This is a genomic window from Marinibacterium profundimaris (assembly GCF_002210095.1).
Taxonomy (GTDB): Bacteria; Pseudomonadota; Alphaproteobacteria; order Rhodobacterales; family Rhodobacteraceae; genus Marinibacterium; species Marinibacterium profundimaris.
In genome coordinates this window covers 344,097-459,439 of the sequence record NZ_AQQR01000003.1, presented here as the reverse complement: position 1 = coordinate 459,439, position 115,343 = coordinate 344,097, and the positions used below count along the sequence as shown (strand labels likewise).

Here is a 115,343-nt window from a genome sequence, read left to right as displayed (position 1 = left end):
GCTGGACGAGGTGGCAGAGGTCGAAGGTGTCGGCGGCGTGATGCTGACCTTCGACGAATTCATTGAGGGAACAGAGACCTTCGGGGCGAAGATCCAGCCGCTCATGACATCGCGCAAGAACATCCAACTGGAGGAAACCGCATGACCACGGCCATTGCCGAACCAGAGCATTTCGATTTCGATCCGTCCGAGACGGCGCTTGTCGTCGTCGACATGCAGAATGCCTATGCCTCTAAGGGCGGGTATATCGATCTGGCAGGCTTCGATCTGACCGGGGCCGAGGGCTGTATCGAAAACGTCAGGACCGCCATCGACGCCTGCCGCCGGGCCGGCGTGCTGGTGACCTTTCTGCAGAACGGATGGGACGGCGATTACGTTGAGGCGGGCGGGCCGATGTCGCCCAACCTTGCCAAGTCCAACGCCATGAAGACCATGCGCCGCAGGCCCGAGCTGATGGGCACGCTGCTGGCCAAGGGCGGCTGGGACTACGACATCATCGACGCGCTGCAACCGCAGGCGGGCGACGTGGTGATCCCCAAGCCGCGCTACTCGGGCTTTTTCAACTCGATGCTCGACAGCGCGCTGCGCTCGCGCGGGATCCGCAAGCTGGTCTTCGTCGGCATCGCCACCAATGTCTGCGTGGAAAGCACCCTGCGCGACGCCTTCCACCTGGAATACCACTGCCTGATGCTGGACGACGCCACGCATCACGCCGGGCCGCAATTCGTGCGCGATGCGGCCGTTTACAACGTTGCCACCTTCTTCGGATGGGTCGGCAGCACGGCGGATTTCTGTTCCGCCCTGACGTCTGACGCAAAGGACAGCATAGATGCCTAAGACACCCGTGATCCCCGAAGGCTCCGGCAAGCCGCTCGCGCCCTACCTGCCCGGCGTGCTGGCCGACGGGGTGGTCTATGTCTCGGGCACGCTGCCCTTCGACAAGGAAAACAACGTCGTCCACGTGGGCGACGCGGCGGCCCAGACGCGGCATGTGCTGGAGACGATCAAGTCGGTGGTCGAGACCGCCGGCGGCACGATGGACGACGTGGTGATGAACCACATCTTCGTCACCGACTGGGCCAATTACGGCGCGGTGAACGAGGTCTATGCCACCTACTTCCCGGGCGACAAGCCGGCCCGCTACTGTATCCAGTGCGGGTTGGTGAAGCCCGACGCCCTGGTCGAGATCGCGACGGTCGCGGTCATCAAGTGATGCAGTTTGAGCATCGACGCTGCGGGCGCGAGGGCGCCCGCACGCTTGTTCTGTGCTCCGGTCTCGGCGGGGCCGCCGGTTACTGGACACCGCATCTGGAGAGCTGGACGCGGGAGTATGACCTGATCCTCTACGACCAGCGCGGCACGGGGCGGAACGCAGAGGCGCTTGGCCCCACCACCATCGCCGACATGGCCGATGACGTGCTGGAGATCTGCGACGCGGCCGGTGTGGAGCGGTTCGACATGATCGGCCATGCGCTGGGCGGGCTGGTGGGCTTCGATCTGGCCTGCCGGGACGGCGCGCGGCTTGACCGGCTTGTCGCCATCAATGCCTGGCCCGAGATCGACCGCCACACATCGCGCTGTTTTGACATCCGGCTTGCCACGCTGTCGGGGCAGGGGCTGGAGGCCTTCGTCGCGCTCCAGCAAAACTTCCTCTACCCGCCGTTCTGGATCGCAGCCCATCCCGAGGCGATCGCCGCCGAAGAGGCCCATGCCGCCGCCCATTTCCAGGGTGCGGACAATCTCTCGGCCCGGATCGGCGCCCTGCGCAGCTTCCGCCTTGGCGACTGGCCCGAGGGCGGGACGCAGGTGCTGCTGATGGCGGCGACGGATGACGCGCTGGTCGACGTGGCGCAGTCGCATCGCCTGAGGGAGCGGATCCCCGGTGCAGAGCTGGTGGAGTACGCGCAGGGCGGCCACGCGATGAACATCACCCAACGCGCGCGGTTCGAGACCGACGTGGCCCGGTTCCTCTCCGCCGACTGACCCGAGGCTGGCCCTCGGGCGCCACCGGGCAGCGGATAGACCGCGCGGATCTCGGTCTACGCGACCGGCAGACAGGAGAAGGGCCCCGAGGTGCATCCCCGGGGCCCTTCCTGAAATATCACAGCTCCAGCGTGACCTTGCCGCGCGGGTTCGAGCAGCAGGCGAGGATGTAGCCCTCCTCGATCTCGTCGTCGGTGATCCCGCCGTTGTGGACCATGTGCACGTTGCCCGAGGTCTTCTTGACCTTGCAGGTGCCGCACACGCCAAAGGTACAGCCCGAGGGGATCGCCACGCCGGCCGTGCGCGCGGCGGCCAGAACGGTCTCTGTCTCCGGCACGGCCTGGGTCACGCCCGACATCTCGAAGGAGATTTCGGCCATCACGTCCTCTTCCGGCAGATCGTCTTCGGGCTCCGGCGCCTCGATCAGCCCCGCGACCGGCATCTGCGGCGCGTGGAAGCTTTCCTGGTGGTAATGGTCCATGTCATAACCCAGACCCGCCAGCGCCTCGCGCACGGCGGTCATGAAGGGCTCGGGGCCGCAGCAGAACACCTCGCGCTCCAGATAGTCGGGCGCCATAAGGCCCAGCATCAGCTGGTTGAAACGGCCCATGTAGCCGGTCCAGGGCTGGTAGGGGTCGGGTTCCTCGACCACCCATTTCAGGTCCAGCCCTTCGACGCGGGTGGCCATGTGCTCCAGCCGGCGCCGGAAGATGATCTCGGACGGGCGGCGGGCACAGTTGACGAAGACCACGTCGCTGGGCCGGCCAAGGTCGTAGATCTCTGTGGTCATGGACATCATCGGCGTGATGCCCGACCCGGCCGAAATGAAGAGATACTTCTTCGCCGGATGCACCGTCGAGGTGAACCGCCCGGCCGGGCCGGTCGCCTTGATCATCCCGCCGGGGCGCAGGTTGTCCATGATCCAGCGCGAGCCGATCGACTCCGCCTGCGCCTTGATCGTGATCGTCAGCGACTTCGGCCGCGAGGGCGAGGACGAGATCGTGTAGGTCCGGTAAAGCGGCCCGCCGGGCACCGGCAGTTCAAGCGTGATGAACTGCCCCGCCTGGAATTCGAACGGCCGGCCCGAGGGGGCCTGGAAGCACACGGTCATGACGTCCGGGGATTCCGGAAGGATCGACACGCATTCCAGTTCTTCGTCGTCGGTCCAGGCCGCGGTGGCCTTGTGTCGTGCCATACCGGTTTACTCCGCGGCCAGGGTTTGCGGGGATTGCGCGGCGCGCATGCGGGTCAGGTACCAGTCGACGAACTGCAGGACGCCGTCTTCGTGCATCTTCGAATAGGGGCCCGGTTCGTAGACGGGCGAATTGATGCCCTGCTGGTTGTCCTCGACCACGCGGCGGTCTTCGTCATTGGTGTGACGCCAGACGCGGGTCAGATCCTCGAGATCGTAATCCTCGCCTTCGAGGGCATCCTTGTTGACCAGCCATGTGGTCTGCACCTCGGTCTCCTGCGGGCCGATCGGGGTCACGCGGAAGGTGATCGAATGATCGGTCAGGAAGTGGTTCCAGGTGGTGGGATAATGGAACAGCAGCAGCGTGCCGGCATCCAGGAACGGCACCTGGCCCAGCCGTTTCTGCACGGCGATCTTGCCGCTGACGGTATAGCTTTGTGCCCCGTCCAGCAGCGGCATCCGCGCCACGCGGAACTGACCGCCTTCGTCCATCCGGAACCGCGACGGCGCACCGGCGCCTTCCAGGCGGCTGAAATGGGCCTCCACCTTCTCGGGGAAGGTGCCATCGGCGCTCACACCGGTGATCGTGGGATCCTCGGGGTAGGTGCGGCAGAGGTCGGGATGGTTGCCCGCGCAGTGATAGCACTCGCGGTTGTTCTCCCAGACCAGCTTCCAGTTGCCCTTTTCGATGATGGTCGACTGATGCGCGACCTTGGCATTCGACAGGTCATGCACGCCCAGGTAGGGGGTCACGGTCTCGGCGAAGCTGTCGAAATCCGGCGCCTCGGCGGCCAGGCAGATGTAGACGAGCCCGGCCGCGACACGGCAGTGCACCGGCTTCAGCCCGTGCTGCGCGGGGTCGAAATCCGCGCCCATGTCGCGCGCCCAGAGCAGGCGCCCGTCCAGGTCGTAGGTCCACTGGTGATAGGGGCAGGTCAGCTTGGCGACACGGCCCTGCGCGGCCGAGCAGATGATCGATCCGCGGTGACGGCAGCTATTGTGAAAGGCCCGGATCTCGCCCTTGCTGTCGCGCAGGACGACCACGTCGTAGGCGCCGATCTTCAGGCGCTGGTAGCTGCCGGACTTCTCCAGCATGCAGGCGGGAAAGGCAAAGAGCCAGTCGCGGTAGAAGATCGCCTCGAGATCGGCATCGAAGATCTCGGGGGACGTGTAGAAGGGCTGCCGAAGCGCATAGCCGGGGCGATGCTGGGCCAGGAGGTCGTTGAGCGGGGCGTGCTGGCTTCCCATGGGGCTATCCTGTGTCGGGAGGGCGGACTGGCGCGCACGAAGTCAGCTTGCCGCGGTTTTCGCAATTGGCAAAAAACTCATCTCGGATTAGCCTGGCTAAACTCATTGTCGCAATGGTCCACTTGCGACATCCAAGGCCCGGATGCGACCTGAACCATGCCCAGACCCTATGATCTGCCCTCCCTTGGGGACCTGTCCTGCTTTGAGGCGGCTGCGAGAAATTTAAGCTTCAAGGCCGCGTCGAGCGAGCTTAACGTCACACCGGCCGCGGTGAGCCACCGAATCAAGGCGCTTGAGCAGGAGCTTGGCCAGTCGCTGTTCAACCGCCATTACCGGGGCGTCGAGCTGACCGAAGCGGGGGCGCTTCTGTTCGTGTCGCTGCAGCGCGGGTTCGAGACGATCTCGGACACCGTGGCCCGGATCCGCAACCGCCAGGACCGGGTCGGGGTGTCGATCGCGGCCACCACGGCGATGAGCGGCCTGTGGCTGACCCCGCGGCTGGCCGCCTTCTGGAAGGCGCATCCCGGCGTGGCGATTTCCCAGATCGTGCAGGACAGCGGCACGGCGCAGGGGGTGGACCTGTCGATCCATTACGGTGACCCGGCCCGCGAGGGAGACGAGACGCGCCTGCTGTTCCGGGACCGTATCCTGGCGCTGGGAACGGAGCAATTCGCCGAAAGCCATCGCATCGCGACGCTGGACGACATGGTCGAGGTGCCGCTGATCCATACCCAGTCGGGACTGAACGCCTGGACGGAATGGCCCGACTGGTTCCAGGCTCTGGGCCGGCCGCCGCCGACGGGGCCGGGGTTCTTCCTGAACAACTACCTGATCTCCCTGCAGGCGGCCGAGGATCACATCGGCGCCGTGCTGGGATGGGAGGGCCTGCTGGGCGGCTACCTGGGCAGCGGGCGGTTGATCCAGCTGGTGCCCGACGCGATGCCCTCGCCGCATGCCTTCTACCTGCGCATTCACGGCGGCGCCTCGGCCAATGCACGGCTTTTCGCGGATTGGCTGGCCGAACTGGGCTGACGCACAGAGCCGCTCGCCGGACCCCCGAAACGGAAAAACCCCCGGCAGGAACACCGCACCGGGGGCAGGCGCACCGGCGGGGCGAACCCCGCCGGCCTGTCCGCATCTCAGCTGCGCGGCTTCAGGTTCTCGGGATCGTACAGCGGCGCATAGCCGATGCCGGCCACTTCGACCGGATAGACCTCGTCGAAATAGGTGACATGCAGCACGCGGCCCTGCTCGCAATACTCCTGCGGCAGGTAGGCCAGCGCGATGTTCTTTCCGATGCTGGGCCCGAACGCGATGGACGAGGTGAACGAACGCCGCCCCAGCGCGTCGATCAGCGTCTTGCCGGTGTCGGGATCCATCACCGGCAGGCTGCCGACCGGGAACCGCGCGACACCCTTGGCATCTTTGTTCTCGGTCATCACCAGCGTGCACAGCATGGCCGGCTGCTTGTCCCGGGCGCGGTACTCCAGGTGCTTCTCCTTGCCCCGGAAATCGGCTTCCTTGACCTTGGGCCGTGCCAGGTCCGCCTCGTAGAGGTTGTACTGCGTGTTCAGGTCGGCGTTCTGCAGGCGCAGGGATTTCTCCAGCCGGCGCGAGTTCGCATAGGTCTCGACCCCCACGGCCATCACGCCGGTCTCGCGCAGCGCGTCCCAGACGGCAAGCCCGTCCTCGTAGGGCATGTGCAGTTCCCAGCCCTGTTCGCCGACGTAGGAGATCCGGAAGGCGGTCACGGTCTTGCTGGCGATCTCGATCGGCTTGATCGCGGCGAAGGCAAAGTTCTCCACGTCCAGCCCGTCGGGGTCGGCCACCACCTTCTTCAGCGTCTCGCGGGCGTTGGGGCCCCAGATGCCGATGGTGGTGTATTTCTCGGTCGTGTCCTCGATGGTCACGTCCCAGCCCTTGTCCTGCGCAACCCGCTGCATGTAGGTCAGGTCGCGCGGTCCGGCATCGGCGCCGTTCACAAGGCGACACTTGTCCGCCATGCGGAAGACGGTGAAATCCGCGCGCACCATGCCCTCGTCATCGAGCATATGGGTGTAGATGCCCTTGCCGATCATGTTGTCGCCGCCGATCTTCGCGGCACAAAGCCATTCCATCAGCGCCACGTGATCCGGGCCCGAGATGTCGGTCATGTGGAAATGCGACAGGTTGATGATGCCGCAATCGGCGCTCATCTCCAGCTGCTCGGCGTTGGAGACGCGCCAGAAATGTCTGCTGTCCCATTCGTTCTCACGGACCGGCACCTGGTCAGCGTATTTCTCCAGCAGGTGTTCGTTGGCCGCATAGCCATGCGCCCGTTCCCAGCCGCCGAGTTCCATGAAATAGCCGCCCAGCTCGACCTCGCGCGCGTAGAAGGGCGAGCGGCGGATGCCCCGGCCGTTGCGGAAGGGCTCGCGCGGGTGGACCGGCGGATTGTAGATCTTGGCGGCGGTTTCCTCGCAGCGGCCCCAGATGAACTCTTCGGTCAGCTGGAAATCCTGGAAGCGGGAATAATCGATCTGGTGGTGGTCGATATGGGTGCGCCCGTCGGTCATCCAGTCGGCGATCAGCTTGCCCATGCCCGGCCCGTCCTTGACCCAGATCGCCACGGCATACCACAGGCCGCGCAGCTTGCGGCTTTCGCCCATGGAGGGGCCGCCATCGGTGGTGGTCTGCAGCAACCCGTTGAAGGAATGGCTTTCGTTGAATCCCAGCTCGGCCAGGATCGGCGTCAGCTCCATCGCGCGCTCGAGCGGCTCGATCACGTCTTCCAGCTCAAGATCCCGCTGCGAGGGCGACAGCCGCGCCTCGTGCTTTTCGAGCAGCTCGCGCGGATGCACCATCCGCACGTCCTTCTCGTAATAGTAACCCCATTCGATCTGCCCGCCTTCCGAGGTCTTCGGATCGCCGGTGTCGCGCAGGTAGGCCGAATTGCCCTGGTCGCGCAGCAGCGGACGGCCGATTTCCAGGCCGGTGCCTTCGAATTCATTGTAAGGCCCGAAGAAGGTCAGCGGGTGGTCCACCGGCATGACCGGCAGGTCCTCGCCCGCCATCTCGGCGATCAGCCGGCCCCAGAGGCCCGCGCAGACGACGACATGATCGGCCATGATCGTGCCGCGCGTCGTTTTCACGCCCGTCACGCGGCCATTTTCCGTCAGCAGTTCCAGCGCCGGGGTGTTGGCAAAGGCGCGCAGCTTGCCGGCCTTTTCCGCCTGATCCACCAGCTTGCCCGCCACGGTCTGCGACCGCGGGATGACAAGGCCCGCATCCGGGTCCCACATGGCGCCCTGGATCTGGTCCTCTTCGAGCAGCGGGAACTTCTCCTTCGCCTCCGCGGCGGAGATGATCGAGACATTGGTGCCAAAGGCGCGGCCCGAATCCACCCGGCGCTTCAACTCGTCCATGCGGGCGTCATCGCCCACGCGCGCCACTTCCAGCCCGCCGACCCGGGCGTAATGGCCCATCTTCTCGTAGAAATCGACCGAGTACATGGTGGCCCAGGTCGAGAGCAGGTCGTGGCTGGTGCAGTAGCAGAAGTCGGAGGCATGCGCCGTGGAGCCGACATCGGTGGGGATGCCCGACTTGTCGATGCCGACGATGTCGTCCCAGCCGCGCTCGACCAGGTGATGGGCGACCGAGGCGCCGACGATACCGCCCAGACCGACGATCACGACCTTGGCGCGTTCAGGGAAGGAGGACATGGCACATTCCATTCAATGCGTGGTGTTGCGTAAGGGCAGGGGGCCGACGCCCCGTTGCCCGCGTCTGTTCCGGCGGGTGCCGGTTCCGGCCGCCCCGTTGCCGGGAGGGCCGGATCGTCTCTGCCCCGTGCCGGTGGCACGGGGCGGGTGATCGAACGATACCAGATTCGGCATCGTCGCAAATCATCGTGGAGGATCGGTTTCCCCGGCCGGTGCCGGTCCCGAGTTCCGTCCTGTCTGTCTCGTCTGCCGGGGCGGATCCGGCCTGTTCGGTCTTGTCCCCCCGGCGTGCGGGTCTGTTACGCCGGGTAGAACGGACGCGACGTGCCAAATGCGGCCTCTCGCGTGTCGTTTGCGATCCCCGGGCGGGTCTGAGCCCCCTGCGGCACATCACCCGGTCTGGCCGGCCTGCGCGAAAGGGGCGAGTCGTGGCCGGCAGTCTTGGCTCAGGATGGCGGCAAAAAACAGGACGATTGCGTCAAGGCGGGATTAAGGCTACGACACGCGGCCAGAAATGTCCCGCGCGGGACGGCCGCGCATCCCCGAGCTCAATCGGTGGAAGGATCGACCCGATGGCACCCGGACCCCAGGCTGGCCCTGCGACACACCCCGAGACCCGGCCCGCGCTGCGCCCCGGCGCGTCCCATGCGGTGCGCAAACGCCCGCCCGGCGCGCGACTGTCTGTCGGGTTCATCCTGGCCCGGCGTTTCACGCTTTGTGCCTTCGCCAATTTCGTCGACGTGCTGCGGCTGGCGGCGGACGAGGGCGACCGGAGCCGCCCGATCCTGTGCAACTGGGCGGTGCTGTCGGACACGATGGATGCGGTGGCGTCCAGCTGCGGTGTCACGGTGCAGCCGAAGGAGCGGCTGGGCGATCCCGCGCGGTTCGATTACATCGTGGTGATCGGCGGGCTGATGGACGAGGCGCCGACGCTCGGCCCCGCCTATACCGGCTTTCTCAAGCGCGCGGCAGAGGCCGGCGTGCCGCTGGTGGGCGTCTGCACCGGGGCGTTCCTTCTGCACCAGGCCGGGCTGCTGGACGGATATCGATGCTGCGTCAGCTGGTTTCACCATGCCGATTTCCTGGAGCAGTTCGAGGGGCTGAACCCGGTGGCGGACCAGATCTTCGTGGTGGACCGGGACCGGCTGACCTGTTCGGGCGGCGTCAGCTCGGCGCACCTGGCGGCCTACCTGGTGGACAAGCACGTGGGCCGGGCGCAGGCCAACAAGAGCCTGCACATCATGATCATCGACGACGCGCTGCAGGCCGAGAAGCCGCAGCCGGGGATCACGCTGGATTTCCGCACGCGCGACCCGATCGTGCTGCGCGCGCTCTTGCTGATGCAGCAGAACATCGACACGCCGATCCCGGTGGCCGAGGTGGCGAAACGCATCGGCCATTCTAAGCGCCAGCTGGAGCGGCATTTCCGCATGGCGCTGGATATCTCGCCGCAGGCGGCCTTTCTGCAGATCCGCCTGTCGCTGGCGCATCACCTGATCGAGACCAGCGAGAAATCCATCGCCCAGATTGCGGTGGATTGCGGCTTTTGCGACAGCTCGCACCTCAGCCGCATGTTCCGCCGGCAGTTCGGATCGACGCCGCTTGCGCTGCGGCAACAGGCCGGGCTGGCCGGGTAGGGGCGGCACCCTCGCCGGGCCCTTGCAGGCCCGTCTCGGTATCAGACGTCGCAATATTCCGGTCCGTGCTTTTCGAATCATGGCGCGGCTAGGGCCTCTCGTCGGCTCCGCCGCAAAAGGCTGACGGAGCCTTGGCGGCAAAGCGCCGTCCGGATCTGCCCGGCGGGGCACCGCATGCGAGGTGCGCGCCCGAGCCAATCGCGGACTTGCGACCGCCATGGCGCAAATATCCTACACTCCTGTCGCAATACTCCACGATCCCGGGCGGTCCCCCCGGTTACAGCCCGGTGATTGTCTTCCCAGCCGGGGGTTCCGCCGATGACGCGCTTCAACGCCTTCACCCTTCTCAAGAATGCCGTGACGGGCCACAAGAACTGGACCGAGCAATGGCCCGACAGCCAGCCGAAGTCCGAGTACGACGTGATCATCGTCGGCGCGGGCGGCCACGGGCTGGGCGCGGCCTATTACCTGGCCAGCCAGCATGGCATCACCAATGTCGCCGTGATCGACAAGGGCTGGCTGGGCGGTGGCAACACCGGCCGGAACACGACGATCATCCGCTCGAACTATCTGTACGACGAAAGCGCGCGGCTGTTCGATCACGCGGTCGACCTGTGGGAAGGGCTGAGCCAGGAGCTGAATTACAACGTCATGTATTCGCGCCGGGGCTGCCTGATGCTGGCGCATAACGTGCATGACGTCCAAAGCTTCAAGCGGCACATCCATGCCAACCGGCTGAACGGCGTCGACAACCGCTGGCTGACGACCGAGGAATGCAAGGACTATTGCCCGCCGCTGAACGTGTCGCCGAACGCGCGCTACCCGGTCATGGGTGGCGCGCTGCAGGAACGGGCCGGCACTGCGCGCCATGATGCGGTGGCCTGGGGCTATGCCCGAGGGGCCGCGATGCGCGGCGTGGACATCATCCAGAACTGCGCCGTGACCGCGATCCGCCGGAACCCGGATGGCTCGGTCGCCGGGGTGGAGACGGAGAAGGGCTTCATCAAGGCCAAGAAGGTCGCCGTTTCGGCTGCCGGGCATACCTCGGTCGTGATGCAGACGGCCGGGGTGCGGCTGCCGCTGGAGAGCTATCCGCTGCAGGCGCTGGTCAGCGAGCCGGTGAAGCCGATCTTCCCCTGCGTGGTGATGTCGAACGCGGTGCATGCCTATATCAGCCAGTCCGACAAGGGCGAGCTGGTCATCGGCTCGGGCACCGACCAGTACACCAGCTATTCCCAGCGCGGCGGCCTGCCGCTGATCGAACATACCGTGGCCGCGATCACCGAGGTCTTCCCGATCTTCAACCGCATGCGGATGCTGCGGAAATGGGGCGGGATCGTCGACGTGACGCCCGACCGGTCGGCCATTTTGGGCAAGACCCCGGTCGAGGGACTCTACGTCAATTGCGGCTGGGGCACCGGCGGGTTCAAGGCCACGCCCGGCGCGGCGCATGTCTTTGCCTGGACCATCGCCAAGAACGAGCCGCACCCGATCAATGCGCCCTTCACGCTGGACCGCTTCCGCACCGGCCGCCTGATCGACGAGGCCGCCGCCGCGGCCGTCGCACACTGATCTGCACGCCCTGATCCGCGCGCATGATCGTCACGCCCTGATTACCACCTTCGGTGCGGTGGGTTGAAAACCCACCCTACGCCAGAGACCGAGGACACCGAGATGCTTCTGATCCACTGCCCCTATTGCGATGAGACCCTGCCCGAAGCCGAGTTCACCTATGCCGGCCAGGCCCATGTCGTGCGCGCCCAGGACCCGTCGTCGCAGGATGACGGCCAGTGGGAGGATTTCCTCTTCATGCGCGAGAACGCGCGTGGCCCGCATTACGAACGCTGGCGCCATTTCCACGGCTGCGGCCGCTTCTTCAACGCCGTCCGCGACACCGTCTCGGACAAGTTCCTCACCACCTACAAGGCCGGCGACGCGCGTCCCGACCTTTCGAGCCTCCTGGAGGGACAGGAATGAGCCAGTATCGCGTATCGGGCCGGGGCCGCGTCGACACCGGCAAGCCCGTCTCCTTCACCTTCGACGGCAAGCGCTACACCGGCGCCGCCGGTGACACCGTGGCCTCGGCGCTGCTGGCCCATGGCGTGCACCTGATGGGCCGGTCGTTCAAGTACCACCGCCCACGCGGTCCGGTCGCCGCCGGATCGGAAGAGCCCAACGCGCTGATCGGCACCCGCCGGGGCCCGGGCCGGTTCGAGCCCAACACCCGCGCCACCGTGCAGGAGCTGCGCGAGGGGCTGGAGGCCACCTCGCAGAACAAGTACCCGAGCCTGAAATGGGACATCGGCGCGGTCAACGACGCCGCCTACATGCTGTTCTCGGCCGGGTTCTACTACAAGACCTTCATGTGGCCGAAGAACTTCTGGCACAAGGTCTACGAGCCCTTCATCCGCGCCGCCGCCGGGCTGGGTGTCGCTCCGTGCGAGGAGGATCCGGACCACTACGCCTCGCGCTACCTGCATTGCGACGTGCTGATCGTCGGCGCCGGTCCCTCGGGGCTGGCCGCCGCGCGGGCCGCTGCGGTGGACGGGCTGAAGGTCGTCCTGGTGGACGAGAACGCCGAGGCCGGGGGAACCTTGCTGTCGGAACCGCAGGCGACCATCGACGGGCAGCCGGCATGGGACTGGCTGGCGTCCGAGCTGGAGGCGCTGAAGGCCGCCGGCGTGAAGATCATGACCCGCACCACCGCGATCGGCTATTACCACCAGAACATGATCGGCCTCTGCGAGCGGCTGACCGATCACCTGACCGACGTGCCCGCCGATACGCCGCGCGAACGCATGTGGCGGGTCCGTGCGGGGCAGGTCGTCCTGGCGCAGGGCGCGCTGGAAAAGCCGCTGGTCTTTCACGGCAACGACCGTCCCGGCGTCATGCTGGCGGGCTCGGCCCAGACCTTCCTGAACCGCTATGGCGTGCTGGTGGGCAAGCGTCCCGTCGTGCTGACCAGCCATGACAGCGCCTGGTATGCCGCCTTCGACCTGGCCGATGCCGGGGCCAAAGTTCAGGCCATCGTGGACCTGCGCGACCATGTCCACGTGGACCTGCTGACCGAGGCGCAGCGGCGCGGGATTACCGCAAAGCTGGGCTATACCGCCTCCGCCACTTCGGGCCGGCTGCGCGTCTCGTCGATCCGGGTGAACCCGGTGAAGGGCGGCGACGTGGGCACGGCCGAGCGGATCGAGTGCGATGCGGTGCTGATGTCGGGCGGCTGGACGCCGTCGCTGCATCTGTTCTCGCACACCAAGGGGACGCTGGCCTGGGACGACGATCTGACCACCTTCCTTCCGGGCAAGACGCCCGAGGATTGCGTGATCGCGGGCGCCAGCCGGGGGCCTTGGGGCATCGCGGCCGCGCTGAACGACGGGGCCGAGAAGGGCGCCGCCGTGGCGGCTGCCCTGGGCAAATCCGCATCGGGGAAGACCTTCGCCGTGGAGGCCGACCGCACCGGTTCCGGCATCACCGTGAAGGAACTGCCGACCGACCGCAGCCCCGGCAAGGCCAAGGCCTTCGTCGATTACCAGAACGACGTCACCGCCAAGGACCTGCGGCTGGCCGTGCGCGAGGGCATGCGTTCGATCGAGCATGTGAAACGCTACACCACGAACGGCATGGCCACCGACCAGGGCAAGATGTCGAACATCAACGGGCTCAACATTGCCTCCGACGCGCTTGGCAAGGCGCAGCCGAAGGTGGGCCTGACCACGTTCCGGCCGCCCTATACGCCGACCTCCTTCGGGGCCTTCGCAGGCTATCATCGGGGCGAGCATTTCGAGGTGACGCGCAAGACCCAGATCGACAGCTGGGCCGAGGAGAACGGCGCGGTGTTCGAACCCGTGGGCCAGTGGCGCCGGGCCTGGTACTTCCCGCAGGCGGGCGAGGACATGGACGCCGCCGTGGGGCGCGAATGCCGCGCGGTGCGCGAGACCCTCGGCATGTTCGACGCCTCGACCCTGGGCAAGATCGAGGTCGTGGGGCCGGACGCGGTGGAATTCATGAACCGCATGTACACCAACCCCTGGACCAAGCTGGCGCTGGGCCGGTGCCGCTATGGCCTGCTGTGCGGCGATGACGGTTACATCCGCGACGATGGCGTGATCGGGCGGCTGGGGCAGGACCTGTTCCATGTCACCACCACCACCGGCGGGGCCGCGCGGGTCATGAACATGATGGAGGATTACCTTCAGACCGAATGGCCCGACCTCAACGTCTGGTTGACCTCCACGACCGAGCAATGGTCGACCATCGCGCTGAACGGCCCCAATGCCGCGAAGCTGCTGGCGCCCCTGGTCGAGGGGATCGAGCTGACCGACGAGGCCTTCCCGCACATGTCCTGCCTGGAATGCACCGTGGCGGGGATGCCCGCGCGGCTCTTCCGCGTCAGCTTTACCGGCGAGATCGGCTTCGAGGTCAACGTGCCCGCACCCATGGGCCGCAAGCTGTGGGAGAAACTGTGGGAGGCCGGTCAGCAATACGGCATCACCGCCTACGGCACCGAGACGATGCACGTCCTGCGGGCCGAGAAGGGCTATATCATCGTGGGTCAGGACACCGACGGCACGGTCACGCCCTATGACGCCGGCATGGGCTGGGCCGTGGGCAAGTCCAAGCCCGACTTCGTCGGCAAGCGCGGCATGGCGCGGCCCGACCTGGTGGCCGAGGGCCGCAAGCAGCTGGTCGGCCTTCTGACCGAGGATCGCAGCAAGCTGGAAGAGGGCGCGCAGATCGTCTTCGATGCCGATCAGCCGGTGCCGATGAAGATGGTGGGTCACGTGACCTCGGCCTATCACTCCGACGCCGTGGGCCAGCCGATCGCGCTGGCGCTGGTCGAAGGCGGGCAGGGCCGCATGGGCGAGACCGTCCATATCCCGATGCCCGACCGGACGATCGCGGCGACGATCACCTCCACGGTGTTTGTCGATCCCGAAAACACCCGACTGAAAATCTGAGGAGGCGACGATGAACGCTCCTGTCCCCGCATTCTCCACCGATGCCAGCGCCGGAACCTCCGTCGTGCGCGTCACCACCGCCGCGCCCTGCGCCCGGCTTTCGCTGCGCGCCCGGGGCGAGCTGGGCCCGCTTGAGGCCGCGCTTGGCCTCGACCTGCCGCGCCGGATCGGCGCGCGGGCCGAGGTGGGCGAGACCGAGGTTCTGTGCCTGGGCCCCGACGAATGGATGCTGCGCGGCCCCGAAGCCGTGGCACCGACGATCCGCGCGGCCTGCGACGAGGTCTACAAGACCCATCCGATGAGCCTGGTGGATGTATCTGGGCGCGAGGTCACCTTTGTCATCGAAGGCACCAGCGCGGCCGAGCTGCTGACTCTGGGCTGCCCGCGCGATATCGACCGGCTTGCCGTGGGCGAGGGCCGGCGCACCGTCTTCGACGGCGCCACGGTCGTTCTGTGGCGCGACGCGACAGACCGGTTCCGCATGGATGTCTGGCACAGCTTCGCGCCGCATGTCTTCGACCTGCTCGCCACCGGGTGCCGCGAACTGGCGGCCGAGGCGGCGTGACCCCGGGACGGGCAGCCTGACGCATCGGATCCGGAGGGCAGAGCGGGGCGGGGGCTGCCGCTCTGCCCGGTGTGGTCGGGCCCGCGAGAACAGCAGGACGGCCGGGCGCAGCTGCGCCCGGCTTTTTGATGTCCCACGCGTGGGACATTTTTCGGCTGAATGAATTCAATGGCTTGCAGCGGCGTCTTAACCGATCGTTAGGGATTGGGGGGATGTCTGCTCGGGTGTCGGGCCTGCTGCGGCGCCGGAAACCAGCGCGACGGGAGACGCATCGGCGGCCTTGGGCATGGGGATCGGGCGGGGATCCGGATGTGCCTTCCGGTGCAATCCACATCTGCGCGGCGGTGTCTACCCGGCGTCACCAGAGCGACCGACCGTCGGGCAGGCCTCTGGTGGGTCCGTGCCGCGGTCGCGGGGAACCGGACCGGGTGACGGGCGAGAGCCGGACACATATGGGAGAAGCCCCGGACGACAAGCGTGACCCTCGCGCTCCGGCTGAGGCATGAAAAGGCCGGGGCACCTGGCGATGCCCCGGCCCTTGATGTTGCCGAAAGACCGCCTCACGCCAGCTGGTCGCGGATCGGCAGGGCGCGGATCCGTTTGCCCGTCGCGGCATGGATCGCATTCAGAAGCGCCGGGGCGACGGGCGGCACGCCCGGTTCGCCGACGCCGCCCAGCGGGGTGCCGTAGTCGGAGGCCATCAGGTGGGTGTGGATCTCGCCCGGGGCCGCGTCGATCCGGGTCACCTGGTAGGTGTCGAAGTTCGACTGCTGCACCCGGCCGTCGCTGAACGTGATCTCGCCGATGGTGGCGAGGCTGACGCCCTGGATCACCGCGCCTTCGAGCTGGGCGCGCACCCGGTCGGGGGTGACCACCGCGCCGCAATCGCAGGCGATGTCGACCCGGGGGATGGTCAGGCTGCCGTCCTCGTCCACCGCGACCTCGACCACCGCGGCGGTGTAGGTCACGAAGGAGCGGTGCGCGGCGATGCCCAGCCCGTGGCCCGCCGGCAGATCCCGGCCCCAGCCGGCTTCGGCCGCGACCTTTTCCGTCACCGCGCGCAACCGCCCGGTGTCATTGGGATAAAGCGCCGGATCCTCGCCATAGTTCCAGATATTGGGCCAGGTGTCCTGCATCGCCATGCGGTCGGGACCGATGCAGTCGAGCAGGAAATCCTTGGGATCCTTGCCCGCCGCTTCGGCCAGTTCGGCCACGAAGCACTGGATGGCGAAGGCATGGGGGATGTTGGACACCGACCGGAACCAGCCAAGGCGGGTATGGGCGGGGGCCTCGGGGTTTTCCATCCGGATGTTGGGGATGTCGAAGGGCATGTCCACGAGGCCCATGCCCAGCTCGAACGGGGCTTCGTGCTTTGGGTCGGGTGCGAAGATCGACACGATCGTCGGCGCCACGGTCCGGTGCAGCCAGGCCACCGGCCTGCCCTGATCGTCCAGCCCGCCTTCGACCCGTTCCACCGAGACGGTGTGCAGGAACCCGGCGTGCAGGTCGTCTTCGCGGGTGAAGACCAGCTTGACCGGGGTGCCGTCCATCTCGTGCGACAGGATGGCGGCCTCGCTGGCGAAATCGGGCTTGGACTTGCGCCCGAAGCCGCCGCCCAGCAGCAGCGTGTTCACTGTGACGTTTTCAAGCGGGATGTCGAAGCGTTTGGCGAGGTCGGCGCGGATCGCCTCGGGGGCCTGCACGCTGGTCCAGACCTCGGCCTTGCCGTCGGCGACCCGGGCGAGTGCGGCCGGCGGCTCCATCGGGGCCTGGGCGAGATGCGGGATGTAATAGGTGGCGTCGATCCGCGTCGCGGCGCTGTCGAGCGCGGCATAAGCGTCGCCCTGTTCGCGCACCACCTTGCCCTGCTGCTGCGACGCCGCTTCCAGCTCGGCCCGGTAGGTCGCGCTGTCATAGGCGGCGTTGGGGCCGTTGTCCCATTCGATCTGCAGAAGGCCGCGGGCCTTGATCGCGGCAAAGGTGTTTTCGGCCACCACCGCCACGCCGCCCAGCGGCTGGAAGGCGGTGGGAAAGTCGGGTGTGGGGATCTCGACGATCTTCAGCACGCCGGGCACGGCTTCGGCCTCGGTCGAGTCCACGCTGGCCACGCGGCCGCCGTAGACGGGCGGGCGGGCGATGACGGCAAAGACCATGCCGTCGATCTGCGCGTCCTGGCCATAGGTGGCCTGACCGGTGGTGATGTCGTGATTGTCGATCAGCGCGATGTCGTCCGAGCCGATGTAGCGGAACGCGGCCGGATCGGTGAGGCTCAGTGCCTCGGCCGCCGGCACCGCGCGTTCGGCGGCGGCGGTTGCGACCGCGCCGAAGCCGATGCTTTGTCCGCTGGCCTGGTGGAGCAGCATGTGATTTTCGGCCGTCACCTCGGCGGGATCGACGTCCCATTGCGCGGCGGCTTCCTCGATCAGCATCTGGCGCGCGGCGGCGCCCATGTGGCGCAGGGCGGCGAAATGGTGGCGCATGGAGCGCGAGCCGTCGGTGTTCTGGTTGCCGTAGAGCGTTTCGTTGCCCGGGGCCTGAAGCACGGTCATGCGATCCAGGTCGGCCTTGAGCTCCTCGGCGACGACGACGGCCCATCCGGTGCGCACGCCCTGGCCCATTTCGGCCCGGTTGCACAGCAGGGTGACCTGGCCGTCCTCGGCGATGGAGATGAAGATGGTGGGGTCGTCCTTCACCCCGCCGGGCATGGCCGCTCCGGCATAGGGGACATCCTCGGCGCGCAGGGCGGAGGGGCGCAGGCCGAGCACCAGGCTGCCGGCGGCAAGGCCCATCAGGACGGACCGGCGGCTGACGTTGATCACGCCGGTGGGGCGGGTCGGTGTGTCATGCAGGGTCATCAGTTGGATCCTCCGGCGGCGAGCTTGATGGCGGCCCGGATGCGCGGGTAGGTGCCGCAGCGGCAGATGTTGCCGGCCATCGCGGCGTCGATATCGGCGTCGGTGGGGTTGGGCGTGTCCGACAGCAGCGCGGCGGCCTGCATGATCTGGCCGGGCTGGCAATAGCCGCATTGCGCGACGTTGAGGGTGCGCCAGGCCTCCTGCACGGGGTGGGAGCCGTCTTCGGACAGGCCCTCGATCGTGGTGACTTCGGTCCCTTCGAGGTCTTCGACATAGGTCTGGCAGGCGCGGACGGCCTGGCCGTCGACATGGACGGTGCAGGCGCCGCAGAGGGCGAGGCCGCAGCCGAATTTCGTGCCCGTCATGCCCGCGATGTCACGCAGGTACCACAGCAGGACCATGTCGGGATCCCCGTCGAACGTGTGGGGCGATCCGTTTATCGTGAAAGCAGCCATGAACTCTCCTCCTGTTGCCATGGTCGTCCTGGACCCCGGGCGGCACTGGATGCTCTGGGACTGCGGTTCGAAAGCGCGTCACCGGTGGCACGTGGGCTACCCTGCGAGATCGAAGTCAGGGCCGGCAGGGTTGCCGGACCCGGTGGTGTCATGGGCCGCGCGGCGCGCCTGTGGCGGGGCGTCGGGGCGCGGCCAGGTGTCATCTGATGGTGCGAACAGGGGGCGGGCTGACCCGGCCGATTGTAACCCTGATCGTATTTCCTCCGATCTCAGGCTAGTGCCGGGGAAATCGACTTGTCAACTAAACTGCGCTGAAAGAAGGGGTGGTACACGCATTGGGTGTGTGGCCCGACGGGGTGGCGCGGGTGTGGTCCGGGTGTGGACAAGGGTGGTGGATGCGCCGAAGGGCGGGGCGCGTGGATCCCGGGGCGGACCGAAAAAGGGCGGCGCGCCCCGGGATAAGGGGGTGCAGCGGGGCGGTCAGCCGCCCTTGAGGCGCTGCATCAGCACGACTTCGGCGCCCTCGGGGATCTCGACATGGCGGCCGGTGGCGATCTCGCCGTCGATGACGACCGAGACCCCGGCATCGAGGATCGGCTCCAGCCCCGGGTAGTCCGATTTCAGACCGTCGAGCACGCCGCCGACGGTCTGGGCGTCGATGTCGACCTCACGCGCACCATCGGTGAAGCGCGTGAGGCTGGACCAGAGATGGACTGCGACCAAGCCGTCAGCCCATCGCCTTGATGGCCGCCAGCACCTTGGGCGGCGACATCGGCAGGTCGTGCAGGCGCGCGCCGGTCGCGGCCTGGATGGCGTTGGCGATGGCCGGGAGCGGCGGGGTGATGCCCGTTTCGCCCACGCCACGGACGCCGTAGGGGTGGCCCGGGTTCGGGACCTCCACGATCACCGTGTCGATCATCGGCAGGTCCGAGGCCACCGGAACCCGGTAGTCGAGGAAGACCGAGTTCTGCAGCTTTCCGTTCTCGTCGTAGATATAGGCCTCGTTCAGGGCCCAGCCGATGCCCTGCGCCGCGCCGCCCTGGTATTGGCCTTCCACGTAGGACGGGTGGATCGCCCGGCCGGCATCCTGCACCACGAGATAGCGCAGGATCTTCACGTGGCCGGTTTCGGGGTCGACCTCGACATCCACGACGTGGCAGCCGAAGGAGGCGCCGACGCCCTCGGGCACCGATTCATGGTGACCCGAGATCGGGCCGCCCGTGGACCCCATCTTGCCGGCGATCTCGGCGATGGTCATGGGGGGAAACTTGCCCGCATTGGGGCCGGCGGGCTGTGCCGCGCCATCGGCCCATTCCACGGCCTCGGGGTCGATGCCCCATTCGTTGGCCGCGCGCTTGCACATCTCCTTGATGGCCTGCCCGGCGGCGATGACGGCGGCCTTGCCGGAGGCAAAGGTCGCGCGGCTGCCGTGGGTCGGTTCGTTGACGCCGAGCGCGCCGGTTTCCACCACGTTGACGCGCACGTCCTCGTAGGGGATGCCCAGCGTTTCCGCCGTCATCAGCGCGATCGACGCGCGCGAGCCGCCGATGTCGGGCGTGCCGATCGAGACCTGCGCGGTGCCGTCCTCGGAAATCGCGAGGCTGACCGAAGTTTCGCCGTTGTGGTTGAACCAGTAGCCGCTGGCCATGCCGCGTCCCTGGTTCGGGCCCAGTTCGGCCTTCAGGTTCGGGTGGGCCTTGGTGGCTTCCAGCGTCTCGACCAGACCGATGGAGCCGTATTTCGGCCCATAGCTGGCGGTGTCGCCTTCCACGACGGCGTTCTTCAGGCGCATCTCCATCGGATCGACGCCCAGTTCGCGGCACATCTCGTCCAGCAGGCTTTCCACGGCGAAGGCGCCCATGGGCGAGCCCGGCGCGCGGTAGGCGGCGCATTTCGGGCGGTTGGCCAGCACGTCGTAGCCGATATGCTGCACGTTCTCGAGCTTGTAGGGCGCGAAGCAGCAGTAAAGCGCCATGTCCACCGGCGAGCCGGGGAAGGCGCCGCCCTGCATGCGGAATTCGGCCCGGGCGGCGGTGATGGTGCCGTCCTTCTTCATGCCGATCTTGACGTCCATCGAGGCCGAGGCGGTCGGACCCGTGGCGCGCAGCACCTCGGAGCGCGACATCACCAGCTTCACGGGCTTGCCGCCGGCCTTGCGCGACAGGGCGAGCGAGAGCGGTTCCATGAAGATGGTGGTCTTGCCGCCGAAGCCGCCGCCGATTTCCGAAGGCGTCACTCGCAGCTGCGCGGTGTCGAGGCCCAGCACGTCGGAGCACATCTTGCGGATGAACCACTGGCCCTGCGTGCAGACCCACATCTCGCCCTTGCCGTCTTCGCCCAGCTGGCCAAGGCAGGCGTGGGGTTCGATATAGCCTTGGTGCGTGGCCTCGGTCTTGTAGGTCTTTTCCGAAACCAGATCGGCCTCGGCAAAGCCTGCCTCGATGTCGCCGCGGCCGAAGTCCAGGTACTGGACCACGTTGGGCGGCATGCCCTCGGGGACGGAGGCATTGGCGGCGCCCTCGCGGATCACCGGGGCGTCCGGCTTGATCGCGTCGTCGACGTCGATCACGTGCGGCAGGACTTCGTATTCGACCTCGATCAGCCGCGCGGCTTCCTCGGCCAGCAGCTTCGAGGTCGCGGCGACGGCGGCGACGGCATGGCCGTCATAAAGCGCCTTCTCGCCGGCCATGGTGTTTTCCTGCAGGTTCCATTCCTCGCCGGTCAGACCGGTGGGGAAGTCGGCGCGGGTCACCACGGCCTTGACGCCATCCAGCGCCTCGGCCTTGCTGGCGTCGATCTTCAGGATCTTCGCATGGGCATGGGGGCTGCGCACCACGGCGGCCCAGAGCATGCCCGGCGCCGACATGTCTGCCCCGTAGCGGGCGCGCCCGGTGACCTTGTCCAGCCCGTCGGGACGGTCGGGACGGGTGCCGACCAGCCGGTATTCCTTGAACTCGTCCTTCGCCATCACGCGGCCTCCTGTCTCAGTTCCGCGGCCGCGTCCATCACGGCCCGGATGATCTTGTCATAGCCGGTGCAGCGGCAGAGGTTGCCTGCCAGCCAGTACCGGACTTCTTCCTCGGTGGGGTTGGAGTTCTCTTCCAGCAGCGCCTTGGCGGCGATGAGGATGCCGGGGGTGCAGAAGCCGCATTGCAGCGCGGCATGTTCGATGAACTTGCGCTGCAGCGGGTGCAGGGCCCCGTCCTCGGACATGCCCTCGATTGTGTCGATGCGCTTGCCGTCGGCCTCGACGCCCAGCACCAGGCAGGAACAGACCAGCGTGCCGTCGAGCCGGACCGAACAGGCCCCGCAATCGCCGGTGCCGCAGCCTTCCTTGGTCCCGGTCAGGCCGAGCTGGTCGCGCAAGGAATCGAGCAGGGTCTCGCGCGGGTCGGCGAGGAACTCGACCGTGTCACCGTTGACGGTGGTCGTGACGTGCATCTTGCTCATGGCTCAGGCTCCTTTCGCGCGGGCATAGGCGATCTTGGCCGCGCGCTTGGCCAGCACGCCGGCCACTTCGGTGCGGAATTCGACCGTGCCGCGTTTGTCGTCGATCGGTTTGCAGGCGGCCGAGGCGGCCCTGGCCAGCGCGTCGAGCGCGGCGTCATCCAGCGTGGTGCCGACGATCGCCTTGGCCGCGTCGGGCGCCAGCGCGATGACAGGCGCCACGGCGCCCAGGGCGACGCGGGCGTCGCTGATTGTGTCGCCGTCCAGCGTCAGGCTGACGGCGCAGCCGACCACGGCGATGTCCATCTCGGTGCGCGGGATGAAGCGCAGGTAGGCATCGCCGCCGTTGGGCCCGCGCGGCGGCAGCAGGATGGCCGAGATCACCTCGCCCTGCGCGAGGCTGGTCTTGAAGGGGCCGGTGGGCACGTCTTCGACCTTCGCGGTGCGCGTGCCGTCGGGGCCGGTGATCTCGACCGTGGCGCCGGCGGCGACAAGGCCGGGCACGCCATCGGCGGCCGGAGAGCCGTTGCAGAGGTTGCCAGCCAGGGTGGCACGGCCCTGGATCTGGGTGGAGCCGACAAGCTCCATCCCCTCGACGACGCCGGGCCAGTCGGCCCTGAGCGCGGCATCGGCGCCCAGCTTGTGGCCGGGGACGGCCACGCCGATGCGCCAGCCGCCGTCGTCGGTCTTCGTGATATCGCTGACACCGGGGATCTTCTTGATGTCGATCAGGTCGTCGGGCAGGACCGAGCCCGCGCGCATCTGCACCAGAACGTCGGTGCCGCCTGCCAGGAAGCGGGTCAGGCCCTGCGCCCCCGCGGCAAGCTGGGCCGCGTCCTCGAATGTTGACGGTGTATGGTATCGCATGTTGCGCCTCCCGTTGTCCGTTTCTGGATGTCTTTGTAGCAGGTGTCGCGGCGCTTTCCAGAGAAGTCGCGCGCGCCTTGGGCCCGCCGTCGCGTCGCGTGGCCGTGGCGCCGGCGCTTTGGGCCGGAGCCGGACGCGATGGCCTTGTTTTCAGGCGGTTTCCGTCGCCGGGCCGCGTGGCGCGCGCGGCGGGTGAGGATCGGCCGGTGCGACCCGGGCCGAGGGCCGGGCGTTCCCGCTTCAGGCCAGGCGCCGGAGCAGGCGCAGCAGGGTGCGCCGATCGGCGGGTTTGAGCGGGGCGAGGGTTGCCTGGCTGACCTCGCGCACGCGGTCTATCGACTGGTCGAGGATGGTCAGCCCGTCCGGGGTGAGCGAGACGATGTGCCGGCGCCGGTCCGAGGGATCGCGTTCGGTGACCAGCAGACCGCGACCGACCAGCCGGTCCACCACGCCCTTGGTCGTTGCGCCGTCCATCGCGACGGAGCGGCCCAGCGAATTCTGTGACATCGGACCCTGTTCGGCCAGACGGAACAGGATCGAGAACTGCGTCGGTGTCAGATCTGAGGGCACCAGATCGGAAAAGAACAGGGAACTGCGCTGGTGGGCCTTGCGCAGCAAGAAGCCGACCTGATCTTCAAGGGAAAATCCGCGCAGGTCGTCAGCGGTTGCCTTTGCGTCTGATTCTGCTCCGGATTTTTCGCCCACGCTGTCTCCCTTTCGTGCGGCCAGTGTCGTGCTGGCTGAGCTGCGCAGGGGGACGTAGACCGCGAAATTGATTTGTGCAACTGAAATTGCGATCAATTCATTCCTGATTTCAATCTATTTTCCACCGGTATTTCCGAGAATGGCTAATCTTTCCGTTTTCGGAGTTTTATTTACTTTTCGGGCGCTAACAGGATGCGCGGAATCCGGTGTTTCGCTGGCTTCCGGAAAGCCTTTCGGGAAGTCAGTGTTCCCGGGGCGGGGGCGCTCAGGGCTGGCGGGCGCGGCCGATGGCCTCGGTGATGCCGTCCCAGGCCGGTTTGTCGGGGGCGAGCGTCTGGCGCAGGAAGCGGGCAAGGGCGGCGATATGGTCGTCGGTCAGCGCGGATCCGAAGCCGGGCATGGCGCGCGGGTCGGGGCGGCCCACGGCGGGAAGCCCGTCGATCACCGCGCGAATGACGCTGTCGGGGCGGTCGGCATGCACGGCGCTCGACAGGGCCAGCGGCACCCGTGCGGCGGTGGCCGAAGGCACCGGCCCGGTGATGTGGCAGGCTCCGCAGCTTGCCCGGAAGAGGCGCGCGGCAGGGCCGGTGGCCATCTCCAGCGGCTGGTCGAGCGCGAGGGCGTCGAGAGGCGCTGCGGCGTCGGATCTGTCCTTGCCTGTGTCGTTCAGCGAGGCGAGGTAATGCGCCATCGCCCGCAGGTCGGTCTCGGGGAGCGCGGCAAGCTCGGCCACCACCGGGGCCATCGGGCCGCCGGCGGCGCCATGACGGGGCGAGACGCCGTCGCGGAGATAGGCGAGGAAATCGGCCTCGGTCCAGTCCAGCGGCGCGGGGCCGGTGCCGTTCAGCGCCGGGGCCAGCCAGCCGTCGACCATGCCGCCCGACAGATGCGCGGCCCCGCCGCGTTCGGCGCCAAGCGCGTTGCGCGGGCTGTGGCAGGCGGCGCAATGGCCGACGCCCTCGACAAGGTAGGCGCCCCGGTTCCAGAGCTCGGATTGCGCGCGGTCCGGGGTGAAGGGCGTGGCATCGTGGTAAAGCGCGTTCCAGGCCGCCATGGAAGGGCGCAGGTTGACGGGGGCGATCATGCTGGCCGGCGGGGTGTCGGCCTGCACCGGGTCCAGCGACTGGATGTAGGCATAAAGCGCCTGCAGGTCGCTGTCGGTCATCTTCGCGAAGGCGGTATAGGGAAAGGCCGGGTAGAGGTGGCTGCCGTCGCGCGACACGCCTTCGCGCATGGCACGGGCGAAGGCCGGGTAGGACCAGGCGCCGAGGCCGGTGTCGGGATCGGGCGTGAGGTTGGTGCTGTAGACCGTGCCGAAGGGGGTTTCCATCGGGCGGCCGCCGACCAGCGGAACGCCCCCCTCGGCGGTATGGCAGACGGCGCAAGCTCCGGCGGCGAAAAGCTGGCGGCCGCGCTCCACCGTCTCGGCGGACCAGATGTTGTCGGGGCGGGGCACGCGCGGGATTTCGGCCCGGATGGCAAGGCCCACGGCGCTGGCCATCAGCCCGCCGGCAAGCGCCGCGCCGACCCCGGTGGCCAGTCGGCGCCAGCGCGGCGGTGCCGTGTCGGCGGGCGCGGGCAGGCCACGGGGCAGCGGCTGGCCGTCCAGCGCGGCCTTGACCCGTTCGGGGGTGAAAGGCAGCTCTCGCATCCGCACGCCGGTGGCGTCGAAGATCGCGTTGGCGATGGCGGCGGCCGAGGGGACAGAGGCGCTTTCGCCGACACCCAAAGGCGGCTCCTCCGGGCGCTCCATGAGGATCGCGCGGATCTCGGGCAGATCCTCGAACCGGGCAATCGGATAGCTGCCCCATTCCGCGTCGCGGGCGCCGGTGCGGTCAAAGCGGGTGTCTTCGCCCATGGCGCGGCTGATCGACTGGACGACATTGCCGTGGATCTGGTGGCGCACCCCTTCGGGGTTGATCGCCAGCCCGTGATCCTGGGCAACGGTGATGCGGTCGAGGATGACCTCTCCGGTGTCGCGGTTGACGGTGACCTCGGCCATCCAGGCGGCCTGGGCGGCGGCGACCCCGGGAAAGGCGCCGTGGACATAGGTGGCATGGGCAAAGCCCTGGCCGGTGGCGATCTGGCCCTGCCGGGTCAGGCGCGGGGCGCGTCCGGGCTGCCAGCCGCCGTCCTCGGCGGTGCGCCGGATCAGGTCGGCGGTGCGGGGATCGTCGACGTGGCGCAGGCGGTAGGCGACGGGGTCCTCGCCGGCCTCGGCGGCAAGCTCGTCGATGAAGCATTCATGCGCGAAGGTGTTCGGCATGGCCGAGACGCCCCGGAACCAGCTGGCGCGGACGATGGGCGCCATGTCATGCACGGCGGCGCGCAGGTTGGGGATGCGGTAGGGCGGGATCGCGGTGCGGTCGCCCATGTCGCAGGGCTGCGGCGCGGGATCGATGGCGCCGGTCAGCAGCAGCGCGAGGTTGGGACCGCGGTTCGACGGATAGCGGGTTTCGAAATCGTAGACGTCGAAATTGCCGTTCGCATCCAGCCCGCCGGTCACGTCCATCAGCTGCGCGGCGCCCTTGGGTTCCCACAGATGCTCCTGCTCGCGCGTCAGCTGCACGCGGACGGGGCGGCCTGTGGCGCGCGACAGCAGCGCCGCGTCGCCGCAGACGTCATCGGCGCAATTGCGGCCGAAGCAGCCGGCGGCCTCGTGGCGGACGATGTCGACGGCGGTTTCGGGCAGGTCCATCAGCCGGGCGATATCGGCGCGCAGCATGTGCGGGTTCTGGGTGCCGGACCAGATCGTCACTCGCCCCTCACGCCAGTCGGCCACCGCGCAGGAGGGGCCGATGGACCCGTGCAGGTTCCAGGGCCAGGCATAGCTGCGGGTGAGTGTCGTGGCGGCGCGCTCCAGCGCCCCGTCCACGTCGCCGCGATCTGCCAGCATGCGTTTCTCGGACGGCAGGTCGCGCAGGGTGCCGGGGATGTCCGACAGGTCCGGCAGGTCGGGCGGCGTGGCCCAGCGGACGGGCAGGGCCTCGGCGATGGCGCGGGCCTGGCCTTCTCGCTCGGCCACGACGCCCAGGAAATCGCCCTTGCGGACCAGCGCCACGAACCCCGCCATGCCGGAAACGGCGTCCTCGTCGACCTCGATCAGGGACCGGCCGATGAAGGGGCCGCTGTCGCGCCCGGCGTAAGGTGGCCGGATCACGTGGCCATGGAGCATCCCCGGAACCGCCACGTCATGCACGTAGGTCCAGGCGCCGGTGGCCTTGCCGGCCAGGTCCACCCGGGGCAGGTGCCGGCCGACGAGATGGTAGTCGGAGGCGGGTTTGACGGCTGTGTCCGGGTCGAGTTGGAGGCTGACGGGCGGGCCCGTGAGCAGATCGGCAATGGGAAGGCGGGCCGCGTCGGTGCCGATCATGCCGTCGCGGAGATCGAGGTCGTCGATCCCGGCGTTCAGGCGGGCAGAGGCCAGCCCCGCGATCACCGCGCGGGCCTGGGCTGCGGCCTGGCGCAGGGGCACGGCGGCGATCTGGATGGATTCCGAGGCGATGGTCGGCCCCTGATCCGGCGTGCTCGCCGTGTCGCCCATGACCATGGAGACCTGTCCGGGGGCGATGTCGAGCTCTTCGGCGACGATCTGGGCCATGGCGGTGCGCAGGCCGGTGCCCAGGTCGACATGGCCGGTGTATCCGGTGACCCGGCCGTCGGCGGCGATGTCCAGCAGGGGCTCGGGCGTGCCGGCCTGTCCGTGGCGCCAGATGGTGATGGCGGGGCGGGTCACGATGTCTGCTCCGCCATGTAGCGGGCGGCGAGGCGCACGGCCTTCAGGATCTCGATATGGGTGCCGCAGCGGCAGAGGTTGTGACGCAGGGCGCGGCGGATCGTGGCCTCGTCCGGGTCTGGCACCGCCTGCAGCAGGGCGACGGTCTGCAGGATCATGCCGTTGAGGCAATAGCCGCATTGCGCGGCCTCCGCCTCGATGAAGGCCCGCTGGACGGGGTGCGGGCTGTCGGCCCGGCCCAGCCCTTCGAGCGTTGTCACCGCGCGTCCGCTGGCGGCGCTGGCGGGCATCACGCAGGCGCGGGCCACCTGACCGTCGACGAGGACCGAGCAGGCACCGCACTGGCCATAGCCGCAGCCGTATTTCGGACCGTGCAGGCCAAGGTCGGCGCGCAGCGCTTCCAGCAGCGTCGTGCCCTGAGGCAGATCGAGCGTGACGGCGGCGTCGTTGACGGTAAGGGACAGCGGTGCGGGGGCCTCAGGCATCAAGGGCCCCGTTCACTGTCCGCCGCATGCTGCACCGCATCCCGATTGCTCCCTGTTGCCGGTCCCCCTGCCTGCCGGGTGCAGCATGTGCCGCGGATCGGCCCTGTGGCAAGGACAGGATGATGGGAGCGCAAAGTATGGGTGCATACAAATGAAAACTGGGATGGATGAGAGATTTGGTCCTGCACGCGTGCGGACGGGGTTTGGCGGAGGACTTCTCTCATGGCCTTGATTTTGGACTTTATTCCAGAGTCTTACGGTGGGTCCGGGGCCCGCGACCCTGCGGCTTTCCGCGTCGAGGTCCGTCACGGCGGGCACGACGGCGTGCTGGAACATCGGACGCCCGCTTAGGAATTGGGCGTGCGCGCCGTGGTCTTGATCTTGTTCGTCTTCGGTGCGGTGGCCCGGCGCGTTGGCAGGATGGCGTGGCGGCGTCTGTCCTGTCCGTGGCGACTGCCCCGTCCGGGGCCACAAGGCTGTCCCGCGCGCGCATGGCTTGCCGCGCCTCGGACCCAGGTCGTGGCCCTGCAAACGACCCTGCCGGGGCCGTGCCCCTGGCGGACGCCCGGAGAACAGGCGAAAGGCCGGTGCGTCAGGGCTTTGACCCACATGCCCGGTTGACCGGGCCTCGATCTTCATGCTTCGACGGAAACGATCCCAGCCGGAGTTGCCATGTCTCCCTCTCCCTCTGACAGCTATCGTCTCGACGAGCAGGTCGGCTTCCTGCTGCGCCGGGCCTACCAGCGGCACATGGCGATCTGTTCGGAACGGATGCAGGGAAAACTGACCGCGGTGCAGTTCTCCACCCTGTTCCGTCTGGTCGAAGAGGAAGGCCCGGTGTCGCAGAACGCGCTGGGGCGGATGGTCATGATGGACGCGCCGACGATCAAGGGCGTGGTGTCGCGGCTGAAGGAACGCGGGCTGATCGAAAGCCGGGCGGATCCGGATGACAAGCGCCGCTATCTTCTGTCCTCGACCGAGGCGGGGCGCGCCCTGCTGGACGAGATGCTGCCGATCATGCAGGGCGTGACCGCCGAGACGCTGGATCCGCTGGAGCCGCATGAGCGGGCGATGATGGTGGCACTTCTGCGCAAGATGTCCTGACCGGGTTTCGGCAGGCCGGCCGGTTGCAATCCCGATACCGCGTTTTGTTCAGCTTACGCGGTGGCGCGATCCCGTGTCCACGGCCGGTAGTGAAGGCGGCGAGGGACGCGGCCGCATGCTGCGGCGCCGATGGAAGGGCCGTTACCTGAGCCCGTCCTTGCCCTCGGCCGTGTCGTGGGTCAGCCCGCCGACGCGGGGCAGGGGGCGACCGCCCGTGGTCAGGGCTACGGCGACGACGATCTCGTCGGGGCGCGGCGCGTCGGACACCCGCAGGCGCATCCCGTCGAAATGGCTGCGGACATAGGCGGCATCCTTGTGGCCCAGCGGCACGTCGATCACGTCGCCAGGCCCGCCCATCGCCTTGGACGACGGCACCAGCGCCGCACCGCCGCCGATGGCCGCGCGCAGAGGCGCGCCGAGGGACGGGTGGAGCAGGGCGGCCGCATGTTCCAGCTCGCCGCTCTCGCCGACCAGCGCGGCCTTGCCGTAGCCCTGGATCGCCTCCGGCCCGACCCGCAGCAGCGCCATCGCCTCGCGCGCCAGCAGGTCGCCCAGCCTGGCGCCGGTCTCGATCAGCTCGGAGAGATCCTGCACATAGCGACCGGCGCAGGGGTTGGCGATCACCGCCGCCGCGACGGCCTTGCGCGCGGGCGGCGTGATCGCGTGGCCCATCTCGCGCTCGGTGGTCTCGGCCAGGGTGACGATCTTGCGGATCCGCGTGGGCATCAGCGCAGACCGTCCTCGCCCTTCACGTCGTCATGGGCCAGCCCGCCGACACGGGCATGCACCCGCGGTCCGGTGGTCATGACCAGAACCAGCGCGATCTCGGCGGCCTTCGGCCCGTCGCTCAGCCCGACCTCCATCGCGTCGAAATGCGAGCGCACGTAGGAGGCGTTGGCATGGGTGATCGGCACGTCCAGCCGGGTGCCCGGCCCGCCGATCTTCTTGGTCGAGGGCACGATGGCCATGCTCTCGGGGATCAGCTCGCGCATGGAATAGCCGCCCGGCACGTGCCAGAGCGCGCCGTGTTCCAGCTCTCCGGCGGTGCCGACGATGGCGCCCTTGCCGTAGCCCTGGATGGCGGCGGGATCCCCGCCGAGCGCATCGATCAGCTCTTGCGCCATGCGCAGGCCGAGCGGCTTGAGATCATCCATGAAACCGGCGATCTCGGCATGGTAGCTGCCCGCGAAGGGGTTGCGGATCACGGCGATGGCGGCGCCTTTCTTCAGCGGCGTCTCGGCCACCGGGCCGCCCTCGTGCCAGATCGTTTCCAGCTGGAGGGCGGTCTTGCGGATCTCGGGCTCAGGCATGCAGGATTTCCTTCTCGACGGCGACGGCGCGGGTCTCTTCCAGCGACAGGTATGCGGCACGGATCAGACCGTGTGCGATGTACTCCTGGGCCAGGGCATAGCCACGCTCGATCGCCTGTGCCCGGTCGGTGACGGACAGGGGCGCGACATCGGTGGTGACAAGGCGCGCGCCCAGGTCGCTGTCGGGCGACAATTCGTTCGCGGGCTGGCGCAGGATGCCGGGGTGGTCGGGCAGGTCGACGGCATTGGCGATCAGCGTGGCTGCGACATCCGCGGTGGCGGCCCGGTCGGCCAACACGGTCACCGCGTCGGCGATGCCCATCGAGAAGGAGCGCCCGCGCCAGCCCGAGGTGGCCACGCCGCCGATGCCCGAGCGCGCCGAGATCGAGATTTTGCCCCCCGAACGGCCCGAGATGGGATCGTCGCAGATCGCCGCCGTCACCGCGCCCCTGGCGAGCCAGAGCGAGATGTCGCCGCCGTTGTTCGCGATCAGCTGCGTCAGCCCGTGACCCTGGACCAGCACCGCCTCGCGGATGTGGTCGGCGATGCTGCCCGCGACGGCAGCCATCGGCGTGACGAAGCGCGGCGCAAAAAGCGCGGCGGCGCGGGTCATGCGCCCGGCGACGCTGCCCGTCGGCGCGGGGCCGGTGGGGGCGCGCAGGCGGGGAAGTTCCTGCGCGAGCTCATCCAGCACGGGCAGGAAGGCCAGCCGCGCCCGGTCGAAGGCGGCCTGGCGGGCCGGGGCCGGGCCCTCGGCGGTGAGGATCATGTCGATGGGACCGTGGGCCAGGCGCATGCGCCGCCCATCGGTGCTGACGCTGGTGGTCTGGGTTTCGGTGAAATCGCTCATTTCTGTTGTCCGGTCAGGGGTTGGACGGGCCAGGGGGTATCGCCCCTGCGCCCGACATCGCGGCGGCCGGCAAGGACATGGTCGCTTTGCCGTCCGGGGACACCCGACAGGGCGTCGGACAGGGGCACGACGTAATCCATGTGACCGCCCAGGGCCGCATAATCGCTGCGGCGAAGGGTGAATTCGATCGGCGCGACAAGCGCCGGTGTGGGGACGTAGCCAAAGGCGTTCTCGGGCATCTGCGTGACGTCGGCCATCAGGGTGATGCCGCCGCCGGGCCATATATACGCCGGCGCGCCGCCGACGGTCACCCGTGTCAGCGCCTTTTGAACCGAGCGGGTCAGCCCCACGGGGTTCTGCGTGACCCCGGCGCGCAGGCTGCCGCCCGCGCCGCCCATGAACAGGACGGAGCAGAGCGCGGGTTCGCAATTCTCTTCGATCCGGCGGGTCGAGGGCAGGAGCCTCTCGGGGATCTCCAGCTGCACGGGGCGCAGATCCTCGTCCAGCTCGTAATAGGCGGCGTGCTCGCCGGTGGTCGAGACCATCAGCAGCGACAGGCCGGGCCGCGCGTGTTTGGGGTTCCAGGGCCCGAGGATCGTCAGCGGGTCGGTCATGTTCGTGCCGCCCCAGCCGGTGCCGGGCTCGGCCACCTGGAAATAGCGGCCGGGGGTGGAGCGGCGGCCGAGGATCCTGATCCCGGTGGGCTGCCAGCCGATGACCTTGCCGGCCTGGTGTTCGCTCATCACGCCGGTGATGTGATCGTCGACGACGACGACCTCGTCCACCAACCCCTGCCATTGCGCGGCGAAGATCCCCACCGTGGCCGAGCCGCAGCCGACGCGCATCCGTTCCTCGACCTGGCCGTTGACCACCGGCGCCTTGCCCGCGCCCACGGTCACCTCGGCGCCGCCGTCGATGACAAGATCCACGCTTTGACTGTTGCAGAGCGCAAGGAGGGTGGCGCAGGTCACGCGGCCTTCCTTCTTCGATCCGCCGGTCAGGTGTTCGACCCCGCCGAGCGAGAGCATCTGGCTGCCGTATTCCGAGGTGGTGACATGGCCCACGATCTCTCCGTCCGCGCGCACGGGGGCGCGTTCGGGGCCAAGGTGGCGGTCGGTGTCGATCTTCACCTTGGCGCCGCAATAGGAAAAGATCCCCTCGGTCACCACGGTGACCATGTCGACGCCCTCGTAATCGGAGGCGACGATGAAGGGGGCGGGCTTGTAATCGGGGTAGGTGGTGCCCGCGCCGATGGCGGTGACGAACTGGCGGTTGCCGCCGACGATGGCGCCGTCCCATTCGGTCTCGAGGAAGGGCACCAGCCGGGGCGTGTCGTCTTCGGGCTGCCGGGCTGCCGCGCGGTTTTCCAGGATCGTCAGGGGGTCGAGCCGGATCAGCTGGCCTGCGTCATTGGCATAGCGGTCGCAGGCGCCCGAGCGGCCCTCGGCGATGTAGCACATGACGGGGCAGGCGTCGCAGCGGATCTTCTCCGGCGCCGGGCGCGGCGTGTCGGCGTCCGTTTTGGAGGGCGAGTGCGTGCCGGCCTGGGTGGACGCCTTGTCGGACTCGCTCATGGATCTGCCCTTTCGAAGATCGCGATGCCGGGGGAAATTGTATGCTTGCAAGCGATCATGTCCGAGGGGGCGAGTCAATGAACATTGCCGGTTTTGGCCCCCGAAACGGCCCGGATCACGAGAAATTGGCCGTTTCGGCGCAGGCGGGCGTTTTTCGGCGGCAGGCCGGGACGCGATCCCTGCCTCGCGGGGGCCCATCCGCATTGACCGAAGCGCGCCGTTTTTCCGGGCAGCTCGGGCGGCCTTTGGGTTTTGCACATCATATGCACACTAACATGGTGACGTGACCCTTTCCCGGTCAGCGGGGCATTGACAGACGCCGGTTCCGGGGCCTTGCTGCCAGCAGGCCGCCGGGGCGCATCGGCGCGGGAACCAGACAAGAGGGATCCATGACCAGCAAGTCCGCAAGCTCCGGTATCGTGGCCGGCATTGACGTCGGCGGGACCTTCACCGACCTGGTCCTGTTCGAAAGCCGCGCGTCGACGGTGCGGCTGGCCAAGGTGCCGACCACGCTTGAGGATCAGTCGGTCGGGGTGGTGGGCGCGCTGGACGCGGCCGGGGCGGATGTCGCGGCGCTGGATCTGATCGTGCATGGCACGACCACCACGACCAACGCGGTGCTGGAACGGCGGCTGTGCAAGACCGGGCTGATCACCACGATGGGCTTCCGCGACGTGCTGGAGCTGGGCCGGCGCACGCGGCCCAATGCCTACGGGATGAAGGGCGACTTCCGCCCGCTGATCCCGCGCGATCTGCGCATGGAGGTGCGCGAGCGGATGGATGCCTCGGGCGCCGAGCTGGTGGCGCTGGACGAGGAGGCCCTGCGCGCGGCGGTGCAGGCGCTGGTCGACACCGGCTGCGAGGCGCTGGTGATCCATTTCCTGCATGCCTATGCCAACCCCGCGCACGAATTGCGCGCCGCCGAGATCGCGGCCGAGATCTGGCCCAACGGGAACATCACCATGGGCCATGCGCTTTTGTCGGAAAGCCGCGAATACGAGCGCGGCGTGACGGCGGCGGTCAATGCCTCGGTCCAGCCGCTGCTGCGCCGTTATGTCGAACGGCTGGCCGACAAGCTGGCGCAGAGGGGCTATGCGCACGATCTGCTGGTTATGAACGGCAACGGCGGCATGGTCTCGGCCCGGATCGTGGCGCGCGAGGCGGCCAAGACGGTGATGTCGGGCCCGGCCTCGGGCGTGATGGCGGCGGCCTATACGGGGCGGCGGGCAGGAATTTTGGACCTGCTGACCTATGACATGGGCGGCACCAGCACCGATGTGGCAATGATCCGGGGCGCGGAACCGGCGGTCAGCCACGAGATCGAGATCGAATATGCCATGCCGATCCATGTGCCGATGGTCGATGTGCGCACAGTGGGGGCCGGCGGCGGCTCCATCGCGAAGGTCAACGCGGCGGGGCTGTTGCAGGTCGGGCCGGACAGCGCCGGGTCGACCCCCGGGCCGATCTGCTACGGGCGCGGCGGGACGCAGCCCACGATTTCGGATGCCAACTTGCTGCTGGGCCGGATGGATCCGGCGAAATTCACCACCGCCGAGGCGCCGGTCACGCTGGAGGAGATCCGGGGGATCTTTGCCAAAGAGCTGGGCGCGCCGCTGGGGCTGGATGCGGAAGCGGCGGCCGAGGCGGTGCTGCGGATCGCCACGGCGAAGATGGCGGATGCGGTGCGCATGGTGTCGGTTTCGCTGGGCGAGGATCCACGGGATTTCGCGCTCTTTGCCTTCGGGGGCGCCGGGCCGCTTCATGCCAGCGCCATCGCGCGCGAGCTGGGCGTGCCGCATGTGCTGGTGCCCGCGCGGCCCGGCATCACCAATGCGCTGGGATGCGTGGTGGCCGACCTGCGCCATGATTTCGTGAACACGGTGAACCGGCCGCTGGATGCGGTGGAGATCGAGACGGTCCATGCCCTGCTGGCCGATCAGATCGCCGCCGGGTGCGCCGCCATCGCCGCCGAGGCGGTGGAGGTCAGCGACATTCGCATCCTGCCCAGCGTCGACATGCAGTTCATCGGACAGACCCACCTGCTGCGCGTGCCCCTGGAGAGCGAGACGCCCTCGATCGAGGACCTGCGCGCCCTGTTCGCGGCGGCCTATTACCGGCGCTTCCAGGTGGATCTGCCCGAGATCCGGCCGGCGCTGGTCAACGTCAACTGCTCGGTCATCGGGCGGCGGCCCGAGATCGACCTTGGCCTGCTGATCGACGCCGCCGCGCGCAGGGAAACGCTGGACGCGGCCCTGACCGGGCACCGCCGCGTCTGGTTCGACGGCTGGCACGACACACCCGTCTACTGGCGCGATCACCTGCCCATGAACGCCACGCTGACCGGTCCCGCGATCATCGAACAGATGGACACGACCATCGTTCTGGAACCCGGCGCCCGGGCCGGGCAGGACAAGGACGGCAACATCCTCATCACCCTGGGAGCCACGGCATGAGCACGCTTGATCCGATCACGCTGTCGGTCATCCAGTCGGGCCTGCAGCAGGTCTGCGACGAGATGGACCTGAGCTTTTCCCGCGCCGCCTTCTCGCCGGTGATCGCCGAGGCGAATGACCGCTCCGACGGGATCTATTCGGCCGAGGACGGGTCGCTGATCGCGCAGGGGTCGCAAGGCCTGCCGGTCTTTGTCGGCACGATGCAGTATTCCACGCGGACGCTGATCGAATGGATCGCGGATGGCCGCGCGGTGGCACCGAAACCCGGCGACATCTACATCGTCAACGACCCCTACCTGGGCGGGACGCACCTGATGGACGTGCGCTTTGCCATGCCGTTCTACCGCGATGGCCGGATCTTCTGCTGGCTGTCGAACACCGGCCACTGGCCCGATACCGGGGGCGCGGTGCCGGGCGGGTTTTCCGCCTCGGCGACGGCGGTGGAACAGGAGGGGCTGCGCCTGCCGCCCGTGCGGCTGTTCAAGGAAGGCGTGCTGGATCCCGAGATCTACGGCATCATCTGTTCCAACATCCGCGTGTCCGACCAGCGGATCGGGGACGTGAAGGCGCAGGCGGCGGCTCTTTATGTGGGACAGTCGCGTCTGACCCGGCTGCTGGACCGCTACGGCGACGACACGGTGCGGGAGGCGATCGCCGAGCTTCGGGTGCGCGCCGCCGAGCAGATGCGCGCCTCGATCCGCGAGATACCCCCGGGGACCTATACCTCGGTGGCGTATGTCGACAGCGACGGGGTGGTGAACGAACCGCTGGAAATCCGGCTGAGCATTCAGGCATTGGGCGACAGGCTGATCTTCGACTTCGCCGGATCGTCGCCGCCCTGCGCGGGGCCGATGAACTCGGTTCTGGCGACGACCATGTCGTCGGTCTACCTCGCCACGCGGCATATCTTTCCCGATGTCCCGATCTCGGCCGGTGCGTTCGAGCCGCTGGAGGTGATCCGGCCCGAGGGCACCTTCCTCGATGCGCAATATCCGCGGCCCGTGTCGGGCTGCGCGGCCGAGGTAAGCCAGCGCATCGCCGAGGCGGTTTTCGTCGCGCTGGCCGAGGCGCTGCCGGATCGGGTCACGGCGGCTCCGGCAGGCTCTTCGGGCAACTTCGCGCTGGGCGGATCGGTGCCGGAGGAGGGGCGGAGTTTCGTGATGTACCAGATTTCCGGCGGCGGTTACGGCGGCTGGGCCGGGGGCGACGGGATCTCGAACGGGTGCTCCACCATCGGCATCTCGAAGGCGCCGCCGGTCGAGATCATGGAGCAGCAGTTCCCCGTCCTCTACCACCGCTATGCCTTGCACGAGGGCTCCGGCGGGGCGGGACGGCAGCGTGGCGGCTTCGGTCTGGACTACGAGGTCGAGCTGCGCAAGGGCACGGCACGGGCGAGCTTTGTCATGGATCACGGGCGCTTCGGGCCGCAGGGCGTGCTGGGCGGCGCGGATGGGCAGGTGAACCGGGTCGTGGTGACGCAGGGCGGGGTCGAGACCGTGCCCGAGCATCTGTCGAAGGCGCAGGACATCCCGCTGGCCGCGGGCGACCGGGTGCGCGTGGCGACGCCGGGCGGAGGCGGCTATGGCGATCCGATGACCCGCGAGGCGGCTCTGGTGGCCGAGGACGTGCGGCTTGGCCGGTATACGCCGGAGCAGGCGCGGGCGCTGTTCGGCGTCGTCGTGTCAGCAGACGGGGTTGTCGACGCCGCAGCAACCGAAGCGGCGCGCAACATCGGGTAAGGCCCGGCCTTCGGGGGACGGGCGGGGATCGGGCGGGGCGGCCATGGCGGGCGCTGCCCGGATCCGAGGCAAAGGGCGCAGGCCGCAGGGGCGCGCAGAAGAAAGCGGCGGGGCGACGCCGGGTCAACTGTTGGCAGTCACCGATGCTACGCGTATCGGACGAGTGTTGAAACGGTCCGGGCCGCGCCGAACCGCAACGGGAATACGAATGATCGACAAGCAGATTTTCTTCGACGGACATAACGACACGGTGCTGCGGGTGATGCGCGGACAGGTGACGCCCGGGCAACTGGCCGACGGCTTGCCCGACGGCCATATCGACCGGCCCAGGGCGCAAAGCGGCGGGCTGGGGGGCGGTTTCTTCGCCGTCTTCACGCCCAACCCTGATGGCGGGTCGGACCGTGACGCGCAGATGAAACTGGCCGCCTATGACGTGCCCAAGCCCGAGCCGCTGGACCAGGGCTTTGCGCTGGACTGGACGCGGCGCGGCTTTGACGCGCTGGAGGCGATGGAGCAGGCCGGGGCCATCACGCTGTGCCGCACCGCGGCCGAGGTCGCCGCGGCCCTGCCGGGCGAGCCGCTGGCCGCCGTCCTGCATGCCGAGGGCGCCGAGGCGATCGACCCGGACTTTGCCGTGCTGCACGAATTGCACGCGCGGGGCCTGCGATCGCTTGGCCCGGTCTGGAGCCGGGACACGATTTTCGGCCATGGCGTGCCGTTCCGCTATCCGGCGGATCCCGACATCGGGCCGGGGCTGACCGATCTGGGGCGCGCGCTGGTGCGTGAGTGCAACCGGCTCAGGATCATGATCGACCTGTCGCATCTGAACGCCGCGGGTGTCGACGACGTGGCCGCGATCACCGATGCGCCGCTGGTGGCCACCCATTCCAACGCCTGGGCCGTCTGCAATCACGCGCGCAACCTGACCGACCGCCAGCTGGACATGATCCGCGAAAGCGACGGGATGGTCGGTATCAACCTGGCAAGCGCCTTCCTCCGGCCCGACGGACGCAAGGATGACGATTTCGAGCTTGACATATTGCTCCGGCATTTTGACCACTTGGTCGAAAGACTGGGCGAGGACCGGATCGGTCTGGGATCGGATTTCGACGGCTCTCTGGTGCCGCGCCCGATCCGGGATTGCGCCGGTCTGCCCAATCTTGTGGCGGCCCTTCAGGCCCATGGCGTGGACGACACGCTGCTGGCGAAGGTCACGCATGGTAACTGGTTGCGCGTCCTGAAACGGACGTGGGGAGAATGACAAAAGTCATGAAAAAGAGAACCAACAGGGAGTTCCGACAGATGAAACAACGCAATCGCTTTGTAGCGGCCGCCGTGGTCGCGATGCTGGCCGGCGGGATCGCCGCGCCGGTCATGGCCGAGACGCCGCCGAACATGCTGGTGATCGCCAACCGGATCGACGACATCAAGACCTTCGACCCGGCCGAAAGCTTTGAATTCGCCGGCGCCGACGTGTCGCGCAACGTCTATGAAAAGCTGGTGAATTTCGATCCGCTCGACCTGGATGCCGGTTTCGGCCCGCAGCTCGCCGAAAGCTGGGAAATCTCGGAAGACGGGACCGAGATCACCTTTACCATGGCCGACGGCCATGTCTTCGCCTCGGGCAACCCGGTGACGGCGAAGGACGCGGAATTCTCGCTGCGCCGCGCGGTGCTGCTGAACAAGACGCCGTCCTTCATCCTGACGCAGTTCGGCTTCACTGCCGACAATGTCGAAGAGACGATCGTCGCCACCGATGACAATACGCTCGTGCTCAAGCTGGACAAGCCCTATGCCCAGTCCTTCGTTCTGAACTGCCTGACCGCCACCATCGGTGGCATCGTCGACAGTGAAACCGTCATGGCCAACGAGGTCGACGGTGACATGGGCAACGAATGGCTGCGCACCAACACCGCGGGTTCCGGCCCCTACAAGGTGGCGGACTGGAAGCCGAACGAAAGCGTGCTGATGGACCTGAACCCCAACTACGGCGGCGACGCGCCGGCGATGGAACGGGTGATCGTCCAGCACATCCAGGAAAGCGCGACCCAGCGCCTGATGCTGGAACGCGGCGACATCGACGTGGCGCGCAACCTCTCGCCCGAGGACGTGGCCGGTCTGGTCGACACCGACGGCGTGAAGATCGTCGACGAGCTGCGCGGCCGTCTGATGTATTTCTCGGCCAACCAGAAGAACGAGATGCTGGCCGATCCCAAGGTGGTCGAGGCGCTGAAATGGGCCACCGACTACCAAGGCATGGCCGACAGCTTCCTCAACGGCCAGTACACCGTGCACCAGGCCTTCCTGCCGCTGACCTTCCTCGGCGCGCTGGAGGACAAGCCCTTTACCTACGACATGGACAAGGCCAAGGCGGCGCTGGCGGAATCGGGCTTTGCCGATTGCGGCCCGATCAAGATCTCGGTCCGCGAGGCGCAGGAGCGTCTAGACATCGCGCAAAGCCTGCAGAACACCTGGGGCCAGCTGGGCTGCGACGTGGAGCTGATCGTCGGCACCGGCGCGCAGACGCTCGACCGGTATCGTGCGCGCGAGCATGACATCTACCTCGGCGCATGGGGCCCGGATTACCCGGACCCGAACACCAACGCCGGCACCTTCGCCTACAACCCCGACAATTCGGACGAGGCGGGCGCCACCGGTCTGCTGGCCTGGCGGAACGCCTGGGGCATCCCGGAAATGTCCGAGCAGACGCTGGAAGCGGTCGTCGAGAACGATACCGGTGCGCGCCGCGACATGTACCTGGCGCTGCAGAAAGAGCACCAGCAGGTCAGCCCCTTCGGCGTGATGTTCCAGCAGATCGAACAGAACGGCATGGGCGAAAGCGTCGAGAACTTCGTCGCGGGTGGCGCCACCACGGCGGTCTCCTACTGGGTCATCACGAAGTAAGCGCGTGACATCCCTCGCTGATCCCAAGGGGGGGCGCCCCGCGCCCCTCCACACCACATTCCTGGGCAAGTCCATCCGGCTGCTCGCCACCGTGGCGATCACGCTTCTGGGCCTGCTGTTCGTGACATTCATGATCGGACGGGTGATGCCGATCGACCCGGTTCTCGCCGTCATCGGCGAGCGGGCCACCCAACAGCAATACGACGAGACATTCATCGCGCTTGGCCTCGACAAGCCGCTGATCGTTCAGTTCGGCATCTACGTGCGCGACGTGCTGCATGGCGATTTCGGCACCTCGATCCGGACGGGACAAAGCGTGGCCGAGGACATCCGCCGCGTCTTCCCCGCAACGCTGGAACTGGCCACGCTGGGCACGCTGATCGGCGTGGTCCTGGGCGTGCCGCTGGGCGTGGTCGCCGCGGTGCGCAAGGGCACCTGGATCGACCAGCTGGCCCGTCTTGTCGGCCTGATCGGCTATTCGATCCCGGTCTTCTGGCTGGGCCTTGTCGGGCTTCTGGTCTTTTACGGTATCCTCGGATGGGTGGCCGGACCCGGGCGGCTGGGCATCTTCTACCAGGGCCTGGTGGAGCCGATCACCGGCCTGTTGCTGGTCGACAGCCTGCTGCGCGGCAACATCACCGTCTTCAAGGACGCGTTCAGCCATATCATCCTGCCTGCGTCCATTCTTGCCTATTATTCAATGGCCTACATCAGCCGTATGACGCGAAGCTTCATGCTGGAGCAGCTGAGTTCGGAATATGTGACCACCGCCCGCGTCAAGGGCCTGTCGGAATGGAAGGTGGTCTGGCACCACGCCTTCCGCAACATCCGCGTGCAGCTGATCACCGTGATCGCGCTGGCCTATGCCAACCTGCTGGAGGGGTCCGTCCTGACCGAGATCATCTTCGCCTGGCCCGGCATCGGCAGCTACATCACCACGTCGCTGCTGGCCAATGACATGAACTCCGTGCTGGGGGGCACCATCGTGATCGGGGCGATCTTCGTCGGTCTGAACATCTTCTCGGACCTGCTCTACCGCTTCCTGGATCCGAGGTCGAAATGAGCGCCGAGACATCTTTGAAAGAGTGGCTGCTGGCCGAGGAGCCGCAATCCCGCCGGCAGGCGCGGTGGGGCGCGTGGTACCAAAGCTGGCTGACCTTCCGGTCGAACACGCTGGCCATGGCCGGGCTGATCATCCTGGTGCTGATCATCCTTGCCGCGATCTTCGCGCCGCTTCTGGCGACCGACGATCCCTTTGCCCAGGACCTGGGCCAGCGGCTGCTGGCGCCGGGGGTGGACGGGCATCTGCTGGGCACCGACAGTCTCGGGCGGGACATCTACTCGCGGCTGCTCTACGGCGCGCGGATCTCGATCTACATCGTGCTGCTGGTGGCCATGGTGGCGCCGCTGCTCGGCCTCGTGATCGGGACGATCGCGGGCTACATGGGCGGCTGGACCGACGAGGTGCTGATGCGCCTCACCGACATTTTCCTCGCCTTCCCGCGGCTGATCCTCGCGCTGGCCTTCGTGGCCGCCTTGGGGGCGGGGATCGAGAACGCGGTGCTGGCGATCTCACTGACCGCGTGGCCGCCCTATGCGCGGATCGCCCGGGCCGAGACGCTGACCATCCGCTCCGCCGATTTCATCCACGCGATCCGGCTGCAGGGCGCCGGGCCGATCCGCATCATCACGCGGCATATCTGGCCGCTGTGCATCTCGTCGCTGATGATCCGGGTGACGCTGGACATGGCGGGGATCATCCTGACCGCCGCCGGTCTGGGCTTTCTCGGCCTTGGCGCGCAGCCGCCCAGCCCGGAATGGGGCGCGATGATCTCGGAAGGGCGCAAGTACATCCTGGATTACTGGTGGGTCGCGACGATCCCGGGGCTGGCGATCTTTGCCATCTCGCTGGCGTTCAACCTGCTGGGCGATGGTCTGCGCGATGTGCTGGATCCGAAGGAGGGCGGGGCATGACCCATCTGATCGACGTGGAAAACCTGCGCGTCACCTTTCCGACCCGCTCGGGCACCTTCGAGGCGGTGCGCGGCATCTCCTTCACGCTGGGCAAGGAACGCCTGGGCATCGTGGGGGAATCCGGGTCCGGCAAATCCATGACCGGCCGGGCGCTGTTGCGCCTGATCCGGCCGCCGGGACAGATCACCGCCGACCGGATGGAGATGCACGGGCAGGACCTGCTCAACGCATCGGAAAAACGCATGCGGCAGGTCCGCGGCCGGCAGATGTCGATGATCATGCAGGATCCGAAATTCTCGCTGAACCCGGTGATGACGGTCGGTCAGCAGATGATCGAGGCCCTGCGCACCCACGAGAAGGTGTCGAAATCCCGCGCCGGGGAACGCGCGCTGGAGATGCTGGACGAGGTGGCGATCCGCAATCCCGAACGCGTGCTGACCCTTTATCCGCACGAGGTCTCGGGCGGCATGGGCCAGCGCATCATGATCGCCATGATGCTGCTGCCGAAGCCCGAGATCCTGATCGCGGACGAGCCGACCTCGGCGCTGGATGTGTCGGTCCAGCTGCAGGTGCTGGATATCATGGACAAGCTGGTGAAAGAGCGCGGCATGGGGCTGATTTTCATCAGCCATGACCTGAACCTTGTCGCCAAGTTCTGCGACCGCATCGCCGTGATGTATGCCGGCCGCATCGTCGAGACCTGCAAGGCCTCGGAGCTGGGCCGCGCGAAACACCCGTACACGCTGGGCCTGCTGAACGCGGTCCCTGACCTGGAACACCCGCGCGCGCGGCTGGATGTGCTGAAGCGCGACCCGGCCTGGCGCGAGGCCCCGTCGGTGAGTGCACGCCAATGAACGCGATCGAGGCAAGAGGCGTAGATGTCTATTTCGGCAGCGGTGCCGAGCTGACCCGCGCGGTCAATGACGTGAGCTTCGAGGTGGCGCAGGGCGAAAGCTTTGGCCTTGTCGGCGAAAGCGGCTCGGGCAAGTCGACGATCCTGCGGGTGATCGCGGGGCTGGTGCCGGGCTGGACCGGGGAGATTACGGTCGCGGGCGAAAGCCTGCAGGACGAGAAACGCAGCCGGGCGTTCCACAAGAAGGTGCAGATGGTGTTTCAGGACCCCTATGCCTCGCTACATCCGCGCCAGACGGTGGACCGGGTGCTGTCCGAGGCGATGGAACTGCAGGGCATCACCGATATTAACCGGCGCATCACCAGGCTGCTGAACGACGTGGGCCTGGGGGCCGGGTTCCGCTTCCGCTATCCACACCAGCTCTCGGGCGGGCAGCGGCAGCGCGTGGCGATCGCAAGGGCTCTGGCACCGGAGCCGGAGATCCTGCTGCTGGATGAGCCGACTTCGGCGCTGGACGTGTCGGTCCAGGCCGAGATCCTGAACCTGCTGGCCGATCTGCGGTCGGAGCTGGGTCTGACCTACGTGATGGTCTCGCATGACCTGGGCGTGGTGGGGCACCTGTGCGGGCGCGCGGCGGTGATGAAGGACGGCGAGTTCGTCGAGGTGCTGGGCATCGACGCGATGCGCCGGCTGGACGTGACGCAGCCCTATACGAGGCACCTTCTGGAAAGCTCGATCCGGTCGATCCGCTGAGATCCCTGGCCCGGCGGTCTGCTCGCCCGGCCCTTGCAGGCCAGTCTCGCCGCAGTGGCGCGCCATTGCCCGCGAGACCGGCCAGCAAAGGGCCGGGCAAGCCGCCCCGCCGGGAAAAAATCGACAATTCCGCCCCCTTTGCCCGAGAATCCGCTGGACTCACCGGGGCATTTCTTGGTTTGACGTTCACCGGGCCGTGAACAGGCCCCGTCCAGCGCGCCAGGGCAACCTCAGCCAGCTTTCAAGAGAAACAGAGACTTGTCTGCCACCCTGAGGGGGGAAGGAATACCCGTGCGCGCTCATATCCGCCTGTCATCCATCGTTCTTCTGGCCGGAACCCCGGCCCTGTCACAAACCGCCGACCCTGACTTCCTGGGCACCATCGTGCTTGATTACAGCGGCGTGAACGAGGTGGGGGTCGACAGCGACGATCTTGACACGATCGAGCCCGACAACCTCCAGGATGTCTTCAAGAACGAGCCCACCGTGCAGGTCGGCAGCTCGCTGCCCATTTCCCAGAAGATCTACGTGAACGGGATCGAGGAGAACAACCTCGCCGTCACGATCGACGGCTCGCGCCAGAACAACAAGATCTTCCACCACAACGCCACGACATACATCGACCCGGTCATGCTCAAGCAGGTGCGGATCGACCCCGGCGTGGCCCCGGCCGATGGGGGGCCGGGCGCACTCGCCGGCTCCATCGCCTTCGAGACCAAGGATGTCGATGACCTGCTGGCACCGGGCCTCAGCTACGGCGGCATCTTTTCGACCGAGTACCAGACCAACGGCGACGTCTTCGTCAACTCGCTGGCGCTGATGACCCGCCAGGGTCCGTTCGAGGCGCTGGCCTACGGCAAGTACGCCACCGGCGACAGCCAGACCGACGGTGACGGCAACGACATTCTCGGATCCGGCACCAACGTGATCAGCGGGCTGGCCAAGGTCGCCTATTCGGCCGAGAACGGCGGCCGGTTCGAGCTGACCTACGAGAATGTCACCGACGACGACATGCGCCCGTTCCGCGCCGACATGGGCTCGGCCGATGGCAGCCTGCGCACCCGGGTCTACGACCTGAACCGCGAGAACATCGTCTTCAGCTACACCACCGACGCGCCCACCGACATGTGGGACCCCAAGGTGCTGGTCGCCTACAGCGTCACCAACCTGGAGGTGCCGACGGATTACGATGCCAGCCAGGGCAAGACCGACAGCTTCAACGGCGTCATCCAGAACCGCTTCTCGCTGCCCATCGGCACGGTGACGGCGGGCGTCGATTTCTATTCCGACGACGCCTATATCGACTACCTCGACCGTGCCGACCCCGCCGCCGTCTTCCGCCCCGGCGAAAGCGCCGAGAACGTGGGCCTCTTCGCCCAGGCGCGGCTGACACCCACCGACCGGATGCGGATCTCGGCCGGTGCGCGCGGCGACCTGCAAAGCTTCACCGGCACCGACGGCAGCAGCTTTGACAACTCCGGCCTCTCGGCCAACGCCGCCGTCGAGTATGACGTGACCGACGCGATCACGCTCAGCGCCGGGGCCAGCCACATCTGGGGCGGCATCACCCTGGCCGAGAACTTCATCATGAACCCGGACTGGACCTATCCCGCCGACGGGATCGAGCCGGTCACATCCGAGAACTACTTCATCGCCGCCGCCTACAACTGGGGCGCCTGGAGCCTGAGCGGCAAGGTCTTCAAGACCGACATCGACAACGCCCGCACGCCCAGCTACTCGGGCGGGCCGGCTCTGACTTCGGACGTGAACTCGGATGGGTATGAGCTGAAGGCCGGGTATGCCTGGCAGACGGGCCGGGTACGGATCGGTTTCGCGGATATCCAGAGCGACGTGAACGGCGCCCCGGCGGACAGCTATGTCGGGCGGTACCTGACCACGCCGATCGGGCAGCAAGTGACTTTGGAAGTGCTGCAGGCGCTGCCGGATTACGGGCTGGTTCTTGGCGCCGATGCGCAGATCGCCTTTGACGAGGACGGTTTCTATGACGGTGCGCCGGCCGACACGCTCCCGGGCTACCAGGTGGTCAACGCCTTTGTCGAATACGTTCCGCCGCGGTTCGAGAACCTGCGCCTGCGACTGCAGGTCAACAACCTTTTCGACGAGCTCTATGCCGACCGTGGCACCTATGGCCAAGAATTCGTCAGCGATGGTCTTATCCCGCTCTACGAGCCGGGGCGCTCGGTGTCAGTCCGCGCGACGCTGACCTTCTGAGGGCGTTGCCCAGCTGCTGAAAGCGGGGTCATTCGACAAGATACAAAGCGGCGCGCCGGGGATCAGGGGCGCCGTTTCACGTTGTGCAGACACGACCGGCATGTGCCTTCGGGCCGAGACCTGTCAAAGAGGCGCGGCAGCTGAACCTGTCGGGCGCCCCGCCCGCATATGTCCCATGACATGCCGGATAAAGGTGTTCCGCACTGCTCAAGCCCCTGTTGCATCGAAGGTCCACTTCGCACCGGCATTAGCGGTGGAAGGGGCGGCCGCGGTTCTCAACACCGTGACAGCGGCCTATGCTCTACTGCCATGGGATTTCCGGGTGCGTCCGCGCCGGGGTCGAGGCAGCGGAAAGAGGAAACCTCGGGGTGTTCTGGCATTTGGCACATGACAGTCCGGATCGGACCGCCCTGATGCTGGAAGGTGGCGCCGGGCTGACCTATCGAGAGCTGGAAGCCCTGGCCTGCGGCTGGTGCGACAGGATCCGCGCCGCGGGCGGGGGTGGGGGTGCCATCGCCGCGCTGGAGATCGACATCACGCCCGAGGCCATTGCCGCCTATCTCGGCTGTCTTCGCGCGGGCTGCCCGGTGTTGCTGGCCGAGCCCGGCACGCTGACGGAGCAGAGCGCGATCCTGCGCACCTGGCAGCCCGAGATCCATATCCGCCGCAGTGGGGACGGGACCCTGGAGATCGCCCCACCGACGGCGCCCGCAGGGGAGGCACCGCCGCCGCATCCCGACCTGGCCCTGCTGCTCTCGACCTCCGGCAGCACCGGAGACCCGAAGCTGGTGCGGCTCTCAGCCGGGAACATCGCCTCCAACGCGGCCGCCATTGCCGCGTATCTCGACATCCGGCCCGGGGACGTGGCCGCGACGACCCTGCCGCTGTTCTATTCCTACGGCCTGTCGGTCCTGAATTCCTATCTCCAGGCCGGCGCCACGCTTTGGCTGACATCGCGCTCGGTGACCGAGCCCGAGTTCTGGGAGGGCGCGCGGGCCGCCGGGGTCACCAGCCTCGCCCTCGTGCCGCATCAATGCGAAACCATCGCGACGCGGGACCGGGCGATGCCCGACCTGCCGGGATTGCGCTATGTGACCCAGGCGGGCGGCAAGCTGGCGCCACACCGGGTGCGCGCGCTGGCCGCGCAGGGGCGGCGGCAGGGCTGGGGGTTCTACATCATGTATGGCCAGACCGAGGCCGCGCCCCGCATGTCCTACGTTCCGCCCGAGGCGCTGCCCGCGGCCGCCGACACGATCGGAAGGCCCATTCCCGGCGGGCGCATCTGGCTGTCGGACGAGGCCGGCGCGCCGGTCGACGGCACGGGCGTGGCCGGAGAGCTGGTCTATGAAGGTCCGAATGTCATGCTGGGCTACGCCGGGACGCGGGCCGACCTGGCGAAGGGGCGCGAGATCGACGTGCTGCGGACCGGGGACATCGCGGAGCGGACGGAGGATGGTTTCTTTCGCATCGTGGGGCGCAGCAAACGCTTCGTGAAGCTTTTTGGGCTGCGCCTGAACCTCGACCAGGTCGAGGCGCTGCTGGAGCAGGCCGGCCATCCCGCCATGGCCGAGGCTGTCGAGGACCGGCTGGTGGTCCTCTACGTCATGCCGCAGGAGGGGGACGACCCGGGGCCCGAGATCGCAGGGCTTCTGGCCGACGCCTGCCATCTGCCGCCTTCCGAGGTGCTGACCGCGCCGCTGGACCGGATACCGTATCTGCCCAATGGCAAGACCGACCGCCGCGCGCTTCAGGACAAGGCCCGCGCGGCCCTTGAGCAGGCACAGCGAACGGACCAGGGCGAGGGCCAGGGCATCCGCGAGATCATCCGCGAGGCGACGCGGTCGCGGCGGGTCTCGCCCGATGACACCTATAACGCGCTCGGCGGGGATTCCCTAAGCTACCTGCGCGTGCAGATGCGGCTGGAAAGCCTGATCGGCGCGGTGCCCAAAGGCTGGGAGAAGCAGCCGATCCGCGCGCTGGAGGCGCTGGCTGCAGGCGCCGCGCCGCCGGGCCGTGCCGCGCGGACGCGGGTCGGCGCGGATGTGGTGCTGCGGGTCTGCGCGATATCGCTGGTCGTCGTGCAGCACGCCACGGATTATCCGCTGGAGGGCGGCACCTGGATCCTGGTCCTGCTGATGGGCATGACCGCCGCGCAATTCCAGATGAAAAGCGTAATTCATGGCCGCCCCTGGCGGATCCTGGGCAAGATGCTGTTCCCGATCGTGCCGCTCTACTATGCCGTCATCATCTCGTTCGAGCTGCTGCGGCGACCGATCTCGATCTCGTATTTCACGCTGACGCGGAACTACGACCCGCTGACCGAGACGACGATCATGGGCGTCTACTGGTTCGTGGCGCTTTACGTGCAACTGGTGCTGGCGCTGGCCGTGATGGCTTGCCTGCCGCCGCTGCGGCGACGGATGCGCGCGGCGCCGTGGCGGACCTCGGTCGTGCTGTTTTGCGGGTCGATCCTGCTGTCGGCTATGCTTTTCATGGCGTCCCCCGTGATGCTGGTGGAGATGTATGGCGAGACGCGGGTGCTCTCGGTCTTTCCGGCGTTGCACATACAAGAGCAGGGGTTCTTCGAGTGCCTGCCAATCTTCCTGTCGGGCTGGGTGCTGGCGGTGGCGGACGGCCGGATCCAGCGGGCGGCGGCGCTGGCGCTTTGTGCGCTGGCGCTGGGGGTCTTCTCTCTGGTGGCGGCCTACAGCTCGTCGGCGCTGTTTCTGGCGGTGGCGCTGGTCTTTGCCTGGTCGCGGTGGGAGATCCCGGTGCCGCTGTGGATGGGGCAGGGCCTGCGCAGGCTGGCCAGCGTCAGCCTCTTTGTCTACCTGACGCATATGGTCGTGGTCTACGTGCTGCTGAACCTGATCGGGGCGCATGCGTGGATCGGCCAGCCGGCGACGGCGGCGCTGGCGCTGGCGGCGGCCTTCGCCGTGGCGCTGCTGCTGGACCGGTGGTTCGTGCAGGCGGAACACCTTGCCCGGCAGATCCGCCGGGCATGACACGCGGCGAGCAGGGCCCGTAACCGGCGTCGCGCGGACACGCGCCCGGATGGACGCGTGTGCGTTGGGCCGCGCCTCAACGGTGGCGGATCGCCAGGCCCTTGTCGTCGAAGAAATGCAGCCGGTCCTCGCGGAACTTTAGGCCGATGACCTTGCCGGGGGCGAGGTCCTCGTCGCCATGACTGCGGATGGTTATCTGGCCGAGCGATCCGCCGTCGATGATCACGAAGCTGTCGGCGCCTAGGTATTCGACCACGTCCACCGTCCCGTCCATCGCGCCTTCGCCGGGGGCGCCGATCTCGATATGCTCGGGCCGGATGCCAAGGTGCTGCGCCCCGCGATCGCCTGCATATGCACCGCCACGCCCACCGTCGAGACTGTAGCTTCCCGCAGTGGTGGAGCAGGGCAGGATGTTCATCGCGGGGCTGCCGATGAACTGTGCCACGAAGAGGTTGGCGGGGTTCTCGTAAAGCTCGCGCGGGCGGCCGACCTGGGCGATGGTGCCGTATTCCAGCACCACGATGCGGTCGGCCAGCGTCATCGCCTCGACCTGGTCGTGCGTCACGTAGATCATCGTTGACTTGAGCGACTGGTGCAGCTTGGCGATCTCGTAGCGCATCTCGACCCGCAGCGCGGCGTCGAGGTTCGACAGCGGCTCGTCGAAGAGAAACGCGGTGGGATCGCGGACGATGGAACGTCCGATGGCCACGCGCTGGCGCTGTCCGCCCGAAAGCGCCTTGGGCCGGCGGTCGAGGAACGGCTCCAGCTTCAGGATCCGCGCGGCCTCGCCGACCTTGGCGTCGATTTCGGCCTTGGGCGCGCCAGAGGTTTTCAGCGAGAAGCCCATGTTGTCGGCCACCGACATATGCGGGTAGAGCGCGTAGCTTTGAAACACCATGGTCAGGCCGCGTTCATGCGGCGGCTTGTCGGTGACGTCCGTCCCGTCCAGCACGATGGCCCCGCGAGAGGTCTCCTCCAGCCCGCCGATCATGCGCAGCAGCGTGGATTTCCCGCAGCCCGAAGGACCGACGAAGACGACGAATTCGCCGTCCTCGATCTGCAGGTCCACGCCCTTGATGACCTGCAGGTCTCCGAACCACTTTTCGACCTTGTTCAGCTCGATCTTGCCCATGGCGTGCCTCCTGTCGTCGGGGATGCCCAGGCGAGCCACACGGCCGCCGTCCAGGTGAAGTTGCGCCCGCCGGCGGGGGCACCGTCGCGCGGGTCGAAATATTCGGCAAAGCCGTTCTCGGCGATCATGCGGCCCGTGGCCTCGGTCAGGTTGCGGGCACGCTCGGAATGGCCGGCCTCGGCCAGTCCGGCGGCGATCAGCACGTTCAGCATCGCCCAGACCGGGCCGCGCCAGTAGCGCTTGGGCTCATAGGCGGGGTGCGCGGGATCGGTGGAGGGGACGAAATAAGTCGTGGCCTCTGCGATCCGGTCGAACTGCGCCAGCATGCGGTCGTCGTTGATCCCGGCGAACCAGCACAGGAAGGAGGCGTTGGACACGACCCCGGTATGCTTGCCCGAGCGGATGTCGACGCAATCGTAGGTCTGCGCCTCTTCGTTCCAGAGCCTTTGCGCGCCGCGCTCCATGTCGCCGATCCACTGGTCCAGCTCGGCGGTGGGCTCGCCCAGCCGGATGGCCAGGGCCCGCAGGTCGCGGGTGGCGCGCAGGAGGGTGAACGTCATCGTGGGATCCGCCACGCGGAAGGGCGTGACCTCGCGCAGATAAGGTTCGGACCAGCCGCTGTCGGCGCCCAATTTCACCAGGTAGAGGTAGCGGTCGTAATCCCAGCGGCGGGGGCGCTCGTCCTCGACCACGTGGGTCGTGTCGCGGCGGTAATATTCATCGACGCCCTCGGGTTCGATGGCGGCAAAGGTGTCGTCCCAGTCGGGGCAATTGTCGCGCCCGGTCTCCCATGGGTGGGTGACGACGATGGCGCCGTCCTCGTTGCGCCAGGTCATGAACCAGCGGTGCGAGGCCATGAGCGCCGGGAAGAGCGTTCGGGCACGTGGCTCGTATGTCGGATCGAGATCGAGCAGCCAGCGCACGAAGGTCGCGGCGATGGGCGGCTGCGAGATGCCCGAGGACGGGATAGGCCCGGTGCCGCGCCAGATGTCGGGGCCGGGGAAGTAGCTGGGATCGACCTGATGGAAGATGATGTGCGGCACCATGCCGTTCTCCCACTGGCCCGAGAACAGCGTCTCGATCTCGGTCCAGGCGCGGTCCATGTCGTGCTCGGCAAAGCCGATCGCGGCAAAGACGCTGTCCCAGTTCCACTGGTAGGGATAAAGGCCATGGGTCGGCACGGTATAGCCGCCCCGGTCGTTCTGCGCGAGGATCGCGCGGGCCTCGGTATCGCGGGCCTCGGTCATGTGGGTCTGTGCTCCGCGGCTGGAGTGGCGGGTGAGGTGTGTCGTTCAAGTAATTGTATTTGCGTCATTTATCAGCCCTTGACCGCGCCGGCTGTCAGGCCCTTGGTCATGAAGCGTTCAAGCCCGAGGAACAGCGCCATGATCGGCACCGTGGCGATCACGGCGCCCGCCATCAGGTGCTGGCGCGGGATCTCGGAGGAGTTCAGCATCGCCACGCCGCGTGTCAGGGTGAACTTCGACGGATCGTCCAGCAGCATGAAGGCCAGCAGGAATTCGTTCCAGGCGATCATGAAGACATAAAGCGAGACCGACGCCAGCGCGGGCAGCGAGAGCGGCAGGGTGATCTTCCAGATCACGCGCAGGCGGGTCAGGCCATCCATCAGTCCGGCTTCCTCGACCTCGGCCGGCAGGCCTCGGAAATAACCCTGCAGCATGTAAAGCGCCACGGGGATGGTGGTGACCGGGTAGATCATGACGATGCCGGTGATCGTGTTGCGCAGGCCGGTCATCGAGAAGGCGATGTAGATCGGAAGCGCCAGCACGATCATCGGCACCATGTAGATCAGCAGGATCGAGCGCGAGAACAGCGTCCGCCCGGTGAAGCGCAGGCGTGCGACGGCATAGGCGCCGGGGACCGAGAAGAGCAGCGTTATGAAGACGGTCAGAACCGAGACGTAGAAGGACGTCCAGAGGTAGCTGCCGAAGTTGAACTGGCCGAAAAGCTCGATGTAGCTGGAAAACAGATCCAGGCCACGGCTGAGGTCGATGGAAAAATCCAGTGGATTCTGAACCAGTTGCTGCTGGTTCTTCAGGCTGGTCATCACCATCACGTAGAACGGGATCGCCACCAGCGCGGTGAAGATCACATAGCCCGCGCCGGTCAGGAACCGGATGACCGCGTCCTCGAAGGCATGGCGCGTGGTGGTGCCCAGGGGCAGGCCTTTTAGCATGATGCGCAGCGGCCAGACGGCGCTGACCGCCAGGACGATGCCGCCGATCACCGCACCGATGGTCCCGACCTCAGGGCCGATCACGATGGGGCCCAGACCCAGCAGTGTCGCCGCCAGCAGGACGAGCCCGGCGAGGATTGGCCCGACGCGGCCGGCCGCTGGAATGGTCGACAGCCAGGTCAGCGCACCCCAGACCAGGCAGGCCCAGCCCACGGGGCGAAAGGCCTCTCCGGTCGAGAAGGACATGACCACGGCCACGGTGAACCCCGCGACCAGCATCCAGAGCGCACCGATGATCGGGCCGGTGACATAGCCATGACGCAGGAAACTCATAGCCCTTCCTCCTGGCTCACGTATTTCAGGAAGAAGACCGAGAACACCAGCAGCACGCAGAAGACCACCACGGCCACGGCGGCGCCTGCGCCGATATTCGACACGGCGAAGGCCTGTTCATAGACATTCACCGTCAGCGTCCGCGTCCCGGCATTGCCGCCGGTCAGCAGGAAGATGTCGTCGAACTTGTTGAAGGTCCAGATGAAGCGCAGCAGGAACAGGACAGACAGGATCCCCAGCAGCTGCGGGACGGAAAGATACCAGAATTGCTGGAAGGGCGTCGCACCGTCCATGTCGGCGGCCTCGTACATGTCGGTGTCGATGCTTTGCATCCGGGCAAGGATGAAAAGGAAGGACAGCGGGAAGTAGCGCCAGATCTCGAACACGGTCACCATGATCAGCGCCAGCGGACGATCCCCGAAGAAGTTGATCGGCGCATCCACCAGGCCCATCTGGATCAGCAGCGCATTGGCCGAGCCCGAAAACGGATCGAGCAGGATGACCCAGGTGAAGGCCACCGCGATCACCGGCGCGACATAGGGGAACAGGTAGAGCCCGCGCAGGACACCCTGACCCTTGAACGACTTGTTGAGCAGGAGCGCGGCAAAAAGGCCCACGACCAGTGCACCCACCGTGCCGACGACGGTATAGAAGACAGTGGCCCAGAGTACGGTCAGGAACTCGTCGTCATCAAAGATGCGGGCGAAGTTCTCCAGCGTGAACTCGGTATTGGTCAGGATGTTGTCGGCGCGGCCTGTGGCCAGCGCCTCGGTCTCGTCCTCGATGGCGTCTTCCAACGCCTCGGCGTCGAACCCTGTGTCAAACGTGACGGGCAATTCCAGCGTCAGGCGCGACGACGGCTCCAGCAGGTCGACCTCGCAGCGCAGGGCGGCGCCATCGAGGGTGCATTCCTGGGGCAGGGTGCCTGGGGTGAGCCCCTCTGGCAAAACGTCTGTCAGGACGACATCGGTGATCGGCGTGTCCTGGCTGCGGTTCTGCAGCCGGTAACGCACATATTGGGTCGGCTCGCCCGCGTCTCGCAGATCCTCGCGGACCACGGGCGCGGTCGGGCGCAGGTCAGCCAGGCCGATGGGTTTGAACGAGATCCAGAAGATCGAAAGCAGCGGCAGCACCACCACAAGCGACACGCTGAGGATCGTGGGCAGCAGCAGGCCCCAGGCCAGCCGCGCTTCGCGCCGGGCTAGGGGGCCGTGGCCCCGGGGTGGTGTGAGTTCCGTCATAGTCATATGGCCCGCGCCATGGTGGCGCGGGCCGATCCCTTATTGGATGGAAGACAGCTCGTCGTTCATGGTCGCCACCGCGGTGGCGGCGTCGATTTCTCCGTCGATATACTGGCGCACGACCCGGTTGATCGCGCCCGAGTTGATGATCTTCGACGCAAGCGCCAGCTGGCCGTCCTCGACCCCCCAGCGCTGTGCCACGTCCAGGCCGCCGACGATCTCGTCGATCATCTCGGCAGCATAAAGATCCCCCATCGGCGCCTTGCGGTCGACGCCCATCGGCAGGGTCGCCCATGCGTCGATGAATTCGGTCGGATTGTCGGCCGTACCGTTGCGCACCGGGAACTTGCCCTCGGGCGCGATCGACAGCGTCGCGGTATAGCCGTCGCCCATGGAATACTTGATGAATTCCATCGCCTCGTCGGTATCCGCGTCCGCCGTGATGCCGAAGTAGCGGATGTCGCCCCATGCGGCGCCGTCGGGGTTCGAGGGGCCGGCGAAATTGGTGACGATCCCGGTCTTCGAGGCGAGTTCGGACGAGGTCGGGTCATCGTTGATGGTCGGCGGGGCGCTGTCGCGGAGGCCGGCGAGTTCGTCGAGGATGAAGGGCGACCAGATGATCATCGCCGCCTGGCCCGCGAAGTAGAGCGTGCGCGACTGGTCCCAGTAAAGTTCGCCCGGGGGCGAGGCCTCGGCGATGGCCTTGTAGAATTCCAGAACCTCGGTTGTCGCGGCCTCATCGAAGCCGGTGAACCCGTCGGGGCCGACCGGGGTCGCGCCGTTGGCGAGGAAGACATGCTCCAGCACCTGGGACATGAAGTTCTCATCCACCTTGGTGGCGGCGACAAAGCCGAACATCTCGGGCGGGTTGTGCAGCGCCTCGATGGCAGTCAGCACGTTTTCATAGGTGGTCGGCGGTTCCAGCCCGGCCTCTTCGAAAAGATCCTTGCGGTAGACGATCATCTGCGTCCAGCCGTCCACCGGGACCGAGGCCCAGCCATCCTCGGTCGCGGCCATGGCCAGCGCGCCCGGGGCATAGGTGTCTTCGCCCAGCTCCTCGATCACCTCGGTTGCGGCGTCGCCGTCCAGGATCCCGGCTTCGTACCACGGAAGGGCATATTGCAGCGTGTGATAGATCACGTCGGGCAGGTCGCCGGCCGCGTAGGCCGCGGTTGTGCGCGTGCCCAGATCCGTCTCGGAGACGGGAATCACTTCCACCGCGATGCCGCTGGCCTCTTCGAAAGCCTCGGCCATCTCCTGTTGCTTGGCCAGGCGATCGGGCTGTTCCTCGGTCGTCCAGAAGCGGATGTCCGCAAGGCCTGCCGACGCCGTCAGAGCCAGCGCGGTGGCGCCCGTGGTCAGCAGACCAGCTGCTTTGGAAAGGCGGATATGCATGTTATGGATCTCCCTGGGTTCTCGGTTTGACTTTGTTTTTCAACCAGTTGGCGCCGGCACGGCGGCTTTCGGGAAGCCGCATGTAATGCGCTTTGACGATGGGTCAAGCCGGTGGTTCCGGCGGTATGAGAACGGGTCGGAGAGGCGGGGGCAAGCACAAGTTATGCTGCGGGTGCAAAGGGATGCGCCGGTTTCGTGGGCGATTTCCGGCCCGATCCACCTTGCGCGCTTGGCGTTACGCGGCCCTTGCTGCATTGCAGCATTGGCGTCCGGGCGCCGGTACGTGCCGTTGTGAGCGAAGATTGGCAAATGCCGGAAAAATGAGCATTTCTCGGCCATGCCCCCGTTTCAAAGCAAGCGGGCCGGCGTGGTGCCGACCCGATCAAACCGTCATGTTCTGATGTGCGCGAAACGAAGGAGGCTCAGTACCCGCTGCCCTTCAGGAACTCGTTCTTCACGGTCTTGAGCACGATGTTCATGTCCATCCAGATCGAGCGATTGCGGATATATTCCAGATCGTATTCCAGCCGCCGACGTGCCGCATGTTCGGTATTGGTCTCTCCGCGATAGCCGTTCACCTGGGCCAGCCCGGTTATGCCGGGCGCCACGGCGCAGCGGTCCATGTAGCGCTCGTCGAAATCCTCGTAGCGCATGCCGCAGGCAATCATGTCGGGCACATGCGGACGGGGCCCCACGATCGACATGGTGCCGAAGAGGACATTGAAGAGCTGAGGCAGCTCGTCGATGCTGGTCTTGCGCAGGACGGAGCCGACGCGCGTGATGCGCGGATCGTTCCGGACGGTCTGCTTCACACCGGTCACATCGCCCGTGGCGATCTTCATCGTGCGGAACTTGTAGACCGTGATGAGGTCTCCGCCCTTGCCATAGCGCTTCTGACAGAACAGCACCGGACCCGGGCTGGACAGCTTTACGGCGATGGCGGCCCCGATCAGAAGCGGTGCCAGCAGGACGATCCCGGTAACGCTGCCAAAGAGGTCGAAGGCCCGTTTGGCTGCACTCGATGCCTTGCTGGGGGCGAAGTTCTGCTGCTTGCGCAGCGGGGCCGCCCGCTGAACCTGGCGTCGCAGCATCGCAAGCGCTTTGGCTGTTGCAGCAAACTCGGTGTTGGCATTGCCCATGGTATGACCTGCTCCCGATCCTGCGCTCCGCGCGGTCCTGGACGTACGCTTGACCGCTCGTCCCTTCGTGTCTGCGTTTCGCGATATTACGGTCGTTGTCGTATCAGCAGCCATAAGTTACCCATCGCCCCATCTTGGATACGAGGCCTTCCATTCATTTATGCTACAACGGAAATCTGCCGTTCCGGCGCCATTCATCAACTTCCACGGAAGTATGCGTTTGAAAAAACCTGACACGGTCTCCGGTCGAAATCAATGCTGCGGTGCAACAAAAGTCCTGCCATGGGTCCAGAGGAGATCTTTCCGGGCATACTGCGAGTTCGATTGCTTGGTACCTGAGCGATCAGAAGCAGGAAAGGGGGGGCATGTAAGTTTTTGTTCCTGTTACAGTATCAAGTTGCCATTGCAAGTTGCGCAAATGCTCACTTCATGAGCGATCGAAGAGAAGGGCAGGGCCTGCAGGCGGTTGGTTTTTTGAGACTTGGGTGCATTTCCAGCAATTAACCATAATTCTGGGGGAACTTTGTGCGATTTGTTTTGCGCATCTGTCGGAGTGCAGTTTTGGGGTGCCACAGAGAAACCTCAATTTAACGGCGATTTCAGCGGAACACCCTTGGTATTTACAATCTTGTTGCAATGGGGAAGGGCCGCTCAATGCCCGGAACCCCTTTGTGGCAAGGGTGTGGCTTGGGTGGCGCTGCGCGCGGGACGGTCTTTGCACGCAGCTTCTTTCGTGCCTGAAATTCGGCGAGTGGCGCCCGCAGCCTGTCAGACCTGGCTAAAGAATTCTGCGGTGCGTCATCATTTCTTCGTGGATCGTGCTGCAATGCAGAACCGGAGTGGCGGGTGAAATTTGCCTATGTCTCGCGTCGGCGCTGTGAACGCCGCTTGGCCGGCGAAAACCTGCCGGCGCCCATCGGCTGGCCCGGTCTGATCGCACTGGAGGAGATTCGTGCTGCATCTCGTAAGAACTGGCTGCCGGCCTGGGATGGGCGAAAACAGGGCGCTGGCGCATCTTCCCGATGTGCCGCTGGTGCTTCGAGACCAACGTGGGCCGCCTCGAATCGAACAATCCTGGGGCTCCTGGCCGGAACTGGAGAGCAGCGCGCACTGAATTCACACAACCACTCGGTGAACGGAACGGATCCGTCCAAGAGACCTCGCATGCTTCTTGTCGCCAGTGTTCCGGGCAACACTATGCCGGAACAAGCACTTGGGAGGGCGAGCGATCAACCTCGGACTTGCCTTTGGCGTGTTGTCAGGGCAGGTCGGACCTGAACGCGAAGCTGGTTCGCCGGGCCCTGAGCCGCACCTCTGATCCGGTGCGACCTGGGGGCAAATGCCGTTGTCCCGTTGTGGGTCATCTCCCGGTCCGGCACGTCAAATCCATTCGTTCCGCCGTGGCGGCGGGGCGGATCACTCCTCGAAGGCAAGGCAGGGTGCACATGCGTATTGCAATGATCGGGACGGGCTATGTCGGCCTTGTCTCTGGTGTTTGTTTCTCGGATTTCGGACATGACGTGACCTGCGTCGATCTCAACCCGGACAAGATTGCCATGCTGGAACGTGGCGAGGTTCCGATCTACGAGCCGGGGCTGGATCTGCTCATGGCGAAGAATGTGGAGGCCGGGCGCCTGACCTTCACCACCGAACTGGCAAAAGCTGTCGATGGCGTGGATGCCGTCTTTATTGCCGTGGGCACGCCGACGCGGCGCGGGGACGGCCATGCCGACCTGACCTACGTGATGGCCGCCGCCGAAGAGATCGCCAAGGCGCTGACCGGCTACGCCGTGATCGTGACGAAGTCGACCGTGCCAGTGGGGACCAACCGCAAGGTGCTGGAGACCATGAAGGCGGCCAACCCGGATGCCGATTTCGATGTGGCGTCCAACCCCGAGTTCCTGCGCGAGGGCGCGGCGATCGACGATTTCATGCGGCCCGACCGTGTTGTCGTCGGTGTCGAGACCGAGCGCGCCGCCGACGTCATGTCCGAGATCTACCGCCCGCTCTTCCTGCGCGAGTTCCCGATCGTCACCACCGACCTCGAGTCGGCCGAGATGATCAAGTACGCCGCCAACGCCTTTCTTGCCACCAAGATCACCTTCATCAACGAGATCGCGCGCCTCTGCGAAAAGGTCGGCGCCGACGTGAAGGAAGTGTCGAAGGGCATCGGCCTCGACGGGCGGATCGGCAACAAGTTCCTGCATGCCGGGCCGGGATATGGCGGATCGTGCTTTCCGAAGGACACCATGGCGCTTGCGCGAACGGGGCAGGAATTCGCCGCCCCGATCCAGATCGTCGAGACGGTCATCAAGGTCAACGACGAGATCAAGCGCCGTATGGTGGACAAGCTGATCGACGTTTGCGGCGGCAGCTTCAACGGCAAGACGATCGCCGTCTTCGGCGTGACCTTCAAGCCCAACACCGATGACATGCGCGACGCGCCGGCGCTGACCATCGTGCCGGCAATGGTCGGCGGTGGCGCCAAGGTGCGCGTGGTCGACCCCCAGGGCCGGCGCGAGGGCGAGCAGCTTTTGCCCGGCGTGGATTGGCGCGAAGACCCCTACGACGCCGTCGAGGGGGCCGATGCGCTGGTGATCCTGACGGAGTGGAACGAGTTCCGCGCTCTCGATCTCAAGCGGATCGCCGGATCCATGGCGACGCCGCGCCTGGCTGACCTGCGGAACATCTACAGCGGCCCCGATGCCGAGCGCGCCGGGTTCGAAGTGTATGAAACGATCGGGCGGCAGGGGTTCTGAGCTACGCGATCTGACGCACTTCCGATGCCCCGACAGTGACGTTGGACGCCCCCGGACTTTCGAGTTCGGGGGCGTTTCCTTTTCTCAGGACGGTCTGGAAATCGAATCTCACTGATTCGCGGGGAGCCCGTCCGTGCGGATTGTTCATCGAGATCGGTCGCCCGTGAGCGGTCTGCGTCAACTCGTCCCTCATCCCGTGTCGTGATCGGGTTCATCGGTGACTGTCTATTTTATATGCGCCCGGCGTCGTGAGGGCGGGCTCCAGTTGGTGTCAATGACCGCATCTTCGGCCGGTCATTGACACCCGTTCCCTGGTGTCGAGGGCCGGCGTGACGCGCGTCTTGGCCGGACACGACGGGCGTTGCCGCGACCTGCCGAGCGCGTGCGCCGCGTGATCATACAGTTCCTTCCGAGGCGGCTGTCCGAAAGGTAAATAGGCCAATCCAATGACCGCATCTGCCCGGCTGGCTTGCGAATTTTCCCTGTGGCGAGCCCCGGACCATTGTTGGATGCGCCTGATCGTGCGGCGACGGGCCTGCGCCGGGATTGGGCGCCGCGCTCTCTCGGTCTTCAGCTTTCGTTGACCGGCGGCTTGAGCGGCATCGAAATCAAGGTGGATAGCCGGTGCCAATCAATTGTTTCCCGGATCTCAATTGGCGTCTTGAACCGCTTTGACAGTCGTGCATCCGGAATGTCTTTCGGTTCACTACTCAGTGCTCATTTAATGGGCGTGCTTAATTATTGCCCGCATTGCCCAAAAGAGTAGGGGGGTGTGAACTCTGTAGACATCTTCCCAACACAATGCATAAGTGAGATTTCTGGCTCACCTACGGGGAGCGGAGCTGCCCAACTCGGGGTGCGGCGGGGATGGTTGCATCGTCGAGGTCACTTTAGGGCGGTTTTTTAACATCAGCTTGACCGGCGGAAATTAACTGTTGGTTTACGAAAGCGCGCATAAGTACGGATCGGCCCGGTCAGGACCGGCTGTCCGGTGCCATGTCGCTTTGGACGCAGGGTGAGCGAGCAGCGTGGGGGCGCAAAGTGACGAGGACGAGGGAATTTTAAGTGATGGGCAATTGGAACAGAACTGCGTTCACGCATTTCGGCAAAAGCGAAGGTTTTGGTAGCGGGTCGCAGGGCTTCCTAAGCCGTATCGACCGTGGGGCCGCCGAACATGACCCGGTTCGGGAGGACAGGAAACAACTGTCCCGGGGCATGCTCATCCTCAAGAATGCGCTCTATATCGGCTCCTGTGTCATCATGCTGACGGTGATTTACCTGGTTCTGCGCGCAGTGTTCTGAGCGCCCTGGTTCTTTGATTTCCGAGGCTGAAGTGCCCTGAGGCTCGAATTGCACGTATCGGGGGGGTGTTTTCCAGCCCCGTATCAAGAGAGCCCTGCATTCCGGGATCGGGAAAGTCGCAAAGGACGCGACATTCCTGCTCTCTCATACAATGGTCTGGAATTCGCCCTTCTGTTTCCGGTTTGCGTCCGGATTTTCGATTTTATTATGAACGCGCTCAATGCCAAATTCTCCGCCGGTCATTGGTCGCAAGCGAAACAGAGACGCAAATTGGCTGAGTGAGGCGAACCCTTTGCCTTGTCCAGCCCTGTATCCTGACGACCAATGGCCGCGCAGCGCTCCAACCGCTTCCTCTTGCCACCCGGCCTGATCTTCATACCCAGCCCGGCGCTCTCAAGGAACGGCCGGTGCGCGGTCTCAGGGCGGAGCCGGAGACCTCTCGACTGGACTGCGGCCGCAATCATCGGCACAAGGTCGAAAGCCCTGCGCCGTCACGTTCCTGGCCGCCCACGGGTCGACAGAAGATCGGGTCGAATTCATGCGGAAAGTCCTTGTCACCGGCACTGCCGGCTTCATCGGTTACCATCTTGCCCAGCTCCTGCTGAACGAGGGGTTCCAGGTCCATGGCTATGACGGCATGACCGATTATTACGACGTCGCGCTCAAGCGGCGCCGTCACGCCATGTTGCTGCAGAACCCGCATTTCGCCGCGACCGAGGGGATGCTGGAAGACCAGGCGCTTCTCGACCGGACCGCCGACGCCTTCGAGCCGGACGTGATCGTTCATCTCGCTGCGCAGGCCGGGGTGCGCTACAGCCTCGAGAATCCGCGCTCTTATATCGACAGCAATGTCGTGGGCACCTTCAACGTGATGGAGGTCGCTCGCCGGCTCGAAGTGCAGCATCTGCTGATGGCCTCGACCTCCTCGGTCTACGGCGCGAACGAGAAGATGCCTTTCGCCGAGACCGACAAGGCCGACGAACAGCTGACGATCTACGCGGCCACCAAGAAGGCGAACGAGGTGATGGGCCATTGCTACGCCCACCTGTGGGGCATTCCGACGACGATGTTCCGCTTCTTCACCGTCTACGGCAACTGGGGGCGGCCGGACCTGGCGCTGTTCAAGTTCGTCGACGCGATCCTCGATGACCGACCGATCGACATCTACAACCACGGGGAAATGTACCGTGACTTCACTCATGTAGAGGATCTGGTCCGCGGCATCCGCCTGCTGATCGATGCGCCCCCCGAGCGCCCTGCCAGCGCCGCGGACATTCCGGAGTGGGACAGCCTTTCGCCTGTCGCGGCCTACCGGATCGTGAACATCGGCAATTCCGACAAGGTGAAGCTTCTGGATTTCGTTGACGCGATCGAGGAGGCGATCGGCAAGCCGGCGATCCGCAACTACATGGAGATGCAGAAGGGCGACGTGCCGGCCACCTGGGCGGATGCGACGCTTCTGCAGAACCTGGTGGGCTACAGGCCGCAGACCGATTTCAAGGACGGTATCGCCCGGTTCGTGGCATGGTTCCGCGACTATTACGGCAAGTGACGCGCCGGATCGCTGCTGCGCTGACATGAAAAAGCCGGCCTCGGTAGAGGCCGGCCAACCCGGGCCGGGGCCCAGAGGTCATGTGGTGCCGAACGGTATCAGACGAGGATGAATTCGCCGACTTCGATCGGGGGCAGGTAGTCGGCGCCCAGCACGGTGCTGTCGAAATACTCGGCATACTGCGCTTGGAGACCCGGCGTATTGTCGACCCCGAAAGCGCTCTGGCCATAGTTTTCGATCGAGGTGCCGCGATAGCTTTCGTACATGTTCACCCACTGCGACTGCTGGGAGTAGGAGAAGCCGTCTTCGGACTGCGGGCCTTCGAAGTTGAACGCAAAGGCGTCGCCGATGGCGATGTCACGCGCGGTCGAGCTCGACTCGAACGAGAAGGAGCGGCCGTAAGAGAACCCGCTCGGTCCGGTGAAATCCAGGTCCGAGCTGAGGTTGATCGACCAGTCGATGCCGATTGCATCCGCAATCGGGCCGTTGTCGATCGTGATGTCAAAAGTCAGCAAGTTGCTGAGCGTGCTTCTGATGCCCATTGGGCCCTCCCTAAAAACTAAGTTAACCGAAGCGTCAACGCCGCTTGCGCAGGAAGGTTTCCATTATTTTGAATATACCTCCCAACGGCCTCCCCTCCGTCAAGTTGGTTAATAGCAAGGCAATTTGCTTGCAGCAACACTTTGTGCTGCTTGGTGATGCGACTTTTAACACAGTTACCCTTGGCGCGCTTGCGTCCGCTGGGGCGGGGTTTGGCAGTGGAGCATCCGAAGGACGAGGAGCGCGGGGAAATACGGCGAGCGAATCTTCTCAAGGTGTCTCTTGAGCGGCGCGTCTCACTGTGGGCGGAGCTGTCTGGGGCAGGCCATAGCAAGGCCGCGGTTGGACTGGTTGAGGGCTGGTGTGGGCCCATGATGGGCGCTTCGGTGTATTGAGCCTTGCTTCGGCAAGGCGATGACTTGTGGCGTGTGTTCTCGGTGCCTTGCCGCCCCGGTTTCTTCTTTCGGTTGAGCGTGAGGGCGACGGAAAGTGGCTCCAAGTTTCTTTCGCCCGCGGTCTTCAGGCATCCTGATCCCTGGCGTAGTCGATCCGCAACGCAGTACCACGCCGATCCTGGCGTCGAGCGCCGGCATGTCGTCCTTCGAACCGGGGATGTCACGCTGTAAGCGTCGCATGTCCCCGGAGTTTTCAGAAAACTTCATGTCGTGCCCGTGTGAGGCGTGGGCATTGCAACGAGTTGGGGAATGAGACCTCCGCCGCCCGGTGGGCCCAGAGCTTCAGGGTCGCCCGTGGGCACCTGACCCACAGATTTCAATTGGCCGACATGAGCAGCTTATCCGAAGGTCAACCGAACGGCGTCCAGTCCGGGCGTCAAGAAGGGGCGGGCGTGGTCGTCTGAACGGGCCGATCACGTGGGCATCGAAGGGCGCTGACTTTCGCAGCTGCAGGTCGGTGTCGACGAAGGTTCTTCGATCGCTGGGCGTGACCCCGACTGTTGCCCCGACGTGGAGGTCGTCATGGGCCCGAAATTAAAAAAGCCCTCCAAGGCATTCACCTTGAAGGGCTTTTTATGGCTCCGGCGGTAGGGATCGAACCTACGACCAATTGATTAACAGTCAACTGCTCTACCGCTGAGCTACGCCGGAACGGTCTGGGCGATATAGCAATGGCTCCTTGGGGCGTCCAGAGGATTTTTGCCCTTGGGCGTGAAAAAGTTTGCGCGGCCCTCAGCGGCGGCGAAAGACCGATCCCTCGCTCAGAGGTCCATCGGGTGCGACAAGGTTTTTCTGCGTCAGATCAACGAGATGCGCGAAGACGTTGCGGGTGGCCATGCCCAGCATCCGGCGTGGCGTTTCGGTGTAGATGCGCGCGGCCAGCACCTGCGGGGTGGCGGCCGAAAAGCTCAGCGCGCCCAGGATCGCGGACTCGCGTTTGCGGCGGTGATCCATCAGCCAGTCGATGCGTGCCACAGGCTTCGTCACCGGCCCGCCGTGGCCCGGGTAGAAGATGCGCCAGTCGCGGGCGCGCAGTTTCTCGCAGGACGCCATGAAGTCGCCCACGTCGCCATCGGGGGGCGAGACGATGGAGCTCGCCCAGCCCATGACGTGATCGCCCGTCAGGCAGGCGTCGCCCAGGGCCAGCGAGATGTGGTTGCCCAGGTGGCCGGGCGTGTGGATCACCTCCAGCTCCCAGCCGGCGCCTTCGATGCGGTCGCCTTCGGCCAGGGTCTCGTCGGGGGTGAACCCGGCGTCCAGCCCTTCGCCGCCGCCGCCAAGGCCCGAAAGCGCAAGCGCTTCCATCACCGCGCTGCGCCCGGCGGTGGCGCTGCCATAGGCCAGGATCGGCGCGCCGGTGGCTTCGGCCAGGGGACGGGCAAGGGTGGAATGGTCCTTGTGGGAATGGGTGATCACGATGTGGCTGACCCGCTGGCCGGTGCCAACGGCGCGCAGGATCGCCTCCAGGTGGCCGGGCGCGTCGGGGCCCGGGTCGATCACCGCCAGCCCGGTCTCGCCCAGCAGGTAGGTGTTGGTGCCCCGGTAGGTCATGGGCGAGGGATTGGCGGCCAGGATCCGGCGCAGGCCGGGCTGGACCGTCTCGGCCCGGCCGACCGGCGGGTTGAAATCATCGGGCCATTTCACGGCCATCTTCTCGCTCGACACCTTGTTGGGCCTTTCTTGTGTCAACCCGGGCGGATAGGTTCGTCCCATGTCCGCGCTGCGCCTCAAACATTACATGCCCCGGGGGCTTTACGGACGGGCGGCGCTGATCCTCGTCCTTCCGGTCGTGCTGTTGCAGCTGGTCGTCTCGGTGATCTTTATCCAACGGCATTTCGAGGATGTCACGACCCAGATGACCGACACCGTCATCCGCGAGCTGCGGCTGATCATCGGGCAGGCATCGGCGGCGGACACCCCGGCGATGGCCATGGCGCGCATGAGTCCGACCGCCGAGGTGCTGGAGTTCGACCTGGCCTTTGTTGCGCCAGAGACGATCCCCGCCGCGGATACCCGCCTGTGGTACGATTTCACCGGCTTCGTCATGACCCGCACCCTGCGCGGCGCGCTGCCCCGGGTGGGGCCGATCCTTCTGGATCAGCCGCGCTCGGTCACCGTCTATTATCCCACGCCCAACGGTCCGCTCGAGATCGTCTTCGACCGGCGCAGGGTCTCGGCCTCGGCGCCGCACCAGCTGCTGGTGAACATGGTCGTCTTCGGGGCGCTGATGACGGCGGTGGCGTTTCTCTACCTGCGCAACCAGCTGCGCCCCATCGCCCGGCTGGCCGTGGCGGCGACCGCCTTCGGACGCGGCCAGCAGGTCGCCTATCGGCCCGCCGGGTCGATCGAGGTGCGCGCCGCCGGCCGGGCCTTTGTCGACATGCGCCATCGGATCGAACGCCATATCGAACAGCGCACGCTGATGCTCTCGGGGGTCAGCCACGACCTGCGTACGCCGCTCACGCGGCTGACGCTGGGCCTGTCGATGATGGACGACCCCGAGGCCAAGCACCTGCTGGCCGACGTGCGCGAGATGGAGGCGCTGATCGACGCCTTCCTCGATTTCGCCAAGGGCGCGCAGGAAAGCGAGCCCGAAATGCTGGACCCCCATGCGCTGGTGGCCCGGATCGTCGAGGATGCGCAGCGCGCCGGCAGCCCGGTGACGCTCTGCCCGGGCGAGGGCGAGGGAGAGATGCTGCTGCGCCCCGTCGCCATCCGCCGCGCGGTCGAGAACCTGGTCGGCAATGCCGTGCGCTACGGCGAACGGGCCGAGGTCACCGTGCGCCTGCTGCCCGGGTCGCTCCGCATCGTGGTCGAGGATGACGGCCCCGGCATCCCGCCCGAGGCGCGCGAGGACGCGGTCAAGGCGTTCTCGCGACTCGATCCGGCGCGCAACCAGAACAAGGGCACCGGCGTGGGGCTGGGCCTGGCCATCGCGATGGATGTCGCCCGGGCCCATGGCGGAGAGCTGCGGCTGGACGAAAGCGAACGCATGGGCGGGCTGCTGGCCGAGATCGTGATCGCCCGCTAGGGCCGGACACGGACCGCTCACGCCGTGGCCTTGGCAAGCCGTCCGTTTTTCGCTTCAATACCGGCCGGATCCCGGGATGCGGGGCAGGGCCGGCGGACGGCAAGGGAAAGATCACGGCACGATGGCAGTCTATGTCGACAACATGCACCTGACCGAAATGGGTCGTTTCGGGCCCTACCGGATGTGCCACATGCTTGCCGACACGACCGAAGAGCTGCTGGCCATGGCGGACCGCATCGGCATGGATCACAAGTGGATCCAGAAGGCCGGCACGGTGCACGAGCATTTCGACATCCCGACCTATCGCCGGCGGATGGCCGTCCTCTACGGCGCGATCGAGATCACGATGATCGAGGCCGGGCGCATCGTCAGCGCGCGCCGCAAGGCGCCGGGCAACACCTATGCCGCGCCGGTGCGTGCCGGGGCCAGGCGGGCAGGGGGCGGCGACGGGTCAAAATGACCGCAAACGTCGCTCTTGCCGTTCCTGCCTGCCTCAGCATCGGGGCCGGAGCAGGGCGCCCGTCTCAGGCCTTCAACCCGTCCACGAAGATATCCAGCATCTTCAGCACGTGTTCCCGCCAGTCCGGCCCCGGCGCCCGCGCGTAGCACAGCGCGTACATCGTCTGCAGCAGGTCCTCGGCCGTCACGCCCTCGCGGATCTGTCCGGCCTCGGCGGCCTGGACCAGCAGCCGGTCGACGGAGGCGGTGATCCGCCCCTTCAACTCGCCATAGGCCTGCATCGATTCCTCCGTGATCACGATCGACAGCGCCCCCAGCATCCCGCGCTTGGTCTCCACCATCGCGACATTGCCATGCAGCCAGCCCCGGATCGCCTCCACCGGATCGTTGCTGCCCTCCAGCCCTTCGGACAGGGCCACAAGATGGTCGAGCTCGCGGCTGAACACCGCGTGGAACAGCGCCTGCCGATTGGGGAAGTGCCTGTAAAGCGTGCCAATTCCCACGCCGGCGCGCTTGGCCACCGCCTCCATGCTCGCCTCGGGTCCGCCCGGGCCAAGCACCTCCTTGGCGGCCTCGATCAGCCGCTCGCGGTTCTTCTGGGCGTCTGCGCGCGGCTTGCGCGGGCGAGGTTGCGCCACGGGATCGATCCTTTCTCTTGAAAAACGGAGGCACCCTCCGTATATCTGTATCAGGGCGGCGCGGAAAAAGCACCGTCCCGAAGCATACGAAGTCCTTCGACCGGGCGCGAGAGCCCGACACCCAGCACATATTCCAGCAAGGGAGGACATCATGTCACTCTCCATCACCCTGACCCTCAACGGGGCAACCCGGGCCGTCGCGCTCGACGACATGCGCGTGACGCTGCTTGACCTGCTGCGCGAGCGGCTTGCCATGCCCGGCACCAAGAAGGGCTGCGACCGCGGCCAATGCGGGGCCTGCACGGTGCTCGTCAACGGAAAGCGCGTGAATTCCTGCCTCACCCTGGCGGCGACGCTGGACGGGGCAGAGATCACCACAATCGAAGGCCTGGCCAAGGGCGAGGCGCTGCACCCGGTGCAGGAGGCCTTCATCAAGGCCGACGGCTTCCAGTGCGGCTATTGCACGCCGGGGCAGATCATGTCCGCCGTCGGCCTGATCGCCGAGGGCCGGGCAGGCGACGACCCCGAACGCATCCGCGAGGGCATGAGCGGCAACATCTGCCGCTGCGCCGCCTATCACGGGATCACCCGCGCCGTGCAGGAGGCCACGCGCCGCATGGCCGAAGAGCAAAAGGGAGACGCCGCATGAAGCCGTTCGACTTCCTGCAACCCGCCACCATCGACGAGGCCCTGTCCGCCTGGACCGATGGCGCGGCCTGGCTGGGCGGGGGCACCAACCTGGTCGACCTGATGAAGACCGGTGCCGTGCAGCCCGACCTGGTGATAGACATCACCCGCCTGCCCGGACTGAACGCGGTAGAGGTGCTGCCCGACGGGACCACGCGCATCGGCGCCCTGGTCACAAACGCCGATCTGGCCGATCACCCCGAGATCACCGCCCGCGCCCCCATGGTGGCCGAGGCGCTGCTCTCCGGCGCCTCCGGCCAGCTGCGCAATGCCGCGACCGTGGCGGGCAACATCCTGCAATCCCCGCGCGACGCCTTCTTCGCCCATCAGGAGCCCGCATCGGACCCTCTGGCCAGCGCCGGCAGCCTCTCGGTGCTTGGCGCCGAAGGCACCGCCACGGCGGTGAACCCGTCGGATTTCTGCGTGCCCCTCGTGGCGCTCGATGCCGTGGTCGAGCTGCAGGGCCCCGACGGCCCGCGCGAGATCCCTCTGGCCGGGCTGCACCAGCTGCCGGGGCAGGGCGCGCGCACCGCGCTGAGGCCCGGAGAGCTGATCCTTGCCCTGCGTCTCCCGCCCGAGGCCGCCGGTTTCGCCGCCAATGCGCGCTACCTCAAGGTCCGCGACCGCACGTCCTTCGCCTTCGCCATGGCCTCGGCCGCGGCGGCGCTGAAGATCGACGGTGGCCGCATCACCGCCGCGCGGCTGGCGCTTGGCGCGGTCGCGCCCAAACCCTGGCGCGTGGCCGAAGCCGAGGAGATCCTCACCGGCCAGGCCCCGGACCCGGAGCTCTTCGCCCGCGCGGCCGGGGCGGCCCTGGCCGGCGCCGTCGAGATCGGCGGCAACGGCTGGAAGATCGACCTTGCCCGCCGCACCGCCGCCCGCGCGCTTGCCATGGCTGCGGCCGGAACCCCCGCGCGGATCCCCGCGCTGCCCGCTTCTCCCTTCGGGACCACGGCAGGAGATCATGCCCATGCCTGACACCACCCAACCCATCCGCTTCGGATCCAACGCCGGTCAGCCTGTCTCGCGCCGCGACGGCATCGCCAAGGTGACGGGCGCGGCGCCCTTCGCCGCCGACAACCAGCCCGATAACCTGCTGCACGCGGTATATGCCCCGGCGGCCATCGCGCGTGGCCGGGTCACCCACCTGGACGTGGCGGCGGCGCGGGCCCATCCCGGCGTCACCCATGTCTTCACGCCCGCCAACCGGCCCGCGCTCGAAGGCGACCCGGACGACAAGCCCACCATGTTCTCCTTCCGCGTCGAGGTGCTGCAGGACGACACCGTGCGCTACGCGGGCCAGCCCATTGCGCTGGTTCTGGCCGAAACGCTGGAGGCCGCCCATGAAGGTGTCCGCCTGCTTGCCCCGCGCTACGACATGGAACCGTCCCGCGTCACGCTCGACGATGCCACGCCCTTCGATGTCGAGCCGGGGGGCTTCGGCCGCCCCGCTGCGACCGTCCATGGCGACGTGGAGGCCGGCCATGCCGCCGCCGCCCGCGCCATCGACGTCACCTACGAGACCGCGGCGCAATATCACAACGCGATGGAAACTCATGCCATCGTCGCGCAATGGGACGGCGACCGGCTGCATCTCGACGTGCCGACGCAGGCGCTCAACATCTCCTGCGCGGCCTACGCAGCCTTCTTCGGCATCCCGGCCGAGAACGTGACCATCAGCAGCCCCTACCTGGGCGGCGGCTTCGGCTCAAAGGCGATCCCGATCGGGCCGAACGTTCTGGCGATCCTCGCCGCGCGGGCCATGGGGCGGCCGGTGAAGCTGATGCTGACCCGCCAGCAGATGTTCGGCCCCGTCGGTCATCGCGGCGCCACGCGCCAGCGGCTGCGGCTGGGCACCGACGCGGCTGGCGCCCTCACGGTCATCGACCACGACGGGCTCTCGGCCACCTCGACCTTCGACGATTTCATGGAACCCGCGGCCAACGCCTCGCAGGGGCTCTATGCCGCCGGCGCCCTGCGCTCGACCCACCGCGGCGTGCGGCTGGACATCGGCACGCCGGGGCCGATGCGCGCCCCGGGCGAGGCCTCGGGCTCGGCCGCGCTGGAATGCGCGCTGGACGAGATGGCCGAGGCGGCGGGGCTGGACCCGCTCGACTTCCGCCTGATCAACTATGCCGAAACGGAGCCCGGCACCGGCAAGCCCTATACCTCCAAGGCGCTGCGCGAATGTTATGCCCAGGGGGCGGAGCGGTTCGGCTGGGCCGGCAGGCCGCTGGCGCCGGGGCAGATGCGCGATGAACAGGGCATGCTCACCGGCTGGGGCATGGGCACCGCGCTCTTCCCCTGTCCGATGTTCTTCGCCGAGGCCCGCGCCACCCTGCGTCCCGACGGCACGGCCCTGTTCGAAACCTCGGCCGCCGACATGGGGCAGGGCGCCTGGACCTCGCTGGCGCAGATCGCCGCCGACAGCCTGGGCCTGCCGCTGGAGAAGGTGGAGTTCCACGCCGGTCATTCCTCGCTCCCCGATGGCGGGGTCGCGGGCGGGTCGGGTCACACGGCTACGGCCGGCACGGCCCTTCACACCGCCGGGATCGACGTGGTCCGCCAACTGGGCGAAATCGCCTCGGCCGATCCGGACTCACCGCTCCATGGCGCCGGCAATGCCCGCTTCGTCGCCCATGACGGCCGGCTCTGGATCGAGGGCGACGACCAGCGCAGCGATGCGATCGAAGAGATCGTGATGCGCGCCGGCGGGGTCGAGATCACCGGACAGGGCCAGGGCGGCCGCCCGCAGGAGGTCGGCGAAACCTACGCGATGAACGCCCATGGCGCGGTCTTTGCCGAGGTGAAGGTTGATCCCGATCTGGGCCAGGTCCGGGTCAGCCGGCTGGTCGGCGCCTTCGCGGCGGGGCGGATCATCAACCCCAAGCTCGTCGAGAGCCAGCTGATGGGCGGCATGATCTGGGGCCTGGGCTTTGCCCTGCATGAAAAGGCCAGCCACGACCCGGCGACGGGGCGGATCCTGAACGCGGACCTGGCCGGCTACCACGTGCCGGTCAATGCCGACGTGCAGGGGCTTGAGGTCATCACCGTCCACGAGGACGACCCCCACGTGAACCCGCTGGGCATCAAGGGCGTGGGCGAGATCGGCATCGTCGGCACCGTGGGCGCCATCGGCAACGCGATCTGGCACGCCACCGGCAAGCGGATCCGGCATTTCCCGATCGGCATCCCCGACCTGCTGGGCTAAGCCCGAAAGATACCCCCTGTCCCACGCGTGGGACAGGGGGCCACATCAACGATATCAATGGCTTGCAGAGGCGAATTAACCTTCTGTCAAGAAACGCCACGCCGCCATTTCCGGCGCCACGCCCATGTCTTCACCTTGGGAAAAATACCTCCGGGGGAGTCCGCCATCGGCGGACGGGGGCAGCGCCCCCCAAAACAAGGACTCCGACGCGCCGCCCGGGATCAGCCCCGCTTGTCGGCCACCATCACCGCCATCTGGTCCGCCGGCACGAAGCCGCGCAGGAGCTCGTCTTCCAGCACGAAGGTCGGCGTCCCGCTGATCTGCAGCGCCTGCGCCAGCGCGCGCGTCTCGGCAATCTCTGCGGTCACCGCCTCGCTGTCCATCGCCTCGAGGATCGGGTCGGCCTCCAGCCCCAGCCCCTCGGCGATGCGGCGCAGGGCCACGTCGGTGGGCTCGCCCGAGAATTCCATCAGGATGTCGTGCACCTGGGCATAGGCGTCGTCGCCGGCCACGTGCTTGGTGGCGATGGCGAAGCGCGAGGAGATCATCGAGGCCTCGCCCAGGATCGGGAATTCCTTGATGATCACCCGGATGTTGCCATCCTCGGCCAGCAGCTCGGCGACCTCGGGATGGGCACGGCGGCAATACCCGCAGCGGTAATCGAGGAACTCGACCAGCGTGATATCCCCGTCCGGGTTGCCGCCCTCCCACGAGAAACCGTCGTCGAAGATCGCGTCGGCATGTTGCGCGACAAGGTCGAAATCGGCCTGGGCCTGGGCTTCGGCCTGCCGCGTTTCCAGCACGTTGATCGCCTCGACGATCACCTCGGGATTCTCGACCAGGTAGTCGCGGACGGCGTCACCGAAGGCGGCTTTCTCGCCTTCGGTCATGGACGTGATGTCGAAGGCCAGGGCTGGCGTGGCGGCCAGCGCCGCGGCAAGGCCCAGGGGCGCAAGGTGGCGGATCATCGGTTACTCCGTTTCTCGTATTGTTCGGCGGCGACGGCGACATCCTGCGCCCGTTGCCATGGGGGGGAGCCGCGGGGCAGCAGCCCCGAGGCGCGTTCGGCATGGTAACCGGCATCCTTCATCCGGCCCTGCAGCGCGTAGCGTTCGGCCACGGCCAGCGAGGCCATGCCGTTCTGGCCGGTTTCGGCATAGGCCTGGCCCAGGTCGCGCAACACGCGCGCGTCGCGGAAATCGCGGGTGCGGGCGGCTTCTAGCTGGGTCAGCGCGGCGCGCGGCTGGCCATCGGCCAGCAGGGCCCTGCCATAGGCGCCCAGGATCAGCGGCTCTGACGGTGCGCCCTTCGCGGCCTGGGCATAGGCGGCCACGGCGGCCGAGGTCTGCCGGCTTTCCAGCAGGATCTGGCCCTTGAGATCCAGGTAATAGGGATCGCCCGGCCGGATCGCGAGCGCGCCGTCGATCGCCTTCAGCGCGGCCCGGAGGTTGGAGTTGCGGTGATGGGCCACCGCCTCGCGCATCAGCCTCACGTCCGGGTAGGGTTCGGACCCCGCGCGCCGCAGCGTCCAGGAGGGCGAGCGGGTGAAGGCGGTGAGTTTGCCGCGCATGCGCGCGTAGAAATAGGCATCCTCGGCCGAGGTCTGCGCGTTGTTGCCATTGGCTGCGACATAGGCCTTGGCGGCGCGGATCCGGTCCGTGGTCAGCGGGTGCGAGCGCATGTAGGGATCCTGCCGGCCCTGGCTCAGCACCTCCTGGCCGCGAAAGATCTCGTGCAGGTCGACGAGGCCCTGCGGGTTCACGCCGGCCGAACGCAGGTAGCGCGCGGCGGACTGGTCGGCCGAGGCTTCCTCGGCCCGTGTATGGGCGAGAAACGAACGCAGCGCCGAGGAGGATGTGCCGAAGGCCAGACCCGCCGCGGCATCCCCGCCGGCGCCGGCGGCCGCGGCGGCCACGGCCAGCGCCAGGCCCAGGCCCGACACGGTGCGCGCGCTTTTGAGGTTCGACATGCGCCGCGCGATATGCCCGTTGGAGATATGCGCGGCCTCGTGGGCGATCACCGCCTGCAGCTGTTCGGGGGTGTCGGCGCGGTTGATCAGCCCGTAGTGGACAAAGATCGTCTGGTTGTCGATCACGAAGGCGTTGAGCGAGCCGTCATCCACGATCAGAACCCGCACGCGCTTCGGATTCAGCCCGGCGGCCTGGAGAATCGGGGCCGACAACCTCGTTAGCGACATTTCGATGTCGGGATCGCGCAATAAGCCTATTGCTGCAGCAGGCGTGGCCAGGCAGGCGGTCATTACCCAAAGAAGGCAGGCGGCCGGGATTGACGCGGCCCGAACAACGCGGTGAAAACCCATGGCCGCACCATGGGAGAGCCTTATGCGAAACTCAAGCCGGTCCAATGTCGATCCCTTCATCGTGATGGATGTGATGGAAGCCGCCCGCCAGATGGAAGAGGAGGGGCGCCACATCGTCCACATGGAGGTCGGTCAGCCCTCGAGCGGGGCCCCGGTCGGCGCGGTCAGGGCGGTGCGCGAGGCGTTGGGGTCGGATGACCCGATGGGCTATACCGTGGCGCTGGGGATCCCGGAGCTGCGCGAGCGGATCGCGGATCTGTACAGGCGCTGGTACGGCATCGACCTGGACCCGGGGCGCGTGGTGGTCACCAACGGGTCCACCGGGGGCTTCATCCTGGCCTTCAACGCGCTCTTCGACAGCGGCAGCCGGGTGGGCATCGGCGCGCCGGGCTACCCGTCGTACCGGCAGATCCTGACCGCGCTGGGGATGGAGCCGGTGAACCTGGTGACCCGGGCCGAGAACCGGTTCCAGCCGGTGGTAGAAGATTTTTCGGGGAAAAATCTCGACGGGCTGATGGTGGCGTCGCCCGGGAACCCGACGGGCACGATGCTGGACAGGCCCGCCCTGTCGAAGCTGATCCACGCCGCCCACGACGAGGGGATCTCGTTTCTCAGCGACGAGATCTACCACGGGCTGGAATACGAGCAGAAGGCGGTCTCGGCGCTGGAGATCTCGGACGAGGTCTATGTGATCAACTCGTTTTCCAAGTATTTCTCGATGACCGGCTGGCGCGTCGGCTGGATGGTGGTGCCCGAGGACCAGGTGCGCGTGGTCGAGCGGCTGGCGCAGAACCTGTTCATCTGCTCGCCGCATGTCTCGCAGCTGGCGGCGCTGGCCTCGATGGGCTGCGATGACGAGCTGCGGCGCAATGTCGAGATCTACACCGCCAACCGCAAGCTGCTGATGGACGGTCTGCCGAAGGTGGGCTTCCCCAAGATCGCGCCGCCCGACGGGGCCTTCTATATCTACGCCGATGTCTCGGATGACACCCATGACAGCCGGGTCTTCGCCCGCGAGATCCTGGAAGAGGCCGGGGTGGCGGTGACGCCGGGGCTGGATTTCGATCCGATCCGCGGCAAGACCACGCTGCGGTTCTCCTATGCGGGGGCGACCGAGGAGATGGAAGAGGGTCTGCGGCGACTGGGGGACTTCATGGAGCGGCGATCCTGCGCTAAGAGACGCCTGGCATAACAACCGGAGGCGCCGCGAGGCCGTCTCCGAACGCCCCGCCCGCCCACCCGCGTCCGGAGACGGCCTCGCGGCGGCGGAGAGGGCAGGAGCAGGCAGGCATGAGCAGGATACTGGCCGCGCTGGCGGCCCTTTGGATCTTTGGCGGTGTGTGGTCCGGCGCCGGCGCGATGGCGCAGGATTTCTCGGCGCTGGCGCGGGTCGATGCCGGGGCAAGCCGGATCGCGGATCTGCCCAAGGGACGGATGGAGATCGCGCTGTCGCTGAGCCAGGGGGTGCCCTGGAGGATCTTCACGCTGACCGAACCGGATCGCGTGGTGCTGGATTTCAGGGAAATCGACTGGGACGGGCTGGACCTGGACGCGCTTGTGCGGTCCGAGCGGGTGCTGGCGGCGCGCGCCGGGACCTATCGGCCGGGGCTGACGCGGCTGGTGCTGGCGCTGGACGGCCCGATGGAGGTGCGCACGGCGGGGCTGAGCGTGGACGAGGGCTCGGGCCGGGCGATGCTGGACGTGCGGCTGCTGCCGACGACGCCCGAGCTTTTCGCCGCCACGGCCGGGGCGCCGCATGATCCGCTGTGGGACCTGCCGGCGCCCGCGCCCGTCGCGCCGCCGCGCGAGCGGGGGCCCGATGCGCCGATGCTGGTGGTGCTGGACCCGGGCCATGGCGGCATCGACCCGGGCGCCGAGCAGGACGGCATGGTCGAGAAGGACCTGATGCTGACCTTCGCCCGCGAGATCCGCGAGACCCTTCTGCGCGCCGGCGGATTCGAGGTGATCCTGACGCGGGAGGACGATGTCTTTGTCTCGCTTGAACGGCGGGTGGCGATCGCGCATGCGGCGCAGGCCGATGTCTTCATCTCTCTGCATGCCGACAGCCTGGCCGAGGGGCATGCCCATGGCGCCACGGTCTACGTGCTGAGCGACGAAAGCTCGGACAAGGCGTCGGAGCTGCTGGCGCAGCGCCACGAGCGGGACGAGATCCTGTCGGGCGTCGACCTGAGCCAGGCCGATGACGAGGTGACGGACATCCTGCTCGACCTCGCCCGCCAGGAGACCCGGCCGCGCACCCGCGCGCTGGCCCGGCAGCTGGTCACCGAGATGACCCAGAAGGGCGGGCCGATGAACCGCAGGCCCCTGCGGCTGGCCGGGTTTTCGGTTCTGAAGGCGGCGGACATCCCCTCGGTCCTGGTCGAGATCGGCTTCCTGTCGAGCCCGCGCGACCTGGACAACCTGCGCAACCCCCGCTGGCGCGCCAGCATGGCCGAGGCGATCCGCGCCGGGTTGCAGGCCTGGGCGGTGGCAGATGCCGCGCAGAAGAACCTGGTGCGGCAGTAGCGCGGCCAGGACCGGAAGGTCGAACCGGGTGCGGGCGGTCCGAGACGGTGCGGGGCACATAAGCCCCGTCGCCCGGCGCCATGCCCGGGACGCCAATGCCCAATCTGGAATTTAAGGAAATTTTTATTTTGCCAGAGCAGTATGAAATCAACTTTATCCGGTGCGGGAGGAGGGCCATGTCACGCGGATCCGGGCAGGCCACGCGCAAGGATATATGCCGTCTGGACACGGGTGCGCCGGTGCGGCCTGCGCGTCGCGGCGCAGGCCCGAGGACCGGCAAGCAGGAAGGCGCGCGTCTCGCAGCGTCGTGCTTTGACCGGCCCCGGGCGACACCCTATACTGCGACACTTCAAATACCCTTCGAGGCAGGCTTGTGATCCGGTTCATCTTTTCGTTTTTCGGTGCGATCTTCAGTTTCGTCACCCTCGGCATCGTCATGGCCGCGCTGACCGTGGGCGGCGTTCTCTACATGTATGGCCGCGACCTGCCGAGCTATGAATCGCTGGCGCAGTACCAGCCGCCGACGATCAGCCGGATCTATTCCGGCGAGGGGCAGCTGATCGACGAATTCGCCCGCGAACGGCGGCTGTTCACCCCGGCCGAAGAGATCCCGGACCTGATCAAGCAGGCCTTCATCTCGGCCGAGGACAAGAATTTCTACATCCACCAGGGCTACGACATGCGCGGCATCGCCGTGGCCGTCTACGAGGCCATCCAGACCCGCGGCGAAAGCGTGCGCGGCGCCTCGACGATCACGCAGCAGGTGATGAAGAACTTCCTGCTGTCCGGCGACCGCCAGGCCGAGCGCAAGATCAAGGAGATCATCCTTGCCGCACGCGTCGAACACGCGCTGAGCAAGGAAGAGATCCTGGAGCTCTACCTGAACGAGATCTACCTCGGTCAGAACTCCTATGGGGTGACCGCCGCGGCGCAGACCTTCTTCAACAAGACGCTGAGCGAACTGGCCCCGCACGAGGCGGCCTTCCTCGCCTCGCTGCCGCAGGCGCCGTCGGAATATCACCCGGTGCGCCGCAAGGAGCGCCTGACACAGCGCCGCAACTACGTGCTGCGCGAGATGCACGACAACGGATACATCACGCAGGAGGTGCTGATCGCCGAGCTGAACCAGCCGCTGCGCTCGGTCCAGAACGGCGATTTCGAAAGCTTCCGCACCGCGCTGCCGCCGCGTGACTATTTCACCGACGAGATCCGGCGCCAGCTGAGCCAGTCCGATGAATACATCGGATCGCGGGACGAGGAGGAGTTCTTTTCGGGCGGCTACACCGTGCGCGCCACGATCGACGAGGAAATGCAGGTCGAGGCGGCCGAATCCCTGCGGATCTCGCTGGAGGAATACGACCGTTCTCTGGGGATCTGGAACGGCACCGGAGAGACCATCCCGGCCGAGCAGCTGGGCTCTGAAGAGGACTGGCGCGCGGCGCTGTCGGACGTGCGGATCGCGCGCGATATCGTGCTTGAGAACCCGTGGTACCCGGCCGTCGTGCTCGAGATCCGGGGCGGCGACGCGCGGATCGGGATCGAGGGCGTCGATGAGGTCGAGGGCGGGCACTGGGTGCCGGCGAAGGATGCGCAATGGGCGCGCAAGCGGCGCGGCGATGGCTCTCTGGCCCCCCGGGCACAGGGCGCCGGCGACCTGGTCGAGGTCGGCGACGTGGTGCATGTGCGCCGCATGACCAGCGATTCCGACGGATCCTTCATCCGCTGGACGCTGCGGCAGGTGCCGCGCGTGCAGGGCGGGTTTGTCGCGATGGACGTCAACACCGGCCGCGTGATCGCGATGCAGGGCGGGTTCTCGTACCAGAGTTCGGTCTTCAACCGGGCGACGCAGGCGATGCGCCAGCCGGGGTCGAGCTTCAAGCCCTTCGTCTACGCCGCGGCGCTGGACAGCGGCTATTCCCCGGCGACCATCGTCGTGGACGCCCCGATCGAGATCAACACGCCGCAGGGCCTGTGGCGGCCCAAGAACTCGTCGAACCAGTTCTACGGGCCGACGCCTCTGCGCACGGGGATCGAACGGTCGCGGAACCTGATGACGATCCGCCTCGCGCAGGAGGTCGGCATGTCGGTCGTGGCCGATTACGCCGAACGCTTCGGGGTCTATGACGACATGGGCCGGTACCTGGCCAATGCGCTGGGGTCGGAGGAGACGACGCTTTACAAGATGGTCACCGCCTATTCGATGTTCGCCAATGGCGGCGAGCGGGTGGAACCGACGCTGGTCGACCGGATCCAGGACCGGTATGGCCGCACGATCTACCGCCATGACCAGCGCGATTGCGTGGATTGCACGGCGCCCTACCTGCAGCCGGGCACCGGGCCGCGGATCGTGTCGAACCGCTCGCGCGTGATGAACGCGATCACCGCCTACCAGCTGACCTCGATGATGAAGGGCGTGGTGGACCGTGGCACGGCCTCGGGCGTGATCAACCTGCCGGTGCCGACCGCCGGCAAGACCGGCACGACCAACGACGCGCGCGACGTGTGGTTCGTGGGCTTCACCTCGAACATCGCGGCGGGCTGCTACATCGGCTACGACCAGCCGCGCCCGCTGGGGCGGGGGGCCTATGGGTCCTCGATGTGCGGGCCGGTGTTCCAGCGCTTCATGGAGAAGGCCGTGGCCAAGTACGGCGGCGGCCCGTTCGAGGTGCCCCCGGGCGGGCATTTCATCAAGATCAACCGCCTGACCGGCGCGCGCCTGCCGGATGACGCGACGGGCGACAACGTGGTGGCCGAGTATTTCCGCGACGGCGAGATGCCGATCTTCGGCGTGGCCTACGACGGCGGCTTTGCCATGGGCTCGAACCTGCCCCTGGTCGAGGAGGTCAGCCGCGAGACCGGGCGGACCGTCACCACCTCGTCGGGCGGCACGGCCTACGTGGGGCCGAAGGCGAACTTCGGCACGGTGAGCTCGGGCGGTCTTTACTGACGCAAGGCCCGGGACCGGGCACGGACCATCGGGCACCGTCCATCGCGGGCGCCGGCATCAGGCCGGCGCCCTCATCATTCGGGCCGGATCATTCTGGCCCGGCCCCTGGACGGGCAGGGTGCGGGCGCAAGGGGCGGGATCTGCGCCTCTCGTGCAGGACGAAGGCCGCGACCGGGGCGGCGGCCCGTGCTATGATGCGGTTCGTGAACCGGGGATGCCCGGCGCGGGATCAGGCCGGCAGCCCGTTGTCCTCCCTGGGCCAAAGCCGGGCGCGCATGTAAAGGAGCGTGCCGGCGCTTGCCACCAGCGTCGCGCCCAGGGTCAGCCACAGCACCGGGCCCAGGCCGGACAGGCCGGTGAGAAGCCCGTATAGAAACAGACAGGACAGCGGCACATGCAGTCCGACGAATGTTGCGATCATGACGCGTTTCACGACCCGCTTGCGATCGTCGAAGCTATCGGACATTGCAACCGCATCCATTATTCAGACCTTTGGCTCATGTATGACAGCAAGCCGTCAGACGAACAAGTTACCGAGCTGATCGTTGCCATGGGCCGCGGCGAGCGCGCAGCGCTGGACGAGCTTTACAAGAGCACGTCCTCTCCGGTGTTCAGCGCGCTGATGCGCATCCTGCGCGACCGCAGCGACGCCGAGGACGCCTTGCAGAACGTGTATGTGAAGGCCTGGCGCGGGGCGACCCGGTTCCGCGAGGACCGCAGCGCCATGGCCTGGCTGCTGACCATCGCACGGAACGAGGCCGTCGACATGCTGCGCGCCCGCCGCCGCAGGGGCGAGGCGCACCCGGTGCCCGACGACCTGGTCGACGGGCTGTCGGGCACCGAACACCGCTTCATGCTGCGGCAGAGGATCGTGGCCTGCCTCAGGAAATTGTCGCGGAACCAGGCCGATGCGATCCTGTGCGTCTACCAGCTGGGCTATTCCTACCGCGAGATGGCCGAGCGCGCCGGTGTGCCGGAAAACACCGTGCGCACGCGGCTGCATCGGGGCCTGCGACTGCTGCGCGCCTGTCTCGGCGGCGAGGACGATGCCGAGCCGCGCGGCCCGGATGACGGGGAGCCGCGGCCATGAGTGCTGCAGACGACATCCTGTCGGCCGAGCTGGCCCTGGGCCTGCTGGACGGACCCGAGGCCGCACGGGCCGAGGCGAGGGTGAAGGAGGACCCCGATTTCGCCCGCCGCGTGGCGCAATGGGGGGACGACCTGGCCGCCACCATCGGCGGGCCCGCGGACCTGCGCGCGCCGGCCCATGTGCTGGACCGGGTGCGCGACCGGCTCTTCGGCAAACTCGCACCTGTCCGCGATCCGGTGACGGCATGGGGCCTGCCCTGGGGCCGGATCATCGGCGCGATCGTCGCGGCGAAGGTCATCTTGGCCGCGGCGATCCTGGCCTGGAACCAATACTGGATCAGCCGGGCCGAGATCCCGACCGCCTGGGGCCCGGCCAAGGTCGCCTGGCACCAGCGCCAGGGCCGCATCCGGCTGGAGCATCCCGGCCCGCCCGACCTGCTGGTCTGGGTCGAGGAGGCCGGCGCGCTGCGCTATCTGGGCACCGAGGGCGACTGGATCGCGGCCGGACTGCAGCGCGGCGCCGTGCTCCTGCTGGGCCCGGGACGCCCCGCCCGGCCCGAGGGCGAGCCTGTGCGGCTGATCCTGTACCCCGACATGTAGGCGCGCCGGCCCTGCGCGGGCTCAAACGGCCAACGCAGAGATCTGGCGCAACGCACCCTGCGGCCGGATGCGATGCCTTTGCCCCCCCATTCAAAAGGCAACAAAAAACCCCCACACGCCGGTGCAGGGATGCAGGCAGAGGCGCGTGGGGGTCAGGCGGGCCACCGAGGGGCAGCCCTTGGTTGTCCCGGCAAAGAGCCAACCGGAACATCGGGATGAGAATGGCGTCACCGGGTCGGTCTGGGGTTTCCCGGTGCGCTGCGGGCGGCCCTGCCCGCGTCACATGTGCAATTCGGTTTCAGGGTGCCCGCACCGGAAGAACCGGCGACCGGCGCGGGCGAGATCAGGCCGCGGGCACGCCGGTCCGGCGCGTCGCATCGCGGCCCTGGTCGGGGCCGGCCCGCGCGTATCATCCGGGCGCGCGTCCGTCCCGTCAGGCTGAGCAGGCGCGTGCCGACTGGACTGCCGCAGGGCAGGGCGGGCCCGCATCCGCGGCGCACCGCCTCCGGCCGGAGCGGCCCGGCAGGTGCCTGGTCCGCGGGCATGACGCGGACGACGCACCGGCGTGGCCGGTCCGACTGACCCCTGAGCGGGAGGTCTTGGCAAGAGGCGGTTTCGGTCGCATCCATACCGGTCTTCAGCCTTTCTGTTCCCTCTTCTGCCCGGGATGACGATGGCGATCCCCGGATAGTTCCCCGCGGCTGAAAAAACTTTTGCCCGTGCCGCCGGGGGGGCCGAGGACGCCCTGCGGCACCGGCTTGTCCGGGTGCGGGCGATGGTCTATCACGCGGGTCTGAGCATGAGGACCTAGTTGATGCGCGCCGAAATCCAGAATGTCGTTGCCGAGATCGAAAAGTCGCTGGAGCTTCTGGCCCAGCGGATGGATTACGAGACCGCGCCGCACCGGCTCGAGGAATTCAACGCCATGGTCGAGGATCCGGACCTGTGGAACGATCCCGAGAAGGCGCAGAAGCTGATGCGCGACCGCCAGTCGCTGGTCGACAGCATCGGCGTGCATGACGGCATCCGCCAGGAACTGTCGGACAATGTCGAACTGATCGAACTGGGCGAGATGGAAGAGGACGACGAGGTCGTCTCGGAGGCCGAGGACGCGCTGAAAGCGCTGGCCGAGAAGGCGGCCCAGAAGGAGCTGGAGGCGCTGCTGGACGGCGAGGCCGATGCCAACGACACCTTCCTCGAGATCAACGCCGGCGCCGGTGGCACCGAGGCCTGCGACTGGGCGCAGATGCTGCAGCGGATGTATGTCCGCTGGGCCGAAAAGCGCGGCTTCAAGGTGGAACTGCAATCCGAGGAAGCCGGGTCCGAGGCCGGGATCAAGTCCTGCGCCTACAAGATTTCGGGCCACAACGCCTATGGCTGGCTGAAATCCGAAAGCGGCGTGCACCGGCTGGTGCGGATCTCGCCCTTCGGCAAGGGCACGCGCGAGACCTCCTTTGCCTCGGTCTGGGTCTACCCGGTGGTCGACGACAACATCGAGATCGACGTGAACCCGTCGGACATCCGGATCGACACGTTCCGGTCCTCGGGCGCGGGCGGCCAGCATGTGAACACCACGGATTCGGCCGTGCGGATCACCCACCATCCCACCGGTATCGTGGTGACAAGCTCCGAGAAATCCCAGCACCAGAACCGCGACATCGCCATGAAGGCACTGAAATCGCGGCTGTATCAGCTGGAGCTCGACCGGCGCAACGCGGCGATCAACGAGGCGCACGAGAACAAGGGCTCGGCCGGCTGGGGCAACCAGATCCGGTCCTACGTGCTGCAGCCCTACCAGATGGTGAAGGACCTGCGGACCGAGCACGAAACCTCGGACACCAAGGGCGTGCTGGACGGCGACCTCGACGGCTTCATGGCCGCGACCCTGGCGATGGACGTCGCCGGCAAAAGCCGCGCCGACGCCCGCGCCGACTGACGGACAGCCTCTCGACAGGGTCCCCCGCGCGCGGCCCCCGGTCCCGACCCGCGCTCCCACCCGCCCGCCCACCGCGCGGCCCGAACCCGGGCGCCGCGCGCTCCGTCGGGCTGTCCCGACGGACCGGCATCTCGCGCCACGCCCCTGCTTCTTCTTGGGTGAAATACTCCAATACGCCGCCTGCTGTCCCGCGGACCGTCCGCAACCGCGCGCCCGCTCCCTTCGGACCTGGAAGACCGGTCGCAACGGCGCACCACGCCCCTGTCTTCACCTTTGTAAAAATACTCCATCCCGTCCCCTCCATCCCGCGCCACCACCGGCAGCACTGCGCGCCCCTCTGCGCAGAAATCCTTCCCGCGCCCGGGATGCGCCGCGCTTGACCATTGCCAGGCCGACCCGATCGGCTAGACCTGAAGGGCAATGATCGAAAGGTGCCAGACATGACCCCTATATTCCGTTCCGCGACCGCCCTGGCTGGTGACCTGAAGGCGGGCCGGCTGACTGCCCAGGCGCTGATGGAGGCGACGCTGGCGCGGGTCTCCGAGGTCAATCCGAAGGTCAATGCCATCGTCTCGATGGCCGCGCCCGAGGCCCTTATGGAAACGGCGCGGGCGGCCGACACGGCTGGGCTGGAGGGCCCCCTGGCGGGGCTGCCGATCGCGATCAAGGACCTGGCCAATGCCGAAGGGTTCGAGACGTCACAGGGCTCGCCGATCTTCAAGGGGCAGGTGGCGCCGAAGGACGACATCATGGTCGCGCGGCTGCGGGCCGCCGGGGCGATTGTCATCGGCAAGACCAATACGCCGGAGTTCGGGCTGGGCTCGCATACGTTCAACCCGGTGCACGGGGCCACGAAGAACCCCTATGATATCACCCGCAGCTGCGGCGGGTCGTCGGGCGGGGCGGCGGTGGCGCTGGCCACGGGGATGCTGTCCATCGCAGACGGCTCGGACATGATGGGCAGCCTGCGCAACCCGGCCGCCTGGAACAATGTCTACGGCTTCCGGCCCAGCTGGGGCCGGGTGCCCTCCGAGGCGATCGGGGACAATTTCCTGCACCAGCTGTCGACGCTGGGGCCGATGGCACGCAATCCGCAGGATGTGGCACTGCTGCTGGATGTGATGTCGGGGCCCGATCCGCGTCAGCCGCATGGGTACGACAGCGCACCGGTGGGCGCGCTGGACGGGGCCAGCCTTAGGGCCAAACGGATCGGCTGGCTGGGCGACTGGGGCGGCGCGCTGCCGTTCGAGGACGGGATCCTGGAGCTGTCGCGCCAGGCACTGGAACAGATGCAGGCGGCCGGCGCGGTGGTCGAGGACGTGGCGCCGCCGTTTCCGTTGGAGAAGATCTGGGAGAGCTGGACGACGCTGCGCTCGTGGTCGGTGGCGACGGGGATCGCCCCGCTGGCCGAGCGGAAGGCCGAGCTGAAGGACAGCGCGGTCTGGGAACTGGAGCGCGGGCTGGCGATGTCGGCGATGGAGGTGCACCGCGCCTCGGTCATCCGCTCGGACTGGTTCCTGCGGGCTGCCGCGCTTTTCGAGAAATACGACGCGCTGGTGTTGCCGGCGGCCCAGGTCTGGCCCTTCCCGGTGGAGGCGCCGTTCAAGACCGAGATCAACGGGCAGAGCATGGACACCTATCACCGCTGGATGGAGGTCGTGGTGCCGGCGAGCCTGCTGGGCCTGCCGGTTCTGGCGCTGCCGGCCGGGTTCGGGGCCGAGGGGCTGCCGGCGGGGCTTCAGATCATTGGACGGCGCGGCGCGGATGCGGATATCCTGTCGCTGGGCGCGGCCTGGCACGAGCTGACGGACTGGCCGGGGAAAAGACCCGCTCTGACGTGAGGAGGACACGATGGGGGAGGAAAAGAGAGCAGGTGTGCCGCCGCTGAGGGAGGTGACGCCGGAGATCCTGCGCGAGGCGATGCGGCGCGGATGGGCCGATTTCCGGGCGGCACCCGCCTTCGGGCTGGTTTTCGCGGTGCTCTACATCCTGATCGGATGGGCCATGGCCTGGGTCACCTCGGCCACGGGAACGAGCTACTGGCTGATCCTGGCGGCCATCGGCTTTCCGCTGATCGGGCCCTTCGCCGCCGTCGGACTGTATGAGGTGTCGCGGCGGATCGAGGCGGAAGAACGCCTGTCCTGGCCCCCGGTGCTGGGCGTGATCTGGGGCGAGGCGGGGCGGCAGCTGCCCTGGCTTTGTGCGCTGATCGTGGTGGTGTTCCTGTTCTGGTTCTTCCTGGGCCACATGATCTTTGCCCTGTTCCTTGGGCTGTCGCCGATGACCAACGTCTCGTCCAGCTTCGAGATCTTCCTGACGCCGGCCGGGCTCAAGATGCTGGGTTTCGGCACGCTGGTGGGGGCGGGATTTGCCGTGCTGCTGTTCACCATGGCGGTGCTGTCGCTGCCGATGATGCTGGACCGCGAGGTCGATTTCATCACGGCCATGCTGTCGAGCATCGGCTATGTCGCGGCGCATCCGCTGCCGATGCTGAGCTGGGGGATCCTGCTGGCGGGGCTGACCTTCGTGGCGATGCTGCCCTGGTTCCTGGGCCTTCTGGTGGTGCTGCCCTTGCTGGGACATGCGTCCTGGCACCTCTATGACCAGCTGGCCGATCGCCAGGCCGAGGCGGCCCCGGGCGGGGTCACCGCCTAGAGCGGGGTTTCGCGGCCCAGGGCGACCAGCGCGTCGCGGAGTTCGGGCGCGGTGGGGGCGCCGCTGTCGAGCGCGAAGACATAGGCCTGGGTCAGGAAGAAGGCCCGGGCATGCTCGTCCGACTCTTGCGAGGCGGCCTCGCGGTAGAGGCCGACAAGCGCGGCCCCGTTGCCTGCCGCATGGGCGGCGAGCAGGGCGTCGTTCAGCCTCTCGCCCCGGGTCGTCATCGCGCGGTCATTCCGCGGCGCGGGCCGGCGCGCGGCGGGCGTCGATCTGCGCGGCCACCCAGGCGTGGAACATATGCGTGGGCCCGTCCATCGCCGGCGAGAAGCGCCCGCCGTCGAAGCCCGGCGCGCGCCGGCCGCGCTGCATCCCCTCGACGACAAAGATGTCTTCCTCGAAGACCTCTTTCCACTGCGCCGCGTTCTTCTTGCGCAGGGCATCGTCGGTCTCCGGTGCCGCATAGTAGAGATGAACCTCCTCGCGCGTCCGGTCCTGCGCCTCGGGCACCAGCACGATGGCGAAAGCATGGTCGCGATGCACGCCAAGCAGCACGTTGGGGTAGGCGGCAATGTATTCCGCCGCCTGGTCCCATTCGGGGCCGAGCCCGGGGAAATCGGGGAAAGTGGCACCGTCGTCGCCCCGGATCTGGCGGTAGACCCGCGTGCCCTGGCCCGAGAACCGATCGGGCGCTTCGATATTGTAGTGATCTTCCAGCCGCGAATAGCTGTTCAGCCCGGGGTGGACCCAGGGCAGGTGGTAGCTTTCGCAGTAATTCTCGACCGCGAGCTTCCAGTTCGCCTGCACCGTCAGGGTGAAGCGGCTGTCGGCGCCGCCGTGGTAAAGCGGCTGGTCGAAATCGGCCCAGCGGGCGATGGCATCGGCCATGGCGTCCTCGAACGGGGCCGCGGTGCCCGAGATGTTGATCCACACGACGTCGCGCCAGACATGGCTGCGGACCTCGTTCAGCCCCAGCGTCGTGCGGTCGATCCCGTCGTGGGTGTTGCGGCCCGGCCCGCCCACATGCGGGGTGGAGACCAGGCGGCCGTCGGTGCCGTAGCACCAGGAATGGTAGGGGCAGCGGATCGCGCCCTCGATCCGGCGGGGCGCCGAGACCAGGATCATGCCGCGGTGGCGGCAGATGTTCTCGAACACGCGGACCTGGCCCTCGCGGTCGCGCAGCAGCAGGAGGGGGATGTCGAGATAGGTGATCGGGATCGCATCGCCCGGCTCGGGCACGTCGGCGGCGACGGCGAGCCCGGCCCACTGGTCCGTCAGCAGGGCGCGGCGTTCCTCGTCATGCACGGCGGGGTCGGTGTAATGCGCGTTGGGCAGCCCGTTGGCCTGCGCGATCGGGGCGCGCACGGCCGAGAGATCGGGGAAGCGGTCGGTGACAGGGGGGCGGGCGTGCGTCATGATCCGGACTCCTGAGGCTGCTGCTTCAGGGTGACCGGACGGTCCCGTCCCGGCGCGCTGGTTCGCGACAGGCAATGTCGCTGGCGGACATCGCGGCCCGCCCGTGGCTCAGCGGAATTCGGCGTCGGGTTGCAGCAGGCGCAGGTGGAAGGGCAGCACGTCTTCCTTTTCTACGTAGCCCGTGCTGCGCGCTGCCGACATGATTGCCGTCCGGTTGCTTTGAAGATGCTCGTAGACCATGCGCACCGCGCGCCGTCCGGTGACGCTTTCCCGGACCGTGCGCGTCACGTATCCGACCCAGAAGTTGTTCTCGAACGAGGCGATGCGCGACAGGTAGTTGAAGGAACAGGTCATCGCATTGCGCCGCGACATCACAGCGGCGATGCCGTCTTCCTGCCGGGTGACAAAGCCGCGGAATTCGCGCGATGGCTGGTCGATCGGAATGCCCTGCTGGCGCAGCGCGTCCTTGGCCTCGTAGCCGCGGACATAGGTCGCGCCGTCGAGGCGGTAGACATAGACGAGCCCGATCACGAATTGCGCCTCATTGACGAAGGAGCGGCGGGTAAAGCGATAGAAGCCCGAGGGAAACTCGTCCTCGGGGACATCCAGCGCGCCGGCGCCCACGAATTCGCACAGCTCTTCGCCCGTGAGGATATCGCCGGACGGGCGCAGGGCCGAAACCGGCTCGAGCAGGATACGCGCGTCCAGATCGAAGAATGTGCAGATCCTTGCCAGTATGTCGGGGCGTGGGAAACTTTCCCCGGACAAGTAACGGTTGAATTGTGTACGATTGATTCCCAGTTGGCGGGAAAGTTCCGCGATCGACGGATAGGTTTCGGAGAGCAGGCGCAGGTTGGCGCCAAACATGTTCCTGAGTTCCGAGGGCGTCCGATTTTCGGTGGTCATCTTGGTTTTTCTCGGTGGCGACTGAGGGCGGACGTCCCGTACGGGACCAGAATTGTGCCAGCGGGCGCCATGGACGACGCGCTTTGGCGTCATCACTGGCGCCATAGCGCATCATCAAGCTACCAAAAGCGACACAAATTGCAAATATGTTAGACAGAGTTGATGGTTCATGGAATCCGGAAACCTGCGCAGACTGATCGTAGGTTTAGATGGGGCCGTCGGAATGCTTGGTGTAGTACTTTGGAGCGACCAGAAAGACAGGAAGGCGGTGATCTGGTGCGAGGATCACGGGGATCTCGCCTTCTGCCATGAAACGATCGACGATCAGGGCGGGATCCTCGATACCGGTGACCTGATACAGTTCGATGTGACGCTGGATCGCGATATGCGGCTTGCGCAGAATCCCAGGAAAGTCTCGGAAGGCGCCTATCAGGGCCTCGCCGACACGCTGCGCACCATGCCCGAAGACGGCCCCGTCGCGGTTGCGGGTGAGCGCGGCGATGTCGACGGCGCCCCATCGACGGCGGGGGCCCACTTGCGGTGCCACCAATGGGATGACGACGCAGCCGTCAGCGCCGAGGTGATTCCGATCGCCGCGATCCGCGCCCGGCGTCAGTCGATCCGGGGCTACATGCCCGGACGTGCGGCCAGGTAGGGGCCGGCCTGCATGGGTGGCTGGCGGCCGCTTGACCGGCGCCGACGCGGGGTCGCGTGATGCCCGTGCGGGCAGCGCGGCAGGACAGGGGCCACACGCTGTCGTGACCCGGGACGCCCGAACGGGCCATAAATCACGCAAAACGCCGCATTTGGCCCCGATATCGTGGTCACGACGGGGGAAACCATCCATATATGGACTGCTTGCGCTTCGGTCGATGCAGGGGCAAAATTGCTGGAAACAGCCTTTTGCAGTTGAAAGCCGGCCGGCAAAGCCCCACCTTCGCTTTCCATGACAGGAGATGGCCAAGGGTCGCCTTCCAGGGGCTGGTGCCATCTTGCCAATGATAAGGACAGAGCATGAAAGAGCCCATCAACGCTTCCTATCCGGTCCTTCCGCTGCGCGACATCGTGGTCTTCCCCCACATGATCGTGCCGCTCTTCGTCGGGCGCGAGAAATCCGTTCGCGCGCTTGAAGAGGTGATGGCCGACGACAAGCAGATCCTGCTGTCGAGCCAGGTCGACCCCTCGATCGACGAGCCGACCGCGGATGGCATCTATCGGGCCGGGGTGCTTGCCAATGTGCTGCAGCTGCTGAAACTGCCCGACGGCACCGTCAAGGTACTGGTCGAAGGGCAGGCGCGGGTGCGCATCACCGAATTCCTTGAAAACGAAGACTACTTCGAGGCCAAGGCAGAATACCTGACCGAGATGCCCGGCGACGCCGCGGCGACGACCGCGCTGCTGCGCACCGTCGGCGACGAGTTCGAGCGCTATGCCAAGGTCCGAAAGAACATCCCCGAAGAGGCGCTCGCCGCCGTCGGCGACACAACCGAACCCGCGCGCCTGGCCGACCTCGTGGCCGGTCATCTGGGCATCGACGTCGACCAGAAGCAGGAGCTGCTGGAAACGCTGTCCGTCTCCGAACGGCTTGAGAAGGTCTATGGCCTGATGCAGGGCGAATTGTCGGTCCTGCAGGTCGAGAAGAAGATCAAGACCCGCGTCAAGTCGCAGATGGAGAAGACCCAGCGCGAATATTATCTGAATGAGCAGATGAAGGCCATTCAGAAGGAGCTGGGCGACGGTGAGGACGGCGCGAACGAAGTCGCTGAACTCGAACAGAAAATCGCCGAGACCAAGCTGTCGAAAGAGGCGCGCGAGAAGGCCGAGGCCGAGCTGAAGAAGCTCAAGAACATGTCGCCGATGTCGGCGGAAGCCACGGTCGTGCGCAACTACCTCGACTGGATGCTGGCGATCCCGTGGGGCACCAAGAGCCGCGTGAAGAAGGACCTGCATCGGGCTCAGGACATCCTCGACCAGGATCATTATGGCCTTGAGAAGGTCAAGGAACGCATCGTCGAATATCTCGCGGTGCAGCAGCGTTCGAAGAAGCTGAAGGGCCCGATCCTGTGCCTCGTCGGCCCTCCGGGTGTCGGCAAGACCTCTCTGGGCAAGTCGGTCGCCAAGGCCACGGGGCGCGAGTTCATCCGCATCTCGCTGGGTGGCGTGCGGGACGAATCCGAGATCCGCGGCCACCGCCGGACCTATATCGGCTCCATGCCCGGCAAGATCATCCAGGCGCTGAAGAAGGCCAAGACCACGAACCCGCTCATCCTGCTCGACGAGATCGACAAGATGGGTCAGGACTTCCGTGGGGACCCGGCGTCGGCCATGCTGGAGGTGCTCGATCCGGAGCAGAACAACACCTTCGTCGATCACTACCTCGAGGTCGAATATGACCTCAGCGACGTGATGTTCCTGACCACGGCGAACTCCTACAACATGCCCGGGCCGCTTCTGGACCGGATGGAGATCATCCCGCTGGCCGGCTACACCGAGGACGAGAAGCGCGAGATTGCCAAGGCGCACCTGACGCCGAAGCAGGTCAAGAACCACGGCCTGAAGGCCAAGGAGTTCGAACTGACCGACGAGGCGCTGACCGACATCATCCGCACTTACACGCGTGAGGCGGGTGTGCGGAACCTGGAGCGTGAGATCGCCAAGGTGGCCCGGAAGTCGCTGACCAAGATCATCAAGAAAGAGGCCGAATCCGTGAAGGTCACGGAGGAGAACCTCGACGACTATCTTGGGGTGCCGAAGTTCCGCTTCGGCCTGGCCGAGAAGGAAGACCAGATCGGCGTTGTCACGGGGCTCGCCTATACCTCCGTCGGCGGTGAATTGCTGTCGATCGAGGCGCTGCGCCTGCCGGGCAAGGGCCGGATGAAGACCACCGGCAAGCTGGGCGACGTGATGAAGGAATCGATCGACGCGGCCTCCAGCTACGTCCGGTCGATCTCGCCCCAGCTGGGCATCAAGCCGCCGCAGTTCGAGCGCTGGGACATCCACGTCCACGTGCCCGAGGGCGCGACGCCCAAGGATGGCCCCTCGGCCGGCCTGGCCATGGTGACCTCGATCGTGTCGGTCCTGACGCAGATCCCGGTCCGCAAGGACATCGCCATGACCGGCGAGGTGACCCTGCGCGGCAACGCGCTGGCGATCGGCGGTCTGAAGGAGAAACTGCTGGCCGCGCTGCGTGGCGGCGTGAAGACGGTGCTGATCCCGCAGGAGAACGAGAAGGACCTGCCGGAGATCCCCGACAACGTGAAACAGGGGCTGGAAATCATCCCCGTGTCCCACGTTTCGGAAGTGCTGGAACATGCCCTGGTGCGCAAGCCCGAGCCGGTGGAATGGGACGAGGCCGCCGAAGAGGCCGCCGCAGCCGCAGCCGCCGCCAAGGCGGGTGGCGAGGCCGGGTCCTCGGCCACCGCGCACTGATCGGTTGATCCGAAACAGGAAAAGGCGCCCTTCGGGGCGCCTTTTTTACGTCCGGGCCCGGGGATCAGCCTGGGGATCAGGCGGTTTCGATCTCTTCCAGGCTGCGGCCGGCGGTTTCGATGCGCAGCACATAGGTAACCACGGCGCCCAGGATCGATGTGCCGACCAGCCCCCAGAGCAGGATCTCTGTGCCGATATCGGCCAGCAGGATCGGGAAGAGAAAGGCCGTGCTGACCGCGCCGATCTTGGCGAAGGAGGCGGCGAACCCGGCGCCCTTGGCGCGCACATGAACGGGAAAGACTTCGCCCGCGACCAGGTAGGTCTGGGCATTCGGCCCGACGTTGGTTGCGAAGTTGAACAACATGAAGCCGCCGAAGATCATGATCGTCGCCGTCATCCCATCGAAGGCGGAGGACATGGCCGCGATGGCCAGCCCGGCGGCGCAGCCGATGAAGCCCGCGATCTGCAGGGGGATCCGTCCGAGCCGGTCGGCCAGGAGAATTGCGAAGAGGATGCCGATCAGCAGAAGGACGTCGATCATCGCGGCCCCCCGCGCGGCGATCATGTCGTTCTGGACGATATCCGCGACCGAGGTCGCGTGCTCCTTCGTGTGTCCGACGGTTTGCGTCAGGATGACCGGGGTGAAGATGCCGATCCCGTAGGTGCCGAGATCCTGCAGGAACCAGGGTACCGAGGCGAGCAGAGTGGCCCGGCGATTGGCCGGAGAGAAAAGCTCGGCCCATCCGGACCTGTCGGCGTCGCGGGTCTTGATCGGCTCGTGATGCAGGGACAGGCGCGTCGGGTAGGCGGGAGCGCGGCTTAGCAGGCGCAGGGTGGCGCGCACCGCCTCGTCGATCCGGTTGCGCGCCAGCAGCCAATGCGGTGTCTCGATGATGGTGAAGCGCAGTCCCAGGACCACCAGCGCCGGCAGGATGCCGGTGGCATACATCCAGCGCCAGGCCTGCACGCTTTCGGTGTTGGCCAGGATCAGGTAGCCGACGCCGGTCCCGAAGAGAGCCCCTATCGCCTGAAATCCGAAGGCCGAGAGCACCTGCCGCCCGCGAATGCGCGAGGATATGGTTTCCGAGATCATCACATGCGCGGTCGGGTAATCGCAGCCGAGGGCGAGGCCGAGGCCGAACAGAGCGGCGACGAGGAAGCCGAAGTTGGGACTGAGGCAGACGGCGATCAGGAACAGGGTGAAAAGCGCCATTTCAGCGATGAACATGACCCGCCGCCCGAACCGGTCCGACAGGCCACCCAGCAGGCTGGCGCCGACAAGGATACCCGCCAGCGAGGCGGCGGTGACCAGCCCGTGCTGCGCCTTGGAAATCGCGAATTCCTTCGCCACAAGGGGCAGGGCGATGCCGCCCATGAAAACGACCATGCCCTCGAAGAACTTGCCCGCCGCGGCCAGCGCCCAAATTCGGGTCTGCATGGACGTCATCGGCTGGGCGTTGACCGGGGTCCCATCCGGCCAGGCCGGCGTCTGATCGATCCACTGTTGAACGCTGAGCTTGGCAGACTCATCCTGTGCCCGTTGCATCATATTGCTCTCCCGCCCGGGATCCCGCGGAACCGGACCATCAAAGGATTACCGTTGGCGTCGTTAACGGCTTGAGTCCTAAGTGGGTTTTGTAACAGCTTTGGGTGCGCAAGGATGAAGGCGGCCGTCAATCCGGCCTGGGCCGACGCGGCTTGGCCCGGTACAGACGCGCTGGGTGAATGCCGGTGTCTTTGCCGTGCGGTACTCGGTCTGACGAAGGCAAGAATCCTCTTGCAGAGCCGGAAGGCTGAGTCTAATGACAGCGCCCAAGGGTGATTAGCTCAGTGGTAGAGCGCTTCGTTCACATCGAAGATGTCAGGAGTTCGAATCTCTTATCACCCACCATTCCTTCCCTTTGAGTGTTGCTGTCAGTGGCGGGCACGTCAGTGTTTCGACCAGGCTGCGGACATGCATGCCAGGGGCCAGGGTCCTAGTCTTCTAATATGCGGTCAGGTCGGTTGGGTTGGGTCCGTGCCCAGCCCTGAACAAGGTTTGACTTTGGATGCGTGACCAGCCACTTGGCAGCGCCGCCGGCAGGTGCTAGGGAACGCGCGGTCACGGACGGCGGTAGCTCAGTGGTAGAGCATCTCGTTTACACCGAGTGGGTCGGGGGTTCGAATCCCTCCCGCCGTACCAGCCCTTGATCTGACAGCTTTCAAGCCCGTTCCGCGCAGCGTCGGCCCTGTGGGGTCGTTGCCGGTGACACGGGCTTGTCCGCGGCAGGTGCTGCCGGTCGCGCAACATAAGGGGCGCGACCGATTTATTACGGGGCCGGGGCGGCCCGTTCCGTGCTACGGGCCAACAGGCCAATCCGCCTCAGGACGCTTCAAAAGCCTTCGAACCCCGATGCAGCAGACCGCGCGCTATCCTTGAAGCTGTTCTGTTTCGCCGCGTCGGCGGCCCAGTTGCCGGTGCTTTCCGGTTCATCTTCCTCGACCGGTTCAACCACCTTGGGTTTCCGCGCGGGCTTCGGGGGCTCGAAACTGTCGGTGCTGTCGAAGCCTGGTTCCTCGAACATTGGCTTCTGCCTCGACGGGGCAGCCGGGGGCGCGGCAAAGCTGACGCCACCGGACGTCCCGTTCTGCAGCTTGAATTTCGACAGGATGCCGACCAGTTCTTCAGACGTGTTCGACAGCGAGCCAGCCGCGGCATTGGTCTCCTCGGCCATGGCCGCGTTCTGCTGGGTCACGCTGTCCAGCTGGTTGACCCCGCCCGAGATCTCATTGAGGCCCGAGGCCTGTTCCCGCGCGGCCGCGGCGATCTCGGACATGAGGTCCTGCATCTCCTTGGCGCGTGTCAGGATGTCGTCCAGCCGCTCGCCCGTGGTCACCACCAGCCGGCTGCCTTCTTCGACCTGCGAGGTGCTCTCGGCGATCAGCGTCTTGATTTCACGTGCGGATTCCGAGGCCCGCTGCGCCAGCGCCCGCACTTCGGATGCGACGACGGCAAAGCCCTTGCCCGCTTCGCCGGCGCGCGCGGCCTCGACCCCGGCGTTCAGCGCCAGCAGGTTGGTCTGGAAGGCGATGTCGTCGATCACGCCGATGATCCGGGTGACATTCTCGCTGGATTGTTCGATCTGGCGCATCGCGCCGATCGCGTCACGCATAACCTGGGCGCCGCTTTCGGCCTGTTCCCGGGTGCTGCGGCCCGAGGTTTCGGCCTTTTCGGCGCGGTCGGAGGTGCGCCGCACGCTTTCCGACAACTGGTTCAGCGCGGCGGCGGATTCCTCCAGCGTGGCGGCCTGGGTTTCGGCGCGCGAGGCCAGATCGCCGGCGGCCTGGTCGATCTCGGTCGCGCCGGTGCGCACGTTGCCGGCGGCAGCCAGCACATCGCTCATCGCGGTGCCGAGATGGTCCAGCACCTCGTTGTAACTGACGCGCAGGCCGTCGTACTCACCGGGGAAGGGATCATGGGCCGGGCTGCCGATGACCTGGCTCAGGTCGCCACGTGCCATGCGCTGCAACGCATCTGTCAGTTCCCCGACCACGCGTTTCTGGGTCTCGGTCTGCTTGCGCGCGCGCTCGATGGCAGCTTCCTGCTCCTTCATCTGCGTGTCGCGCGCTTCCTCGTTCTGGCGCAGCGCCTCGCTGAAGGCATCTAGGTTGCGTGCAATGTCACCGACGGCATCCGGAAGGTCCTGGTGCGGGATCTTCACGTCCTGCTTGCCCTCGGACACCAGCTTCATCGCCGAATTGACGTTTTCGATCGGTTTCAGAAGGCGCGGGATCATCACCAGCAGCAGGCTGACACTGCCGACCGTGAGCAAAAGCGTCAGAGCCACACAGATCAGGAGCTTCTTTGACAGGATAGCGGTCAGGAAGGTTTGGGGCACGGCCGCCTCGAGCGCACCGATCAGTTTGCCCGACGGCGTCCGGATCGGGATCAGAAGAGCGTCGTATCGCTGGTCCCAGATCGTGACCTTTGCCGATACGGTCTCGCCGGAGGGGAGCGCCCGGAACGTCTCGGCGTTGACCTCCTCCATCCGTGTGCCTTCGGGGCGTTGTCCGGTCTCGTCGTCCATCGATCCGGAGACGCGGGTGAACGTGCCGGTGGCCTCATTCAGACGCAGGACCGAGACGATGACATTGCTGAGCGACGCGACGCTGTCGACGGCTTCATGAGTGGTGAAGTCCGGGATCGCTTGCCAGATCACGCCCCGCACATCGCCGTTTCCGGCCCGTTCGAATGACAGCCCCGCCTCGCTATAGGCCTCGAACAATTCGTCGCTGACCACATTGATGGCCGAATCCTCTGCGCGCCGTATCTCGTCCTTGACGACGTCGGCCAGGTTCCAGGTCAGCAGCGCGGAGAGCGCGAACATGGACAGGGTTCCTGTGCACAGGACGAGAAGAAGCATCTTCATGCGGATCGAAAGCGAGCGAAACATGTGTCTCTCCGGAACATCTGAAATAGCGGCCGCCATGGTGGGCGGGGCCGGGTCGAGACAGCCGGAAATCTCCTAACATCCGGTTGCCCCGGGGGCGTTTGACTAAAAGGCCGGGTTCTTGTCAGAACAGGTCGACTTCGCCCGACTTCACGTTGGGCAGCTTGCGGGCGGGGCTGCGGGTTGCGGTGTCGGCGGCCAGCGCGTCGATCGGCTCCACCAGGACCTGGCCGGTCGAGGGTTTGAAGCGGATCTTGCGCCCGCGCGTGCCCCCGAGATCCTCGCGCACCAGGCGAAAGCCTTCGTCCCGCATGAATTGCCGGGCGAAAAGGCAGTTCGAATCGCCGATCTTGGTCAGGCCCGCAACGATGTTGGCGCCGCCGAACAGCTGTGCCTCGATCCGTTCGCGCAGGGCGCCCCGTCGCAGCAGGCCGTTGACCAGCTGCTCCATGGAATGGGCCCCGTATTTGACGTTGTTCGTCGAATTCGGGTCATTGCCGGGCAGCAGGAAGTGGTTCATCCCTCCGATCCCCAGGACCGGATCCCGCATGCAGGCCGCAACGCAGGAGCCCAGAAGTGTGGACAGGATCTGGTTCGGCTTGTCCGCGATCCGGAACTGCCCCTGGATGACGTGAACCAGCTCTTCACGGGGTTGCATGCTCATATGGCGCGTCCTTTCTCCAGGTGGTCGGCGGCCTGCAGAAGCGCAGGGCCGATGCGCTCGATGGGGAGTTTCTCTGTCACGCCGCCAAGCTCGAAGGCGACGCGGGGCATGCCGTAGACGACGCTTGTCGCTTCGTCCTGGGCGATGGTGTGGCCGCCGGCCTGGCGGATCTGCAGCATGCCGTCGGCGCCGTCGCGGCCCATGCCGGTCAACAGGACGGCAACGATCGAGCTGCCGAGGCGCGCCGCCGAGCTGAAGAGCGCATCGACCGAGGGGCGATGCCCCGAAACCGGCTCGGTGGGGGTCAGCCGGCAAGTGGTGGCGCGGGGCGCAATTGTAAGGTGCGCGGGCTGGCCCGGCGCAACCAGCACCTGGCCCGAAGCAATCGGTGCGCCATCGACGGCCTCGGCCACGCTTGCGCGGCAGATCCGGTTCAGGCGCCGCGCGAATCCCGCCACGAAATCATGCCCGATATGCTGCACCACCAGTGTCGGCGGACAATCTGCGGGAAAATGCGACAACACGGTGCTCAGCGCTTCGACCCCGCCGGTCGAGGCGCCGATGACCACGATCTTACCCGGACCCCGGCGCTTGGCCTCTGCGGGGCCGTGCACGGGCACGGCGGGCAGAAGGCCATCGTGAAGGGCCTCGGTCAGGGCGTCGCAGTCGGCGTCGCCGTCAAGCTCGATAACCCGACCCATACGGGCGTACCTGCGCACGTCGCCGCCCGGTGGGCATAGTATCGTCGCGCGTATCTTGAGCCCGTCGAGCAGGGCCTTGTACATGGGAAAGCCCGGATCCGACAGCAAATCGGACGCGATGGCGACAATGGCGGGCTGCTGTGCTTCGGTCAGGTTATAGGCATCCTCGAACCGTTTGCAGCAGGCAAGCAGGCTGAGCCGGTGATCTCGGCCGATGGCTCGCGCGATACGGTGTGACCGTTTCGAGGTGGGGTCGATCAGAACGACATGAGCGGTCTGAACCGCGATCTGTTTCATGACAACCTCCTTCCTCGGTCCGGACACGACACTGCGCCCGGTCCCCGTTCGATAGCCGCCAAAGGTTAAGGAAGCCTCTGCCCCGATCCGCCGCGCGGAACGGGTCGCCTAAACTTTTCGGCTTTTGCGGTACGGGGTCTCACGGCGATTAACTTTCGCTTCAGCGGATGCGGGTAGCGATAGGGGCACCACCGGATTCGAGTGCGGTCTGGCGACTGTCGCTTCCTCCGGGAACTGGATCGCATTGCAGGAGCCTTCATGACCGCGCGCAGCCTTGAGTTGGGTGATTTCGCCACAGATGAAGCGCAGTGCCGGCCCGCCCGGCCTGCGGAACATGCCCGGCCGGAGCGTCTGCAGCCGGGCCGTTTACAGGGCAAAGCCCCGGGCGCCAGCCCGGGTGCTGGGCCTTGCGCCGCGGATCCGTCCGCAACGGGCGCGACCGGTCTTCGCCACGACATGCGGCGGACCGCAACCGTCCAGGAGACATTGGCATCTGATGCGGCGGGACGGGTGCGCCGCCGGGTTTTCCACGGAAAGGGAATTGGGAGATGAGCTCAACTCTGACACTGGCACCGCGTCTCGACAGTCCGGCCGCCGACGCCCTGGCCCGTGAGCTTGCGGAGGCGCGCGGAGCGGCCATCCGGCTCGATGCCGGGGCGGTGACCTTCTGCGGCGCGCTGACGTTGCAGCTTCTGCTGTCGGCGCGACGACAATGGCAGGCGGATGGCCATCCATTCGAGATGGACGCGCCAAGCCAGGACATGACCGATGCCTGCCGCCTTCTGGGGGTCAGCCCGGAAGACATCGGCATTCTTCACGAAACGGGAGAGCCTCAATGAGCCTGCGCATTCTCGCGGTAGATGATTCCCGCACCATGCGAAACCTGCTCGACGCGGCCCTGACCCGCGCCGGTTTCGAGGTCGATCTCGCCGAAGATGGCGAGGACGGGCTGCGTCATTACGAAAGCTTCGGCCCCGACGTGGTGATCACCGACGTGAACATGCCGCGCCTCGACGGGCTCGGCTTTATCGAGGCGCTGCGGCGGCTGCATGTGGACCGGCTGGTGCCGATCCTCGTGCTGACCACCGAAAGTGCCCCGGAACTCAAGGCCAGGGCCCGCGCCGCGGGTGCCACCGGCTGGATCGTGAAACCCTTCGATGAAGAAAAGCTCGTCTGGGCTATCGAACGGGTCGCCATTTCGGGAGGTAGCTGATGAAGGGCGGAGGCGCTGACGACTTTCGCGATTCCTTCTTCGAGGAATGCGAAGAACTGCTCGAAGCCATGCATGACGGCTTTGACCAGATCGCGAATGAAACCCATGACAGCGAGACGATCCACGCGGTCTTTCGCGCGGTCCATTCGATCAAGGGCGGGGCCGGGGCCTTCGGCCTCGACGGTCTGGTGGGGTTTGCCCACCATTTCGAGACCGCGCTTGAAAAGGTTCGCTCTGGCGAGATCGAGGCCGATTACGAGGTGCTCGAGCTGTTCAAGCATTGCGGGGATCACTTGTCTGACCTCGTCGCCGCCGCGCGTGACGATGAGGAGGTCGCGCAGGAGACCGCCGCAGCCCTGGGCGAAAAGCTGAACGAAGTGATCGGGTTCGACCCGTCCGAGGCGGAGGAGCTGCCGGATTTCGAGCCGACGACGCTGGATTTCGGCATGCTGGACCTGAGCGCCCCGCCGCTGCCCGCCGGCTACGTGATCGCCTTCACGGCACATCCCGAACTCTTCGGCTCGGGCAACGAACCACTGCTGCTGTTCCGATCGCTCGAGAAGCTTGGCACGCTGGACGTCACATGCGACAGCAGCGAGGTGCCGCCGCTCGAGGAGCTGGACCCGGCCACCTGCCTTCTGTCCTGGACCCTGCGGATCGAGACCGAAGTCGACGAGGTCACGCTCGAGGAGGTCTTCGAGTTCGTCGAGGATTGCTGCGAGATCACCATCACCGCGCTTGAACCGGCAGAAGGTGCCGAACCCTACAGCCTGCCGGACCTCGGGGCGGAGGAGTCCGTCCCTTTTCCGGAGCCCCCGGCGGAGACGCCTGACATCGCCGAAGATGGTGATGCGCCGGCGGGGGCGTCGGAGGACAGCGGTGATCTCGGGGCCAACCACGGGGAGGCCTCGGCCGACGCTGCCCCGCCGCCCGCGAAAGCTCCGGCCAAGCAGGTGAAGGACACCAAGGAACCAAAGGAAAAGCAGGAAAAACAACGCGGCGGCGGGGCCACGATCCGTGTCGACCTTGAACGTGTCGACAAGCTGATCAACCTTGTCGGAGAGCTCGTCATCAAGGAGGCGATGCTGTCGCAGTCGATCGCCGTGCTGGATCTTCCGTCGGAGAACGATGTCTCGACCGGCCTCGAAAGTCTCAAGCAGCTGGCGGGCGAAATCCAGGAAGGCGTGATGGCCATCCGGGCCCAGCCGGTCAAGCCGATGTTCCAGCGCATGGCGCGCATCGTGCGCGAGGCGGCCTCGGCCACCGGCAAACGGGTGCATTTCGTCACCCGCGGGGAATACACCGAGGTCGACAAGACCGTGATCGAACGGTTGGTGGATCCGTTGACGCACATGATCCGCAACGCGGTGGACCACGGGCTGGAGGATACCGAGACCCGGATCGCCAACGGCAAGAACCCGGAAGGTACCGTTATCCTGTCGGCTGCGCACCGGTCCGGCCGCGTGGTGATCGACGTGTCGGACGACGGCGGCGGTATCAACCGACCCCGCGTGCTGGAGATCGCGCGCGACAAGGGACTGGTCGCCGAGGATGCCGAGCTGCAGCCGAGCGAGATCGACAACCTACTGTTCATGCCGGGCTTTTCCTCGAAGGCCGAGGTGTCCGAACTGTCGGGCCGCGGCGTGGGCCTGGACGTTGCACGCAGCGAGATCCAGGCGCTTGGCGGTCGCGTGGCGATCACCTCTACCGCCGGGGAAGGCACGACCTTTGCCATTTCGCTGCCGCTGACGCTGGCGGTGATGGAAGGCATGGTGATCGACGTGGCCGGGCAGACCATGGTTGTACCGATCACGGCGATCCAGGAAACGCTGCAGCCCCGCACGGTGGCGATCCACCGGATCGGCGCACAGGGGCGGGTGCTGAAGAACCGGGATTCGCTGGTGCCGATCGTGGACCTGGGCGCGAGCTTCCAGTTCCGGGACGAACCGGAGGATCTGGGCGACCAGGTGCTTCTGCTGATCGAGACCGAGAATGACCGTCGCTGCGCCCTGATCGTGGACAATATCCAGGATCAGCGCCAGGTCGTCATCAAGAGCCTCGAGACCAACTACCGCCGGATCGACGGCATCGCCGCGGCAACCATTCTTGGAGACGGGCGTATCGCGCTGATCATCGATCCTGACAGTATCGTCCGGGATGTCTCCATCCCGTCCGATCCCACCATGCAACTCATGAGGTGACCATGTCCGACCTTGCAGAACCCAAGACACGCCTGGAGCAGGAAGTGGTGGCCTTTCGAGTCGCCGACCAGGATTTCTGCTTTGACATCATGTCGGTGCGCGAAATCCGCGGATGGACCGCGACGACGGTACTGCCGCATGCCCAATCCTATGTGAAGGGCGTGATCAACCTGCGCGGCTCGGTCGTGCCGGTGGTCGATCTTTCGGCCCGGCTGGGCCTTGGCGTGACAGACCCGGGGCCGCGGCACGTGATCATCATCACCGTCGTGCAGTCGCAGACCATCGGCATTCTGGCCGAGGTGGTGTCGGACATCATCACCGTGCAGGAGGATGACATCCAGCCGGTGCCGGACATCGTGGCCGATACGGTGAAATCCTTCATCTCGGGTGTGGTCATCGTGAACGGCGAGATGATCCGTAAGCTGGACCTGTCCCGGGTGCTGCCCGCCGCTTCGGTCGAGTTCTGATGACCGCGACACGTCACACCACTGAGGGCTTCGGCTCCAGAGATCCGGGGATCGACGAGGCGTCGTTCAAGCGCCTCGCCGCCATCCTGCACGGCGAATGCGGCATCGTGCTGTCCGAAAGCAAGAAGAGCCTTGCCGTGTCGCGCCTGTCGCGGCGTCTGCGGGAACTGAGGCTGCCGGATTTCAAGCGGTATTGCGATCTTCTGGAAAGTGGCGGCAGCGCGGATGAGCGGCGCGAGATGGTTTGCCTGCTGACCACCAACGTGACGAATTTCTTCCGCGAGGGGCATCACTTCGAGGCTCTGAAAAACGACATCCTGCCGGTCCTGGTCGAAAAGGCCCGGCGCGGCGAGCGTGTGCGCCTGTGGTCTGCCGGCTGTTCGAGCGGACAGGAGCCCTATTCGATCGCGATCAGCCTGCTGGAAGCCTGCCCGGACATTCGTCGCCACGATGTGCGGATCCTGGCGACCGACATCGACGCGAACATGGTCCAAACCGGCCGCGCCGGAATTTATCGCGATCTGGACAAGGCGCATGTGTCGCCCGACCGGCTCAAGAAGTTTTTCGACGCGCGTCCGGCCGAAGGCAACATGTGGCAGGCCAACTCCGCGCTGCAGTCGCTGGTGACCTTTGCCGAGCTGAACCTGATCCGCGACTGGCCGATGCGCGGTCCGTTCGACGTCATCTTCTGCCGCAACGTGGTGATCTATTTCGACGCCGAGACACAGGCCAAGCTTTGGACCCGTTTCGCGCAGATCCTCTCTCCTGGCGGACACCTCTTCGTCGGGCATTCCGAACGTGTCTCGGGACCGGCCACGTCGGGGCTGAAACTGGCCGGGACCACGCAATACCTGAAAACCTGAACCCGAATCCTGATCCGATCATCAGGGCGATCCAATCGAGGACCCCATGGGCATCAAAGACAAACTTCACGTCATGGTCGTCGACGACATGTCAGTCAGCCGCGGCCTCATCCTTCAGGCGCTGGACTGGATGGGAATCCAGCACGTGGATTACTGCGTCGACGGAGAATCCGCGCTGCGCAAGCTGGCCGCGCGACCGGTTCACCTGGTCATTTCCGATTACAACATGCCCGGAATGGATGGGCTGGGCCTGCTGGAGGGTCTGCGCAAGGGGCGCACCACCCAGAGGATCGGCTTCATCCTGATCACCGGTTCCACCGATGCCGGGCTGATGGAACGCGGCAACAAGCTGGGCATGAACAATTACATCAAGAAACCGTTTTCGCCCGAGGCCCTGAAGGCCGGTATCGAGCGCGTCGTCGGCAAGCTTTGAAACGGCCAACAGGAGAAAACACCATGACCAGGATCCCGCTGGATGTCACCCTGCGCAACATTTCGAACGAGCTTGCGCGCCTGTCAGCCATTGCCGCCAACGTGGATGAGGTCATGGGAGACCTGGTGACCAAGTTGCCGCCGGATGACATGTCGCATCAGGCTGCGATGCAGGACGTGGACCTGCTGCGGCAGTCACTCGATTGCCTCATGGTGCTGTTGAGCAACGTGGCCGAGCAGCAGGACGTCTCGTCGGGGGTGCTGGCGCCCGATGCGGGGCAGGGGGTCTACCTGCGCGATCTTCGCGATGCCGTCCTGACCTCCTACCAGGCCAGCTGAGCGGCCGCGCCGCGCCCTTGCCGGTGGTGGTGCGCCCGTGGCCTGGGTCAGGATCGGGGGAGAGCAGTGGGCGCGTGATCTGTCGCGGGTGGGGCGGAGGCTGCACCCCATCCCCCGAGGTTGGCCGCGGGCGGGAGACATGGGGCCGGTGCCTGGTCTTATGTCGCCCCATGCCGACTGAGGGCACGGCGGAGCGAGGGCGCGCCGGCGCCGCACCGGCAAGGATGATGACAGGGCGAACTCTCAGGTTGCCGATCGCGCGCCACTGGGGCCAGATCGGCGAACCGGCCTAACCCAGAAGCAGCAGCCACATCCATACGGAGAAGAGCGACAGGCCCGTGGCCAGCAACACCGAGGAAGCCGCCACGCGCTTGGCCCGTCCGTAGAGATTGGCAAAGATGTAGGCATTGAAGCCCGGCGCCATCGCGGCGTTCAGGACAGCCGAGCGGAAGAGATCCTCGCGCAGGGCGGTGACCGATCCCAGGAGCCAGACCAGCGCCGGGTGCAGCAGCAGCGAGACCGAACAGACGAAGGCGATGGTCCGCAGGTCGCCCTCGGGCCTGTATTGCACCAGCACCCCGCCGAGCGCGAAGAGCGCTGCGGGAAGACCCGCCCGCACGATCAGGCCAAGCGCGTCCTCGGCCACCGCCGGCAGCGTGACGCCGGAGATGTTCACGGCAAAGCCCAGCACGATGGCGATGATCAGCGCATTCTTGAACATCGCCGCCAGGATCGCGCGGACGAAGGCCGGGCCGGGCGTGCCGCTGTTGCGGATGATCTCCATCGTGGTGATGCCGAGCGCGTAGCAGAAGGGCGCGTGGAAGGCGATGATCGCGTAGTTGCCTGTCAGCGCATCAGGACCATAGGCGCGTTCGGTGATCGGCAGGCCCAGCAGGACCGAGTTCGAGAACAGGCAGCAAAAGCCGATGGCAACCGAGTCCTCCCACTCGCGGTCAAAGATCAGCCGCGCGCCAAACAGCCCTGCAAAGAAGCACAGCGCCGCCGCCGAGTAGAAGCTGCCCAGCAGCGCAGGGTCGAAAGACTCGCCCAGATCGATATGGGCGATGGCATTGAACAGCAGGCAGGGGATCGCGAAGCCCTGGGAAAAGCGCATGATCCCCTCGATATGCGCCTGCTGGAAATACCCGGCCCGGGTCAGACCGTATCCCGCCCCGATCACCACGAAGACGGGGAGGATCACCTCGATCAATGTCTGGAACACGGTGCCCCCGATGCGGCTGGCGCCGGAATTTGGTCAGTCATGAACGGGCAGGACGCGTACCAGGCCGTCATGGGCAGGATGGACGTGATCCGGGGTCTCGGCCTCCAGGGCGGCATAATCCAGGTCCACGTGAAGGTTGGTCAGGATGGCCTCGGCGGGTTTGACCCGCTCGATCCAGTCCAGCGTCATCGCCAGATGCGCATGGGTCGGATGCGGCGTGCGGCGCAGCGCGTCGACGATCCAGCAATCCAAGTCCTGAAGGTAGGGCCAGGCGGCATCGTAGATCTCGACCACGTCGGGCAGGTAGGCGAGCCGGCCGATGCGGAACCCCAGCGCCTCGATCGAGCCGTGGCCGACCTTGAAGGGCTGGAACGGGATCGGACCGCCGGGGCCGTCGATCTCGAAGGGGCCGTCGATGGTGTTGAGGTCCAGGATCGGCGGATAGGGCGATCCGGCCGGCTGCGTGAAGGCATAGCCGAAGCGCGAGACGAGGTCGTTCTGCGTGTCGCCATCCGCCCAGACCGGAAGGCGCGCGCGCATGTTGAAGACGATCATACGCAGATCGTCGATCCCGTGCACGTGGTCGGCATGGCCATGGGTATAGACCACCGCGTCCAGCCGCCCGGTGCCTGTGTCCAGCAGCTGGCTGCGCAGGTCGGGCGAGGTGTCGATCAGCACGGTGGTCGTGCCCTCGGGCCCGTCGCGTTCAACCAGCATCGAACAGCGGCGGCGGACGTTGCGCGGGTTCTCGGGGTCGCAATCGCCCCAGTGCCCGCCCAGCCGCGGCACGCCGCCGGAAGAGCCGCAGCCCAGGATCGTGTAGCGGAACTGATCCATCAGGCGGCCGCCCGGTAGCCCGCGGCCTTGGCGAAGAGCCGGTCGAAATTCGCCTCGAGCCGGGCGGCGAAGGCGGCATAGTCCAGCCCGAAGACCTCGGCCCCCTTCTGTGCGGTGAGCGCCGAGAAGGCCGGCTCGTTCCGCTTGCCGCGATGCGGGGGCGGCGCGAGATAGGGCGCGTCGGTCTCGACCAGAATGCGATCCAGCGGCGCCGCGGCAAAGATGTCGCGCAGCTCCTGGCTCTTGGGGAAGGCAGTGATGCCGGACATCGACAGGTAAAAGCCAAGATCCAACGCGGCCTTCGCAAGTTCGGCGCCGGAGGAGAAGCAGTGCATCACGCAGGAATAGGCGCCGTTGCGGTATTCCTCGGTCAGGATCTGCGCCATGTCATCGTCGGCGGCGCGGGCGTGGATGATTAGCGGGAGGCCGGTTTCGCGCGCGGCGGCAATGTGGATGCGCAGGGATCGTTGCTGCACATCGGCGCTTTCGGCGGTGTAATGGTAGTCCAGCCCGGTCTCGCCGATGCCCACGAATTTCGGGTGTTTCGCCAGCGACACCAGCTCGTCGACCGAGGCCATCGGCTCTTCGGCGGCGGACATCGGGTGGGTGCCGGCAGCGTAGAAGATCGGGTCGTGCGCCTCGGCGATGGCGCGGACGGCCGGTTCGTTGCGCAGGCGGGTGCAGATCGTGACCATGCGGCGCACACCGGCCGCGCGGGCGCGGTCCAGCAGCGCCTCCAGCTCGCCATCGAAGTCGGGAAAGTCGAGATGGCAATGGCTGTCGGTGATCGTCGGCGCGTCGGTCATGGAAGAACCCTTGGCACGGGGGTCCCGCTCCTTCTTTGTCAGTTGTGCGGGCGTGTCCGCACGGTCGTGGTCTGTGGCGCGGGAGAGGCCCGCGCCGTATCGGTCGGTTGTGCGGGGCTCAGCCCGCGGCAGTCTCCTGAATCTTGAAGACGGTATCCAGCACCAGCGCGGCGGGGTCAAGGTTGACCGCCTGTCCGTGACGGCCCCGGGCGCTGACGGTGGCAGCCAGCGCCGCCCAGGCCCGCGCTTTGTGCGGATCGGGGGCGAGGCGGGCGAGAATCTCGGCCTCGTTCCGGGCGGCCTGCGGTTCGGGCGGGGTGCCGGTGGCGCCGGTGCGGGCGAGGCGGGACAGCAGGATGTCGACGAGCGTGAGCAGCAGGTCGAAACTTTCGGCCGCGCCCCGGCCGGCGGCGCTGTCGGCAAGTTTCAGGGCCGCGGGACGATCGAGCCGGGGCAGGGGGCCCAGCAAGGCAACCAACCTGTCGTATTGCCCCAGCCCGTCGAGCGCGAGCAGCCGCAGCGCGGCCCCGACCGACCCGGCGGCCAGAGCCGACAGCGCGGCGGTGTCCGGGGGCAGCTCGGCGCCGGCCTGTTCCAGCGCACGCGCCATGTCGTCGGGCCCCAGCGGTTGCAGCCGCAGCACCCGGCAGCGGGATCGGATCGTCGGCAGAAGCCGCGTCGGCTGATGCGAGACCAGCAGGAGGGTGGTGCGCGCCGGCGGCTCTTCGAGCATCTTCAGAAGCGCATTGGCGGCCGAGGTGTTCATTTCATCCGCGGCATCCACGATCACCACGCGGCGCCCGCCATCGGCCGAGGACAGGCCGAAGAAGCGCGACAGGCGCCGGACGTCCTCGACCACGATCTGCTCGCGCAGGCGACCCTGGTCGTTGGCGCTGCGGGTGATGGTGGCCAGCCCCGGATCGGCCCCGGCGAGGATGCGCCGCGCCACCGGGTGTTCCGGGTCGATGTCGAGCGTCTTCGGCGGCGGCGGGGCACCGAACAGCCCGTCCTCCTCCGCCGGCGGCGTGGCCAGCAGGAAGCGCGCGATGCGCCAGGCCAGTGTCGCCTTGCCGACCCCCTCGGGGCCGGTCAGCAGCCAGCCATGATGCATCCGGCCGGTGGCGAAGGACGACAGGAAATCCGCCTCGGCCACGTCCTGGCCGAACAAGTGCCGCGTCTCGCGCGGATGGGGGGCGCCCGGCGCCTGGTCGGGGGCGGGCAGGTCATCATCGCTCATGTCGGGCCCATATCGGGTTCAGGCGGGATCCGGCGCCAGTTCCGGGGCGATCAGGCCGCGGATCTCGGCGGCGACCGTCTCTTCGGCGCGGTTGCCGTCGACGACGCGGAACCGGGTCGGGAATTCGGCGGCGAGGTCAAGGAAGCCTTCGCGCATACGGGTCTGCAGGTCCAGCCCGAAATCCTCGAACCGTTCCTCGTGGCCCCGGCGCCCGCGGGCGCGCGACAGGCCGGTTTCGGGATCCATGTCGATCAGCAGGGTCACGTCGGGTTCGTCCCCGATCATCATGTCGTGCAGCTTGTCGACCATCGGGCGCAGCTGTCCGCGTGACAGGCCCTGGTACATGCGCGTGCTGTCGGCGAAGCGGTCGCAGATCACCACGGCGCCGGCCTTCAGCGCGGGCCAGATCGTGCGTTCCATGTGGTCGCGTCGCGCGGCGGTGAACAGAAGCAGCTCGGTCTCGGCCGACCAGCGGTCCGGATCGCCTTCCAGCACAAGCGCGCGGATCTCCTCGGCGCCGGGCGATCCGCCCGGTTCGCGCGTCAGCACGACCTGGTGGCCGCGCGCGCGCAAGGCCTCGGCCAGCAGGCGCGCCTGGGTCGATTTGCCGGAGCCGTCTATCCCTTCGAAGGTGACGAAAAGCCCGGACCGTTTCAGGTCGCGGCGTCGGGGCTGAGCCATTTCTTGATCAATGCATTGGCCGCGGCGGTGACGCGGACCATGAACCCGCCCGAGGGCACATCCGCATCGGCCACCAGCGGCAGGGTCATTTCGGGCAGGCCGTCGGGGCGGACCACCAGTTCGGCCAGCTGCTGGCCCTTCTCGACGGGGGCGTCGACGGGGCCGACATAGACGACTTCGCCCTCCAGGTCGCCGCTTTGCAGGATCGGCAGCAGCACGGTCCAGTCCTCGTTCGGCACGAGACCGACCGAGGGGGCGCCGCCCATCCAGACCTCGGCCCGTTCCACGGGCACGCCCTGCTTGGCAATGGTCTTCTCGGCGAAATGGCGGAAGGACCAGTTCACGATGGCCTCGGATTCCTCGGCGCGGGCGCGTTCGCTGTCGAGCCCGGTGATCACGAAGATGACGCGGCGGTCGCCCTGCCGGGCAGACCCCACGAGGCCATAGCCGGCTTCCTGGGTGTGGCCGGTCTTGAGCCCGTCAGCGCCGATGTCGAGGCTGAGCAGCGGGTTGCGGTTGCGGATGTTCTGCGGCGCGCGGCCGTCGAAGGCGAACTCGGTCTCGGCGAACATCGGGTAGAATTCGGGGAAATCCTCGATGATGCGCTGCGCCACGATGGCCAGGTCCTTGACCGACATCCGGTGCCCGGCCTGCGGCCAGCCGTTCGAGTTCATGAAGGTGGAATTGTCCATCCCCATTTGCCGCGCGCGGGTGGTCATGAAGCGGGCAAAGCCGGCCTCGGTCCCGTCGGGGCTGAGCGCCTCGGCCAGCACGACGCAGGCATCATTGCCGGAATTGACGATCACGCCGCGCAGCAGGTCCTCGACCCGGACCCGGTCGGTGGTGTCCAGGAACATGGTCGAGCCCTTGTAGCTCATCGCGTGTTCCGACACGGGCAGGCGTTCGTCCAGGCCCAGACGCCCGTCGCGGATCGCCTCGAAGGTGACGTAAAGCGTCATCAGCTTCGACATCGACGCCGGCGGCAGGGGCTCGTCCGCGTTCTTCGACAGCAGCACGGTGCCTGTCGTCTGGTCGAGCACATAGGCCGCGCGGGCGGAGGTGTCGAAGGCCTGGGCGGGCAGGGCGGCCAGGCAGAGAAGGCAGGCGGCCAGGACCGAGAGAAGGCGCAAGGCGAAGTCCTTTCGTTAGTCGTTCACGGCGTAGGCGTCCGTGAACCCGGTGTTCTTGATCTGCTTCATCAGCGCCGAGCGCTCCGACCGCGTGGCGGCCGGGCCGACGACGACTCGCCAAAATGTTTTCCCGTTCGCTTCCTCTTTGTAAACCGTCGGCACAAGCCCGTCGCCCCGCATCGTGTCTGCAGCGCGGTTGGCATTGGCCTCGACCGAGAAGATACCGATCTGGATATAGGGTTTGTCCAGGTTGGAGGCCACAGCCGCTGGTGTCGCAGTGGCAGGCGCCGCTACGGCAATCACGGTTTCCGGCGCGGCCGCGCTCGGCGTCTCTTCGCCGGCCTCCAGCGCCGCGACCGCGTCCAGCTCGGTCGCCTCGACGGCGGCAACGGCGGCCAGCTCCTCGGCCTCGACGACTTCTTCGGTCAGCGGATCGGGTGTGGCCTCCTCCCGGCGCAGGGCGGTGACGTTCAGCTCCACCGGTGCGCCGGCCAGCATGCCAAGCGCGGCGGCGGCATCCGAGGACGCCTGCAGCCGCGGACCGGGAATGTCCCGTTCCCGGCGGAAGAGCGCGCCGATGACGAACTTGCCGTTGGAGGTGTTGCGGATGATCACGCGCTCCGGCTCGCCCACATCGGGATGCGCGACCCAGACGCCGCCAAGGGACGGCCGCCCGTCCCAAAGCCCGGATTCGGTGACCGAGAAGACCTCGGGCGCCTCGACGTCGCGTTCTATCAGCGTGGTTTCGGTCTGCGTCTGGCCCTGCGCGGCCTTGGCCGAGTCGTTGACGAGGTTGAGGCTCGGGAACTCCGAGCACCCGGCGAGGCCCAGACCGGCGGCCCCGATTGCAAATGCACGGGCCATGCCCGCGGCCTTGGTGGTGAGATCCATCATGCTCTGCCTTTGCCCGTATCGGCGCTGTTGTCGCGCTCCTTCCCCGCCCGGATCGTGGCGCCCGGATTGGGGTTTCGGCAAGGATACATGGCGCGGAGGGATCTGAAAAGGCTCTCGCGAATCACGCCTGAGAATTCTCCGCGCCCTGTGTGGCGCTCGTGCCGTTCGCGGGGGCGGTCCGGGGTGGTCTGATCCCTTGCCTGTCGGCGTCACAGCGGCTAAACCCCCCGGCACCGGACGCCGGTCCGGGGAGGTGGCAGAGTGGTCGAATGCGGCGGTCTTGAAAACCGTTGATGGTGAGAGCCATCCCAGGGTTCGAATCCCTGTCTCCCCGCCACACGCTGGGTCTCGGCCCAGGTGTCCTCTTCCCTTCTGATTTTTGCGGCCTTTTGCGTCGCTTGCGCATGTGCTCCGAGTTCGGAGACGCATGTTCTGACGCGTCTATGCGGCAATCTCCGTTCCAGTCTCTCCAGCGGGCTTTCAAGGGTTCAGGGTCATCCCTCCATTTTTGCGGGGGATTACCCCGTTCGAACTTGTCTGACACCGCCCACACGATCAGGCGATGGAGTGTCCGCCGTTCTCGGCAGGGAATTTTCGTCGACATGTCCACCAAAAAGAAGGAGGCGAGAGCGCCGAAGGAGTTGCGACATGCCTCAGGGCAAACTGGACCAGGACACCGAGACCGCCGATTTTCGGTCAGGGCTTCCTCTGAGCCTGCTGATCCATCAGCTGGCAATGAAAATCGACGCCCAGGGCCGTGCGCTGATCGCCCGTCACGGTGATCTGACGCTGCCGCAATGGCGTATCGTGCGCGTGCTCGGATTGGGAGCGCCGGAGGGATCCACCGCGCTGCGCAAGGTACTGGGTTTTGACAAGAGTCAATTCTCCAAGACAGTCAATCAGTTGCAGGAACGCGGCCTGCTGAGTGTCACGGATCTTCCCACCGATGGCCGTCAACTGCGGGTGTCGCTTACAGATGCGGGCCGCGCTGTGCACGAGCGCCTGGCTCCGGTTCTGGAAGCTCGGAACGATCACCTCATGCAAGCGCTCGCGCCCGAGGAACGCCGGGTCATCCGTTCCGCGCTTTCGAAGCTCAGCCACGCCGCCGAAGCCACCGAACTCCCGAAAGGAAATGTCGATTGAACCGGTCCAGGAACCTGCTTTTTATCCTGTCCGACGAACACCAGTCACGGGCCTTGTCCTGCGCCGGGCATCGGATGGTGAAGACCCCGAACCTCGACAAGCTGGCCGCGCGCGGGATCCGCTTTATGGATGCCTATACGCCCTGTCCGATTTGCGCGCCCGCCCCGCGCGTCGCTCGCCTCGGGGCGGTGTGTGCATGACATTCGGCTGTGGGACAACGCGATGCCCTACGCGGGCAAGCCGCGCGGCTGGGGCACGCGCTGCAGGACAAGGGCATCCGTGTCGAATCCATCGGCAAACTGCACTACCGCAGCAACGAGGATCCGGCAGGCTTCGATGTCGTGCATATCCCGATGCAGGTGGCGGACGGGGTCGGTATGGTCTGGGGCTCGCTCCGGCGCGAGGAGGAGCGGGTGCGCACGGATACGAGGATGCTGGGGTCCTACATCGGACCGGGCGACAGCAATTACACGCGCTACGACAAGGCCGTTGTCAGCCGAACCGAGGACTGGCTGAAGGACGCGGCCACAAGCTCCGATCCGTGGTGTCTCTATGTGGGCCTCGTCGCGCCGCATTTCCCGCTGATCGTCCCGCAGGAATACCTGGACATGTATCCGCTGGACGATCTGCCGCCGTTCAAGCTTCATACGATGGACGGGTTCGAAAACCATCCCTGGATCCAGAAGCAGAATGCTGCGATGGTCGCCGACAGCGGGTTCAAGGATCACGACGAGCGCAAGCTGGCTGCGGCCTGCTATTTCGCGCTCTGCACGTTCCTCGACGACAATATCGGCCGCCTGATGGATGCGCTCGAGGCCAATGGTCAGCTTGAGGACACCACCGTGATCTACAGCTCGGACCACGGGGACAACGTCGGGGCGCGCGGCCTGTGGGGCAAGGGGAACCTCTACGAGGAATCTGTCGCCGTGCCATTGATCGTCGCCGGGCCGGGCATCGCACCCGGTACCTGCGCCACTCCGGTGAGCCTGCTTGATGTGTCGCAGACCATCCTCGACCATTTCGGAGCGGTGCTGGAGGGTGATCGCCCGGGACGAGACCTTTTCGACATCGCCACGCAGGAGCAGGAGCCGGACCGCGTGGTGTTTTCCGAGTACCACGCCGTCGGCGCCGTGACGGGCGCTTTCATGTTGCGCAAGGGGCGGTGGAAGCTCATCCACTACCAAGGGTTCGAGCCGGAACTTTTCGACCTTGAGGCCGATCCCGAGGAGACGACCAGCCGCGCCGCTGATCCGGCCTGCGAGGCGATACTGGCGGACCTCTCCGCCGAGCTCCGCGCGATCTGCGATCCGGCGGAAACGAATGATCGCGCCTTTGCCGATCAGGATGAGATGGTCCGGGGATATGGCGGTCCTGAAGTTGCCATGAGCATGGGCGCGCCCGCGGCGACCCCTCCGCCGGAAACCTGATGGCGTGGCCCGGTTCCCTGGAGGGCCGGGCCGTTCGACACGATCTCGTCTCCGTTTCGGCGCCGAAGCGGACGCCCAAAAGACAGGAGCGCAACGCAATGTTCCATATCGTAAGGCCTGAAGACTTCACGACGGCGTCTTGGAAGAACGGTGGCGGCGTCAACCACGAAGTGCTGCGCGACACCGAGGCCGTCGGGGGGCTTCCGCCGTACCGACGGTGGCCCGTGCCCAGCTTGTGTAGGGGGCTTCTGGCCAGGGCTTGATCAGTACGCCCTTGTGCCTGAGCGCCTCTGCGAAGTCGGTCGCCAACTAATCCGTGTCAAAGAACACGAAGTTGGTTTGGGTCGGTGCGCAGGCATAACCTGCCTCAGCCAGAGACCTGGCCATCCGTGCGCGTCCGTCGGCGGCAAGTTTCACCGAATGGGCAAGGTGGTCGGTATCGCGCATCGCGGCCCGCGCGGCGGCAACCGCCAGCGCGTTGACGCCAAAGGGATTGCGCGTTTTCATCATCTGGGCAACCAGATCCGGGCAGCAGCCGATACCATGGCCAATCCTGATCCCGGCCAGGCCATAGGCCTTGGAGAAGGTGCGAAGGATGAGCCAGGGGTTGTGACCGGCGGCCAGCCGCGCCATTGCGTCGAACCGGGCGGCGGTATCGAGATACTCCAGATAGGCTTCGTCGAACACGACGAGCGTCCCGGCCGGTGTGGCGGTCAGCAGGGCGTCGAACTCTGCCGCCGAGATCGCGGGGCCTGCGGGATTGCTGGGAGAGGAAAGGATCAGCACGCGCGGCGCCTCGTCCGCCATGGCACCGATCATGCCCTGGAGCGGAAAGGTCCAATCGTCGTTGAACGGCACCTTGGTGACATGCGCGCCCATGGCAAGGGCGCCGAATTCATGCAGGCCGAAGCTGGGCCAGATCGTGACGACTTGATCGCCCGGGCGCAGAACGGTGCGAAACACCGCCCCGATGAGGTCTTCCGACCCGTTCCCGATGATGACCCTGACGGCGGCCGAGCCGGTCGCGGCGGCCAGTTCCTCGCGCAGGGCGCCATTGCCTGCGTCCGGGTAACGCGCGATGCCGTATGCTTCTTCGCGGAGCGCCTCGACGACACCGGGGCAGGGGCCCGCGGAATTTTCGTTGCTGTCCAGCTTGGCCAGGCAGTCGATACCGTAATGCGCGCGGAACCTGTCCAGGGCCATGCCGGCATTATAGGTCGGCAGCGCCGCGATTTCTGGACGGATCAGGTCGGAGTTCATCGTGGTGTCCTCTGGTCAAAGATCAAAGATCTTTCCGGGGTTCATGATGTTCGCGGGGTCGATGCAGCGTTTCAGATCGCGCATCAAATCCAGTGCGGTGCCGTGTTCGGCTTCCATGTTGGCTTTCTTGCCCAGGCCGACGCCGTGTTCGCCGGTGCTGGTGCCGCCAAGCGACAGGGCCAGCTCGATCAGGGCGGCGTTGATGCGGCGCCCTTCGGCGGTTTCCGCGGGATCCTCGGGATCGAAGAGAAGGACCATGTGAAAGTTGCCGTCGCCACATGGCCGATCAACGGCGCCTTGAGCGAGGTCGTCTCGACAACCTTGCGGATGCCTTCGATGCAGTCCGGCAGGGCGGAGACCGGAACGCAGACATCGGTCGACAGGCCATTTATGCCCGGGCGCAACGCGCGGGACGCATAAAGTGCGGAGTGCCGGATGCGCCAGAGAGCGGAAGCCGCGTCTGCATTCCGAGCGAGGTCCATTCGTGTCGCGCCGGCGTCCTGAACCAGCTCTTGAAGCACTTCGGCGTCGTGGCTCACGGTCGCCTCGGAACCGGAAAGCTCGATCCAGAGCGTTGGTGCCTCGGGCAGGCCGGATTTTTCGTAGGCGTTGATGGCCGCCATCTGCGGCGCGTCACCAAGTTTTCTAACGAACGGCATCATCGGCGGTTACCTCGGGTGCAGCAGACGGGGTTTGGCGATGATCGACAGGATGTCGGCGGCCATGTTCAGAAGGATGTACGTGGACGCAAAGATAAGGCAGGCGGCCTGCACGATGGGCACGTCACGGTTGGACACCGCATCCACCAGAAGCTGCCCGAGCCCCGGCTAGACGAAGACCACTTCGACCAGCACGACGCCGACAAACAGGTAGGCGAGGTTCAAGGCCACCACGTTGACGATGGGCGCGATGGCGTTCGGCATTGCATGGATCGCTATGACCCGCCACCGCCGCATCCCCTTGAGATGCGCCATCTCGACATAGGGAAGCGCCAGCAGGTTAATGATCGCGGCGCGGGTCATCCGCATCATGTGCGCCACGACGATCAGGGTCAGGGCGGGCAGGAAGGTCCGGTAGAGACGTTCGGCCAGGCTTGTCGTGACGTCGACGTTTGCGAGGCTCGGGAACCAGCCGAAGATGACGGAAAACAGCAGGACGAGGATGTACGCGACGAAAAACTCGGGGAAGGAGATCGCCGCGAGCGTGGCGCCCGAAACGGATTTGTCGAAGATCGAATTGCGGTAGAGCGCAGCCAGCATGCCCAGAACAATGGCCAGCGGCACCGAGATCAGGGCGGCATAGCCCGCCAGAAAGAAGGTGTTGCCGGCGCGCGCGGCGATCAATTCAGAGATCGGCCGCTGATTGGACAGGGATACCCCGAAATCGCCCCGAAGCGCATTGCCCAGCCATTCCAGGTAGCGCATGTGAACCGGTCCGTTCAGGTTGAAGCGCTTGCGGAACGCAGCGACGGTCTCTTCGGTGGCGGATTGGCCAAGCGTTTCCGTCGCGATGTCACCCGGCAACAGTTCGATGGCCGAAAAAATCAAGACGCTTATGATCAGAAGCGTCAGGATCCCCATGGCGAGGCGGCACAATATTATCTTGAGAATTGGTGAGACGATCGGGTTCTATTGTCTGCTCTTATACACTTATGTATATCCCTAACGGGGTTTGCAGTCAGCTGTATACCCGAAGTCGGATAGTTTGGTTGGTCTGTTGGTTAGATTGGCTGACGTGTATAGGGAGCAGTGCCAATGACCGTGACCTTCAAGGATGTAAAAGCGGACCTTCTGGACAAGATCGCTCAGGGCATCATGGCGCCAGGGACCTTGATGCCGAACGAAATGGACCTTGCGGAACGGTACGGATGCGCCCGGGCCACGGTCAATCGGGCGATGCGGGAACTGGCGGACGAGGGAATCGTCGAACGCAAACGCAAGGCGGGGACGCGGGTTCGGAAGGCTCCGATCCGGCAGGCCCGCTTTTCGATCCCGATCGTGAGGGAAGAGATTGAATCGAAGGGCTCCGAGTACCGTTACGCCCTGATCGACAGGACGTTGCAGGACGTGCCGGACTGGCTGCGCGGACGGCTTGCGTTGAAGCCGGGACAAGAGGTGGTGCGCGTGGTCTGCATGCATTGGGCCGACGGCATCCCCTATCAGCATGAGGAACGTTGGATAAACCCCGAGATCGTTCCGGCGGTTCTGGAGGCAGATTTCTCCGCGAACGGACCGAATGAATGGCTGCTTGCGGAAGTTCCGTTCTCGAATGCCGAGATCAGCTTCATGGCGGTGGAAGCGACACAGGATCTTGCCGATCACATGGGATGCTTCGCCGGGAATGCGCTGTTCCGCACCGAGCGCACGACCTGGCTCAAGGAAACGGCGATCACGTTCGTGCGGCTCACGTACCGGCGGGGCCACAGGATGACGACCAGATATTGACGCGGCGCGGGGTGCGCCGCGTCAGAGGAACGGTCAGAGGATACCCGGCAGGTTCAGACCGTGTTCCCGCGCGCAATCCTTGGCGATGTCGTAACCGGCATCGGCATGGCGCATGACGCCGGTCGCCGGATCGTTCCACAGCACGTTGGCCAGGCGACGGTCTGCGTCC

General features: G+C 66.5%; 92 protein-coding genes, 4 tRNA genes and 3 pseudogenes (2 of these 99 cut by a window edge). 52 read left to right on the top strand and 47 right to left on the bottom strand.

Going from position 1 to position 115,343, the window contains the following annotated elements:
- The 4 genes in view from rutA to rutD are tightly spaced (each overlapping or abutting the next) and all read left to right on the top strand, a layout consistent with a single transcriptional unit that may run on beyond the window.
- Positions 1 to 145, top strand: the 3' portion of a protein-coding gene (gene rutA / locus ATO3_RS10250) for a pyrimidine utilization protein A (protein ID WP_088649743.1). It extends 941 nt beyond the left edge of the window; only the last 145 of its 1,086 coding nucleotides appear in the window; the start codon falls outside the window, past its left edge; its stop codon occupies positions 143 to 145.
- Positions 142 to 837: an isochorismatase family protein gene (locus ATO3_RS10245; protein WP_088649742.1), complete on the top strand. Its 696-nt coding sequence runs from the start codon at positions 142 to 144 to the stop codon at positions 835 to 837. Before rutA ends, ATO3_RS10245 begins: the two co-directional genes overlap by 4 nt.
- The gene (gene rutC / locus ATO3_RS10240; protein WP_088649741.1) at positions 830 to 1,213 is read left to right on the top strand and encodes a pyrimidine utilization protein C; all 384 of its coding nucleotides are present in this window, start codon (positions 830 to 832) and stop codon (positions 1,211 to 1,213) included. Before ATO3_RS10245 ends, rutC begins: the two co-directional genes overlap by 8 nt.
- Positions 1,213 to 1,983 (top strand): pyrimidine utilization protein D, encoded by a 771-nt coding sequence (gene rutD / locus ATO3_RS10235; RefSeq protein WP_088649740.1) that lies wholly within the window; start codon positions 1,213 to 1,215, stop codon positions 1,981 to 1,983. Before rutC ends, rutD begins: the two co-directional genes overlap by 1 nt.
- Positions 1,984 to 2,101: 118 nt before the next feature.
- Here rutD and ATO3_RS10230 read toward each other — a convergent pair whose 3' ends face one another.
- Both ATO3_RS10230 and ATO3_RS10225 read right to left on the bottom strand, forming a co-directional pair.
- Positions 2,102 to 3,178 carry a hybrid-cluster NAD(P)-dependent oxidoreductase gene (locus tag ATO3_RS10230; RefSeq protein WP_088649739.1) on the bottom strand — a complete coding sequence of 359 codons (1,077 nt, stop codon included), beginning with the start codon at positions 3,176 to 3,178 and terminating at the stop codon, positions 2,102 to 2,104.
- A gap of 6 nt (positions 3,179 to 3,184) precedes the next feature.
- Positions 3,185 to 4,423, bottom strand: a complete 1,239-nt coding sequence (locus tag ATO3_RS10225) for an aromatic ring-hydroxylating oxygenase subunit alpha (RefSeq protein WP_088649738.1) — start codon at positions 4,421 to 4,423, stop codon at positions 3,185 to 3,187.
- A gap of 156 nt (positions 4,424 to 4,579) precedes the next feature.
- Here ATO3_RS10225 and ATO3_RS10220 point away from each other — a divergent pair, with 156 nt between their 5' ends.
- A complete protein-coding gene (locus tag ATO3_RS10220) occupies positions 4,580 to 5,455 on the top strand; it encodes a LysR family transcriptional regulator (RefSeq protein WP_088649737.1) in 876 nt (291 codons plus the stop codon).
- 107 nt (positions 5,456 to 5,562) lie between these two features.
- On the opposite strand, the gene ATO3_RS10215 is transcribed toward ATO3_RS10220, so the two are convergent.
- A complete protein-coding gene (locus ATO3_RS10215; protein WP_088649736.1) occupies positions 5,563 to 8,124 on the bottom strand; it encodes a GcvT family protein in 2,562 nt (853 codons plus the stop codon).
- A 572-nt stretch (positions 8,125 to 8,696) separates the two neighbouring features.
- On the opposite strand from ATO3_RS10215, the gene ATO3_RS10210 reads away from it, so the two are divergent.
- From ATO3_RS10210 to ATO3_RS10190, 5 genes are all read left to right on the top strand, one after another.
- Positions 8,697 to 9,761, top strand: coding sequence for a GlxA family transcriptional regulator (locus tag ATO3_RS10210; protein ID WP_088649735.1), 1,065 nt, complete (start codon positions 8,697 to 8,699; stop codon positions 9,759 to 9,761).
- 318 nt (positions 9,762 to 10,079) lie between these two features.
- On the top strand, positions 10,080 to 11,333 hold the full coding sequence (locus tag ATO3_RS10205) for a sarcosine oxidase subunit beta family protein (RefSeq protein WP_088649734.1): 1,254 nt from the start codon (positions 10,080 to 10,082) through the stop codon (positions 11,331 to 11,333).
- A 102-nt stretch (positions 11,334 to 11,435) separates the two neighbouring features.
- Positions 11,436 to 11,738: a sarcosine oxidase subunit delta gene (locus ATO3_RS10200; RefSeq protein ID WP_088649733.1), complete on the top strand. Its 303-nt coding sequence runs from the start codon at positions 11,436 to 11,438 to the stop codon at positions 11,736 to 11,738.
- Positions 11,735 to 14,725 carry a sarcosine oxidase subunit alpha gene (locus tag ATO3_RS10195; RefSeq protein WP_088649732.1) on the top strand — a complete coding sequence of 997 codons (2,991 nt, stop codon included), beginning with the start codon at positions 11,735 to 11,737 and terminating at the stop codon, positions 14,723 to 14,725. The genes ATO3_RS10200 and ATO3_RS10195 overlap by 4 nt, the downstream gene beginning before the upstream one ends.
- Before the next feature lie 10 nt (positions 14,726 to 14,735).
- Entirely contained in the window at positions 14,736 to 15,290 is a 555-nt protein-coding gene (locus ATO3_RS10190; protein ID WP_088649731.1) for a sarcosine oxidase subunit gamma, read from the top strand.
- 560 nt (positions 15,291 to 15,850) lie between these two features.
- On the opposite strand, the gene ATO3_RS10185 is transcribed toward ATO3_RS10190, so the two are convergent.
- The 9 genes from ATO3_RS10185 to ATO3_RS10145 form a co-directional block, all read right to left on the bottom strand.
- Entirely contained in the window at positions 15,851 to 18,145 is a 2,295-nt protein-coding gene (locus tag ATO3_RS10185) for a xanthine dehydrogenase family protein molybdopterin-binding subunit (RefSeq protein ID WP_088649730.1), read from the bottom strand.
- Positions 18,145 to 18,600, bottom strand: coding sequence for a (2Fe-2S)-binding protein (locus tag ATO3_RS10180; RefSeq protein ID WP_088649729.1), 456 nt, complete (start codon positions 18,598 to 18,600; stop codon positions 18,145 to 18,147). Before ATO3_RS10180 ends, ATO3_RS10185 begins: the two co-directional genes overlap by 1 nt.
- A 480-nt stretch (positions 18,601 to 19,080) precedes the next feature.
- Positions 19,081 to 19,323 carry a MoaD/ThiS family protein gene (locus ATO3_RS10175; RefSeq protein ID WP_088649728.1) on the bottom strand — a complete coding sequence of 81 codons (243 nt, stop codon included), beginning with the start codon at positions 19,321 to 19,323 and terminating at the stop codon, positions 19,081 to 19,083.
- A gap of 4 nt (positions 19,324 to 19,327) precedes the next feature.
- Positions 19,328 to 21,568, bottom strand: a complete 2,241-nt coding sequence (locus ATO3_RS10170; protein ID WP_088649727.1) for a xanthine dehydrogenase family protein molybdopterin-binding subunit — start codon at positions 21,566 to 21,568, stop codon at positions 19,328 to 19,330.
- The gene (locus tag ATO3_RS10165; RefSeq protein WP_088649726.1) at positions 21,568 to 22,050 is read right to left on the bottom strand and encodes a (2Fe-2S)-binding protein; all 483 of its coding nucleotides are present in this window, start codon (positions 22,048 to 22,050) and stop codon (positions 21,568 to 21,570) included. The genes ATO3_RS10170 and ATO3_RS10165 overlap by 1 nt, the downstream gene beginning before the upstream one ends.
- A 3-nt stretch (positions 22,051 to 22,053) precedes the next feature.
- Positions 22,054 to 22,914 (bottom strand): FAD binding domain-containing protein, encoded by an 861-nt coding sequence (locus ATO3_RS10160; protein WP_088649725.1) that lies wholly within the window; start codon positions 22,912 to 22,914, stop codon positions 22,054 to 22,056.
- 240 nt (positions 22,915 to 23,154) lie between these two features.
- Positions 23,155 to 23,619, bottom strand: coding sequence for a MarR family winged helix-turn-helix transcriptional regulator (locus ATO3_RS10155; protein ID WP_233152095.1), 465 nt, complete (start codon positions 23,617 to 23,619; stop codon positions 23,155 to 23,157).
- 265 nt (positions 23,620 to 23,884) lie between these two features.
- Entirely contained in the window at positions 23,885 to 27,355 is a 3,471-nt protein-coding gene (locus tag ATO3_RS10150; RefSeq protein WP_158217939.1) for a molybdopterin cofactor-binding domain-containing protein, read from the bottom strand.
- Positions 27,352 to 27,840, bottom strand: a complete 489-nt coding sequence (locus ATO3_RS10145; RefSeq protein WP_088649723.1) for a (2Fe-2S)-binding protein — start codon at positions 27,838 to 27,840, stop codon at positions 27,352 to 27,354. Before ATO3_RS10145 ends, ATO3_RS10150 begins: the two co-directional genes overlap by 4 nt.
- Positions 27,841 to 28,512: 672 nt before the next feature.
- Here ATO3_RS10145 and ATO3_RS10140 point away from each other — a divergent pair.
- On the top strand, positions 28,513 to 28,944 hold the full coding sequence (locus ATO3_RS10140; protein ID WP_088649722.1) for a MarR family winged helix-turn-helix transcriptional regulator: 432 nt from the start codon (positions 28,513 to 28,515) through the stop codon (positions 28,942 to 28,944).
- A gap of 141 nt (positions 28,945 to 29,085) precedes the next feature.
- Here the strand turns inward: ATO3_RS10140 and ATO3_RS10135 are convergent, their stop codons facing one another.
- Genes ATO3_RS10135 through ATO3_RS10120 form a run of 4 tightly spaced genes read right to left on the bottom strand, consistent with a single transcriptional unit; the run spans position 29,086 to position 32,564 of the window.
- Entirely contained in the window at positions 29,086 to 29,670 is a 585-nt protein-coding gene (locus ATO3_RS10135; RefSeq protein WP_088649721.1) for an amino acid synthesis family protein, read from the bottom strand.
- Positions 29,670 to 30,254, bottom strand: coding sequence for an amino acid synthesis family protein (locus ATO3_RS10130; protein WP_088649720.1), 585 nt, complete (start codon positions 30,252 to 30,254; stop codon positions 29,670 to 29,672). The genes ATO3_RS10135 and ATO3_RS10130 overlap by 1 nt, the downstream gene beginning before the upstream one ends.
- Entirely contained in the window at positions 30,247 to 31,104 is an 858-nt protein-coding gene (locus ATO3_RS10125; protein ID WP_088649719.1) for a UPF0280 family protein, read from the bottom strand. Before ATO3_RS10125 ends, ATO3_RS10130 begins: the two co-directional genes overlap by 8 nt.
- Positions 31,101 to 32,564: a 6-hydroxynicotinate reductase gene (locus ATO3_RS10120; protein WP_198963257.1), complete on the bottom strand. Its 1,464-nt coding sequence runs from the start codon at positions 32,562 to 32,564 to the stop codon at positions 31,101 to 31,103. Before ATO3_RS10120 ends, ATO3_RS10125 begins: the two co-directional genes overlap by 4 nt.
- Positions 32,565 to 33,067: 503 nt before the next feature.
- Here ATO3_RS10120 and ATO3_RS10115 point away from each other — a divergent pair.
- From ATO3_RS10115 to ATO3_RS10070, 10 genes are all read left to right on the top strand, one after another.
- Complete coding sequence (locus tag ATO3_RS10115) at positions 33,068 to 35,131, top strand: hydantoinase/oxoprolinase family protein (RefSeq protein WP_088649718.1); 2,064 nt, start codon at positions 33,068 to 33,070, stop codon at positions 35,129 to 35,131.
- On the top strand, positions 35,128 to 36,870 hold the full coding sequence (locus tag ATO3_RS10110) for a hydantoinase B/oxoprolinase family protein (protein ID WP_088649717.1): 1,743 nt from the start codon (positions 35,128 to 35,130) through the stop codon (positions 36,868 to 36,870). Before ATO3_RS10115 ends, ATO3_RS10110 begins: the two co-directional genes overlap by 4 nt.
- Positions 36,871 to 37,078: 208 nt before the next feature.
- On the top strand, positions 37,079 to 38,131 hold the full coding sequence (locus ATO3_RS10105; protein WP_088649716.1) for a dipeptidase: 1,053 nt from the start codon (positions 37,079 to 37,081) through the stop codon (positions 38,129 to 38,131).
- A 41-nt stretch (positions 38,132 to 38,172) separates the two neighbouring features.
- Positions 38,173 to 39,774, top strand: coding sequence for an ABC transporter substrate-binding protein (locus ATO3_RS10100; protein ID WP_088649715.1), 1,602 nt, complete (start codon positions 38,173 to 38,175; stop codon positions 39,772 to 39,774).
- Between the two features lie 61 nt (positions 39,775 to 39,835).
- Positions 39,836 to 40,837 (top strand): ABC transporter permease, encoded by a 1,002-nt coding sequence (locus tag ATO3_RS10095; RefSeq protein WP_269845408.1) that lies wholly within the window; start codon positions 39,836 to 39,838, stop codon positions 40,835 to 40,837.
- Entirely contained in the window at positions 40,834 to 41,748 is a 915-nt protein-coding gene (locus ATO3_RS10090; protein ID WP_088649714.1) for an ABC transporter permease, read from the top strand. Before ATO3_RS10095 ends, ATO3_RS10090 begins: the two co-directional genes overlap by 4 nt.
- The gene (locus tag ATO3_RS10085; RefSeq protein ID WP_088649713.1) at positions 41,745 to 42,602 is read left to right on the top strand and encodes an ABC transporter ATP-binding protein; all 858 of its coding nucleotides are present in this window, start codon (positions 41,745 to 41,747) and stop codon (positions 42,600 to 42,602) included. The genes ATO3_RS10090 and ATO3_RS10085 overlap by 4 nt, the downstream gene beginning before the upstream one ends.
- Entirely contained in the window at positions 42,599 to 43,354 is a 756-nt protein-coding gene (locus ATO3_RS10080) for an ABC transporter ATP-binding protein (protein ID WP_088649712.1), read from the top strand. The genes ATO3_RS10085 and ATO3_RS10080 overlap by 4 nt, the downstream gene beginning before the upstream one ends.
- Before the next feature lie 291 nt (positions 43,355 to 43,645).
- On the top strand, positions 43,646 to 45,586 hold the full coding sequence (locus tag ATO3_RS10075) for a TonB-dependent receptor domain-containing protein (RefSeq protein WP_158217938.1): 1,941 nt from the start codon (positions 43,646 to 43,648) through the stop codon (positions 45,584 to 45,586).
- Positions 45,587 to 45,954: 368 nt separating this feature from the next.
- Complete coding sequence (locus tag ATO3_RS10070; protein ID WP_158217937.1) at positions 45,955 to 48,591, top strand: AMP-binding protein; 2,637 nt, start codon at positions 45,955 to 45,957, stop codon at positions 48,589 to 48,591.
- A gap of 76 nt (positions 48,592 to 48,667) precedes the next feature.
- Here ATO3_RS10070 and ATO3_RS10065 read toward each other — a convergent pair whose 3' ends face one another.
- From ATO3_RS10065 to ATO3_RS10040, 6 genes are all read right to left on the bottom strand, one after another.
- Positions 48,668 to 49,723 carry an ABC transporter ATP-binding protein gene (locus ATO3_RS10065; protein ID WP_088649709.1) on the bottom strand — a complete coding sequence of 352 codons (1,056 nt, stop codon included), beginning with the start codon at positions 49,721 to 49,723 and terminating at the stop codon, positions 48,668 to 48,670.
- On the bottom strand, positions 49,705 to 50,970 hold the full coding sequence (locus tag ATO3_RS10060; protein ID WP_088649708.1) for an MGH1-like glycoside hydrolase domain-containing protein: 1,266 nt from the start codon (positions 50,968 to 50,970) through the stop codon (positions 49,705 to 49,707). Before ATO3_RS10060 ends, ATO3_RS10065 begins: the two co-directional genes overlap by 19 nt.
- 71 nt (positions 50,971 to 51,041) lie before the next feature.
- A complete protein-coding gene (locus tag ATO3_RS10055) occupies positions 51,042 to 52,253 on the bottom strand; it encodes a carbohydrate ABC transporter permease (protein WP_088649707.1) in 1,212 nt (403 codons plus the stop codon).
- On the bottom strand, positions 52,250 to 53,494 hold the full coding sequence (locus ATO3_RS10050; protein ID WP_088649706.1) for a carbohydrate ABC transporter permease: 1,245 nt from the start codon (positions 53,492 to 53,494) through the stop codon (positions 52,250 to 52,252). The genes ATO3_RS10055 and ATO3_RS10050 overlap by 4 nt, the downstream gene beginning before the upstream one ends.
- A gap of 39 nt (positions 53,495 to 53,533) precedes the next feature.
- Positions 53,534 to 54,889, bottom strand: coding sequence for an ABC transporter substrate-binding protein (locus ATO3_RS10045; RefSeq protein ID WP_088649705.1), 1,356 nt, complete (start codon positions 54,887 to 54,889; stop codon positions 53,534 to 53,536).
- A 422-nt stretch (positions 54,890 to 55,311) separates the two neighbouring features.
- Positions 55,312 to 56,028, bottom strand: coding sequence for a sugar transferase (locus ATO3_RS10040; RefSeq protein WP_158217936.1), 717 nt, complete (start codon positions 56,026 to 56,028; stop codon positions 55,312 to 55,314).
- 1,445 nt (positions 56,029 to 57,473) lie between these two features.
- On the opposite strand from ATO3_RS10040, the gene ATO3_RS10035 reads away from it, so the two are divergent.
- The 3 genes from ATO3_RS10035 (at position 57,474) to ATO3_RS10030 (ending at position 61,641) form a co-directional block, all read left to right on the top strand.
- Positions 57,474 to 58,787 carry a UDP-glucose dehydrogenase family protein gene (locus ATO3_RS10035; RefSeq protein ID WP_088649703.1) on the top strand — a complete coding sequence of 438 codons (1,314 nt, stop codon included), beginning with the start codon at positions 57,474 to 57,476 and terminating at the stop codon, positions 58,785 to 58,787.
- A 1,068-nt stretch (positions 58,788 to 59,855) separates the two neighbouring features.
- Positions 59,856 to 60,089, top strand: a complete 234-nt coding sequence (locus tag ATO3_RS28465; protein ID WP_143747255.1) for a hypothetical protein — start codon at positions 59,856 to 59,858, stop codon at positions 60,087 to 60,089.
- A 538-nt stretch (positions 60,090 to 60,627) separates the two neighbouring features.
- Positions 60,628 to 61,641: an NAD-dependent epimerase/dehydratase family protein gene (locus ATO3_RS10030; protein ID WP_088649702.1), complete on the top strand. Its 1,014-nt coding sequence runs from the start codon at positions 60,628 to 60,630 to the stop codon at positions 61,639 to 61,641.
- 98 nt (positions 61,642 to 61,739) lie between these two features.
- On the opposite strand, the gene ATO3_RS10025 is transcribed toward ATO3_RS10030, so the two are convergent.
- The 3 genes from ATO3_RS10025 to ATO3_RS10015 form a co-directional block, all read right to left on the bottom strand.
- Entirely contained in the window at positions 61,740 to 62,183 is a 444-nt protein-coding gene (locus tag ATO3_RS10025) for a hypothetical protein (RefSeq protein ID WP_088649701.1), read from the bottom strand.
- 1,029 nt (positions 62,184 to 63,212) lie between these two features.
- A tRNA-Asn gene (locus ATO3_RS10020) sits at positions 63,213 to 63,287 on the bottom strand.
- Positions 63,288 to 63,368: 81 nt separating this feature from the next.
- Positions 63,369 to 64,280, bottom strand: a complete 912-nt coding sequence (locus ATO3_RS10015) for an MBL fold metallo-hydrolase (protein ID WP_088649908.1) — start codon at positions 64,278 to 64,280, stop codon at positions 63,369 to 63,371.
- Positions 64,281 to 64,347: 67 nt separating this feature from the next.
- Here ATO3_RS10015 and ATO3_RS10010 point away from each other — a divergent pair, with 67 nt between their 5' ends.
- Positions 64,348 to 65,667, top strand: coding sequence for an ATP-binding protein (locus ATO3_RS10010; protein WP_088649700.1), 1,320 nt, complete (start codon positions 64,348 to 64,350; stop codon positions 65,665 to 65,667).
- Positions 65,668 to 65,788: 121 nt separating this feature from the next.
- Positions 65,789 to 66,127: a DUF4031 domain-containing protein gene (locus ATO3_RS10005; RefSeq protein ID WP_088649699.1), complete on the top strand. Its 339-nt coding sequence runs from the start codon at positions 65,789 to 65,791 to the stop codon at positions 66,125 to 66,127.
- A 64-nt stretch (positions 66,128 to 66,191) separates the two neighbouring features.
- Here the strand turns inward: ATO3_RS10005 and ATO3_RS10000 are convergent, their stop codons facing one another.
- A complete protein-coding gene (locus ATO3_RS10000; protein WP_198963242.1) occupies positions 66,192 to 66,764 on the bottom strand; it encodes a TetR/AcrR family transcriptional regulator in 573 nt (190 codons plus the stop codon).
- 151 nt (positions 66,765 to 66,915) lie between these two features.
- Here ATO3_RS10000 and ATO3_RS09995 point away from each other — a divergent pair, with 151 nt between their 5' ends.
- Genes ATO3_RS09995 through ATO3_RS09985 form a run of 3 tightly spaced genes read left to right on the top strand, consistent with a single transcriptional unit; the run spans position 66,916 to position 70,662 of the window.
- Positions 66,916 to 67,413, top strand: coding sequence for a (2Fe-2S)-binding protein (locus ATO3_RS09995; protein ID WP_088649698.1), 498 nt, complete (start codon positions 66,916 to 66,918; stop codon positions 67,411 to 67,413).
- On the top strand, positions 67,410 to 68,429 hold the full coding sequence (locus ATO3_RS09990; RefSeq protein WP_088649697.1) for an FAD binding domain-containing protein: 1,020 nt from the start codon (positions 67,410 to 67,412) through the stop codon (positions 68,427 to 68,429). Before ATO3_RS09995 ends, ATO3_RS09990 begins: the two co-directional genes overlap by 4 nt.
- A complete protein-coding gene (locus ATO3_RS09985; RefSeq protein ID WP_088649696.1) occupies positions 68,422 to 70,662 on the top strand; it encodes a xanthine dehydrogenase family protein molybdopterin-binding subunit in 2,241 nt (746 codons plus the stop codon). The genes ATO3_RS09990 and ATO3_RS09985 overlap by 8 nt, the downstream gene beginning before the upstream one ends.
- Before the next feature lie 221 nt (positions 70,663 to 70,883).
- Here the strand turns inward: ATO3_RS09985 and ATO3_RS09980 are convergent, their stop codons facing one another.
- Positions 70,884 to 71,630, bottom strand: a complete 747-nt coding sequence (locus ATO3_RS09980; RefSeq protein WP_088649695.1) for a DsbA family protein — start codon at positions 71,628 to 71,630, stop codon at positions 70,884 to 70,886.
- On the bottom strand, positions 71,627 to 72,982 hold the full coding sequence (locus ATO3_RS09975) for a M48 family metalloprotease (protein WP_198963241.1): 1,356 nt from the start codon (positions 72,980 to 72,982) through the stop codon (positions 71,627 to 71,629). The genes ATO3_RS09980 and ATO3_RS09975 overlap by 4 nt, the downstream gene beginning before the upstream one ends.
- 22 nt (positions 72,983 to 73,004) lie before the next feature.
- On the opposite strand from ATO3_RS09975, the gene ATO3_RS09970 reads away from it, so the two are divergent.
- The 3 genes from ATO3_RS09970 (at position 73,005) to ATO3_RS09960 (ending at position 78,455) form a co-directional block, all read left to right on the top strand.
- Positions 73,005 to 74,174 (top strand): pyridoxal phosphate-dependent aminotransferase, encoded by a 1,170-nt coding sequence (locus tag ATO3_RS09970; protein WP_088649694.1) that lies wholly within the window; start codon positions 73,005 to 73,007, stop codon positions 74,172 to 74,174.
- A gap of 98 nt (positions 74,175 to 74,272) precedes the next feature.
- The gene (locus ATO3_RS09965; protein WP_088649693.1) at positions 74,273 to 75,508 is read left to right on the top strand and encodes an N-acetylmuramoyl-L-alanine amidase; all 1,236 of its coding nucleotides are present in this window, start codon (positions 74,273 to 74,275) and stop codon (positions 75,506 to 75,508) included.
- Positions 75,509 to 75,881: 373 nt separating this feature from the next.
- Complete coding sequence (locus ATO3_RS09960) at positions 75,882 to 78,455, top strand: penicillin-binding protein 1A (RefSeq protein WP_088649692.1); 2,574 nt, start codon at positions 75,882 to 75,884, stop codon at positions 78,453 to 78,455.
- A 229-nt stretch (positions 78,456 to 78,684) separates the two neighbouring features.
- Here the strand turns inward: ATO3_RS09960 and ATO3_RS28460 are convergent, their stop codons facing one another.
- Complete coding sequence (locus tag ATO3_RS28460) at positions 78,685 to 78,921, bottom strand: hypothetical protein (protein ID WP_158217935.1); 237 nt, start codon at positions 78,919 to 78,921, stop codon at positions 78,685 to 78,687.
- Between the two features lie 33 nt (positions 78,922 to 78,954).
- Here ATO3_RS28460 and ATO3_RS09955 point away from each other — a divergent pair, with 33 nt between their 5' ends.
- The 5 genes from ATO3_RS09955 (at position 78,955) to ATO3_RS09935 (ending at position 84,735) form a co-directional block, all read left to right on the top strand.
- Positions 78,955 to 79,545, top strand: a complete 591-nt coding sequence (locus ATO3_RS09955; protein WP_158217934.1) for a sigma-70 family RNA polymerase sigma factor — start codon at positions 78,955 to 78,957, stop codon at positions 79,543 to 79,545.
- The gene (locus ATO3_RS09950; protein WP_088649690.1) at positions 79,542 to 80,144 is read left to right on the top strand and encodes a hypothetical protein; all 603 of its coding nucleotides are present in this window, start codon (positions 79,542 to 79,544) and stop codon (positions 80,142 to 80,144) included. The genes ATO3_RS09955 and ATO3_RS09950 overlap by 4 nt, the downstream gene beginning before the upstream one ends.
- An 814-nt stretch (positions 80,145 to 80,958) precedes the next feature.
- Entirely contained in the window at positions 80,959 to 82,080 is a 1,122-nt protein-coding gene (gene prfB, locus ATO3_RS09945; protein WP_088649689.1) for a peptide chain release factor 2, read from the top strand.
- Positions 82,081 to 82,520: 440 nt separating this feature from the next.
- On the top strand, positions 82,521 to 83,921 hold the full coding sequence (locus ATO3_RS09940) for an amidase (protein ID WP_088649688.1): 1,401 nt from the start codon (positions 82,521 to 82,523) through the stop codon (positions 83,919 to 83,921).
- A 10-nt stretch (positions 83,922 to 83,931) separates the two neighbouring features.
- The gene (locus ATO3_RS09935) at positions 83,932 to 84,735 is read left to right on the top strand and encodes a DUF2189 domain-containing protein (RefSeq protein WP_088649687.1); all 804 of its coding nucleotides are present in this window, start codon (positions 83,932 to 83,934) and stop codon (positions 84,733 to 84,735) included.
- Here the strand turns inward: ATO3_RS09935 and ATO3_RS09930 are convergent.
- The 3 genes from ATO3_RS09930 to ATO3_RS09920 all read right to left on the bottom strand — a co-directional run bounded on the left by ATO3_RS09930 (position 84,732) and on the right by ATO3_RS09920 (position 87,057).
- The gene (locus ATO3_RS09930) at positions 84,732 to 84,962 is read right to left on the bottom strand and encodes a hypothetical protein (protein WP_088649686.1); all 231 of its coding nucleotides are present in this window, start codon (positions 84,960 to 84,962) and stop codon (positions 84,732 to 84,734) included. The two genes, ATO3_RS09935 and ATO3_RS09930, sit on opposite strands and share 4 nt — an antisense overlap.
- Before the next feature lie 7 nt (positions 84,963 to 84,969).
- On the bottom strand, positions 84,970 to 86,151 hold the full coding sequence (locus tag ATO3_RS09925; protein WP_088649685.1) for an aromatic ring-hydroxylating oxygenase subunit alpha: 1,182 nt from the start codon (positions 86,149 to 86,151) through the stop codon (positions 84,970 to 84,972).
- Between the two features lie 108 nt (positions 86,152 to 86,259).
- The gene (locus tag ATO3_RS09920) at positions 86,260 to 87,057 is read right to left on the bottom strand and encodes a helix-turn-helix domain-containing protein (protein ID WP_198963240.1); all 798 of its coding nucleotides are present in this window, start codon (positions 87,055 to 87,057) and stop codon (positions 86,260 to 86,262) included.
- Between the two features lie 169 nt (positions 87,058 to 87,226).
- Here ATO3_RS09920 and ATO3_RS09915 point away from each other — a divergent pair, with 169 nt between their 5' ends.
- Complete coding sequence (locus ATO3_RS09915; RefSeq protein ID WP_143747253.1) at positions 87,227 to 87,712, top strand: hypothetical protein; 486 nt, start codon at positions 87,227 to 87,229, stop codon at positions 87,710 to 87,712.
- A 359-nt stretch (positions 87,713 to 88,071) separates the two neighbouring features.
- Positions 88,072 to 90,486, top strand: a complete 2,415-nt coding sequence (gene lon / locus ATO3_RS09910) for an endopeptidase La (protein ID WP_088649683.1) — start codon at positions 88,072 to 88,074, stop codon at positions 90,484 to 90,486.
- Between the two features lie 76 nt (positions 90,487 to 90,562).
- Here lon and ATO3_RS09905 read toward each other — a convergent pair whose 3' ends face one another.
- Positions 90,563 to 91,924: an MFS transporter gene (locus ATO3_RS09905; protein WP_233152094.1), complete on the bottom strand. Its 1,362-nt coding sequence runs from the start codon at positions 91,922 to 91,924 to the stop codon at positions 90,563 to 90,565.
- A gap of 378 nt (positions 91,925 to 92,302) precedes the next feature.
- On the opposite strand from ATO3_RS09905, the gene ATO3_RS09900 reads away from it, so the two are divergent.
- A tRNA-Val gene (locus tag ATO3_RS09900) sits at positions 92,303 to 92,377 on the top strand.
- A 216-nt stretch (positions 92,378 to 92,593) separates the two neighbouring features.
- Positions 92,594 to 92,668, top strand: a tRNA-Val gene (locus ATO3_RS09895).
- Between the two features lie 190 nt (positions 92,669 to 92,858).
- On the opposite strand, the gene ATO3_RS09890 is transcribed toward ATO3_RS09895, so the two are convergent.
- The 3 genes from ATO3_RS09890 to ATO3_RS09880 all read right to left on the bottom strand — a co-directional run bounded on the left by ATO3_RS09890 (position 92,859) and on the right by ATO3_RS09880 (position 96,578).
- Complete coding sequence (locus ATO3_RS09890; RefSeq protein ID WP_158217933.1) at positions 92,859 to 94,919, bottom strand: methyl-accepting chemotaxis protein; 2,061 nt, start codon at positions 94,917 to 94,919, stop codon at positions 92,859 to 92,861.
- Positions 94,920 to 95,040: 121 nt separating this feature from the next.
- Positions 95,041 to 95,580 (bottom strand): chemotaxis protein CheD, encoded by a 540-nt coding sequence (locus ATO3_RS09885; protein ID WP_088649681.1) that lies wholly within the window; start codon positions 95,578 to 95,580, stop codon positions 95,041 to 95,043.
- A complete protein-coding gene (locus ATO3_RS09880) occupies positions 95,577 to 96,578 on the bottom strand; it encodes a CheB methylesterase domain-containing protein (RefSeq protein ID WP_088649680.1) in 1,002 nt (333 codons plus the stop codon). Before ATO3_RS09880 ends, ATO3_RS09885 begins: the two co-directional genes overlap by 4 nt.
- 548 nt (positions 96,579 to 97,126) lie before the next feature.
- On the opposite strand from ATO3_RS09880, the gene ATO3_RS09875 reads away from it, so the two are divergent.
- From ATO3_RS09875 to ATO3_RS09845, 7 genes are read left to right on the top strand one after another with little or no spacing between them, the layout of a single operon-like run.
- Positions 97,127 to 97,417, top strand: coding sequence for an STAS domain-containing protein (locus ATO3_RS09875; protein ID WP_088649679.1), 291 nt, complete (start codon positions 97,127 to 97,129; stop codon positions 97,415 to 97,417).
- Positions 97,414 to 97,791, top strand: a complete 378-nt coding sequence (locus ATO3_RS09870; protein WP_088649678.1) for a response regulator — start codon at positions 97,414 to 97,416, stop codon at positions 97,789 to 97,791. Before ATO3_RS09875 ends, ATO3_RS09870 begins: the two co-directional genes overlap by 4 nt.
- Entirely contained in the window at positions 97,791 to 99,992 is a 2,202-nt protein-coding gene (locus ATO3_RS09865) for a chemotaxis protein CheA (protein ID WP_088649677.1), read from the top strand. The genes ATO3_RS09870 and ATO3_RS09865 overlap by 1 nt, the downstream gene beginning before the upstream one ends.
- A 2-nt stretch (positions 99,993 to 99,994) precedes the next feature.
- Positions 99,995 to 100,459, top strand: a complete 465-nt coding sequence (locus ATO3_RS09860; protein WP_088649676.1) for a chemotaxis protein CheW — start codon at positions 99,995 to 99,997, stop codon at positions 100,457 to 100,459.
- Positions 100,459 to 101,322 carry a CheR family methyltransferase gene (locus ATO3_RS09855; RefSeq protein WP_088649675.1) on the top strand — a complete coding sequence of 288 codons (864 nt, stop codon included), beginning with the start codon at positions 100,459 to 100,461 and terminating at the stop codon, positions 101,320 to 101,322. The genes ATO3_RS09860 and ATO3_RS09855 overlap by 1 nt, the downstream gene beginning before the upstream one ends.
- 46 nt (positions 101,323 to 101,368) lie before the next feature.
- Positions 101,369 to 101,755, top strand: coding sequence for a response regulator (locus ATO3_RS09850; RefSeq protein WP_088649674.1), 387 nt, complete (start codon positions 101,369 to 101,371; stop codon positions 101,753 to 101,755).
- A gap of 23 nt (positions 101,756 to 101,778) precedes the next feature.
- Positions 101,779 to 102,093 carry a hypothetical protein gene (locus tag ATO3_RS09845; RefSeq protein ID WP_088649673.1) on the top strand — a complete coding sequence of 105 codons (315 nt, stop codon included), beginning with the start codon at positions 101,779 to 101,781 and terminating at the stop codon, positions 102,091 to 102,093.
- A 289-nt stretch (positions 102,094 to 102,382) separates the two neighbouring features.
- Here ATO3_RS09845 and ATO3_RS09840 read toward each other — a convergent pair whose 3' ends face one another.
- The 7 genes from ATO3_RS09840 to ATO3_RS09810 all read right to left on the bottom strand — a co-directional run bounded on the left by ATO3_RS09840 (position 102,383) and on the right by ATO3_RS09810 (position 108,900).
- Positions 102,383 to 103,315 carry an AEC family transporter gene (locus ATO3_RS09840; RefSeq protein WP_088649672.1) on the bottom strand — a complete coding sequence of 311 codons (933 nt, stop codon included), beginning with the start codon at positions 103,313 to 103,315 and terminating at the stop codon, positions 102,383 to 102,385.
- 33 nt (positions 103,316 to 103,348) lie between these two features.
- Positions 103,349 to 104,152 (bottom strand): MBL fold metallo-hydrolase, encoded by an 804-nt coding sequence (locus ATO3_RS09835; RefSeq protein ID WP_088649671.1) that lies wholly within the window; start codon positions 104,150 to 104,152, stop codon positions 103,349 to 103,351.
- A complete protein-coding gene (locus tag ATO3_RS09830) occupies positions 104,152 to 104,958 on the bottom strand; it encodes a TatD family hydrolase (protein WP_088649670.1) in 807 nt (268 codons plus the stop codon). The genes ATO3_RS09835 and ATO3_RS09830 overlap by 1 nt, the downstream gene beginning before the upstream one ends.
- 118 nt (positions 104,959 to 105,076) lie before the next feature.
- Entirely contained in the window at positions 105,077 to 106,195 is a 1,119-nt protein-coding gene (locus tag ATO3_RS09825) for a DNA polymerase III subunit delta' (protein WP_088649669.1), read from the bottom strand.
- An 18-nt stretch (positions 106,196 to 106,213) separates the two neighbouring features.
- A complete protein-coding gene (gene tmk / locus ATO3_RS09820) occupies positions 106,214 to 106,876 on the bottom strand; it encodes a dTMP kinase (protein ID WP_088649668.1) in 663 nt (220 codons plus the stop codon).
- Positions 106,849 to 108,006, bottom strand: coding sequence for a D-alanyl-D-alanine carboxypeptidase family protein (locus ATO3_RS09815; RefSeq protein WP_088649667.1), 1,158 nt, complete (start codon positions 108,004 to 108,006; stop codon positions 106,849 to 106,851). The genes tmk and ATO3_RS09815 overlap by 28 nt, the downstream gene beginning before the upstream one ends.
- A gap of 15 nt (positions 108,007 to 108,021) precedes the next feature.
- Entirely contained in the window at positions 108,022 to 108,900 is an 879-nt protein-coding gene (locus tag ATO3_RS09810) for an SPOR domain-containing protein (RefSeq protein WP_088649666.1), read from the bottom strand.
- Positions 108,901 to 109,147: 247 nt separating this feature from the next.
- Here ATO3_RS09810 and ATO3_RS09805 point away from each other — a divergent pair.
- The 3 genes and pseudogenes from ATO3_RS09805 to ATO3_RS29140 all read left to right on the top strand — a co-directional run bounded on the left by ATO3_RS09805 (position 109,148) and on the right by ATO3_RS29140 (position 111,470).
- Positions 109,148 to 109,237, top strand: a tRNA-Ser gene (locus ATO3_RS09805).
- Between the two features lie 311 nt (positions 109,238 to 109,548).
- Positions 109,549 to 110,043, top strand: a complete 495-nt coding sequence (locus ATO3_RS09800) for a MarR family winged helix-turn-helix transcriptional regulator (RefSeq protein ID WP_088649665.1) — start codon at positions 109,549 to 109,551, stop codon at positions 110,041 to 110,043.
- A pseudogene (locus ATO3_RS29140) lies at positions 110,040 to 111,470 on the top strand (sulfatase-like hydrolase/transferase). The gene ATO3_RS09800 and the pseudogene ATO3_RS29140 overlap by 4 nt, the downstream one beginning before the upstream one ends.
- A 309-nt stretch (positions 111,471 to 111,779) precedes the next feature.
- Here ATO3_RS29140 and ATO3_RS09785 read toward each other — a convergent pair.
- The 3 genes and pseudogenes from ATO3_RS09785 to ATO3_RS09770 form a co-directional block, all read right to left on the bottom strand.
- Positions 111,780 to 112,730 (bottom strand): aminotransferase class I/II-fold pyridoxal phosphate-dependent enzyme, encoded by a 951-nt coding sequence (locus ATO3_RS09785; RefSeq protein WP_088649663.1) that lies wholly within the window; start codon positions 112,728 to 112,730, stop codon positions 111,780 to 111,782.
- Between the two features lie 15 nt (positions 112,731 to 112,745).
- Positions 112,746 to 113,353 (bottom strand): annotated as a pseudogene (locus ATO3_RS29130) (FAD-linked oxidase C-terminal domain-containing protein).
- Between the two features lie 45 nt (positions 113,354 to 113,398).
- A pseudogene (locus tag ATO3_RS09770) lies at positions 113,399 to 114,352 on the bottom strand (ABC transporter permease).
- A 132-nt stretch (positions 114,353 to 114,484) separates the two neighbouring features.
- Between ATO3_RS09770 and ATO3_RS09765 the strand changes: the two are divergent.
- On the top strand, positions 114,485 to 115,174 hold the full coding sequence (locus tag ATO3_RS09765; RefSeq protein ID WP_088649660.1) for a GntR family transcriptional regulator: 690 nt from the start codon (positions 114,485 to 114,487) through the stop codon (positions 115,172 to 115,174).
- A gap of 33 nt (positions 115,175 to 115,207) precedes the next feature.
- Here ATO3_RS09765 and hutU read toward each other — a convergent pair whose 3' ends face one another.
- On the bottom strand, positions 115,208 to 115,343 hold the 3' portion of the coding sequence (hutU, locus tag ATO3_RS09760) for a urocanate hydratase (RefSeq protein ID WP_088649659.1). It continues 1,529 nt past the right edge of the window; only the last 136 of its 1,665 coding nucleotides appear in the window; its start codon lies off the right edge, out of view; the stop codon is at positions 115,208 to 115,210.

Coding starts and splice junctions, on each gene's coding strand:
- ATO3_RS09975 (WP_198963241.1), bottom strand. CDS start 72,982: ATGGGTTTTCACCGCGTTGTTCGGGCCGCGTCAATCCCGGCCGCCTGC.
- ATO3_RS10225 (WP_088649738.1), bottom strand. CDS start 4,423: ATGGGAAGCCAGCACGCCCCGCTCAACGACCTCCTGGCCCAGCATCGC.
- ATO3_RS10180 (WP_088649729.1), bottom strand. CDS start 18,600: ATGGCTGCTTTCACGATAAACGGATCGCCCCACACGTTCGACGGGGAT.
- ATO3_RS09920 (WP_198963240.1), bottom strand. CDS start 87,057: ATGACCACCGAAAATCGGACGCCCTCGGAACTCAGGAACATGTTTGGC.
- ATO3_RS09970 (WP_088649694.1), top strand. CDS start 73,005: ATGCGAAACTCAAGCCGGTCCAATGTCGATCCCTTCATCGTGATGGAT.
- ATO3_RS09950 (WP_088649690.1), top strand. CDS start 79,542: ATGAGTGCTGCAGACGACATCCTGTCGGCCGAGCTGGCCCTGGGCCTG.
- ATO3_RS09940 (WP_088649688.1), top strand. CDS start 82,521: ATGACCCCTATATTCCGTTCCGCGACCGCCCTGGCTGGTGACCTGAAG.
- rutC (WP_088649741.1), top strand. CDS start 830: ATGCCTAAGACACCCGTGATCCCCGAAGGCTCCGGCAAGCCGCTCGCG.
- ATO3_RS10215 (WP_088649736.1), bottom strand. CDS start 8,124: ATGTCCTCCTTCCCTGAACGCGCCAAGGTCGTGATCGTCGGTCTGGGC.
- ATO3_RS09880 (WP_088649680.1), bottom strand. CDS start 96,578: ATGAAACAGATCGCGGTTCAGACCGCTCATGTCGTTCTGATCGACCCC.
- ATO3_RS09785 (WP_088649663.1), bottom strand. CDS start 112,730: ATGAACTCCGACCTGATCCGTCCAGAAATCGCGGCGCTGCCGACCTAT.
- ATO3_RS10105 (WP_088649716.1), top strand. CDS start 37,079: ATGATCGACAAGCAGATTTTCTTCGACGGACATAACGACACGGTGCTG.
- ATO3_RS09980 (WP_088649695.1), bottom strand. CDS start 71,630: ATGATCCGCCACCTTGCGCCCCTGGGCCTTGCCGCGGCGCTGGCCGCC.
- ATO3_RS10230 (WP_088649739.1), bottom strand. CDS start 3,178: ATGGCACGACACAAGGCCACCGCGGCCTGGACCGACGACGAAGAACTG.
- ATO3_RS09930 (WP_088649686.1), bottom strand. CDS start 84,962: ATGACGACCCGGGGCGAGAGGCTGAACGACGCCCTGCTCGCCGCCCAT.
- ATO3_RS10165 (WP_088649726.1), bottom strand. CDS start 22,050: ATGAGCAAGATGCACGTCACGACCACCGTCAACGGTGACACGGTCGAG.
- ATO3_RS10120 (WP_198963257.1), bottom strand. CDS start 32,564: ATGTGCTACATCGCCGAGGGCCGCTCGGGCGCCTGCGACCGCTATGCC.
- ATO3_RS09905 (WP_233152094.1), bottom strand. CDS start 91,924: ATGCAGACCCGAATTTGGGCGCTGGCCGCGGCGGGCAAGTTCTTCGAG.
- ATO3_RS09985 (WP_088649696.1), top strand. CDS start 68,422: ATGCCTGACACCACCCAACCCATCCGCTTCGGATCCAACGCCGGTCAG.
- ATO3_RS09830 (WP_088649670.1), bottom strand. CDS start 104,958: ATGACCGACGCGCCGACGATCACCGACAGCCATTGCCATCTCGACTTT.
- ATO3_RS10025 (WP_088649701.1), bottom strand. CDS start 62,183: ATGGGCATCAGAAGCACGCTCAGCAACTTGCTGACTTTTGACATCACG.
- ATO3_RS10160 (WP_088649725.1), bottom strand. CDS start 22,914: ATGCGATACCATACACCGTCAACATTCGAGGACGCGGCCCAGCTTGCC.
- ATO3_RS10130 (WP_088649720.1), bottom strand. CDS start 30,254: ATGCCTGAGCCCGAGATCCGCAAGACCGCCCTCCAGCTGGAAACGATC.
- ATO3_RS10035 (WP_088649703.1), top strand. CDS start 57,474: ATGCGTATTGCAATGATCGGGACGGGCTATGTCGGCCTTGTCTCTGGT.
- lon (WP_088649683.1), top strand. CDS start 88,072: ATGAAAGAGCCCATCAACGCTTCCTATCCGGTCCTTCCGCTGCGCGAC.
- ATO3_RS09925 (WP_088649685.1), bottom strand. CDS start 86,151: ATGACGCACGCCCGCCCCCCTGTCACCGACCGCTTCCCCGATCTCTCG.
- ATO3_RS10085 (WP_088649713.1), top strand. CDS start 41,745: ATGACCCATCTGATCGACGTGGAAAACCTGCGCGTCACCTTTCCGACC.
- ATO3_RS10055 (WP_088649707.1), bottom strand. CDS start 52,253: ATGAGTTTCCTGCGTCATGGCTATGTCACCGGCCCGATCATCGGTGCG.
- ATO3_RS10045 (WP_088649705.1), bottom strand. CDS start 54,889: ATGCATATCCGCCTTTCCAAAGCAGCTGGTCTGCTGACCACGGGCGCC.
- ATO3_RS10115 (WP_088649718.1), top strand. CDS start 33,068: ATGACCAGCAAGTCCGCAAGCTCCGGTATCGTGGCCGGCATTGACGTC.
- ATO3_RS10170 (WP_088649727.1), bottom strand. CDS start 21,568: ATGGCGAAGGACGAGTTCAAGGAATACCGGCTGGTCGGCACCCGTCCC.
- ATO3_RS09810 (WP_088649666.1), bottom strand. CDS start 108,900: ATGATGGATCTCACCACCAAGGCCGCGGGCATGGCCCGTGCATTTGCA.
- ATO3_RS09860 (WP_088649676.1), top strand. CDS start 99,995: ATGTCCGACCTTGCAGAACCCAAGACACGCCTGGAGCAGGAAGTGGTG.
- prfB (WP_088649689.1), top strand. CDS start 80,959: ATGCGCGCCGAAATCCAGAATGTCGTTGCCGAGATCGAAAAGTCGCTG.
- ATO3_RS10010 (WP_088649700.1), top strand. CDS start 64,348: ATGTCCGCGCTGCGCCTCAAACATTACATGCCCCGGGGGCTTTACGGA.
- ATO3_RS10145 (WP_088649723.1), bottom strand. CDS start 27,840: ATGCCTGAGGCCCCCGCACCGCTGTCCCTTACCGTCAACGACGCCGCC.
- ATO3_RS09890 (WP_158217933.1), bottom strand. CDS start 94,919: ATGTTTCGCTCGCTTTCGATCCGCATGAAGATGCTTCTTCTCGTCCTG.
- ATO3_RS10040 (WP_158217936.1), bottom strand. CDS start 56,028: ATGGGCAATGCCAACACCGAGTTTGCTGCAACAGCCAAAGCGCTTGCG.
- ATO3_RS09875 (WP_088649679.1), top strand. CDS start 97,127: ATGAGCTCAACTCTGACACTGGCACCGCGTCTCGACAGTCCGGCCGCC.
- ATO3_RS10185 (WP_088649730.1), bottom strand. CDS start 18,145: ATGACCCTGCATGACACACCGACCCGCCCCACCGGCGTGATCAACGTC.
- ATO3_RS09835 (WP_088649671.1), bottom strand. CDS start 104,152: ATGGATCAGTTCCGCTACACGATCCTGGGCTGCGGCTCTTCCGGCGGC.
- ATO3_RS10060 (WP_088649708.1), bottom strand. CDS start 50,970: ATGACCGAGGCCCGCGATACCGAGGCCCGCGCGATCCTCGCGCAGAAC.
- ATO3_RS09870 (WP_088649678.1), top strand. CDS start 97,414: ATGAGCCTGCGCATTCTCGCGGTAGATGATTCCCGCACCATGCGAAAC.
- ATO3_RS10200 (WP_088649733.1), top strand. CDS start 11,436: ATGCTTCTGATCCACTGCCCCTATTGCGATGAGACCCTGCCCGAAGCC.
- rutD (WP_088649740.1), top strand. CDS start 1,213: ATGCAGTTTGAGCATCGACGCTGCGGGCGCGAGGGCGCCCGCACGCTT.
- ATO3_RS09850 (WP_088649674.1), top strand. CDS start 101,369: ATGGGCATCAAAGACAAACTTCACGTCATGGTCGTCGACGACATGTCA.
- ATO3_RS10205 (WP_088649734.1), top strand. CDS start 10,080: ATGACGCGCTTCAACGCCTTCACCCTTCTCAAGAATGCCGTGACGGGC.
- ATO3_RS09865 (WP_088649677.1), top strand. CDS start 97,791: ATGAAGGGCGGAGGCGCTGACGACTTTCGCGATTCCTTCTTCGAGGAA.
- ATO3_RS10135 (WP_088649721.1), bottom strand. CDS start 29,670: ATGCCCACGCGGATCCGCAAGATCGTCACCCTGGCCGAGACCACCGAG.
- ATO3_RS10210 (WP_088649735.1), top strand. CDS start 8,697: ATGGCACCCGGACCCCAGGCTGGCCCTGCGACACACCCCGAGACCCGG.
- ATO3_RS10090 (WP_088649714.1), top strand. CDS start 40,834: ATGAGCGCCGAGACATCTTTGAAAGAGTGGCTGCTGGCCGAGGAGCCG.
- ATO3_RS10030 (WP_088649702.1), top strand. CDS start 60,628: ATGCGGAAAGTCCTTGTCACCGGCACTGCCGGCTTCATCGGTTACCAT.
- ATO3_RS10050 (WP_088649706.1), bottom strand. CDS start 53,494: ATGACGGAACTCACACCACCCCGGGGCCACGGCCCCCTAGCCCGGCGC.
- ATO3_RS28465 (WP_143747255.1), top strand. CDS start 59,856: ATGGGCAATTGGAACAGAACTGCGTTCACGCATTTCGGCAAAAGCGAA.
- ATO3_RS09990 (WP_088649697.1), top strand. CDS start 67,410: ATGAAGCCGTTCGACTTCCTGCAACCCGCCACCATCGACGAGGCCCTG.
- ATO3_RS09855 (WP_088649675.1), top strand. CDS start 100,459: ATGACCGCGACACGTCACACCACTGAGGGCTTCGGCTCCAGAGATCCG.
- ATO3_RS09825 (WP_088649669.1), bottom strand. CDS start 106,195: ATGAGCGATGATGACCTGCCCGCCCCCGACCAGGCGCCGGGCGCCCCC.
- ATO3_RS10245 (WP_088649742.1), top strand. CDS start 142: ATGACCACGGCCATTGCCGAACCAGAGCATTTCGATTTCGATCCGTCC.
- ATO3_RS28460 (WP_158217935.1), bottom strand. CDS start 78,921: ATGTCCGATAGCTTCGACGATCGCAAGCGGGTCGTGAAACGCGTCATG.
- ATO3_RS10080 (WP_088649712.1), top strand. CDS start 42,599: ATGAACGCGATCGAGGCAAGAGGCGTAGATGTCTATTTCGGCAGCGGT.
- ATO3_RS10005 (WP_088649699.1), top strand. CDS start 65,789: ATGGCAGTCTATGTCGACAACATGCACCTGACCGAAATGGGTCGTTTC.
- ATO3_RS09995 (WP_088649698.1), top strand. CDS start 66,916: ATGTCACTCTCCATCACCCTGACCCTCAACGGGGCAACCCGGGCCGTC.
- ATO3_RS09765 (WP_088649660.1), top strand. CDS start 114,485: ATGACCGTGACCTTCAAGGATGTAAAAGCGGACCTTCTGGACAAGATC.
- ATO3_RS09935 (WP_088649687.1), top strand. CDS start 83,932: ATGGGGGAGGAAAAGAGAGCAGGTGTGCCGCCGCTGAGGGAGGTGACG.
- tmk (WP_088649668.1), bottom strand. CDS start 106,876: ATGGCTCAGCCCCGACGCCGCGACCTGAAACGGTCCGGGCTTTTCGTC.
- ATO3_RS09955 (WP_158217934.1), top strand. CDS start 78,955: ATGTATGACAGCAAGCCGTCAGACGAACAAGTTACCGAGCTGATCGTT.
- ATO3_RS09800 (WP_088649665.1), top strand. CDS start 109,549: ATGCCTCAGGGCAAACTGGACCAGGACACCGAGACCGCCGATTTTCGG.
- ATO3_RS09965 (WP_088649693.1), top strand. CDS start 74,273: ATGAGCAGGATACTGGCCGCGCTGGCGGCCCTTTGGATCTTTGGCGGT.
- ATO3_RS10065 (WP_088649709.1), bottom strand. CDS start 49,723: ATGGGCAAGATCGAGCTGAACAAGGTCGAAAAGTGGTTCGGAGACCTG.
- ATO3_RS09915 (WP_143747253.1), top strand. CDS start 87,227: ATGGAATCCGGAAACCTGCGCAGACTGATCGTAGGTTTAGATGGGGCC.
- ATO3_RS10100 (WP_088649715.1), top strand. CDS start 38,173: ATGAAACAACGCAATCGCTTTGTAGCGGCCGCCGTGGTCGCGATGCTG.
- ATO3_RS10190 (WP_088649731.1), top strand. CDS start 14,736: ATGAACGCTCCTGTCCCCGCATTCTCCACCGATGCCAGCGCCGGAACC.
- ATO3_RS10125 (WP_088649719.1), bottom strand. CDS start 31,104: ATGAGCGATTTCACCGAAACCCAGACCACCAGCGTCAGCACCGATGGG.
- ATO3_RS10110 (WP_088649717.1), top strand. CDS start 35,128: ATGAGCACGCTTGATCCGATCACGCTGTCGGTCATCCAGTCGGGCCTG.
- ATO3_RS09845 (WP_088649673.1), top strand. CDS start 101,779: ATGACCAGGATCCCGCTGGATGTCACCCTGCGCAACATTTCGAACGAG.
- ATO3_RS10220 (WP_088649737.1), top strand. CDS start 4,580: ATGCCCAGACCCTATGATCTGCCCTCCCTTGGGGACCTGTCCTGCTTT.
- ATO3_RS10195 (WP_088649732.1), top strand. CDS start 11,735: ATGAGCCAGTATCGCGTATCGGGCCGGGGCCGCGTCGACACCGGCAAG.
- ATO3_RS09885 (WP_088649681.1), bottom strand. CDS start 95,580: ATGAGCATGCAACCCCGTGAAGAGCTGGTTCACGTCATCCAGGGGCAG.
- ATO3_RS10140 (WP_088649722.1), top strand. CDS start 28,513: ATGTCTCCCTCTCCCTCTGACAGCTATCGTCTCGACGAGCAGGTCGGC.